A 114,097-nucleotide genomic window follows, 5' to 3' on the forward strand; every position below is an offset into this window, starting at 1 on the left:
CTTTCACGTCGGCGTACCTCTCAAATATCCCCCGATCGGTCCCCTCTACCTCTGGGAGAGGGTTAGGGTGAGGGCAAAGGGTTTAATGATCCCCACACCCGCCAGACGGGCTGCCGTGACAGCGTGATTACGTTATACTCGCCGGCTTTCAAAAGTTCGCCAACGAGTGCTGCCCGTCATGGAAATCAACCCGATCCTGAACACCATCAAGGACCTGTCCGAGCGCTCCGAAACTATTCGGGGGTATCTTTGACTACGATCAAAAGCATGAGCGTCTGACCGAGGTCAATCGCGAGCTTGAAGATCCGAGTGTCTGGAACAAACCTGAATATGCCCAGGAACTGGGCCGCGAGCGCTCGGCGCTGGCGCAGATCGTCGACACCCTCGACGAGCTGAACGCCGGTCTGGCCGATTGCCGCGACCTGCTGGATATGGCCGTCGAAGAAAACGACGAAGGCGCAGTGGGCGATGTCGTCGCCGAGCTGGCCCGTCTCGAGGAAAACCTCGCCAAGCTTGAATTCCGCCGCATGTTCAGCCACGAGATGGACCCGAACAACGCCTACCTGGACATCCAGGCCGGCTCCGGCGGCACCGAGGCCCAGGACTGGGCCAACATCCTGCTGCGCATGTACCTGCGCTGGGCGGACAAACGCGGTTTCGACGCGACCATCATGGAATTGTCGGCCGGTGAAGTCGCCGGTATCAAAGGCGCGACCGTGCACATCAAGGGCGAATACGCCTTTGGCTGGCTGCGTACCGAGATCGGCGTGCATCGCTTGGTGCGCAAGAGCCCGTTCGACTCCGGCAACCGTCGCCACACCTCGTTCTCTGCGGTTTTCGTCTCGCCAGAGATCGACGACAAGGTCGAAATCGAAATCAACCCGGCAGACCTGCGGATCGACACCTATCGTTCCTCCGGTGCCGGTGGTCAGCACGTAAACACCACCGACTCGGCCGTACGTATTACTCACGTACCGACCAACACCGTGGTCAGCTGCCAGAACGAGCGTTCCCAGCACGCCAACAAGGACACCGCCATGAAAATGCTGCGGGCCAAGTTGTACGAGCAGGAAATGCAGAAGCGCAACGCCGCTTCCCAGGCGCTGGAAGACACCAAGTCGGACATCGGCTGGGGTCATCAGATCCGTTCGTACGTGCTCGACGCGTCGCGGATCAAGGACTTGCGCACCAACATTGAACGCAGCGACTGCGACAAGGTGCTCGACGGCGACATCGACGAATACCTGGAAGCCAGCCTGAAGTCGGGGCTGTAAAAGACGCACGCAGGGTCGCTGATGCAACGCGATCCCTGTAGGAGCCAGCCCTGCTGGCGATTCCCGGGCCGCCAGGTCCGGGGGCAACGAACCTGATGGAATATCTGAAGACATGAGCGACCAACAACTCGACCCGCAAGCCCTGCAACAGGAAGAAAACTCCCTGATCGCCCTGCGCAAGGAAAAGCTGGCTGCCGAGCGCGCCAAGGGCAACGCCTTCCCGAACGACTTCCGCCGCGAAAACTACTGCGAAGATCTGCAGAAGAAATACGCGGACAAGACCAAGGAAGAGCTGGCCGAGGCTGCAATCCCGGTCAAGGTTGCCGGTCGCATCATGCTCAACCGTGGCTCGTTCATGGTGATCCAGGACATGACCGGTCGCATCCAGGTCTACGTCAACCGTAAAACCCTGTCCGAAGACACCCTGGCCGCCGTCAAGACCTGGGACATGGGCGACATCATTGCCGCCGAAGGCACTCTGGCGCGTTCCGGCAAGGGCGACCTGTACGTCGAAATGACCAACGTGCGCCTGCTGACCAAGTCGCTGCGCCCGCTGCCGGACAAGCACCACGGCCTGACCGACACCGAACAGCGCTACCGTCAGCGTTACGTTGACCTGATCGTCAACGAAGAAGTGCGCCAGACCTTCCGCGTGCGTTCGCAAGTGATCGCGCACATCCGCAGCTTCCTGATGAAGCGCGACTTCCTCGAAGTCGAGACGCCGATGCTGCAGACCATTCCAGGCGGCGCCGCAGCCAAGCCGTTCGAAACCCACCACAATGCGCTGGACATGGAAATGTTCCTGCGTATCGCGCCTGAGCTGTATCTGAAGCGTCTGGTGGTTGGCGGTTTCGAGAAAGTGTTCGAGATCAACCGCAACTTCCGTAACGAAGGCGTTTCGACGCGTCACAACCCTGAATTCACCATGCTGGAGTTCTACCAGGCTTACGCCGACTACGAAGACAACATGGACCTGACCGAAGAACTGTTCCGTGAACTGGCACAGCTGGTGCTGGGCAGCACCGACGTGCCGTACGGCGACAAGGTGTTCCACTTCGGCGAGCCGTTTGCCCGTCTGTCGGTGTTCGACTCGATCCTCAAGTACAACCCTGAGCTGACCGCCGATGACCTGAACGACATCGACAAGGCGCGCGCCATCGCCAAAAAGGCCGGCGCCAAGGTGCTGGGCTTCGAAGGTCTGGGCAAGCTGCAGGTGATGATTTTCGAAGAACTGGTCGAGCACAAGCTGGAGCAGCCGCACTTCATCACTCAGTACCCGTTCGAAGTGTCGCCGCTGGCCCGTCGTAACGACGAGAACCCGAACGTCACCGACCGTTTCGAGCTGTTCATCGGCGGCCGTGAAATCGCCAACGCCTACTCCGAGTTGAACGACGCGGAAGACCAGGCCGAGCGTTTCATGGCGCAGGTGGCCGACAAGGACGCTGGCGATGACGAAGCCATGCACTACGACGCCGACTTCGTGCGTGCGCTGGAGTACGGCATGCCGCCAACGGCCGGTGAGGGTATCGGCATCGACCGTCTGGTGATGTTGCTGACCAACTCGCCGTCGATCCGCGATGTGATCCTGTTCCCGCACATGCGACCGCAAGCGTAAACGTTTCAGTTAAAAAGCCGCCTAAAACAGGCGGCTTTTTATTGCCTGTCTGGTACAAATGTATCAATTGGTTAATTTTGCAATAGCAGAGGAAGTCCAGTCGTGATGGTTGCAATCGCTCAAGAAGGTGCAGCGGGTATCGCCACTGCGGTCGCTGAAAGTGTTCAGTACCAGGGCCGCAAGGCCAGCCGACAGGGCAGTGAGCAGCGTCGACAGGACATTCTCGACGCGGCGATGCGCATTGTCGTGCGTGACGGCGTGCGCGCCGTGCGCCACCGTGCGGTGGCGGCCGAGGCCGGTGTGCCATTGTCGGCCACTACTTATTACTTCAAGGATATCGATGACCTGCTCACCGATACCTTCGCCCAATACGTCGAACGCAGCGCGGCCTACATGGCCAAGCTGTGGATCAACAACGAAGGCCTGCTGCGCGAGATGGTCGTCAGTGGTGACGGCAGCCCCGAGTCGCGCTCGCAACTGGCGGACGACATCGCGCGGCTGATGGCCGACTATGTGCACCGGCAATTGGTCAATCGCCGCGAACACCTGATGGCCGAGCAGGCGTTCCGCCAGGAAGCGCTGCTCAACCCGCGGCTGGCGGATCTGGTGCGCTCCCATCAGCAAATTCTGCTGCAAGGCACCTGCCAGTTGTTCCAGGTGCTGGGCTCGCGTGAACCGCAGCAGGATGCCAAGGTGTTGACGGCGATTATCGGACGGATGGAATATCAGGGCCTGCTCAACGACGCCGAGCCTTTGGCCGAACAGGACATGCTCGGGATTCTGACGCGGTACATGCATCTGGTCCTCGCCTCGGTCTGACAGCTGATGGAAATCCCCTGTGGGAGCGGGCTTGCTCGCGAATGCGGTATCACATTCAACGCTTCAGTTGACTGACCCACCGCCTTCGCGAGCAAGCCCGCTCCCACAAGGGGACTGAGCCGGATCATCAGGGCGACGCGTGTTCATAGGGAGTATTGAATGAAAGCCTGGCGTGGCGTGCTGATCGCCTTGTCGTTCCTGCTGCTCAGCGGCTGTCTGGTGACCTTCAAGGACCCGCTGCCTGCCAGTGACCCGGCGCCCAAGGGCCTGCTGGGCACGTGGTCGAGCACCAATGCCTGGGGCGAGCCGATGAACCTTGAGCTGACCCGCGTCGGCAACGATCGCTATCAGGCCATCACCTGGTTCAAGTCCCGGCCTCACGAGCGCGAGGCGTACCCGTTCACCGTGTCGGGCCATGGCAGTCGCTGGTACCTGTCGGCGAAAGTGCCGGCGCGTTACGGTGGGCAATACACCATCGCCGATTTCGAACTCACCGACAAACACGAGCTGGTGGTGTACAACCTCGACCTCGAACAGATCAATCAGGCGATCAAACAGCAAACCCTCGACGGCAAGGCTTTCCAGACCGAGGACGATGGCGACGGCGTGCAAGTCGACAGTAGCCTCGACAAGGTCTTTGCTTACCTCGACGATCCGGCCAATTCCGATGTATTCGTCGAGGCCGCGCGCTATCAGCGCCAGGCCCGCGCCAAATAATTCAGTTTTCTACAGGAGTTTCGGGTGGACGATTACCAGCAGACGATACGCACGCTGTCCGATCGCATTGTGCTGGCGCAGACGCCGATCCGCGTGCTCGATGCGGTGAAGTGGGACGAGAACATCCGCAAGGGCTTTCTCAAGGCCAAGGGCAAGGAAATGCCGGCGGTGGATCGCGACTACTACCTCAATCGGCCGCTGTCCTTCGATTCGAGCAAGGTCAAACTGGAATTCCAGAACATCGAGCGCGACATCACCCGCCAGCTCGGCCAGTTCAACCCGGTCGGGCAGATCATGCGGCGCATGTGCAAGGAATACCGCATGGTGGTGCGCATGCTCGAAGCACGCGGCACCGAGGATTTCGGCCTGATCTCCCAGGAACTCTACGGCGCCGCCTCCGATGCGTTCCACGCCGGCGACCCGACCCTGGCCGACCTCGGCCTGATGATGTCCGACTACCTGAACAACATTGATGGCCGTGGCGACCTGAAGGACGAACCGAAGATCCTCACCGCCAAGGATGCCGTGCACCTGCTGCAAACCCGGTTGAACAAGGTGTTCGGCGAGGCCGAGGAAACCATCCGCGTGTTCGAGTCCGACGGCATCGTCGCCGACGCGGCGGCAGGCGCCGACTACATCAAGATCCGCACTGACGCGCTGTTCAACGACCGCGACGTGCGTGCGCTGGAAGTCCACGAAGGTCTGGTGCACGTCGGCACCACGCTCAATGGCTTGAACCAGCCGATCTGCACCTTCCTGTCCAAAGGCCCACCGTCGTCGACGGTGACCCAGGAAGGCCTGGCGATCTTGATGGAAATCATCACCTTCGCCTCCTACCCAAGCCGTCTGCGCAAACTGACCAACCGCACCCGCGCCATTCACATGGTCGAGGAGGGCGCGGACTTTTTGCAGGTGTTCGAGTTCTTCCGCGAGCAGGGCTTTGAAATGGCCGAAAGCTACGGCAACGCCAGCCGGGTGTTCCGTGGTTCGACCCCGACCGGTCTGCCATTCACCAAAGACTTGTCCTATCTCAAGGGCTTTATCATGGTTTACAACTACATTCAGTTGGCCGTGCGTAAAGGCAAGCTTGAGCAGGTACCGCTGCTGTTCTGCGGCAAGACCACCCTGGAAGACATGCGTACCCTGCGTCAGTTGGTCGATGAAGGTCTGGTGGTGCCGCCGAAATATCTGCCGGAACAGTTCCGTGACATGAACGCGCTGTCGGCGTGGATGTGCTTCTCCAACTTCCTTAATCACTTGAGCCTGGACCGGATCGAGGCGGATTACTCCAATATCCTCTGAACCACACACAAACCCCTTGTAGGAGTGAGCCTGCTCGCGATAGCAGTGTGTCAATCAACATAAATATCGACTGGCACACCGCTATCGCGAGCAGGCTCACTCCTACAGTTTTTGACTGTATTCCAATTCGAATTCTGCGAGGTTTCACCGGATGAGAATCCTCGGCATCCTTTGCCTGCTCCTGACCCTCAGTGGTTGCAGTTCGTTGTTGTTCTACCCCGAACCGGGCCAGATCTTCACCCCGGAAAAAGCCAAGCTCGAATACCGCACCGTCACATTGGTCACGGCGGATGGCTTGAAGCTGAACGCCTGGTGGCTACCGGCCAAATCTGGCGTCGAAGTCAAAGGCACAGTCCTGCACCTGCACGGCAACGGCGGCAACCTGCCGATGCACCTCGGCGGCAGTTGGTGGTTGCCGAAAAACGGCTATCAGGTGCTGCTGGTGGACTATCGCGGGTATGGCTTGTCCGAGGGCAAGCCGAGCCTGCCGGCGATCTATCAGGACATCGACGCTGCGTTCGCCTGGCTCGACAAGGCGCCAGAAGTCAAAGGCAAACCGCTGATCCTCCTCGGCCAGAGCCTCGGCGGCTCGATGGCCGTGCATTGGCTGGTGCAGCACCCGGAGCGGCAGAAGCAACTCAAGGCCTTCGTGCTCGACGGTGTGCCCGCCAGTTACCGCAGCGTCGGCCAGTACGCCCTCAGCACCTCATGGCTGACCTGGCCGTTGCAGGTGCCGCTGTCGTGGCTGGTGCCGGACGGCGACAGCGCGATCAACTCGATGCCGCAGCTCACGGGCGTGCCGAAACTGATCTTTCACAGCATCGATGACCCGCTGGTGCCAATGGCCAACGCCATCCGCCTGTATCAGGCAGCGCCGCCACCGCGCGTGCTGCAGCTGACCCGCGGCGGCCACGTGCAGACCTTTGGCGACCCTGTCTGGCGCCAGGTGATGCTGCGCTATCTGGAAGATCCCGAACATTTCAACGGCCTGCGCCGCCTCGGCGAGATCCCGAACTACCCGCAACCCTCGAATTCTGAAGATGAGAGTCCGCAATGACTGAAGAACGTAACGCCATCCCGCTGATCATCACCGGTATCTGCAGCATCCTCGGCACCGTCGGGGCGCTGTGGTACTACGGTTACCTGCACTTCGCCAAACCCGAGGATGCGCTGCTGCTCAACGAATTCACCATGCTCAAGACCGTGCCGGGCGAAGACTACAAAGTCTCACTGGACCCGGCGCCGCAAATGGCGCAGTGCATCGATGGCGTGCTGGTGCTGTTCGACACCGAGCAGAAAGGCCTGACCGGGGTGCTGATCAATGCGCAGAAAAAAGCCGTGCGCTGCATGGGCCAGGAAACCCCACAAAAACTCGAACCATAACCCGATAAAAACTGTGGGAGCGGGCTTGCTCGCGAAAGCGGTGTGTCAGTCACTCTATATTCCGACTGATCCACCGCTTTCGCGAGCAAGCCCGCTCCCACAAGGGGGGAATGTGTAAGGCCAAAAAAAGCCCCGCCTGATCACTCAGGCGGGGCTTTTGCGTTAGCGCGTGTTGCTTAGTTCGAGCTGACCGCCGAACGTGGCATCACTGGCTGGTTGTCGTTGGAAATGGTCACTTCCACACGACGGTTCATCGCACGACCGGAAACGCTGCTGTTATCAGCAACCGGGTATTCCTTGCCATAACCCTGAACCACGATGCGCGAAGGATCTACGCCCATCTTGATCAGAGCGACTTGTACCGAGGTCGCGCGACGCTCGGACAGCGACTGGTTGTACGAAGCCGCGCCGGTGCTGTCGGTGTAACCCTCGACGATCACTTTGCGATCAGGGTTTTCCTGAAGGAATTGCGCCAGTTTGTTGATGTTCACCAGACCGCTGGATTTCAGGTCAGCCTTGTTGGTGGCGAACAGCACGTCACCGAAAGTCACCAAGGTACCGCGATCGGTCTGCTTGGCGTTCAGGCTCTGCTGCAGTTGTTTGATCTGCTGATCACGAGCGTCCAGACGCGCCTGAGCACGTTGCGCGGCAGCGTTTTTCAGGTTGTTTTCAGCGGTGCGCAGGGCGATGGTCTGCTTGGCCACTTCCACGCGCTGGTTGGTCAGGTAGGCCAGTTGGTCAACCTTGGCTGCGTCTTGCTTGTCCAGATAAGCCTTGTCGGCCTTGTCCAGGTAATCGCTGGCGTCCTTGGTTTCCAGGGCAGCGACTTTGCTTGCCTGTGGGTTGGCCTGCAGGCCGGCGTAGTTGGTGCGCGCCTGTTCCAGGTTCGGGTTAGGCGGAGTGGAGCAGGCAGCCAGGGCAACGCTTGCGGCCAGAAGAGCGGGGATCATCAGTTGCTTACGCATAATTTGTCGTCCTTTCTATCGATAAAAGTTTCAGCTTTGCGATTCGGGATGCGCGCTTACTGCACGGTGCGCTGACTTTCCTGACGCAGTTCCTGAACACCTTTCTGGGAATCCTTCACAGCCTGTTCGGCCTTGGCAGCCTGAGCCTTGCGTTCTGCTACGCGAGCGTCCCATTCAGCTTGTTCGGCGAGGGTGCGAGCCTGTTCATACTTCTTGTCGTGCATGGCAATTTCGGCTTGCTTGAGCTTGTCCTGAGCCTGCTTCATTTCCACTGCAGCGAACTCGGTACCACCGGCGCTGACGGCGCTGTTGACCGCCGATTGGGTCACGGCGTACTGCTCGGTCGGCGGGTTACCGGCGCAACCGGCCAGAACGAAGCTGGTACCGATAGCCAGAGCAGCCAGTTTCAGACCGCGCAGGTGGGAGAACGAGGTTTGGGTCTTCATGGTCTTCAACTCCATTGTTTAACTCCTGATAAAACCGAAAATCCATCCTGGTCGAGGAGCCGCAAGCGTCGTGTAAAAGCGCGTTTTTGAAACGCTCGTTCCAGGCGTGGTTACAGCTTCCGACCGGAGGCGTTTTTCAAAAGTTCAGAAAAGATGGCCTATCGCCAAATTTTTTTTTGACCAAACGGACAAGGCTCTAAACCGGGAACTTTGGAGGCGGGGAGAGGTACGCGCGGGGGAAAGTCAGAAAACTTTTCAAAAGGAAACACGATCCTGTAGGAGTGAGCCTGCTCGCGATAGCAGTGTGTCAGTCAGCATCAAAAGCCACAGATACACCGCTATCGCGAGCAGGCTCACTCCTACAGTTTGATCTATGTTGTGTCAGTGTTTTTGCTTGCCGGCAGCGGCGGATAAATCCTGCAGATGCCGGCGAGAAAGCGCCAGAAACCGCGGTGTCGGCCCGACGTCTTCATACAGCGGATCACCTTCCTCATCAGTCGCCACCACCGTCGAGCCTTTCACATACGGCAGGCTCGCCTCGAACTCTTCGAGCGCGGCGCCGATCAGTTCGCCGAGCAGTTCTTCCGGGTGGCGTTTGGGGTACATCTCGGCGATCGCCGCCAGCCGCGCAGCGGCCTCGACGTCCAGATGAATCGTGTAGCCAGTGTCGGTCAGGCGACCCTTGGCGTTTTCTTCCCAATGCTGGGCGAGTTCACGAATTTTCATGATGACCTCATTTCGCGCCTGCTCGTGGCAGGCCTGGGTGAGTGTCCGGCGGGGCCGGCGGCAAGCCGTTGTACGGCTTACTGTTGAGACTAGCTTCAAGCCACAAGGTTTAAAGTCCCTTCGTCGTCTGCTTGTAAGAAGCGCCGTAGAGCGGCACTCTCTGGGCAAAGCATTCGTTTCTGCGCCGTCCCGATTAACGCTGGAGAACTGCTGATGACCGATATTGATGCACGCTTGCGCGAGGACGTTCACCTGCTCGGTGAGCTGTTGGGCAATACCATCCGTGACCAGTACGGCGAGGAATTTCTCGACAAGATCGAGCAGATCCGCAAGGGCGCCAAGGCCGACCGCCGTGGCTCGATGGACGCCGAACTCAGCGCCAGCCTCAATCAGTTGAGCGAAGACGAACTGCTGCCGGTGGCGCGGGCGTTCAACCAGTTTCTCAACCTGGCGAACATCGCCGAGCAGTATCAGCTGATTCATCGCCGCGAAGAGTCGCAGCCCGCGCCGTTCGAGTCCCGCGTGCTGCCGGAACTGCTCGCCCGCCTGCGCAATGAAGGTCACAGCGCCGAATCGCTGGCGCGACAACTGGCGCGCCTGGAAATCGAACTGGTGCTGACCGCCCACCCGACCGAGGTGGCGCGGCGCACGTTGATTCAGAAGTACGACGCGATCGCTGCGCAGCTGGCCGCGCAGGATCATCGCGATCTGACCAGCGCCGAACGCGAACAGATCCAGAACACCCTGCAACGGCTGATTGCCGAAGCCTGGCACACCGAAGAAATCCGCCGCACCCGGCCGACCCCGGTCGACGAAGCGAAATGGGGTTTTGCGGTGATCGAGCATTCGCTGTGGCAGGCGATCCCCAACCATATGCGCAAGGCCGACAAGGCGCTGTATGAAGCGACGGGCCTGCGCTTGCCACTGGAGGCGGCGCCGATTCGCTTTGCCTCGTGGATGGGTGGCGATCGCGACGGCAACCCGAATGTCACGGCCGCAGTGACCCGCGAAGTGCTGTTGCTGGCGCGCTGGATGGCTGCCGACCTGTACCTGCGCGATGTCGATCACCTGGCCGCCGAGCTGTCGATGCAGCAGGCCAGCGACGCGCTCAAGGCCAAGGCCGGCGACAGCGCCGAACCTTATCGGGCGGTGCTCAAGCAATTGCGCGAACGCCTGCGCGCCACGCGCAACTGGGCCCATGCGTCGCTGACTGCGCCCACGCCGGCACCGGCCGATGTGTTGCACAACAATCGCGACCTGCTTGATCCGCTGGAACTGTGTTTCAACTCGCTGCACGAATGTGGCATGGGCGTGATCGCCGACGGGCCGTTGCTCGATTGTCTGCGCCGGGCGGTAACCTTCGGCCTGTTCCTGGTGCGCCTCGATGTGCGTCAGGACTCGACGCGGCATAGCTCGGCGATGACCGAAATCACCGACTACCTCGGCCTCGGTCGCTACGAAGACTGGGATGAAGAACAGCGCATCAGCTTCCTCACCCGCGAATTGAGCAATCGTCGCCCACTGCTGCCGGCGCATTTCAAACCGTCCGCCGACACCGCTGAAGTACTCGCCACCTGCAAGGAAATCGCTGCCGCACCGGGCGCCTCGCTGGGTTCCTACGTGATCTCGATGGCGGGCGCCGCCTCCGACGTGCTGGCAGTGCAACTGCTGCTGAAAGAGTCCGGCGTGCTGCGGCCGATGCGTGTGGTGCCGCTGTTCGAAACCCTCGCCGACCTCGACAACGCCGGGCCGGTGATGGAGCGTCTGTTGCTGCTGCCGGGCTACCGCGCGAGGCTGCAAGGCCCGCAGGAAGTGATGATCGGTTATTCCGACTCGGCCAAGGACGCCGGTACCACCGCGGCGGCGTGGGCGCAATATCGCGCGCAGGAGCGGCTGGTGGAGATCTGCCGCGAGCAGCAAGTCGAACTGCTGTTGTTCCACGGTCGCGGTGGCACCGTGGGCCGTGGCGGCGGTCCGGCGCACGCGGCGATTCTGTCGCAGCCGCCGGGCTCGGTGGCGGGGCGCTTCCGCACCACCGAGCAGGGCGAAATGATTCGATTCAAATTCGGCCTGCCGGACATCGCCGAGCAGAACCTCAATCTGTATCTGGCTGCCGTGCTGGAAGCGACGTTGTTGCCACCACCGCCACCGACGCCCGAATGGCGACACCTGATGGATGAACTGGCCGCCGATGGCGTCGCCGCGTACCGCGCCGTGGTGCGTGAAAATCCGCAGTTCGTCGAGTATTTCCGCCAATCGACGCCGGAGCAGGAACTGGGGCGCTTGCCCCTTGGCAGCCGTCCGGCCAAGCGCCGTGCCGGTGGGATCGAGAGTCTGCGGGCGATTCCGTGGATCTTCGGCTGGACGCAAACGCGGCTGATGCTGCCGGCGTGGCTCGGCTGGGAAACTGCGCTGAGCAAGGCGCTGGCGCGTGGCGAGGGCGAACTGCTCGGGCAGATGCGCGAACAGTGGCCGTTCTTCCGCACCCGTATCGACATGCTGGAAATGGTCCTGGCCAAGGCCGACGCCGACATCGCGCTTTCGTACGACCAGCGTCTGGTCGAGCCGGACTTGCTGCCGTTGGGCGCGCAGTTACGCGACCTATTGTCGCAGGCGTGTGCGGTGGTGCTCGGCTTGACCGGGCAGTCGCAACTGCTGGCACATAGCCCAGACACCCTGGAATTCATCCGTCTGCGCAACACTTATCTTGATCCGCTACATCTATTGCAGGCCGAGCTGTTGGCCCGTTCACGGCAGCAGAATGTCGAGCAGGGCAGCCCGGTGGAGCAGGCGCTGCTGGTGTCTGTGGCGGGGATTGCCGCCGGGTTGCGCAATACCGGCTAAGGTTTTTGCGGTGGCATCAGGCACCCGGTGCACAGGCCGGGTGCCGCTCTGTACACAGGGAGAAAGTGCGGTCAGGCGACAGTTAGTGATGGGGTTGCGACTTGGGTTACCGCGTCGCAAGGTCGCGGCGGGCGCCGGTTTCTCCGACTTTTGGCGTCTTGTGTGGGCGCAGCCTGCTGTGTATCTTGATCAGCCTTTGGCCGTTTGTGCGGCCACGACCCGTTTTTTTGAGATTGGCCCAAAGAGGCGAATCCCGTTGTTTTCTATATAAAAAATTGAGGAGCACATCGATGCGCGTCATTCTGCTGGGAGCTCCCGGGGCCGGTAAAGGTACTCAGGCTAAGTTCATCACCGAGAAATTCGGCATTCCGCAAATCTCCACCGGCGACATGCTGCGTGCAGCGGTCAAGGCTGGCACTCCGCTGGGCGTTCAAGCCAAGAGCATCATGGATGCCGGCGGCCTGGTGTCGGATGACCTGATCATCGCGCTGGTGCAGGATCGCATCGCTCAACCAGACTGCGCCAACGGCTTTCTGTTCGACGGTTTCCCGCGCACCATTCCACAGGCCGAAGCGCTGGTAACTGCCGGTGTCGAGCTGGACGCCGTGGTTGAAATCGCTGTTGAAGACGAAGAAATCGTTCAGCGTATCGCCGGTCGTCGCGTTCACGAGGCCAGTGGCCGCGTCTACCACATCGTCTACAACCCGCCGAAAGTGGCTGGCAAAGACGACGTTACCGGCGACGATCTGGTGCAGCGCAAGGACGACACCGAAGAAACCGTACGTCATCGCCTGTCGGTCTACCATTCGCAGACCAAGCCGCTGGTGGACTTCTACCAGAAGCTTTCCGCTGCCAACGGCAAGCCGAAGTACAGCCACATTCCGGGCGTAGGTTCGGTTGAAGCGATCACCGCCAAGGTGCTCGAAGCGCTGAGCTGAAAAAGCTGATCGGCTGCATCATCCACGGCCCGCTTGCGGGCCGTAGTTGTTTATACTGACGCACTTTTTCCCCCACCTGTTTTGGATACATCGATGAGCACCTTGCTGGCCCTGGACACCGCGACCGAAGCTTGCTCCGTTGCCTTGCTGCATGACGGCAAGGTCACGAGCCATTACGAGGTGATCCCGCGTCTGCACGCGCAGAAGCTGCTGCCGATGATCCAGCAACTGCTGGCGGACGCTGGCACCACGTTGCAAGCGGTGGACGCGATCGCGTTCGGTCGCGGGCCGGGTGCGTTTACCGGTGTGCGGATTGCCATCGGCGTGGTGCAGGGGCTGGCGTTCGCGCTGGATCGTCCGGTGCTGCCGGTGTCCAACCTCGCCGTCCTGGCGCAACGTGCATATCGCGAACACGGCGTCAGCCAGGTCGCGGCGGCTATCGATGCGCGGATGGATGAAGTGTATTGGGGCTGCTACCGCGAATCGGCGGGCGAGATGCGTCTGGTCGGCGTCGAGGCGGTACTGCCGCCGGAAGTCGCGGCGCTGCCGGCCGATGCCAGCGGTGAGTGGTTCGGTGCAGGTACCGGTTGGGGCTATGGCGAGCGGATCGCGGTCAACCTCACCGGCTCCGATGCCGGCATGTTGCCTCACGCCGAAGACCTGCTGACCCTGGCGCGGTTTGCCTGGGAACGCGGCGAGTCGATCCCTGCCGATGACGCGCAACCGGTTTACCTGCGCGACAAAGTCGCCACCCCCAAGGCTCGCTGAGGCCTGACTTCTGGCGGGGAAGCTTCTGTGGTGAGGGGATTTATCCCCGATGGGTCGCGAAGCGGCCCCAAAATCGGCGACTGCTTCGCAGCCGATCGGGGATAAATCCCCTCACCACAAAAGCCCTCCACAAACTCCGTGTCTTATTCCAAATTCTGCCAATCGTCAGTTTCCAACCCCGGGCTTTAAACCTTTTGCGCTTTATGTGTTCTAGTTATCACTCGGCAATTTGCTAAGTCGGCCAAGTGCCGCTAAATTGCCATCATCGATACCGAGCATGAATTTATGCGTATAGACGGCCTCTCCTCTCAGTCCTACCCCATCAAGCGCAAGCCTCGCAAAGGCAATGTGGCGCTGGATGAATCCGTCGACGATATCGACGGCGAGCTGGAATTCCCGACTGAAGAGCAACTGGCCGCCCGCGCTGCCAAAGCCTCCGCACAACGCCTGGCCAATCTGCCTGCCCGTCAGCAAGACATGATTTATCACCGCGCCATGAGCAAAAGCGTAGCGATGGCCCTCGCCAGCTACCTGAGCACCGCCGGTTTTGTCGATTGGGATGCGGATGTGCTGGGCCTCGACCTGTACATCTGATGGATCTGCCTTACTACCTCGGTTGTCCGTCCTGGAGTGAAAACGCCTGGCGCGAGTATCTGTACCCCGAAGACGCCAAGACCTCCGACTTCCTCGCTCTCTACTCCCAAGTGTTCAACGCCGTCGAAGGCAACACGACCTTCTACGCCAGTCCGTCGCCGGCCACCGTGCAGCGCTGGGCCGAGACCATGCCCGAACACTTTCGCTTCACCGCCAAGTTTCCCGGCGACATCAGCCACAGCGGTGATCTGCGCGATCAACTGACCGCCGCCGAAACCTTCGTAAACCTCCTCAGCCCGCTCGGCGAACGCGTTTCGCCGCTGTGGCTGCAACTGTCGAAAAGCTTCACCCCGCATCGACTGCCGGAGCTGACCGCGTTCATCGACGCGCTGGACCGGCCACTGGCGGTGGAAGTGCGTCACGAACAGTTCTTCGCCAAGGGTGAGAGCGAACGCCTGCTCAATCGCTTGCTGCTCGACCGTGGCGTAGAACGCATCTGCCTCGATCCACGGGCGCTGTTCAGTTGCCTGTCGACCGAGTCTTCGGTGATCCACGCGCAATCGAAAAAGCCCCGGGTGCCGACGCGGCCGGCGGCGTTCACCCAGTTCCCGCAGGTGCGCTTCATCGGCCACCCCGAGCTGGAAGCCAATGATCCGTTCCTGGTGCCGTGGGTGGCGAAAATCGCCGAGTGGATCGAAGAGGGCCGCACGCCGTACATCTTCCTGCACACCGCCGACAACGTCATGGCGGCGAAGCTGGCGCAACGTTTTCACGCACAATTGATGCAACGTTTGCCTGGCCTGCCATCCCTGCCTGAGCTATACAGAGAACCCGCCGCCGAGCAACTCGGCTTGCTCTGAAGGCGGGTTTTTCCCCTGCCCAGGAGCCTGCCGATGGACGCCCACGCCCTTCAAGAACAAACCCGCAAAGCTCAGGCCTTCAAGGCCCTGCATGAAGGTGCGGGGATTTTCGTGATTCCCAACCCTTGGGATGCCGGCTCGGCGAAGATGCTCGCCAGTCTGGGCTATCAGGCACTGGCAACCACCAGTGCCGGTTACGCGTTTTCCCAGGGCAAGGCCGACGGCGCCCTGAGTCTCGATGACACCTTGGCCAACGTCCGGGCGATTGTCGCGGCCACGGATTTGCCGGTAGCGGTGGATCTGGAAAACGGTTTCGCCGATGACCCCGCCGAATGCGCGAAAAGCCTGTTGCGTGCCGCCGAGGCCGGCGCGGTGGGTGGTTCGATCGAGGACGCCACGGGCCGTGCCGATGCGCCGATCTACTGCTTCGAACACGCCGTGGCACGCATCGAAGCCGCCGTCGCTGCGGTGCGCACGCTGCCATTTCCCTTCATCTTGACCGCCCGCGCGGAAAACTACCTGCACGGTAATCCCGATCTCAACGACACCATTCGCCGCCTGCAAGCCTTTGCCGAGGCGGGTGCCGACGTGCTGTATGCGCCGGGTCTGCGCAGCGCCGAAGAGGTGTTGGCGGTGGTGCGCGCGGTGGCGCCAAAACCGGTCAACGTGCTCATGTCCGGCGGTTTGAAACTGACCGTACAGGAGTTGGAAGAAATGGGTGTGCGCAGGATCAGCACCGGCTCGGCGCTGGCCTTGGCAGCGTTCGGCGAGTTCTTCCGCGCGGCTGAAGAGATCCAGCAGCGCGGGACGTTCGGCTTTACGTCGCAGTCGATGCCGTACGCCAAGGCCAATCAGTTTTTCAAAGGCTGAGCATGGGTCGCTGGATCGCGCTGTCGTTACTGCTGATCATCGCGGGTGCCGTGCTCAGCGTCTGGCGCGGCTGGCTCGATGTGCCGGCCGAGTGGAACCCGTGGGCGCCGCTGGACGTGAAGGCAGCGCCGAACGGGTTGACCGGTTTCAAGCTGATGCGCCTGCGCGGCAATCCCGAATTATGCGCACAAGTCCTGAGCAACTCGGGTCTGCGCGTCACCGCGCAAGCCGACAGTCCCGATGCCAAGTGCCCGCTGATCGGCACCGTGCGCGTGCAGGGCGGCGAGGTGGCGCTGAGCAGCAGCTTCCTCGCCAGTTGCCCGCTGGCGGTGGCTTACGCGATGTTTGAACGGCATACCCTGCAACCCGCCGCGCAATCTGTTTACGGGCAGAGGGTGGCGCGCCTTGATCACCTCGGCAGCTTTGCCTGTCGCAATGTCTATAACCGCGAGAGCGGGGCGCTCAGCCGGCATGCCAGTGCCGATGCGCTGGACATCAGCGGTTTTCGGCTGGCGGACGGGCGCAGCATCAGCGTGCTCAAGGACTGGCCGAAGCAGAATCAGGATGCGCAGTTTCTGCGGCAGGTGCGCGATGGCGCCTGTGAGGCGTTCAGTGTGGTGTTGAGTCCGGATTACAACGCCGCCCACCGCAATCACTTTCATGTCGATGTCGGGCGCTGGAGCGTGTGTCGCTGAGGGATCAGGCGGCGAGGCGCAGGTTCTGCAGGACGATCGGGCGCGCCCAACCGTTATCGAAGTCCAAAGCCTTCTGCTGCTCGACGATGTCTTCCGGCGGGAACGGCGGATAAGGTTTTTGCAGCAGGTCGAGGTCGAATTCGGCAATCGGCAGGTACAGCGGCTTCTTCTGTGGCGCCGGGCCAGGCTCGGGAAGCGGCTGACCATTGTTGATCACGATTGGACGGACCCAACTGCTGTCGAAGTCCTGCTGCTCTTGCTGAGCCTTGAGTTCTTCTGGCGGGAACGGTGGGAACGGCTTGTCCAGCAGATCGGTTTCGAACTCGGCGATCGGCAGGAACAGCGGCTCCGGCGGACGCACTTCGGTCTCGACCACATCGCACTGACGCTGCTCGACGATGTGCGCGTGCAGCTCGCTGCCCAGGGTCGGTTCTTCCGGGCTGTTCAGGTCAACCGGTGGAAAGGTGCCACAGGCCGGCACCACATCACTCGTTTGTTCGGCCATCGCCTGGGCAAAGAAATCCTGCCACAGGTGACTGACGCCGCCCAATGCTTGAGTGTTATGACGGCTGAAGTCGCCCTTGGGCGAAATGTAGCCAATCGATGTGGGAAGAATGCCTGACATTTTTTTCGGTTGACGCTCAGCTCTGGCAAAATGCGCGTTGATTGGTTTATCGGCCACTTTTTGCCGATCCTTAACTTTTTTGAGCGTGTTTTCATGATTGAGCAACCCGCGGCCTGCCGCATCCATGTCCAGGCCCTCGGCCCGACGTTTGAAGCGCAAGCCGAGCAGTGGGCCGAGCGTCTGGGCCTGCCGCTGCAGGTGGACGGCGGCGAGTTCGCCTTGCAGGTCGGCGAGCAGGGTTTGCAGCTGCAGCAGCTCGGCCCGGACGCACCAGGGCCGGTGCGGGTGGATTTCGTCGAAGGTGGCGCGGCGCATCGGCGTCTGTACGGCGGCGGCAGCGGGCAGATGATCGCCAAGGCGGTCGGCATTGCTCAAGGCGTGCGCCCACGGGTGCTGGATGCCACGGCGGGGCTGGGCAAGGATGCGTTCGTGCTGGCCAGTCTGGGTTGCGAGATGAGCCTGATCGAGCGTCAGCCGTTGATCGGCGCGTTGCTGGAGGATGGTCTGGCGCGGGCGGCGGAAGATTTCGATGTGGCGCCGATTGTCGCGCGGATGAAGCTGCTCAAGGGCAACTCGATCGAGGTCATGCGCAACTGGGAAGGCGAGCCGCCGCAGGTGATCTACCTCGACCCGATGTTCCCGCACCGCGAGAAAACCGCGCTGGTGAAAAAAGAGATGCGCCTGTTCCGGCCACTGGTCGGGGATGATCCGGATGCGCCGGCATTGCTCGAAGCGGCGCTGGCCCTGGCGACACACCGGGTGGTGGTCAAGCGCCCGCGCAAGGCACCGTGCATCGAGGGGCCGAAGCCGAGCCATGCGCTGGATGGCAAGTCGAGCCGGTATGACATCTACCCGAAGAAAGCGTTAAAACCTTAAGACCGAGTTGCGCCCATTCGCGAGCAAGCTCGCTCCCACATTTGGAATGCATTTCAAATGTGGGAGCGAGCTTGCTCGCGAAGGCGTCCGCAAAAACTCCGCAAAATCAGCGCCGATACGCCCGCATGAACAACCCCACCACCTCCTGCACATGACTCTCTGAAGCCTCTTCGCTCAGCGGCTCGCCGCAGCAATACAACAAACGAAAATTCCCTGCGCCCTTGATCAGGCAGAAGAAATGCTCGGCCGCATTACGCGGCAGGTCGATGCTCAGCGCGCCGGTCTCGTCGATGCGTTTCAGCAGCCGCTCCATGCCTTGCACCATGCGCTCGGGACCGGCGTCGTAGAAAATCTGTGACAGCTTCGGATCCTGCGTGCCCAGCGCCATCATCAAGCGATGCAGATTCACCGACTCGTCGCTGTTGATCAGTTGATGAAAGCCTCGGGCAATGTTCAGCAACACATTTTCCACGGGGATTCCGGCGGGCAATTCGAAGAACAGCGGCGGTAACTGCTCCTCGCATTTGGCCATCACCGCGGAGGAGAACAGCGTCTCCTTGTCGTTGAAGTGGCTGTAAACCGTCAGTTTCGACACGCCAGCCTCAGCGGCGACCGCGTCCATGCTGGTGTTGGCGTAGCCGTGACTCAGAAACAGGGTTTTCGCCGCGTCGAGGATTGCCCGGCGCTTGGCCGGATCCTTCGGACGGCCCGGGCCGTTTGGAGCTGCAAGATTGTTCGACATTCTTCGCTTTTAATACTGGACTGGTGAGTTTGCTATTAATACCATACCGGCCAGTATAAATATTCCAAGCACCATTAGCGAAAGGTCCGTCACCATGTTCCGCCATGCGTTGTCGTTTGCCGTGCCAGTCAGCCTGGCTGTTTTATTGTCCGCATGCGGTCAGGAAGAGGCGACGCAAGTCAGCATTCGACCGGCCATGGTGGTGCAGCCAGAGCCTTCGGCGCAGGCGATGGAAAGTTATCCGGGCGAGGTGCGCGCCCGTTACGAACCGGATCTGGCATTCCGCATTGGCGGCAAAGTCAGCCGACGACTGGTCGAGGAAGGTCAGCGCGTGAAGGCCGATCAGCCACTGGCCGAGCTCGATCCGCAGGATGTGCGCCTGCAACTGGAAGCCACCCGCGCACAGGTCGCCGCCGCCGAAGCCAATCTGAATCTGGTACGCGCCGAGCGTGACCGCTACAAAACCTTGATGGAGCGGCAGATGGTCAGTCGTTCGGCCTACGACAACGCGGAAAACCTCTACCGTTCCGGCGAAGCGCGTCTCAAGCAGATCAAGGCCGAATTCAACGTCTCGACCAACCAGGCCAGTTACGCCGTGTTGCGCGCGCCGCAGGACGGCGTGGTGGCCAAGCGTGCAGTGGAAGTCGGGCAAGTGGTTGCCGCCGGGCAAACCGTATTCACCCTCGCCACCGATGGCGAGCGCGAAGTGTCGATCAGCCTGCCGGAGCAGAGCTTCGGGCGGTTCAAGGTCGGCCAGCCAGTCACCGTTGAACTGTGGACCCAGCAGAACCAGCGCTTCGCCGGGCAGATTCGTGAACTGTCACCGGCAGCCGACCCGAAATCCCGCACCTTCGCCGCGCGCATCTCGTTCACCAGCGGCAAAGTTCCGGCTGAGCTCGGGCAGAGCGCCCGGGTGTTCGTGCAATCGGCGGATGCTGTGCCGCTGTCGGTGCCGCTTTCGGCCCTGACTGCCGAGAACGGCGCGACCTACGTCTGGGTCGTCAACGCCAACAACACCTTGAAAAAGACCCCGGTGCGCATCGGCCCGTTCGGCGAGAAAAGCGTGCCAGTGCTCGAAGGCCTCAACGCCAGCGACTGGGTGGTGGCTGCCGGTGTTCACGTATTGCTCGAAGGTCAGCAGGTGCGGCCTGTGGATCGCTCCAACCGAGTGGTCAATCTGGCGGACAAGGAGTAAGTCCCGATGCGCTTCAACCTTTCTGAATGGGCGCTGCGTAATCGCCAGATCGTACTGTTCCTGATGCTTTTGCTGGCCATCGTCGGCGCCTTGTCCTACACCAAGCTCGGCCAGAGCGAAGACCCGCCGTTCACCTTCAAGGCCATGGTCATTCAGACCCGCTGGCCGGGAGCGACCGCGCAGGAAGTCTCGCGTCAGGTCACTGAACGCATCGAAAAGAAATTGATGGAAACCGGCGAGTACGAACGTATCGTGTCGTTCTCCCGCCCGGGTGAATCGCAGGTCACGTTTATTGCCCGCGATTCGATGCATTCCAAGGAAATTCCCGACCTCTGGTACCAGGTGCGCAAAAAGGTCAGCGACATTCGTCAGACCTTGCCGCCGGATATTCAGGGGCCGTTCTTCAACGATGAATTCGGCACCACGTTCGGCAACATTTACGCGCTGACCGGCGACGGTTTCGACTACGCGGTGCTCAAGGATTACGCCGACCGTATCCAGATCCAGCTGCAGCGGGTCAAGGATGTCGGCAAGGTAGACCTGCTCGGTTTGCAGGACGAGAAGATCTGGGTCGAACTGTCCAACGTCAAACTCGCCACCCTTGGCTTGCCACTGGCGGCCGTGCAGCAAGCGCTGCAAGAGCAGAACGCGGTGTCCACCGCCGGCTTCTTTGAAACCGGCAGCGAGCGTGTACAACTGCGGGTTTCGGGGAATTTTCAGACGGTCGAGGAGATCAAGAACTTCCCGATCCGCGTCGGTGACCGGACGTTCCGCATCTCCGATGTCGCCGATGTGCATCGCGGTTTCAACGATCCACCGGCGCCGCGCATGCGCTTCATGGGCGAAGACGCCATTGGTCTTGCGGTGGCGATGAAGGACGGCGGCGACATTCTGGTGCTGGGCAAAGCGCTGGAAGGCGAGTTCTCGCGTTTGCAGAAAAACCTCCCGGCCGGCATGCAACTGCGCAAGGTGTCCGACCAACCGGCAGCGGTGAAAACCGGGGTCGGCGAGTTCGTCCAGGTGCTGGTCGAGGCACTGGCGATCGTGTTGCTGGTGAGCTTCTTCTCCCTCGGCGTGCGCACCGGCATGGTGGTTGCGCTGACCATTCCGCTGGTGCTGGCGATGACCTTCGCCTGCATGTATTACCTCGGCATCGGACTGCACAAGATCTCGCTCGGCGCGCTGGTGCTGGCGCTGGGCTTGCTGGTGGACGACGCGATCATCGCCGTGGAAATGATGGCGATCAAAATGGAGCAGGGTTTCGACCGGATCAAGGCCGCAAGCTACGCCTGGACCAGCACCGCGTTCCCGATGCTCACCGGTACGCTGATCACTGCAGCCGGGTTTCTGCCGATCGCCACCGCGCAGTCCGGCACCGGCGAATACACCCGTTCGATCTTTCAGGTAGTGACCATCGCCTTGCTCGCCTCATGGGTGGCAGCGGTGATGTTCGTGCCGTATCTGGGGGAAAAACTCCTGCCGGATCTGGCGAAAATTCATGCGGCCAAACACGGCACGACTGACGGCCAGGCCGACCCGTATGGCACGCCGTTTTATCAACGGGTTCGACGTCTGGTGGAGTGGTGCGTGGCGCATCGAAAAACCGTGATTGTGCTGACCGTAGGTCTGTTCATTGCGTCGGTGATGCTGTTCCGTTTCGTGCCGCAGCAGTTCTTCCCGGCCTCCAACCGACTGGAATTGATGGTCGATCTGAAGCTGGCTGAAGGTGCGTCGCTGGCCAACACCACGGCCGAGGTCAAACGCCTGGAAGCGATGCTCAAGGATCACGCCGGCATCGATAACTACGTGGCGTATGTCGGCACCGGCTCGCCGCGTTTCTACCTGCCGCTGGATCAACAACTGCCGGCGGCGAGCTTCGCTCAGTTTGTGGTATTGGCGAAAAACATCGAAGAGCGCGAGACACTGCGCACCTGGTTGATCGAGACCCTTAACGAGCAATTCCCGACTCTGCGTTCGCGGGTTACGCGTCTGGAAAACGGTCCGCCGGTTGGCTATCCGGTGCAGTTTCGCGTCACCGGTGAGCACATCGAGGAAGTCCGTGCGCTGGCGCGCAAAGTGGCGGCCAAGGTGCGCGAGAACCCGCATGTGGTCAACGTGCACCTGGATTGGGAAGAGCCGAGCAAAGTGGTGTACCTGAACATCGATCAGGACCGTGCCCGGGCGCTCGGTGTGAGCACGGCCAATCTGGCGAAATTCCTCCAGAGTTCGCTGACCGGCTCGAGTGTCAGCCAGTACCGCGAGGACAACGAGTTGATCGAGATTCTGCTGCGCGGCACGGTGCATGAGCGCACCGAGTTGACGTTGCTGCCGAGTCTGGCGGTGCCGACCGATAACGGTCGCAGTGTGGCGCTGTCGCAGATTGCCACGCTGGAGTACGGGTTTGAGGAAGGGATCATCTGGCACCGTAATCGTCTGCCGACCGTGACTGTGCGTGCGGACATTTATGGCAAGGAGCAACCGGCGACGCTGGTCAAGCAGATCGAGCCGACGCTGGATCCGATCCGTGCCGAATTGCCTGACGGGTATCTGCTGGATGTTGGCGGTACGGTGGAGGATTCGGAGCGTGGGCAGAAGTCGGTGAATGCCGGGGTGCCGATGTTCATTGTGGTGGTGCTGACGCTGCTGATGGTGCAACTGCGCAGTTTCTCGCGTACGGCGATGGTGTTTCTGACGGCACCGCTGGGGTTGATCGGGGTGGTGTTGTTTCTGATGGTGTTCCGCCAGCCGTTCGGGTTTGTGGCGATGCTGGGGACGATCGCGCTGTCGGGGATGATCATGCGTAACTCGGTGATTCTGGTGGATCAGATCGAGCAGGATATTGCCTCTGGTCTCAAGCCTTGGCAGGCGATTATCGAGGCGACGGTGCGGCGGTTTCGGCCGATTGTGTTGACGGCTTTGGCGGCGGTGCTGGCGATGATTCCTTTGTCGCGCAGTGTGTTTTTCGGGCCGATGGCGGTGGCGATCATGGGGGGGTTGATTGTGGCTACGGCTTTGACGCTTTTGTTTTTGCCTGCTTTGTATGCGGCCTGGTTCCGGGTGCGTCGCGACGCTTGATGGTTTTGGACTTGGCGGCCTTTGGGCCGACCAGGTTCTGGGTGTTCTTTGTGAATATCCATTGCTTCGGGTGCTGCCGCTGGCGGTTTCGCTTTTACAGCGACTCCCTTTGGCAAACGCCCCAAAGGAAGCAAAGGTCTTGGCCCCGGCGTACGGCCCTCGCTTAGGCTCGGGTTCCTTCGTTGCGGGGTTCATCCGGGGGCATCGCCTCCGGTTTGCTTCGCTGCACCTCCTCTCGATGTGTTCGACTTCGTCGAAAGGTCGCTGCGCTCCCACCCCCGGATAAACCCCTCCACTCAGCCTGCCGAAGGGGCCAGCACGGCAAGATCAAGAGCTTTCGGCGAGCTGACACTCGGCCATTTGAGTGGTGAAAAGCATGCGGTTTGTCTGGACTGCTTTGCTTTTCTGTGGGAGCTGGCTTGCCAGCGATGGCGGCCTGACAGCCGACCAGGCTCTAACTGACTCACCCAACCCACTGTAGGAGTGAGCCTGCTCGCGATGGCGGCCTGACAGCCGACCAATCTCCCACTGACCGCAGCCAATCCCACTGTGGGAACTGGCTTGCCAGCGATGGCGGCCTAGTAGCCGACCAATCTCCAACTGCCCACACCCAATCCCTCTGTAGGAGTGAGCCTGCTCGCGATGGCGGTCTAGTAGCCGACCAATCTCCAACTGCACACACCCAATCCAAATGTGGGAGCGGGCTTGCTCGCGAAGGCGGCCTGACAGTCGACCAATCTCCAACTGCCTGCACCCAATCCCACTGTAGGAGTGAGCCTGCTCGCGATGGCGGTTTAGTAGCCGACCAATCTCCAACTGCACACACCCAATCCAAATGTGGGAGCGGGCTTGCTCGCGAAGGCGGCCTGACAGTCGACCAATCTCCAACTGCCTGCACCCAATCCCACTGTGGGAGCGAGCTTGCTCGCGAAGAGGCCCGCCCAGCCACCCAACCTCTTTGCTCTGTTTAAAAATGTTCCAGATAACCAGAACCTTCCCACAAGGTTTTCAGGTTGCCCGTCGGAAGCGCGATCTCTAGCCTGAGTGTGTCGCTGCAAAAATCAGCGACCGGGTTTCGCAGCCCGGTTAAACTTCAGACGCACAGCGTCCACCATCCGAAAGCGGGCGCTTTTTTATGCCTGTGTCATGGCGGTTGTGCGCGGGATACCTTCGGGTATGCCGGGTGCCTGAAGTCCCGGTCTGCGAACCTGCGTACAGCTGCCACCTTACATTCGTTTCGCAGCGAACGGTGGCGGCTCCACTACTTCAGGAGTTCCACCATGTTCAAACACACCCCGAATCCCCCCGAATCCGCACCAGAATCCACCCCCGAACGACCAACCGACCCCGTCTCTCCCTACGCCTTCCTCGACTCGCGCAAGCTCCACGACGCAGCCCTGCGTGCGCTCGATCACTACCTCCTGCCCCAGCCTGAAAAACAGCCCAAACCCGTCACTCAGCCCAGCACAATCTTCACTGTCCTCCCCGAAGTCGATTCCGAAACCTTGCTCGCCCATGCCTGTGAAACGCTGGCCTCGGCCAATGTCATGGCCAGTGAGTTGGCGTTTACCCTGAGCGGTCCGACGTGCAGTCAGCTTCTCGGTATCCAGCAGATGATTTCGCTCGCGGAGCTGTCGGTTAACCGCGTCCTCGATCAAGTCGATCCGCAAGGCTGACACGCAACAAAAAGCCCGCTGACCTTCACAGGTTCAGCGGGCTTTTTCGTGCCGCGGCAAAAATTACAAGGTGCCGAACACTTTCTTCGCCAGACCCGTCGCTGCAGCAGCCGGATTCTTGCGAATGGTTTCTTCCTGTTTGCCGATCATTTCGAACAGGCCATTGAGCGCTTGTTCAGTGACGTAGTTTTCGACGTTGGCGCTCTTCGCATCCACCACCCCCAGGGTCGCGGCCTGGCCGGCGAAGGCGTTGTACTTTTGTGCGACGCCGACTTTGTCGGTGGCTTGTTTGACGATGGGCAGGAACTTGGCGCGGATCTGTTCGCGGCTGGTTTTGTCCAGGTATTGGGTGGCCGAGTCAGTGCCGCCGCTGAGGATGCCCTTGGCGTCGGCCACGGTCATTTTCTTCACGGCGTCGACGAGGATCGGCTGGGCCTGGGTTACGGCGCTTTCTGCGGCCTTGTTCATGGCGGTTTCGAGTTCGTCGACCTGGGCGCCCATGCCGAAGGCTTTCATCTTGCCGGCGACTTTGCCGAGTTTGCCCGGCAGTTCGATTTTCACTTCCGGGTTGTTGCTGAAGCCGCCCGTGGTGCCGAGTTGTTTGACGGCGATTTGCGCGCCTTGGGTCAGGGCGTCCTTGAGGCCGCCGGTGGCGTCTTGTTGCGAGAGGTCGCTGAGCGACAGTGCCAGGGCGCTGGCAGAGATCATCAGGCCCGCGCACAGGCCGGCGAAGCGAAGGGTAGGGCGGAGCATGGCAGCTTCCTTGAAAGACAATTAGCGAATGGCGTCGACGCGGATTTTCAGCGGCTGCGGATCGTTGCCGTCCAGTTGCACGGCGTGGTTCTCGGTGGTGATGAACATCAGCTCGCCGTTGACTTCGATGCGCGCGCTGACCGAGTAGCGGTGGCCGGGTTTGACCTGGGCCGGATCGTAACTCAAGTGGAACGGCAGCGGCACCTGGCCTTTGACCGGGCCTTTCTGTTCGTCGATGACCACCGCCGGTGCGTCGGCCAGCGACACGTCCTGCAGGCTCACGCTCAGGGTCGCGCTTGGTGGCAGGGCGATGCGTTGCAGGTAGAACACTTCGCCGTCGAGGCCGACTTTGCCGGCGGGGGTGGTCGACTGGCAGGCGCTCAACAGGGTAGCTGCGGCGAGAAGGGTGAGTTTTTTCATCGGGACCTCTGAGACGGTTGCGCCGGAAGAATCCCGGCGCCGAAGGAAATCTAGCGGATTTTGGTGCCAGCGTCAGTGAACAAACGTAAGGGTTTTTCCAGCCACTGCATTAATTTCTGAAACGACAGCGCGCTTGTGTTGGGCATCGCGGGAGCCAGTTCGACTTGTTCAGGCGAGATCACAAGACGTTGATGGTAGCGGTTTTCAATACCCGTCAGTGCATAGCGTTTACCGGGTATAACGCTGTCAGGATCATATTTCAGATAAAACCCGGAGACTGACTGTTCGTCCTGTTTGACATGCACCAGCTCAACTTCGGGAGACTCTGCTTCATGCAGACTGATGGTGACCGCTTCTTCTGGCGCAACAATCTCGGCTTCTTGAGCCTCGACATATAGAAACCCGATCGGGCTCAGGTGCAGGGTTTGGCGATGGGGAGTGTTGTTGACAGTGACGAAGTAGTCCTGCTCGATCAGCAACGGTATTTGGTCATGAAGGATCTGCACATTGACTTGGTACCTGACGCCTACATCGCCGTAGTGATGAGGGAAGTCAAATTTCCAGCCGGCGTCGAAGATCGCAGCACGGTGCCAGTCCTTGATGTTAATAGGCGATTGGGAATTGAAAACTTTGACGCTGACAATGGTTTCATTGACACCATCGGCAGGCGCATGGAATTCGGGCGGTAGGCGGAAGTCCAGGATTACTGCGCAAGTTTCTTCGGTTAACAGGCTCATCTCGATATCCGTATCGTGATTGGTGGGTTGCGCCTATTAATCCATGAATCAACTAACGGGGCCATTGAAGTGCGCGCCCGTTAGTTGTCAGCAAGTTTCAGACTTGTGGTGTATCCGCTGTTTCGGCGGCATCTTCACTGCGATGCAAGGCCACTTGACGAATCGACAGGCGAATCTCCGCCGGCAACACGCGTTTGGCCGCGCCTTCGGCCAGTTCTCCGAGCAGTTCGTGGTAGCTCAGCTTACCCGCTTCGTCGCGGCGCAGCACGTCGAGGTCGAGCAGGGTCTGGATGAAGTGGCGGAACAGGCTCTTGTCGAAGAACTCCGGGGCATTCAGACCGTGGAGGATCGACAGGCGCTGGGCCATGACCGTGCACAGATCCTCCAGCTCTTCGGCGCTGATGCTGTTCTGGCCGCTGTTGAGCAGCAGGGACACGGTCATGTAGAAGCGCTGCAAGGTCTGCGCGATGCTTTTCGACAGCAGGGTCAGCAGCACAAAGTGCCGCGAACTTGGCGCCGGACGCATGTACACGTCCTTCTCGAAACGCAGCAGGCCTTGCTCGACGAAGGCTTCCAGCCATTGATCGACCACGCCGTCCAGTTCCTCCAGGCTCCAGCGAATGAACAGCTCCGATTGCAAGTACGGATACAGTGCGCGGGTGTAGCGCAGGATCTGCTCGCGGCTCATGCGCGAGGTGCTCTGGAAGAAGCTCGCCAGCAGCGCCGGCAAGGCGAAGATGTGCAGCACGTTGTTGCGGTAGTAGGTCATCAGGACGGCGTTCTGCTCGTCCAGATAGAGAATCTTGCCCAGCGCATCGTTCTGCTCGGACAGCAGATCCATGTCCTTTACATGCTCGATCAGCGCGCGGCCATCGCCTTCCGGCAGGGTCGTGTGCGGCGAATACGGGACTTTGCGCAGCAGCGCCAGATACAGATCCAGCACCCGCGCCATGGCCCGATCGTCCAGTGCCAGGCGGGTGGTCGAGAGCAGCGCCAGCGCCACCAGATTGACCGGGTTGATCGCCGCTGCTTCGTTCAAGTGCTGCGCGACTTTCTCGCCAAGGCGGTTGGTGGTCTCGTTGAGCCACGCCGGTTTGTACTGCGGGCCGAGTTCCTGCTGGCGCCAGTCTGGCTGTTCGCTGTCGAGGAATTCCGCGAGTTTGATCGGCTCGCCGAAGTTCACAGCGACCTGACCGAAGCGCTGCTTGAGCGCGCCGATGACTTTGAAGATGTCGAAGATCGACTCTTTCTTCTTGCTCGCGCCACGCAGTTCGCCGAGGTAGGTACGACCTTCCAGCACGCGCTCGTAACCGATGTACACCGGCACGAAAACGATCGGCATCCGCGACGAACGCAGGAAGCTGCGCATCGTGATCGCGAGCATGCCGGTTTTCGGTTGCAGCATGCGCCCGGTGCGCGAGCGGCCGCCCTCGACGAAGTACTCGACCGGGAAACCTTTGGTGAACAGGGTGTGCAGGTATTCGTTGAACACCGAGGTGTACAGCGGATTGCCCTTGAACGTGCGGCGCATGAAGAACGCGCCGCCACGACGCAGCAGGCTGCCGATCACCGGCATGTTCAGGTTGATTCCGGCGGCGATGTGCGGCGGTGTCAGGCCGTTGCGGAACAGCAGATACGAAAGCAGCAGGTAGTCGATGTGGCTGCGGTGGCACGGCACGTAGATCACTTCGTGACCCTGTGCGACCTTTTGCACGCCTTCGATGTGGTTGACCTTGATCCCGTCGTAGATCTTGTTCCAGAACCAGCTCAGCACCACTTCGAGGAAGCGGATCGCGGTGTAGGTGTAGTCCGAGGCGATTTCGTTGCCGTAGCGCAGGGCCTGGGCCTTGGCTTTTTCCGGGGAGATGTTCTCGCGTTCGGCTTCGTCGAGGATCGCTTGCTTGACCAGCGGCTGGTTGAGCAGGCCTTTGACCAGGTTACGACGGTGCGAGATGTCCGGGCCGATGACGGCGGCTTTCAGATTGCGGAAGTGCACGCGCAGGATGCGCTGGGCCATGCGCACGGTGCGTTCGTGGCCCTTGTTGTGGTCGATCAGTTCGCGCAGGTGAATCGGCGCGGAGAACTGCACGCGGGTCTTGCGCCCGAGGACGATGATGCTCAGCAGCCGACGCAGGCGCCCGGTGACCGCCCAACTGTCGGCGAACAGCAGCTTCCACGGGCTGTTTTCGCTGTCCGGCGACTGGCCCCAGAACACGCTGACCGGAATGATCTGTGCGTCCTCGGCGGCGTTCTGGGTCAGGGCGCTGACCAGACGGGTCAGGGTCGGCGGTGCGCCGCGCTTGTCCTGACGACCGAGCCAGTCCGGGTCCGGCGTCAGATAGAAAAACGCCGCCGGTTCGATCAACGGCCCCACCGACACCGGCAGCACCGGACGCGGCAGACCGGCCTTGGTGCACTCGGTGTCGACTACTGCCAGATCGGTGAGCGAGGGATTTTGCAGGACGTAGAACACCGGACGACTGCGGTCGAGGTTGAGGGTGAACGACGACTGGTTGATCGTCTCCGAGCGAACCCAGAGGTACAACAGTCGGCGCAAGGTGCCAAACACAAGACGGCGGAACGGGGAACGGGTCATACGGCTTCTGCGTGAGTGGATAAAACCGAGCGTTTGCTCGGGCGGTCGACAGTTTGCCGTATTAGTCGAAAATCGGCAAAAAAGCGGCGAAGTAATCTCCTGTTGAGACTTTTTGCGCCTGTCATATACTCGGCAATCTGTCGCCGGGGCCCTTTATGGACGTCGGGCGCAGGCTGACGTTCCGCAAAGGCTTTCCTGCGAAAAGCCTGTTCAATAATAAAAAAGGAGTATGAACAGATGGCAACACGTGAAACCGGCAATGTGAAGTGGTTCAACGACGCCAAGGGCTACGGCTTCATTCAGCGCGACGACGGGGTGGACGTGTTCGTGCACTACCGCGCGATCCGTGGCGAAGGGCATCGCTCGCTGACTGAAGGTCAGCAGGTTGAGTATGCGGTGATTACTGGCGAGAAGGGTTTGCAGGCTGAGGATGTGGTAGGTCTGTAATACAACCCTCCAAAACACCCCAAAACCAAATGTGGGAGCGGGCTTGCTCGCGAATGCGGTGTATCAGCTACACATGTGCTGAATGACACGACGCATTCGCGAGCAAGCCCGCTCCCACATTTGGATCTGCGTTGACTGTTGTTACGCGGTTTTCCAGGTGATCTCTTCTTCACCGTCTTCGCTGATGCGAATCCAGCGATCAGCCGTTTCCTCACCCTCTTCCTCGACCCACGTTCCCGGTGCGCAACGCACTTCGACGTTCAGCGCGGCGAAAGCTGCACGGGCGCAGGCGATGTCGTCGTCCCATGGGGTCGCATCGCTTTCCAGGTACAGGCTGTTCCACTTGCCCACGGCTTTCGGCAACCAGGTCACCGGGATGTTGCCGGCCTTGCACTTGTAGGTCTGGCCTTTCTGTACCCAGTCGCTGCACGGGCCCAGAGCCTCACCGAGCCAGGCTGAAATCGCCTTGTGGTCGACGTCGGCGTCTTTCAGGTAAATCTCGATATCCGGTTGGCGCATGGATGTCCTCACTGCGGGTCTGAAAAATCCATTCGCGGATTTAGCCGGCCCCGGGCACTTACCCGAGACCAAAAGTTATTGAAGAACGAAATAATCGTAGCGCATCGACACGGTGGTCACGAACGACTCGGCCTGTTCGATCACGGCGGCGCGGCGTTCGGCACTGGCGCGCCAGCCGTGGGGCGTCATCGCCAACAGGTTGGCGCGATCCTCGGGCTTGTCCAGCGTCAGTTTGAATTCCAGAGTTTCGCTGTGCGCCAGCGCCATGCCTTCCGGCACCAGGGCCAGATGCTTGTCGTCGGTGTATTCGCGCACTTCGTCGTACAGACGTTCGCGCAGTTCCATCAGGTGGCCGCTGGTCGGGCCGACCTTCATCAGGCCGCCGCCGACGCTGAGCAGGCGCTTGGCTTCTGCCCAGTCCAGAGGGCTGAAAACGCTGGCGAGAAACTGGCAACTGCCCGACGCCAATGGCACGCGGGCCATGCTGGCGATCAACCAGGTGATTGCCGGATTACGTTTGCAGGCGCGTTTGACCGCCTCGCGGGAGATATCCAGCGCGTAGCCATCGGCGTTCGGCAGGGCATCGGCGATCTGTGCGGTGTAGTAACCCTCACCGCAACCAATATCGACCCAGCGTGCCGGCGCATAACTTGCCGCCAGTTCGGCCAGACGCTTGGCCACCGGCGCGTAATGCCCGGCATTCAGGAAGTCGCGGCGCGCCTCGACCATCGCCTGATTGTCGCCAGGGTCACGGCTGTTCTTGTGCTGTACCGGCAACAGGTTCAGGTAGCCCTGACGCGCACGGTCGAAGCGGTGGCCGGCGGGGCAGACCACGCCGTTGTCGACGCTGTTCAGCGGTTCACTGCAGATCGGGCACGCGAGCATCAGGCGAGCAACTTGATCAGGGTCTGGTAGTAGATCTCGGTCAGCACGTCGAGATCGGCCGCCAGTACGCGCTCGTTGACCTGGTGAATGGTCGCGTTGACCGGGCCCAGTTCAACAACCTGCGTGCCCATGGTCGCGATGAAACGGCCATCGGAAGTGCCGCCGCTGGTCGACGCCTTGGTCTCGCGGCCGGTGATGTCCTTGATGCTCGACGACACCGCGTCGAGCAGCGCGCCCGGCTCGGTGAGGAACGGCAGGCCGGACAGCGCCCAGTCGATGTGCCAGTCCAGATCGTGTTTGTCGAGAATGTCGGCCACACGTTTCTGCAGGCCTTCGACGGTGGATTCGGTGGAGAAGCGGAAGTTGAACACCGCCACCAGATCACCCGGGATCACGTTGGTCGCGCCGGTGCCCGAGTTGAGGTTGGAAATCTGGAAACTGGTCGGCGGGAAGAAATCGTTGCCATGATCCCAGTGCTCGGCGGCCAGTTCGGCCAAGGCCGGGGCGGCGAGGTGGATCGGGTTCTTCGCCAGATGCGGGTAGGCCACGTGACCCTGCACACCGCGCACGGTGAGCTTGGCGCCCAGCGAGCCGCGACGACCGTTTTTCACCACGTCACCGACCAGTGTGGTGCTCGACGGTTCGCCGACGATGCACCAGTCCAGACGCTCCTTGCGCGCCACCAGACGTTCCACCACAGCCTTGGTGCCGTGGTGCGCCGGGCCTTCTTCGTCGCTGGTGATGAGGAACGCGACCTTGCCCTTGTGGTCCGGGAAGTCGGCGACAAAGCGCTCGGCGGCCACGGTCATCGACGCCAGGCTGCCTTTCATGTCCGCCGCGCCGCGACCGCAGAGCATGCCGTGTTCATCGATCACCGCGTTGAACGGGTCGATCTGCCAGGCGGTCACCGGACCGGTCGGCACCACGTCGGTGTGGCCGGCGAAGCACAGCACCGGGCCGTCGTCGTTGCCGTGGGTGGCCCAGAAGTTGTCCACGTCCTCGATGCGCATCGGCTCGAGGGTGAAACCGGCATCGCCCAGGCGCTGCATCATCTGCTTCTGGCAATCGGCGTCGACCGGCGTCACGGACGGACGGCGGATCAGGTCGATGGCGAGTTGGAGGGTCGGCGAAAGGTCGGCGTGGGCCGTCATGGAAAACTCCGGAGTCATGAATGTGGGCGCGGACTGACTGTAGGAGTGAGCCTGCTCGCGATTGCAGTGTGTCAGTCAACTTAAACATTGATTGTTACAACGCAATCGCGAGCAGGCTCACTCCTACAGGGGATGGTGTCCGGTCAGTCAGACCGTGTATCCCGCCAAGCCCTGCAAAATGGCGGTTATCTTAAAGCAAAACGGCGACCATTGGCCGCCGTTTAGTGGATCAAAGAGGAATTAGACGACAGGCGCCGGTTCAGGCGCTGTCGCAGGTTTTGGCAGCGACGAGAGGAACGCCATGATCAGCGCGGCCAGGTATGGCAGCGACTGCACCAGCAGCATCGCCACCCAGAAGCGCATGTCGTTGCTCGGAATGCCCTGCACCAGGTAGATCCCCAGCGCCGCGCCCCACAACAGCAGCATGATGAACAGCTCTTCCCGCGCTTCGGAAATCGCCACCCAGAAACCATGGTTGTCGGCGTTTTTCGGCGTGCGGAAGAACGGAATGCTGCTGGTGAAGAAGCCGTACAGCACCGCTTTGGCGATGGTGTGCGACAACGCCAGGCCGGCCAGTGCCGCGCAGAACGCATCCTTGAGGTTCACGCCCACGGCGCGACGGTAGAGGAAGATGATCTTGCCGACCTTGAACACGAACAGCGCCAATGGCGGGATTGCGAAAATCAGCAGCGGCGGATCGACCCGTTGCGGCACGATGATCATCGCCGCCGACCACAGCAGGGCGCCGACGGTGAAGAAGATGTTCATGCCGTCCGCGACCCATGGCAGCCAGCCCGCGAGGAAGTGGTAACGCTGGCCACGGGTCAGCTCGGTGTCCTTGCCGCGCAGCAGGCTGCGGGTGTGGCGCTTGATGATCTGGATTGCGCCGTAGGCCCAGCGGAAACGCTGCTTCTTGAAGTCGATAAACGTATCCGGCATCAGACCCTTGCCGTAGCTGTCGTGGTAATACGCCGCCGACAGGCCTTTTTCGAACACGCGCAGACCGAGTTCGGCGTCTTCACAGATGCACCAGTCGGCCCAGCCCAGCTCTTCCAGAACCGAACGGCGGGTCATGGTCATGGTGCCGTGCTGAATGATCGCGTCGCGGTCGTTACGGGTGACCATGCCGATGTGGAAGAAGCCTTTGTATTCGGCGTAGCAGAGCTTCTTGAAGGTACTTTCGTTCTGGTCGCGATAGTCCTGCGGCGACTGCACCACGGCGATTTTCGGATCGGCGAAGTGCGGCACCATGTGCTTGAGCCAGTTCGGATGCACGCAGTAGTCGGAGTCGATCACCGCGATCACTTCGGCGTCCTTGGCGGTGTGCGGAATCAGGTAGTTCAGCGCACCGCCCTTGAACCCGGCCAGGGGCGAAACGTGGAAGAACTTGAAACGCGGGCCGAGGGTGGCGCAGTAGTCGCGCACCGGCTCCCAGACGGCCGGGTCCTTGGTGTTGTTGTCGATGATCAGGACTTCATAGTCCGGGTAATCGAGGGCCGCGAGGGCGTCGAGGGTCTGTTTGACCATGTCCGGCGGCTCGTTGTAGCAGGGCACGTGGATCGAGACTTTCGGCCGGTAGTGCGAATCACCGATCACTGGCAGGAATTCGCGCCGACGCTTGTGAATCCACACCGCTTCGGCCAGTTCATGGGCCTCGGTGAGCAACACGATGAACACCCCGAGCGCACCCAGTGCCAGGAGGAAACCCACCGTCAGGCTGAACCACGTGCTGTATTGCTGGCTGTAGTCGTAACCGATCCACACCAGCACCGAACCGCAAAGGAACGCGATAAAGGTCAGGAAGGTGCGGCCACGCTGGCGCAGGGCCGAGCCGTCGATCATCAGCAGGGTCAGCGACAGCAGCGCCAGCACCACCGAACCGATGGCCAGCACGCGCCATTGCGGGATGGCGACGACCGGGCCTTCGAAGTTGAATTTCTGCTGGCGGGCGGCGTTGAACACGCCCCAGTAGGCGCCCACCGAACCTTCGTCACTGGCCTTCCACGGCTGGTCGAACGCTTCGATCACGAAGTAGTTGAAGCCTTGGCGGTTGAGCTTGTTGACCAGTGTGCGCAGGTAGATCGCCTGATCCGCTGGCGACGCATCGGCGCCACCGCGCATGCGCCCGTTGCTCGGCCAGCCGACTTCGGACAGCAGCAGCGGCTTTTTCGGGAACAGCTTTTTCAGGTCACGGGCGCGGTCGAAGACGAACTGTCCGGCCTTGTCGACCGGAATGAATTCCCAGTACGGCAGCACGTGCGCAGCGATCAGGTCAACGTGCTTGGCCAGTTCCGGGTGTTCTTCCCAGACGTGCCACTGCTCGGAGGTGGTCACCGGCACTTTCACCGCTGCGCGTACGCGATCCAGCAGCACGCTCAGTTGCTCGGCAGTGATTTCCTTGCGGAAGATCGCCTCGTTACCGACCACCACACGAACCACGCTGCGCGAGGTGTTGGCCAGTTCGATGGCGCGCTGGATCTCGCGCTCGTTGCGTTCCTGATCGGGGCTGATCCAGATCCCGAGGGTCACGCGCAGACCGAATTCTTCCGCCAGTTTCGGGATGTCCTGCAGCGAACCGTCGACCGAGTAGATGCGGATGTTGTCCGTCAGCTTGCTCATGATCTCCAGGTCGCGGCGCATTTCGTCGTCAGTCGGATACTGATCCTTCTGCGGGAATTGGCCCTGCTGGAATGGCGAATAGGAAAAACCGGAGATCTGTTCCGGCCAGTTGGGCGCGGAGACCGGGCGATTGATCAGCGCCCAGAAACCGGTGAACAGGGCGGCGATTGCCAGAACCACCACCAGGTTGAGACCAAATTTACGCGATGACATAGCTATTTCGGGTTCCAAAGGCTGTGGAACGAAGGAACGGATCGGCTTACGCCAAAAGGGCGCGAATCCTACACCGGCAGTTCACTGCTCGTACACCGGGCAGGAAAATGCCCGACATTGGGCAGTCCAACCTGATTTAAGTTCTTTAGTAACAGCTTGTAAGAGAAAACTTTGTTATTCAGTTATAGCAATTCCCGTGGCGAGGGAGCTTGCTCCCGCTGGGCCTGCGAAGCAGGCCGCTTTTTGAGGGCCGCTTCGCGACCCAGCGGGAGCAAGCTCCCTCGCCACAAAGGTTGTGTGAAAACGGCGGCATTCACCGTTCATAGCGTCAAAGATGCTCTTGGCCGCCGACGGCCCTATAATGCGCGCCGGTTTTTGGGGTAATGGTCATGAGTACAGAAGATCCGCGGTTTGCAGGCATCGCCCGTTTGTATGGCATCGAGGGCCTTGAGCGCCTGCGTGCGGCCCATGTGGCGATTGTCGGCGTCGGTGGCGTCGGTTCCTGGGCGGCGGAAGCCATGGCCCGCTGTGGCGTGGGCGAGATTTCGCTGTTCGACCTCGACGACGTCTGCGTCAGCAACGCCAACCGCCAGTTGCATGCGCTGGACAGCACCGTCGGCAAACCCAAGGTCGAAGTGATGGCCGAGCGCCTGCGCGGGATCAATCCGGATTGTACGGTGCATGCGGTGGCGGACTTCGTGACCCGCGACACCATGGCCGAGTACATCACGCCGAACATCGACTGCGTGATCGACTGCATCGACGCGGTCAACGCCAAGGCTGCACTGATCGCCTGGTGCAAACGCCGCAAGATCCAGATCATCACCACGGGCGGTGCGGGTGGGCAGATCGATCCGACGCTGATTCAGGTCTGCGACCTCAACCGCACGTTCAACGATCCATTGGCCTCGAAAGTGCGTTCGACGTTGCGCCGCGACTATGGCTTCTCGCGTACCGTGACTCGCCATTACAGCGTGCCGTGTGTGTTCTCCACCGAACAACTGCGCTATCCGAAACCGGACGGCAGCATCTGTTTGCAGAAGAGTTTTGTCGGCGACGGGGTGAAGCTCGACTGCGCCGGCGGGTTTGGCGCGGTGATGATGGTCACGGCGACGTTCGGCATGGTCGCGGCGACCAAGGCTGTGGATAAGATTGTGGCGGGTGTGCGGCGGCCAGCGGATCGGGTGAAGCCTCAGGTTTGATTCTGGGGCTGAGGGCCTCATCGCGAGCAGGCTCACTCCTACAGGGGGACGCATTCCAATTGTAGGAGTGAGCCTGCTCGCGATGGCTGCGAAGCAGCCGCTTTATTTAGCCAACTCATTCATCCGCTGGAGCACGGCATTCAAGCCATTACTGCGCGAAGGCGACAACTGCCGCGAAAGTCCCAGCTGATTGAACCAATCGGGCAAATCTACCTGCTGCAACTCGGCAGCGCTCAAGCCGTTGACCCGCAACAGCAGCAACGCCACCAACCCACGAATCATCCGCGCATCGCTGGCAGCGCTGAACTGCCAGTGACCGTCCTGCAACTCACCCACCAGCCACATTTGGCTCTCACAGCCATGCACGCGATTGGCTTCACATTTGTCCGCGTCATCCAGCGGCGGCAGACGATCGCCAAACTGCATCAGCAACCGTGCGCGCTGTTCCCAGCCGGCAGCATTCTGAAAGGTCTGCAGCGCTTCGGCAGCGGCGAGCGGCAGGCTCATCGCAGCAACTCCAGGGCCTGATCCAGCGCTTCGAAGAAACGCTCCAGATCCTCGGAGTCGTTGTACAGCGCCAGCGAAACGCGGATCGCCCCGGCCAGCTCAAAGCTTTTCAGCAACGGCATGGCGCAGTGATGCCCGGCGCGCACGGCGATGCCTTGCTCGGTCAGAAGATGCGCCAGATCGGCGTTGTGCACGCCCTCGACGACAAAACTCGCCAGCGCCAATTGCGGCTTGCCCAGCAGACGAATGCCGTTGCGCGCGGCCAGGCCTTGCAGCAGGTAGGCGTGCAGCGCCGCTTCGTGGGCCGACACCGCGTCCTGATCCAGCCCGGCCAAATAGTCGAGGGTTGCGCCGAGGCCAATCACGCTGGCAATCGGCGGCGTGCCCGCTTCGAAGCCCAGCGGAGCAGGGCGGAAGCGTGCATCGTGATAATTGGCTTCCAGCACCATTTCGCCGCCGAACTGCCACGGCCGCAGTTGCTCAAGCGCCTTGTTGCGCCCGAATAGCACGCCGAGGCCATCGGGGCCGTACAGCTTGTGGCTGGAAAACACATAGAAGTCGCAACCCATCGCCTGCACATCGTGGCGACCATGCACCACACCCTGGGCGCCATCGACCACGGTCAGCGTCTTGTGCGCCTTGGCCATCGCCAGCAGCGCTGGTAGCGGTTGCCAGGCACCGAGCACGTTGGACAGCTGACTGACCGCCAGCAAGCGAGTGCGCGGGGTGATCAGACGCACAGCGGCGCCGAGGTCGATCACCCCGTCGGCGTCCAGCGGCAGGATCACCAGTTTCAGCTCGCGACGCTGTGCCAGTTGCTGCCACGGCAGCAGGTTGGCGTGATGCTCCAGGGCGCTGATGACAATTTCATCGCCCGGGTGGAAAAGATGTTCCAGGCCGTAGGCCAGGAGATTCAGCGCACTGGTGGCGCCATGGGTGAAGATGATCTGCCCGCTGTCACCGGCATTCAGCCACTGGGCAACCTTGAGCCGACTGTCTTCGAACGCCTGCGTCGCGTGGGCGCCGGGCAGATGCTGCGCACGATGCACATTGGCCGCGCCGTTGGCGTAGTAGTGCGTTAGCGCGTCGAGCAGGGCCTGGGGTTTTTGCGTGGTGGCGGCGTTGTCCAGATAGGTCTGGTCTTGCCGTTGCAGGGCGGCGATGGCCGGAAAGTCGGCGCGCCAGGGGGAGGGAATCATCACAGTTTTCAGCCCTGGTGAAGAGGGGCGGGATGTACGCCGAACCTTGTGGGAGCGGGCTTGCTCGCGAATGCGTCCTGTCAGTCAATAAGTTGCTGAATGACACTACGCCTTCGCGAGCAAGCCCGCTCCCACAGGGGGGATCATGTGGCTGCTTAGTTGTGAGCGTGCAGCGCTTCGTTCAGCTCGATCGCCGATTTGTGGGTTTTGCATTCCACGGCACCGGTTTCCGAATTGCGACGGAACAGCAGGTCAGTCTGACCGGCCAGTTCACGCGCCTTCACAACCTTGACCAGGTTGTTGTGCTCGTCCAGCAGCGCCACCTTGGTGCCGGCGGTCACGTACAGGCCCGACTCGACGGTGTTGCGGTCGCCCAACGGGATACCGATACCGGCGTTGGCGCCGATCAGGCAGCCTTCACCCACCTTGATCACGATGTTGCCGCCGCCCGACAGGGTGCCCATGGTCGAGCAGCCGCCGCCCAGGTCCGAACCCTTGCCGACGAACACGCCAGCGGACACGCGGCCTTCGATCATGCCCGGGCCTTCGGTGCCGGCGTTGAAGTTGATGAAGCCTTCGTGCATCACGGTGGTGCCTTCGCCCACGTAAGCGCCCAGACGCAGACGTGCCGCGTCAGCGATACGCACGCCGGCCGGCACCACGTAGTCGGTCATTTTCGGGAACTTGTCCACCGAGAACACTTCCAGCAGCTCGCCGCGCAGACGCGCTTCCAGTTGCAGTTCGGCCAGTTCGCTCAGGTCGATTGCACCCTGGCTGGTCCAGGCCACGTTCGGCAGCAGCGGGAAGATCCCGGCCAGGCTTACGCCGTGTGGTTTGACCAGACGATGCGACAGCAGGTGCAGCTTGAGGTACGCCTCAGGCGTCGAGGTCAGTTGTGTGTCTTCGGCCAGCAGGGTGGCGACCAGTGGCTTGTGGCTCTCGGCCAGACGGGTCAGCAGCTTGCCTTGAACGGCGTCGATGCCTTTGACCGCTTCAGCCAGTTGCGCAGCCTGTGCAGTGGTGAAGGTGATGGCCTGGTTGCCTTCGGTGTAACCGAGGATCGGCGCAACAGCGGCGACCAGTTCGGCCGACGGGTTGAGCAGTGGCTGAGCGTAGAACACTTCCAGCCAGGCGCCTTGACGGTTTTGCGTGCCGACACCAAAGGCGATGCTGAACAGAGAGTTGGACATGTGAATACCTCTAGCAATAAGTGACGGGCTGCTTACTTGAGTGCGGCCGCGTAGATGTCTGGCTTGAAGCCAATCAGGGTTCGGTCACCGAGATCGAGCACCGGGCGCTTGATCATCGAGGGTTGAGCGAGCATCAGTTCGATGGCTTTCGACTGGTCGAGATCGGCTTTACGTTCGTCGTCGAGTTTGCGAAAGGTCGTGCCTGCACGGTTCAACACCGTTTGCCAGCCGTGCTCGTCACACCATTGGGTCAGGTGCTCACGGTCGATACCGGCGGTTTTGTAATCGTGGAAGTCGTAGCTGACAGCGTGTTCATCGAGCCAGGTGCGCGCCTTCTTCATGGTGTCGCAGGCTTTGATGCCGAAAAGGTGCAACGTTTTACTTGAAACGGTCAAGGAATCGCCCCCTTTACAGGTGCTGGAAAAAAATGGTGTCGGATTATGCCATGACCAAACGGTTTCGCGGCGCCGAGGTTTATCTGCTTGCAGATTACCCTGTGGGAGCGGGCTTGCTCGCGAAAGGGCCGTGTCAGTCGAAATCATTGCTCAATGACCCACCGCATTCGCGAGCAAGCCCGCTCCCACAAGGGGATTTGCGACAGGGCTGCGACATAGGTGCAACGGTCAGACGCATCCTAAGCGGCTAATATGGCAGTTCAACGCTGTCGATTGTCTGAGATTTCCGCTTTATGCAAACCGCTTATACCGTCCTGATCCTGCTGATGCTGGTCAGCGTCTCCCGGCTGGTCGGACGGGTCATCCCGCTGCCGCTACCCCTCGTGCAAATCGCCGCCGGTGCCTTGCTGGCCTGGCCGACGCTGGGCCTGCACGTCGCGCTGGACCCCGAATTGTTCCTGTTTCTGTTCCTGCCCCCGCTGCTGTTTTCCGACGGTTGGCGCATGCCCAAACGCGAGTTCTGGCATCTGCGCGGGCCGATCCTGACGCTGGCGGTCGGTCTGGTGCTGTTCACCGTGGTCGGCGCCGGGTACTTCATTCACTGGCTGTTGCCGAGCATTCCGTTGCCGGTGGCCTTCGCGCTGGCCGCCGTGCTCTCGCCGACTGACGCCGTGGCGGTCTCGGCGATTTCGCAGAACCGCCTGCCGACGCCGCTGATGCACATCCTGCAAGGCGAGGCGCTGATGAACGATGCCTCGGGTCTGGTGACGTTCAAGTTTGCCTTGGTGGCGGCGGTGACCGGGGTGTTCTCGCTGGCCAATGCCAGCCTGACGTTCGTGCTGGTGGCGGTCGGGGGCTTGGCCGTCGGCGTCGCGCTGAGCTGGCTGGTCGGGCGCTTGCGCGCGTGGATGATCGCCCGTGGCTGGGATGATCCGGCCACCCACGTGGTGTTCATGTTGCTGCTGCCGTTCGCCGCCTATGTACTGGCCGAGCGACTGGGCGCATCGGGGATTCTTTCGGCCGTCGCGGCGGGGATGATGCAGAGCTGGCTCGATCTGTTGCCACGGCAGACCAGCACCCGCCTGCTCAATCGCAGCGTGTGGTCATTGCTCGAATTTGCCTTCAACGGTCTGATCTTTCTGCTGCTGGGCCTGCAATTGCCGGACATCATCAAAGCGGTGGTCAGTCACGAAGCGACGTTGTGGCCGACGCTGCTGTACCGTGGCCTCGATGTGGTGGCGATTTTCCTCGCACTGGTGCTGTTGCGCTTTATCTGGGTACAGAGCATCTGGCGTTTGTCGGTACTGCTGCGACGGCTGCGCGGCAAGGGTGACCTGACGCAAGTGCCGACCGCGCGATCCTGCTGGTTGCTGACCGTCGGTGGTGTGCGCGGGGCGGTGACGCTGGCCGGTGTGATGTCGGTGCCGATGTTGATGGGGAGCGAGGCGTTCCCCGAGCGTGATCTGCTGATTTTCATCGCCGCCGGGGTGATTCTGTTGTCGCTGATTTGCGCCTGCATCGCCTTGCCGTTGCTGCTGCGTGGCATCGAAAAAAGCCCGGACGACAAACGCCGTCAGGAAGTGCGCGATGCCTGGCGCAAGACCGCCGAGGCGGCGATCCATGCGCTGGAAACCGAAGAGGTCGGCCCGCAGGATGCGGCGCAGGCCGCACTCTCGGCGGAACTCAAGGCTCGGATCATGTCCGAGTATCGTCATCAGCTCGATGTATTCAACGACTCCGCCGAAGCCCAGGCGCTGGCGTTCCAGATGGATCTGCTGGAACGCCGCTTGCGCTTGAAGGCGTTGCGGGCGCAACGCCTGGAGCTGTATAGCCTCAGCCGTCAGCACCAGATCGGTGATGACGTGTTGCGCGAGGTTTTGGCAGACCTGGATTTAAGCGAAGCGAATCTGGGGCAGGTCAAATAGCCGACATGGACCTGATGCGCTCACTCACTCGCGGGGCAGGGATAAGCGTTCGCCATGAAGATTTTGTCCTTTTCGCTGAGATCCAGATTAATGAAGAGCTGGAAGTCTCCGATGGTCCAGGACTGGCTGATCCGATAGTGCATGATCGACTTTGGATCGTATTCCGAATAAATGCTTTCGTCGGGATTGCCGCGGTCAAAGTACCAGTCGTGCAGGCGTTTGCGCGTCACGCTGGCCTGGGAGTCGTCTTCTTCCGGGTCGGCGGTGATTCCAAATTGTGCATAGATGGCTGGCTTGTCCCAGGGAATATCTGCCGTGGGATTGGTCTGTTCATGCTCCGCGCCCAGCATGTGACCGAACTCATGCATGACATTGGCTGCGAAGTAACGTGGCAGACTCGGATGCGGCCAGAGTGTCATGGTCGGCTCATCGGGATGTAGCAGAGCATCCGTACCTATCCGGGAGGAAAACGTTCCTTCCTGACTGAGTATGCGGATGTCGCCCACTTCACCTTCAACGAAATCGAATTTCAAGTTGATGTGCGGCAACCAGTTGCTGGCAGCGGCAATGGTCGCGTCCTTGAATTCCTGCGTACCGTTGAGGAAGGCGATGCGGAGAGTGCTGCCGGGAGTCCAGAATTTTGCCGGATTGTTTTTAGCCCACATTTTACTGAACCTCCGAAGTGCATTTGATGTTGCGGGAGGTGCGTGTGGTTTCGGTTTTTTTGTTTGGCTGAAGCCGGGTTGAGTGCATAACTGAACATCCATGTTTTCGTTCGTCATATGTAACTTCTCGGGTTGCTTGTTGTTCCCGGAAAGTCGCTTTGAATGAAGGATGCTAGTTGCTGCGCCTGAGCAGGTAAATTGGATATGTGTACGATTTTATGACGGATTACCGTGCCAACAGAACTGGCACGGTAAAGATGTGATTCAACGTGGGTAAATCAACTGCATGAGCTGTTTGTCTTTATCACTGATTTCGCGATTGGTCGGATTCGCCCAATTGCCAAGCGTCAAATTGTTGGGAACAGGATGGTGCATGATGGATTTTCGATCGTATGGCAAGTAAAGCGCGTCGGCATCGTCAAAAGGCGTAAATATATTGTCGTCAACTTCGCCTCGCGACAGTGGATTCATCGGTCTGTTCTGGTAGTAGTTGTAAACATTTTCTTTATTCCAGGGGATTTGCGCCTTGGGGTGCTGGTGTTCGTGCATCGCGCCGAGTGCGTGGCCAAACTCGTGGATGACGACCGTCTCGAAGTCTTCGTGTTCGGGGTCGATGCCAAGGTTCATGGTTGGCGTGTCAGGAAACATATCCAGTGCATCGGTACCCAGAAATGAACTGTTCACCACACCCTCGGTGGCGATTCGGATCTCACCCTCTACGCCTTCAACGAACTCAAACTTCAAACTGATATAAGGAAGCCATTTTTCGGCGGCGGCAATGATTTTATCTTTGTGTTCCGGAGTTGGGTTATCCATGAAAGCTATTTTCAGAGTGTGTCGGCTTGGCCAAAGTTTGTCGTAGTGCACCAATGAGCGTTTTTTTCGGCTGTTGTTGAGGGTGCTGGATTTGAGTTCTTTAGCCGGTTTTTGCAGCGTGCAATATTGAAAGTTGTCCATGCTTTGTCTTGCTCCTTGATTTGTCTTTTTGGTTGTTTCGCGCATGCAAAAAACCACTGCGCGAGATTAAGCTTCGGGCAGTGTCTGGAGTAGTCGTAAAGTGGTTTTAAATGTAACTTGAGGGGTATGTCCGTGCCAGATGACTGGCACGGATATTAAAAACTCAGTGTTGGCGGGTGATGAGGTCGCGGATCCGTTCTGCAGCTTCAACACATTCAGCCAAAGGCGCAACCAGTGCCATGCGCACGCGCCCGGCGCCCGGATTCACGCCGTCGACCTCGCGCGACAGATACGAGCCTGGCACGACAGTCACATGTTCCTGCTCGAACAGGTCGCGGCAGAATGCGGCATCGTCACCGGCCACGTTCGGCCAGAGGTAGAAGCTGCCGTCCGGACGCTGTACGTCCATCACCGGGCTGAGAATTGCCAGCACTGCGTCGAACTTCTCGCGGTACAGCGCACGGTTGGCGCGTACATGCACTTCGTCATTCCACGCCGCAACGCTGGCCATTTGGGTTTGCACCGGCATCGCGCAACCGTGGTAGGTGCGGTACAGCAGGAAACCTTTGAGGATATCTGCGTCACCGGCGACGAAACCGGAGCGCAGGCCCGGCAGGTTGGAGCGCTTGGACAGGCTGTGGAACACCACGCAACGCTTGAAGTCCTTGCGGCCCAGTTCGACGCAGGCGCTGAGCAGGCCTGGCGGCGGGGTCTGTTCGTCGAAGTACAGTTCGCTGTAGCACTCGTCGGCGGCGATCACAAAGTCGTATTCGTCGGCCAGGGCGATGAGTTTTTTCAGTACATCAACCGGGATCAGCGCGCCGGTCGGGTTGCCTGGCGAGCACAGGAACAGGATCTGGCAGCGTTTCCAGATGTCCGGTGACACGGCGTCGAAATCCGGGTTGAAGCCGTTTTCGTCCAGGCAAGGCAGGTAGTGCGGCTTGGCCCCGGCGAGGAACGCTGCGCCTTCGTAGATCTGATAGAACGGGTTCGGGCTGACCACCAGTGCATCGTCGCCACGGTTGACCACGGTCTGGGTGAAAGCGAACAGCGCTTCGCGGGTACCGTTGACCGGCAGCACATTGCGCGCCGGATCGATCCAGCCGCTCGGTACGCCAAAACGACGTTCGCACCAGCCGGCGATGGCTTCGCGCAGGGCCGGGATGCCGAGGGTGGTCGGATACACCGCCATCTGATCCAGATTGTTCGCCAGCGCTTCGGCGACAAAGCTTGGCGAGCGATGTTTCGGCTCGCCGATCGACAGGGCGATCGGGCGTTTGTCCGGGTTCGGCGTGACCGTGCCAAGCAGGGCGCGGAGCTTTTCGAACGGGTAGGGCTGGAGCTGGTTCAGAGCGTTGTTCATGGGGGCCTCGTTCAATGTGGGAGCGGGCTTGCTCGCGAAAGCGGTGTGTCATTGAATGATGTGTTGCCTGACACACCGCTTTCGCGAGCAAGCCCGCTCCCACAGGGGGGAAGTTGCTGGATCAAATACTGATGCGCGAAAGCTTGATATCCGGTTCCTGATTGACGCTCAGTTGCTCGACGATTGCGTCCTGCAGGCGACTGCACAGCAGCGGGTCGGAGAGCGGCTGGTTGTGGGCGTCGGTGATGAAGAACACGTCTTCTACGCGTTCGCCCAGGGTCGCAATCTTGGCGTTCTGCAGCGACAGGTCGAACTCGAGGAAGATCCCGCCGATCCGTGCCAGCAGGCCCGGGCGATCCGGTGCCGTCAGTTCCAGCACTGTCACCGGACGCTGGGCGTCGTTGTGGATCGTCACCTGCGGCGCGAAGGCGAAGTGCTTGAGCTGGCGCGGCACCCGGCGCTGGATGATCGTCGGGTAGTCGTCGGGGTTACGCAGGGCTTCGGTCAGGCCGTCGCGTATCTGTTTGACCCGGGCCGGGTTGTCGCCGATCGAGTCACCGTCGGTATCGAGCACGATGTAGGTGTCGAGGGTGAACTGGCTGCTCGAAGTGATGACCCGGGCGTCGTGAATGTTCAGGTTGAGCTGGTCCATCGCGGCCACGGTCACGGCGAAGAAATCGTGCTGGTCGGGGGCGTAGATGAAGATCTGCGTGCCACCTTCGAACTCGCGCTGGGTGGTTTCCTTGATCAGCACCAGCGGACCGCCATCGGCCGGCTGCTGCAGGATCGCGTCACTGTGCCAGGCCACGTCGCCGGCGGTGTGACGCAGGAAATAGTCATCGCCCAACTGCGCCCACAACTGCTCGACGTCGTCCGGATCGGTGCCGCCGCGCACGAGGATGTCCAGCGCCGCACTCTGGGTCTGGCGGATCTGCTCTTCGCGATCCACCGGATTTTCCAGGCCACGGCGCAGAGCGCGTTTGGTCTCGGTGTAGAGCTGGCGCAGCAGGCTGGCGCGCCACGAATTCCATAGGGTCGGGTTGGTGGCGTTGATGTCGGCCACGGTCAGCACATACAAGTAGTCCAGACGGGTCTCGTCGCTGACGATCTGGGCGAAATCGTGGATCACCTGCGGATCGGACAGATCCTTGCGCTGTGCGGTGGTCGACATCACCAGGTGGTTCTGCACCAGCCAGACGATCAGGCGGCTGTCCCACAGGGGCAACTGATGGCGCTGGCAGAACGCTTCGGCATCGACTGCGCCGATGTCCGAGTGATCGCCATGCCGGCCCTTGCCGATGTCGTGGTACAGACCGGCCATGTAGATCAGTTCAGGCTTGGGCAGTTTGGCCATGAGCTTGGCGGCCAACGGGAATTTTTCCGACACCTGGGTGTATTGCAACTTACGCAGGTGTTTGATCAGGTTCAGCGTGTGCGCATCGACCGTATAGATGTGGAACAGGTCGTGCTGCATCTGCCCGACGATGAAACCGAATTCCGGCAGGTAGCGCCCGAGGATGCCGTAGCGGTTCATCCGGCGCAGGTTGCGGTGCACGCCGATCTTGCACTTGAACAGCTCGATGAACAGGCTGGTGTTGCGGATATCGTTGCGGAAATTGTCGTCGATCAGGTGACGGTTCTCGCGCAGCAGACGAATGGTGTCGGCGCGTACGCCTTTGATTTCCGGTTGCTGGGCCATCAGCACGAAGATCTCGAGCATGGCGAACGGTGTGCGGCGGAACACGTTGTCGTTGCGTGCTTCGATGTAGCCGTCGTGCAACTGGAAACGCGAGTTGATCGGTTGCGGCGGCGCTTCGTCTTCCGGGGCGAGGATCACTTCCTCGAAGTGCTGGATGATCAGGTCGCTGAGCTGGGCGATGCTCATGACCACGCGGAAGTACTGCTGCATGAAGTTTTCGACGGCCTGTTTGGCGTCGTCGCCTTCAAAACCGAGCAGGCCGGCGATGGTCCGTTGATGATCGAACAAGAGGCGGTCTTCCGAGCGGCCGGCGAGCATGTGCAGGGCGTAACGCACTTTCCAGAGGAATTCCTGGGACGACGCCAACAGGGCGTTTTCGCTCTCGACCAGGAAACCTTCACCGGCGAGGGCGCGCAGGTTCAGGGTGCCGTACTGACGCCGTGCCACCCACAGAATCGTCTGGATATCCCGCAGGCCACCGGGCGAGCCTTTGACGTTGGGTTCCAGGTTGTATTCGGTGTCGTTGTACTTGTGGTGACGGGCCTTTTGCTCGGCGCGTTTGGCCAGGAAAAACTCCTTGGCCGGCCACATGTGCGCGGTGCTGGTGACATCGAGCATGCGCTGGCGCAGGCGCTCGGGGCCGCAGATGGTGCGGCTTTCCATCAGGTTGGTGACCACCGTCAGGTCGGCGCGGGCCTCTTCGGCGCATTCGTCGACCGAGCGTACGCTCTGACCGACTTCCAGACCGATGTCCCACAGCAGCGTCAGAAAACGCTCGATGGAATCGCGGAAGACTTCGTGATCGGCGCTGTCCAGCAGGATCAGCAGGTCGATGTCGGAATAGGGGTGCAACTCACCACGGCCGTAGCCGCCGACCGCGACCAGTGCGATATCGGCGTCTTCGCTCCAGTTGAACTGCTCCCAGGCTTTTTGCAGGATGTTGTCGACGAACCATGCACGGTCTTCGATCAGTCGGCGGATGTCGCGGCCGCTGCGAAAACGCGTGTCGAGAACCTCGCGCGCCTGGCGGATCGCCTTCTTGAACGCCGCGATGGGACTCGCTTTCAGGGCCAGTTCAGCCTGGAACTGGCCGCGGTCGAAGAGTTCGGGATCCACCTGCGGCATCGATTGGCTTTCCTTCTATAGGGCTGGGAGCGTTCTTGGGATCAGGCCGAGACGCGCGGGATGGTGTCGTCGGCGCGCAGGGTGAAGATCTCGTAGCCGGTGTCGGTCACCAGCAGGGTGTGTTCCCACTGCGCCGAGAGCTTGCGGTCCTTGGTGATGGCGGTCCAGCCGTCGCCCAATACCTTGGTGTCGGCCTTGCCCTGGTTGATCATCGGTTCGATGGTGAAGGTCATGCCGGCCTTCAGTTCCATGCCGGTGCCGGCGCGACCGTAATGCAGGATCTGCGGCTCTTCGTGGAACACCTTGCCGATGCCGTGGCCGCAGAACTCGCGAACCACCGAGAAACCGTTCTTTTCCGCGTGCTTCTGGATGATCTCACCGATGTCGCCGAGGCGGCAGCCAGGTTTGACGATTTCGATCGCCTTGTACATGCATTCCTGAGTGACCTGCGACAGGCGTTCGGCCCAGACCGGCACTTCGCCAACGTGGAACATGCGGCTGGTGTCGCCGTGGTAGCCGTCCTTGATCACGGTGACGTCGATGTTCAGGGTGTCGCCATTCTTCAGCGGCTTGTCATTCGGAATGCCGTGGCAGACGACGTGATTGATCGAGGTGCAGATCGACTTCGGGTAGCCTTTGTAGTTGAGCGGCGCAGGGATGGCCTGCTGCACGTTGACGATGTAGTCGTGGCAGATCTGGTTCAGTTGATCGGTGGTCACGCCCGGTTTGACGTGTTCGGCAATCATTTCCAGCACATCGGCGGCCAGTTTGCCGGCGACACGCATGCCAGCGATGTCCTCGGGGGTTTTGAGGTTGACGGTCATACAGGCTCTCTCTGCGCTCGGCGGCGCTTGCTGATACGGATAGGGTGGCAGGTGTGGGATTTGCGACCCTGAAAAACGCGATTCTACCAGACGAAAGGAGCAAATCCGCGCCTGCGTGCATCGCGTCTGTCTATACAATGATGCGCTTGAAGGCGATTCCAAGGGGGCTGCGCCCATGTCCCTGGTGCGATTGCAGATTCCGGGTTCCGTTTCTGTGCACCCTGTGGTATAAAATGCGCCGCTTTCCGGGGATACCCCGAAAAGCTTAAATCCACACACGTGTCGACACGATGACCTGGGTGCTTTTGGCTTTATGCCACTGGTTGGTCATTGGGATACGTGGAGGCCAAACCCGACTTATTAAGGAACTATCATGTCCCAAGTCAACATGCGCGATATGCTGAAGGCCGGTGTGCACTTCGGTCACCAAACCCGTTACTGGAATCCGAAAATGGGTAAGTACATTTTCGGCGCGCGTAACAAGATTCACATCATCAACCTTGAAAAAACCCTGCCAATGTTCAACGAAGCTCTGACTTTCGTAGAGCGTCTGGCCCAGGGCAAAAACAAGATTCTGTTCGTCGGCACCAAGCGTTCCGCTGGCAAGATCGTTGCTGAAGAAGCAGCACGTTGCGGTTCGCCGTACGTCGATCACCGCTGGTTGGGCGGCATGCTGACCAACTTCAAAACCATTCGTGCTTCCATCAAGCGTCTGCGTGACCTTGAAGTTCAAGCCGAAGACGGTACTTTCGCCAAGCTGACCAAGAAAGAAGCGCTGATGCGCTCCCGTGACCTGGAAAAGCTGGATCGCTCCTTGGGCGGCATCAAGGACATGGGCGGTCTGCCAGACGCACTGTTCGTGATCGACGTTGACCACGAGCGCATCGCGATCACCGAAGCCAACAAGCTGGGCATCCCGGTCATCGGCGTTGTCGATACCAACAGCAGCCCGGAAGGCGTTGACTACATCATCCCAGGCAACGATGACGCAATCCGCGCTATCCAGCTGTACATGGGTTCGATGGCTGACGCAGTGATCCGTGGTCGCAACAATGTTGCTGGCGGCACTGTTGAATTCGCAGCTGAAGAAACTCAGGCTGCAGCTGAGTAATCGACGCCCTGGCGTTGACTCAGTAAGCAAAAAGGGGGCTTGGCCCCCTTTTTGCCACCTCGAAAACCGTTTGTTGGCGCCCACTTGTGGCAGCGCACCTCCTGCATTTGTAACGTGCAGCAGCTACAAGGTGTTTCGGGAAGAATTGAACGCCCGTTCGATCGGGTGGAATGGTTGAAAACCTATCCAAGAGGAATTTGAAAATGGCAGCAATTACTGCAGCGTTGGTTAAAGAACTGCGCGAGCGTACCGGCGAAGGCATGATGGACTGCAAGAAAGCCCTGGAAAAGGCTGACGGCGACATCGAAAAAGCCATTGATGACATGCGTGCTTCGGGCGCGATCAAGGCTGCGAAAAAGGCTGGCAACGTTGCCGCTGAAGGCGCAATCGCAATCAAGGACGACGGTAAAGCTGCCGTTATCCTGGAAGTGAACTCGCAGACCGACTTCCTGGCTCTGCAAGACGACTTCAAAAACTTCGTCGCTGCCAGCGTTGAAAAAGCTTTCGCTGACAAGCTGACCGACGCTGCTCCGCTGATCGCTTCGCAAGAAGCTGCTCGCGAAGCACTGGTTGCCAAAGTAGGCGAGAACGTCAACATCCGTCGTCTGGCCCGTATCGAAGGTGACGTTGTCGGTTCGTACCTGCACGGCAACAAGATCGGTGTCGTTGTAGCTCTGAAAGGCGGTGACGTCGAGCTGGCCAAAGACATCGCGATGCACGTAGCTGCCAGCAACCCTGAGTTCCTGCTGCCTTCGCAAGTTTCGGCTGAAGCGATCGAGCGTGAAAAAGCTGTGTTCCTGCAGCTGAACGAAGAGAAGATCAAAGGCAAGCCAGAAAACATTGTTGAGAACATGGTCAAAGGCCGTATCAGCAAGTTCCTGGCAGAAGCAAGCCTGGTTGAGCAGGCGTTCGTCAAGAACCCTGAAATCAAGGTTGGCGAGCTGGCCAAGAAAGGCGGCGCAGAAATCGTTTCCTTCACCTACTTCAAAGTAGGCGAAGGCATCGAGAAGCCGGTCGACAACTTCGCTGAAGAAGTTGCTGCCCAGCTGGCTGCCGCCAAGCAATAAGACGGTTTTTCAACTGTCGCCCGAAAGAGGCTGCCCGCTCACGCGCGCAGCCTCTTTTCAGATGGGGTTACCAATTTTTAATTGGTTTCCACTGGGAACTGACTTACAAAGCCAGGTTCCGATGGCGCTGAAGCAGCGCCAAGCTAGAGTGAACGGCAGCTGTAAAACAGCTTGCACAGAATTTTTTAAATACGCCGCAGGAGAGATTGGCAATGGCTCAGCAGGGCAGTGGTTATCAGGCTCGCTATAAACGCATTCTACTCAAGCTTAGCGGCGAGGCCCTGATGGGCTCGGAAGAGTTCGGGATCGATCCAAAAGTGCTGGATCGCATGGCGCTGGAAGTCGGCCAACTGGTCGGCATCGGCGTACAGGTCGGTCTGGTGATCGGCGGTGGCAACCTGTTCCGTGGCGAGGCCTTGAGCAAGGCTGGCATGGATCGGGTGACAGGCGACCACATGGGCATGCTGGCCACTGTGATGAACGCCCTGGCCATGCGCGATGCGCTGGAACGTGCCAATATCTCAGCCATCGTGATGTCGGCCATTTCCATGGTTGGCGTGACCGATCACTATGATCGCCGCAAAGCCATGCGCCACCTGAACTCCAAGGACGTGGTGATCTTCGCCGCCGGTACCGGTAATCCGTTCTTTACCACGGATTCGGCAGCCTGCCTGCGTGCCATCGAAATCGATGCCGACGTCGTGCTGAAAGCGACCAAGGTTGATGGCGTTTACACCGCAGACCCGTTCAAAGACCCGCATGCCGAGAAGTTCGATCATCTGACTTATGATGAAGTGCTGGATCGCAAGCTGGGCGTGATGGATCTGACTGCTATCTGCCTGTGCCGCGATCACAAGATGCCGCTGCGCGTATTCAACATGAACAAGCCCGGCGCCCTGCTGAACATTGTGCACGGCGGCGCTGAAGGGACTTTGATCGAGGAAGGCCAACAATGATCAACGAAATCAAGAAAGACGCCCAAGCGCGTATGCAGAAATCCCTGGAATCTCTGAACCACTCGTTCGGCCAGATTCGTACCGGCAAGGCTCACCCGAGCATCCTCGGCAGCGTCATGGTGCCTTACTACGGCACTGACACCCCGCTGAGCAGCGTGGCCAACGTCACCGTGAAAGATTCGCGTACCCTGCAAGTCGTGGCCTTCGAGCGCAACATGCTCGCTGCCGTCGACAAGGCGATCCAGAGCGCCGGTCTGAACCTCAATCCGACCAACCTGGGTGAGTTGCTTTTGATCCCGATGCCTGCCCTCACCGAGGAAACGCGCAAGGGCTTCACCAAGCAGGCTCGTAGCGCAGCGGAAGATGCGCGCGTTGCCGTGCGCAACATTCGTCGTGACGCATTGGGTGAGCTTAAAAAGCTGGTCAAGGACAAGGAAATCAGTGAAGACGAAGAACGTCGTGCCATCGCTGATATCGATAAGCTGACCAAGGAATCCGAGGCCCAGATCACCAAGGCCACGGACGAGAAAGAAAAAGACCTGATGGCCGTATAAGGGTCGAGCTTTTAATGGACAAGACCAAGCAGTCTGCGCCGTCCGCGGTGCCGCGCCATGTCGCGATCATCATGGATGGCAATAATCGCTGGGCGAAAAAACGCTTTATGCCAGGTGTCGCCGGGCATAAGGCCGGCGTGGATGCTGTGCGGGCAGTGATCGAGGTGTGCGCTGAGGCCAAGGTCGAAGTGCTCACCCTGTTCGCCTTCTCCAGTGAAAACTGGCAGCGCCCGGCCGATGAGGTCAGCGCCTTGATGGATCTGTTCTTCAAGGCGCTGCGTCGTGAGGCCAAGCGTCTGAACGACAACAACATCAGCTTGCGCATCATTGGCGATCGCTCGCGTTTCCATCCTGAGCTTCAGGCAGCGATGCGCGAAGCGGAAGCCATGACCGCCGGTGCCAACCGTTTCATCCTGCAGATCGCCGCCAACTACGGCGGTCAGTGGGATATTGCCCAGGCGGCGCAGCGTCTGGCGCGTGAAGTTCAGGCCGGGCATCTGCGTCCGGAAGACATCACACCGGATCTGCTGCAAACCTGTCTGGCCACCGGCGACCTGCCGTTGCCGGACCTGTGCATCCGCACCGGTGGCGAGCACCGCATCAGCAACTTCCTGCTGTGGCAACTGGCGTATGCCGAGTTGTACTTCTCCGACCTGTTCTGGCCGGACTTCAAACACGAAGCCATGCGCACCGCGCTGGCCGATTTCGCTTCGCGCCAGCGTCGCTTCGGTAAAACGAGCGAACAGGTCGAAGCTGGAGCCCGGGTTTAATGCTTAAACAACGAATCATCACTGCGCTGATCCTGCTGCCGATCGCTTTGTGCGGGTTTTTCCTGCTCGAAGGCTCCGGTTTTGCGCTGTTCATCGGTCTGGTCGTGAGCCTGGGCGCCTGGGAATGGGCACGCCTGGCGGGCTTTACCGCGCAGTCGTTCCGTGTCGGCTTTGCCGCTGTCGTCGCGCTGATGCTGTTCGTGATGTACGTCCTGCCGGGCCTGGCCCCTTGGGTGTTGGGCGCTTCGGTGTTGTGGTGGGCTGTAGCGACGTACCTGGTGCTGACGTACCCGCGCTCGAGCGAGCACTGGTCCACGGCGGCCACCAAACTGGTGATCGGCTTGCTGATCCTGTTGCCGGCCTGGCAAGGGCTGGTGCAGATCAAACAGTACCCGCTGGGTAACTGGCTGATCATGGCGGTGATGGTGCTGGTCTGGGGGGCCGACATCGGTGCCTATTTCTCCGGCCGTGCTTTCGGCAAGCGCAAGCTGGCGCCGCAAGTCAGCCCGGGTAAGAGCTGGGAAGGTGTTTATGGTGGTCTGGCGCTGAGTCTGGTGATCACCGCGATCGTTGGCCTGGTTCGCGACTGGACGGTGGCTGAGCTGCTCAAGGGCCTGATCGGCGCTGCATTGATCGTATTCATTTCGGTGGTGGGCGACCTCACCGAAAGCATGTTCAAGCGTCAGTCCGGCATCAAGGACAGCAGCAACCTGCTGCCCGGTCATGGCGGTGTGCTTGATCGCATCGACAGCCTGACCGCTGCGATCCCGATTTTTGCCGTACTCCTGTGGATGGCTGCACCGTGAGCCGCCCGCAACAGATCACTGTTCTGGGGGCGACCGGTTCGATTGGTCTGAGCACCCTGGACGTCATCGCTCGGCATCCCGAGCGTTATCAGGTTTTCGCCCTGAGCGGCTTTACCCGCCTGAGCGAGTTGCTGGCCTTGTGCGTTCGGCATGTGCCGCAGTTTGCGGTGGTGCCTGAAGTGGCTGCGGCGCGCGGTTTGCAGGACGACCTGCGGGCTGCTGGCCTGTCCACTCGCGTATTGGTCGGGGAGGAGGGGCTGTGCCAGGTCGCCTCCGCGCCCGAAGTCGATGCCGTGATGGCCGCCATCGTCGGTGCCGCGGGCCTGCGCCCGACCCTGGCAGCGGTAGAGGCCGGGAAGAAAATCCTTCTGGCCAACAAAGAAGCGCTGGTGATGTCCGGCGCGCTGTTCATGCAGGCCGTGCACAAGAGCGGTTCGGTGTTGCTGCCGATCGACAGCGAGCACAACGCGATCTTCCAGTGCATGCCGCAGGATTTTGCCCGCGGGCTGGGTGCGGTCGGCGTGCGGCGGATTTTGCTGACGGCTTCGGGCGGTCCTTTCCGTCAGACGCCGATGAGCGAGCTGGCGCATGTTTCGCCTGATCAGGCGTGTGCGCACCCGAACTGGTCGATGGGTCGCAAGATTTCGGTGGACTCGGCCAGCATGATGAACAAGGGCCTGGAGTTGATCGAGGCCTGCTGGCTGTTCGATGCCAAGCCGTCGCAGGTGGAGGTGGTGATCCATCCGCAGAGTGTGATTCACTCGCTGGTCGACTTTGTGGATGGCTCGGTATTGGCGCAGTTGGGCAACCCTGACATGCGCACGCCGATTGCCAACGCATTGGCCTGGCCTGAGCGGATCGACTCGGGTGTGGCACCGCTGGATCTGTTTGCCGTTGCGCGCCTGGATTTCGAGGCGCCGGACGAACAGCGCTTTCCTTGCCTGCGCCTGGCGCGGCAGGCGGCGGAGGCCGGCAACAGTGCGCCGGCCATGCTCAATGCGGCCAACGAAGTGGCAGTCGCGGCGTTTCTCGACGGACGCGTTGGTTATCTGGAAATCGCGAGTATCATCGAGGACGTGCTGAACCTCGAGCCAGTGGTTGCGCTTGAGGATCTGGACGCGGTGTTTACCGCGGACGCGAAAGCGCGGATTCTGGCCGAACAGTGGCTGAATCGTCACGGCCGATAGCCGTTGCAGAACCATGGCTTCACGCGGCACTGAACAGGATTGCGGAGAAAGTAGATGAGCGCGCTCTATATGATTGCCGGCACCCTGATCGCTTTGGGTGTACTGGTCACCTTTCACGAATTCGGCCACTTCTGGGTCGCGCGTCGCTGTGGCGTCAAGGTTTTGCGTTTTTCCGTAGGCTTCGGCATGCCCCTGCTGCGCTGGCACGACAAGCAGGGCACCGAATTTGTCGTCGCCGCGATTCCGCTGGGTGGCTACGTCAAAATGCTCGATGAGCGTGAGGGCGAAGTACCGGCCGATCAGCTTCATCAATCCTTCAATCGCAAATCGGTTCGCCAGCGCATCGCCATTGTCGCGGCGGGACCGATCGCCAACTTCCTGCTGGCCCTGGTGTTTTTCTGGGTGCTGGCGATGCTCGGCAGTGAACAGATCCGTCCGGTCATCGGTGCCGTCGAGTCCGGCAGCATTGCGGCCAAGGCCGGTTTGAGTGCCGGTCAGGAGATCGTTGCCATCGATGGCGAGCCGACTTCCGGCTGGGCGGCCGTCAATTTGCAGTTGGTCCGTCGTCTTGGGGAAAGCGGTTCCCTGCAATTGCTCGTGCGCGAGCAGGGCTCTACCGCTGACACGCCGCGCGAACTGGCGCTGGATCACTGGCTCAAAGGCGCCGATGAGCCCGATCCGATTCGCTCGCTGGGTATTCGCCCATGGCGCCCGGCCTTGCCGCCGGTGCTGGCCGAGCTCGATCCAAAAGGTCCGGCGCAGGCCGCCGGTCTGAAAACCGGCGACCGCCTGTTGTCGCTCGATGGCCAGGCGCTGGGTGACTGGCAGCAAGTGGTCGATACCGTTCGTACGCGTCCTGATACCAAAATCTTGCTGCGCGTCGAGCGCGACGGTGCTCAAATCGACGTCCCGGTGACCTTGGCTGCGCGTGGCGAAAGCAAGGCGCCGAGCGGTTATCTGGGTGCTGGCGTGAAAGCAGTGGACTGGCCGCCGGAAATGATCCGCGAGGTCAGTTATGGCCCGTTGGCCGCAATTGGCGAGGGTGCCCGGCGTACCTGGACCATGAGCATCCTGACGCTGGACTCACTGAAGAAAATGCTGTTTGGCGAGCTCTCGGTAAAAAACTTGAGTGGGCCGATAACCATTGCTAAAGTGGCGGGCGCTTCTGCCCAGTCGGGCGTTGCTGATTTCCTGAATTTCCTTGCTTATCTGAGTATTAGCCTGGGGGTTCTGAATTTGCTGCCCATTCCTGTACTGGATGGGGGGCATTTGTTGTTTTATCTGATTGAGTGGGTGCGTGGTCGCCCCTTGTCGGATCGGGTGCAAGGTTGGGGGGTGCAGATCGGTATCAGTTTGGTGGTCGGAGTGATGTTGCTTGCTCTGGTCAATGATCTGGGTCGACTGTAAAGCTTCGCTGAATTGCGAATCTGCCGCATTTTGCGGCAGTTTGTTTATTGCCAGTTGGAATAAGAAAGGACTTCATGAAACGTCTGCTGCTAACTGCGGTTCTCACCGTATTGATGATCGCCGAAGTTCACGCCGAGTCCTTCACTATCTCTGATATTCGCGTCAATGGCCTCCAGCGGGTCTCCGCGGGTAGCGTCTTTGGTGCCTTGCCGTTGAACGTCGGCGAGCAGGCGGATGATCGTCGCCTGGTGGAATCCACTCGTGCGTTGTTCAAAACCGGTTTCTTTCAAGATATCCAGCTGGGCCGCGAAGGCAACGTTCTGGTGATCACGGTCGTCGAACGTCCGTCGGTCGCGAGTATCGAGATCGAAGGCAACAAGGCGATCTCCACCGAAGACCTGATGAAAGGCCTCAAGCAGTCCGGTCTGTCCGAAGGTGAAATCTTTCAGCGCGCCACCCTCGAAGGTGTCCGTAACGAGCTGCAGCGTCAGTACGTTGCCCAGGGCCGTTACTCGGCGACCGTCGATACCGAAGTGGTTTCGCAGCCGCGTAACCGTGTGGCGCTGAAAGTGAAGATCAACGAAGGCACCGTGGCTGCCATCCAGCACATCAACGTGGTGGGTAACACGGTCTTCCCTGATGACGATCTGATCGACCTGTTCGAGCTGAAAACCACCAACTGGCTGTCGTTCTTCAAGAACGACGACAAGTACGCCCGTGAAAAACTCTCCGGTGACCTGGAGCGCCTGCGTTCCTACTACCTGGACCGTGGCTACATCAACATGGATATCGCTTCGACCCAGGTGTCCATCACCCCGGACAAGAAGCACGTCTACATCACCGTCAACATCACCGAAGGCGAAAAGTACACCGTTCGTGACGTCAAGCTCAGCGGTGACCTGAAAGTGCCTGAAGACCAGGTCAAGTCGCTGTTGCTGGTGCAAAAAGGCCAGGTTTTCTCGCGCAAGCTGATGACCACCACTTCCGAACTGATCACTCGCCGTCTGGGTAACGAGGGTTACACCTTCGCCAACGTCAACGGCGTACCTCAGCCGCATGACGACGATCACACTGTGGACATCCTGTTCGCCGTCGATCCGGGCAAGCGTGCCTACGTCAATCGCATCAACTTCCGCGGCAACACCAAGTCCGAGGACGAAGTGCTGCGTCGTGAAATGCGTCAGATGGAAGGTGGCTGGGCTTCGACCTACCTGATCGACCAGTCCAAGACCCGTCTTGAGCGTCTGGGCTTCTTCAAGGAAGTGAACGTCGAGACGCCGGCCGTTCCGGGTGTCGACGACCAGGTTGACGTGAACTACGCCGTTGAAGAGCAAGCTTCCGGTTCGATCACCGCCAGCGTCGGTTTCGCCCAGAGCGCCGGTCTGATCCTCGGTGGTTCGATCACCCAGAACAACTTCCTGGGTACCGGTAACCGTGTGAGCGTGGGCCTGACCCGCAGTGAATACCAGAGCCGTTACAACTTCGGCTACGTTGACCCCTACTGGACCGCCGATGGCGTGAGTCTGGGTTACAACGCGTTCTATCGCACCACCGACTACAAAGATCTCAACATCGACGTAGCCAGCTATGCGGTAGACAGCCTGGGTGCCGGCGTCAACGTTGGCTATCCGATCAGCGAGACTTCGCGTCTGACCTTCGGTCTGTCCGCACAGCAGGACAAGATCAAGACCGGTCAGTACACCGTTGACGAGATCTTCGACTTCGTTAACAAGGAAGGCGATCAGTACCTGAACTTCAAGGCGTCTGCCGGCTGGTCCGAATCGACCCTGAACAAGGGCGTACTGCCGACCCGTGGTCGTTCGCAGAGCCTGACGCTGGAAACCACGATTCCGGGCAGCGACCTGTCGTTCTACAAACTCGACTACCGTGGTCAGTTGTTCCAGCCGATCACCGAAAACTACACCCTGCGTCTGCACACCGAGCTGGGTTATGGCGACGGTTATGGTTCGACCGACGGCTTGCCGTTCTATGAAAACTACTATGCTGGTGGTTTCAACTCGGTACGTGGCTTCAAGGACAGTACTCTGGGGCCGCGCAGTACTCCGAGTCGTGGTACCAACCCGGGTACTTCGGTTGACCCGGATCAGGATCCGCTGCCGTTCGGTGGTAACGTCCTGATCCAGGGCGGTGCCGAGGTTCTGTTCCCGCTGCCGTTCGTCAAGGATCAACGCTCCTTGCGTACCTCGGTATTCTGGGACGTGGGTAACGTTTTCGATTCGCAGTGCAAGGACACCACCAACGCAAATGGCTCGACGTCCAACACCAAGTGTAACGACATCAGCCTGAGCAACATGGCCAGTTCCGTTGGTGTGGGTGTGACCTGGGTCACCGCACTGGGTCCTCTGAGTTTTGCTCTGGCGATGCCGGTCAAAAAACCGGATAACGCTGAAACTCAAGTGTTCCAATTCTCCCTCGGCCAGACGTTCTAAGCGTCTGACCCAAGATAACGACAATGGATTTTGTAGGAGTGCATCGTGCGTAAGTTGACTCAATTGGTTCTCCTGGCCTCCGTACTGGTGGCAGGCCCGGCGTTCGCCGACATGAAAATCGCCGTTCTGAACTATCAGATGGCATTGCTGGAATCCGACGCGGCCAAGAAATACGCCGTGGATGCCGAGAAGAAGTTCGGTCCGCAACTGACCAAACTCAAGACGCTGGAAAGCAGCGCCAAGGGCATTCAGGACCGTCTGATGGCCGGTGGCGACAAGATGCAGCAGGGCGAGCGTGAGCGTCTGGAGCTGGAATTCAAGCAAAAGGCCCGTGACTTCCAGTTCCAGTCCAAGGAGCTGAACGAAGCCAAGGCAGTTGCCGACCGCGAAATGCTCAAGCAACTGAAGCCGAAACTGGATAGCGCAGTGGAAGAAGTCATCAAAAAAGGTGGCTTTGACCTGGTGTTCGAGCGTGGCGCAGTGATCGATGTCAAACCTCAGTACGACATCACGCGCCAGGTTATCGAGCGCATGAATCAGCTGAAGTAACCCATGACCGTGACTATCAAGCTCGGCCAGTTGGCCGAGTTCCTCGGCGCCACCCTGCGTGGCGACCCCGAGACGCAAATTACTGGGCTAGCCACCTTGCAGGAGGCTGGCCCAGCTCAGTTGAGCTTTCTGGCAAATCCTCAATATCGCAAATACCTGGCAAGTTCCCAGGCGGCTGCGCTGTTGCTCAAGGAAGCCGATGCCGAAGGTTTTGCCGGTAACGCGCTGGTGGTGCCGGATCCTTATCTGGCTTACGCCCGTATCTCCCATCTGTTCGATCCCAAACCGAAAGCCACTGCGGGTGTTCATCCCACGGCGGTGATTGCACCGGATGCGGTGGTTGATCCAAGCGCCAGCATCGGTCCGTTTGTGGTGATCGAGGCCGGTGCGCGCATCGGTGCGCAGGTCACCCTGGGCGCCCATTGCGTCATCGGTGCCCGCAGCGAAATCGGCGAGGGCGGCTGGCTCGCTCCGAGGGTGACGCTGTACCACGACGTGCGCATCGGCAAGCGTGTAGTGATCCAGTCCGGTGCCGTTCTCGGTGGTGAAGGCTTCGGTTTTGCCAACGAGAAAGGTATCTGGCAAAAGATCGCCCAGATCGGCGGCGTGACCATCGGCGACGATGTCGAGATCGGCGTGAACACTGCCATCGACCGTGGCGCGCTGGCGGATACCGTGATCGGCAACGGCGTGAAACTCGACAACCAGATCCAGATCGCGCACAACGTCCAGGTCGGTGATCACACCGCCATGGCGGCCTGTGTCGGTATCTCCGGCAGCACCAAGATCGGCAAGCATTGCATGCTCGCCGGTGGTGTCGGCCTGGTGGGGCACATCGATATTTGCGACAACGTTTTCCTGACCGGGATGACCATGGTGACCCACTCGATTACCGAGCCAGGCGCCTATTCTTCCGGCACAGCCATGCAACCGGCGGCCGAATGGCGCAAAAGCGCGGCCCGCATCCGTCAGCTCGATGACCTCGCGCGACGTTTGAAGCAGCTGGAAAAGCGCGTCGGGGAAGTGACCCCCGGCAGCAATGCTTCATCTGATGGCTGATACCATTTCCATATCAAGTGTGCACAGCCTCTAGACTGCCTCCTTGATTTGCTAGAGGAGTGCGCGTCAGTCGCGCTCCCAATCTTTACATAGGCTTCCCCCCGAAATGATGGACATCAACGAGATTCGCGAATACCTGCCTCACCGTTACCCGTTCCTGCTGGTGGACCGGGTGGTGGAACTGGACACTGAAGGCAAGCGCATTCGCGCCTACAAGAATGTCAGCATCAATGAGCCATTCTTCAACGGCCACTTCCCGGCGCACCCGATCATGCCGGGCGTACTGATCATCGAAGCGATGGCCCAGGCTGCCGGGATTCTCGGTTTCAAAATGCTCGACGTGAAACCGGCCGATGGCACCCTTTATTACTTCGTCGGTTCCGACAAGCTGCGTTTCCGTCAGCCGGTGCTGCCGGGTGACCAGTTGATCCTGGAAGCCAAGTTCATCAGCTGCAAGCGCCAGATCTGGAAATTCGAATGCCAGGCTTCGGTCGACGGCAAGCCAGTCTGCTCGGCTGAAATCATCTGTGCGGAACGCAAGCTATGAGTTTGATTGACCCTCGCGCAATCATCGATCCGTCGGCCGTTCTGGCTGACGGCGTCGAGGTCGGCCCGTGGTCGATCGTCGGCGCAGGTGTGGAAATCGGCGAGGGTACCGTGATCGGGCCGCATGTGGTCCTCAAAGGCCCGACCCGCATCGGCAAGCACAACCGCATCTACCAGTTTTCCTCGGTAGGCGAAGACACGCCGGATCTGAAGTACAAAGGCGAAGAAACCCGTCTGGTGATCGGTGATCACAACGTCATTCGCGAAGGCGTGACGATTCACCGTGGCACCGTGCAGGACCGTTCGGAAACCACGCTGGGCGATCACAACCTGATCATGGCCTATGCCCACATCGGGCATGACAGCGTCATCGGCAACCACTGCATCCTGGTCAACAACACCGCGTTGGCCGGGCATGTCCATGTTGACGATTGGGCGATCCTTTCCGGTTTCACCCTGGTGCATCAGTACTGCCACATCGGCGCCCACAGTTTTTCCGGCATGGGCACTGCCATCGGCAAGGACGTTCCGGCGTTCGTCACCGTGTTCGGCAACCCGGCCGAAGCGCGCAGCATGAACTTCGAAGGCATGCGCCGTCGTGGTTTCAGCGAAGACGCGATTCATGCGCTGCGCCGCGCCTATAAAACGGTGTATCGCCAGGGCCTGACCGTGGAGCAAGCGTTGGCCGAATTGGCCGAGCCTGCTGCGCAGTTCCCGGAAGTCGCGGTGTTTCGTGACTCGATTCAGTCGTCGACTCGCGGCATCACCCGCTGATCATGGCCAGTCTGCGTATTGCGCTGGTGGCGGGCGAAGCTTCCGGTGACATTCTGGGCGCCGGCCTCATGCGCGCCCTCAAGGCGCAACACCCGGCAGTCGAGTTCATCGGTGTCGGCGGCCCGTTGATGCAGGCCGAGGGCCTGACGTCTTATTTCCCCATGGAACGTCTGTCGGTCATGGGGCTGGTGGAAGTCCTTGGGCGGCTGCGCGAGTTGCTCAAGCGCCGCAAGGACCTGATCGCCACGTTGATTGCCGAGAAGCCGGACGTGTTCATCGGCATCGACGCTCCCGATTTCAACCTCAACATCGAACTCAAGCTGCGTCAGGCCGGGATCAAGACCGTGCATTACGTCAGCCCGTCGGTGTGGGCGTGGCGCCAGAAGCGTGTGCTGAAGATTCGCGAAGGCTGCGATCTGATGCTCACCCTGTTGCCGTTCGAAGCAAAATTTTACGAAGAGCAGGGCGTGCCAGTGCGGTTCGTCGGTCATACGCTGGCCGATACCATTCCGTTGCAGGCCGATCGCGCCGCAGCGCGTGCCGAACTCGGTTTGCCCGACGGGCCGCTGGTCGCGTTGATGCCCGGCAGTCGCGGTGGCGAAGTCGGCCGTCTCGGTGCGCTGTTCCTGGATACGGCCGAGCGTCTGCGGGCCATGCGCCCGGGGCTGCGTTTCGTCATCCCGTGCGCCAATGCCGAGCGTCGCGCTCAGCTCGAAGAGCTGCTGGTTGGTCGCGACTTGCCGGTCACCCTGCTCGATGGCAAATCGCACCTGGCCCTGGCGGCGTGCAACGCGGTGCTGATCGCTTCGGGCACGGCGACGCTGGAAGCGTTGCTGTACAAGCGGCCAATGGTCGTTGCGTATCGCCTGGCGCCGCTGACCTTCTGGATTCTCAAGCGCATGGTCAAGAGCCCGTACGTGTCGCTGCCGAACCTGCTGGCCCAGCGTCTGTTGGTGCCGGAATTGTTGCAGGATGATGCGACAGTCGAGGCCCTGGCCCAGACGCTGTTGCCATTGATCGAAGGCGGCGAAGAGCAGACCCGAGGCTTCGACGAAATCCACCGCACCCTGCGGCTGGATGCTTCCAATCAGGCGGCGGATGCCGTCCTCAACCTGATCGGTCAGAAACAATGAGCAAGACGATGCAGATGGGCCTGGATTTCACCCTGGTCGCCGAAGTCGAAGAACTGGTGGCCGGTGTCGACGAAGTCGGTCGCGGCCCGTTGTGCGGCGCAGTGGTGACGGCGGCGGTGATCCTCGATCCGAACCGGCCGATCCTCGGCCTCAACGACTCGAAGAAACTCACCGAAGCCAAGCGTGAGAAACTCTACGACGAGATCATCGAGAAATCCCTGAGCTGGTGCATTGCTCGCGCCGAAGTCGAGGAAATCGACGAGCTGAACATTCTGCACGCGACCATGCTCGCCATGCAGCGCGCAGTGGCCGGGCTGCATATTCAGCCGAAACTGGCGATGATCGACGGCAACCGCTGCCCGAAACTGCCGATGCGCGCCGAAGCGGTGGTGCAGGGCGACGGCAAGGTGCCGGCCATCGCTGCCGCGTCGATTCTGGCCAAGGTCAGTCGCGACCGTGAAATGGCTGCATTCGAATTGATCTACCCGGGGTACGGCATCGGCGGCCATAAAGGCTATCCGACGCCCGTTCATCTGGAAGCGTTGGTGCGGCTTGGCCCGACACCGATTCACCGGCGCTCCTTCGCCCCGGTGCGTCAGGCTTACGAGGCGCTTGAAGGTCTGACGCAGGTTTAGGCGCAAGGCTGATGTTTTGTTCGAGGCCCGGTACAATCCGGGCCTTGTTGTCTCTATGTAACTGGACAGGATCACTATGCCGGCTTCATTCGTTCATCTACGCCTGCACACTGAATACTCCCTGGTCGACGGGCTGGTGCGGATCAAGCCACTGGTCAAGGCGCTGACCGGCATGAACATGCCGGCCGTGGCGGTCACCGATCAGAACAACATGTGTTCCCTGGTCAAATTCTATAAAAACGCCATGGGCGCCGGCATCAAGCCGATCTGCGGTGCCGACCTGTGGCTGTCGAACAAGGATCCGGACGGGCCATTGAGCCGGATCAGCCTGTTGGTGATGAACGCCAAGGGTTATCGCAATCTCACCGAGCTGATCTCGCGCGGCTTCATCGACGGCCAGCGCAACGGCATGATCATCATCGAGCGTGAATGGGTCGCCGAGGCCAACGAAGGCTTGATCATGCTGTCCGCCGCCAAAGAAGGCGAGATCGGCATGGCCATGATCAGTGGCAACCCGGACGAAGCCGAAACGCTGGCGCGCGAATGGATGGCGGTGTTCCCGGATCGTTTCTATCTGGAGATCCAGCGCACCAATCGTCCCAACGACGAAGAGCAACTGCACGGTGCCGTGGCCCTGGCCGACAAGCTCGGCGCGCCGCTGGTGGCGACCAACGATGTGCGTTTCATCAAGCAGGAAGACTTCGCCGCTCACGAAACCCGCGTGTGCATCGGTGAGGGCCGTGCCCTCGACGATCCGCGGCGTTCGAAGAATTACAGCGACCAGCAATACCTCAAAAGCGCCCAGGAAATGGCCGAGCTGTTCAGCGACATTCCCGACGCGATCGAAAACACCGTCGAGATCGCCAAGCGCTGCAACATCGACGTGAAGCTGGGCAAGCACTTCCTGCCCGACTACCCGATTCCCGATGGCATGACCATCGACGAATATTTCCGCAAGGTGTCGTTCGACGGTCTGGAAGACCGCCTCAGCGTACTGCTGCCCAAGGACACTACCGAAGATTACGACGCCAAGCGTCAGGTCTATGTCGACCGGCTGAATTTCGAGCTGGATATCATCATCCAGATGGGCTTCCCCGGTTATTTCCTGATCGTGATGGACTTTATCCAGTGGGCCAAGAACAACGGTGTGCCGGTGGGCCCGGGCCGTGGGTCGGGTGCCGGCTCGCTGGTGGCCTATGTGCAGAAGATCACTGACCTCGATCCGCTGGAATACGACCTGCTGTTCGAACGGTTCCTCAACCCGGAACGGGTCTCGATGCCCGACTTCGACGTCGACTTCTGCATGGACGGTCGTGACCGGGTGATCGACTACGTGGCCGAGAAATACGGTCGCAACGCGGTAAGCCAGATCATCACCTTCGGTTCCATGGCCGCCAAGGCAGTGGTGCGCGACGTGGCGCGGGCCCAGGGCAAGTCATTCGGCCTGGCGGATCGTCTGTCGAAGATGATTCCGTTCGAAGTCGGCATGACCCTGGAAAAAGCCTACGAGCAGGAGGAGATCCTGCGCGACTTCATCAAGGTCGATGAGGAAGCGGCGGAAATCTGGGAGATGGCGCGCAAGCTCGAGGGTGTGGTGCGTAACGTCGGCAAGCACGCCGGTGGTGTGGTAATCGCCCCGACCAAGCTGACCGACTTCTCGCCGATCTATTGCGACGAGGCTGGCGATGGTCTGGTGACCCAATTCGACAAGGACGACGTCGAGGCGGCCGGTCTGGTGAAGTTCGACTTCCTCGGCCTGCGGACCCTGACGATCATCGACTGGGCGCTTAAAACCATCAACCGTGACCGCGCCAAGGTCAACGAGCCGCCGCTGGATATCGCGTTTATCCCGCTGGATGACAAACCGACTTATCAGCTGCTGCAAAAAGCTGAAACCACTGCGGTATTCCAGCTCGAATCCCGGGGCATGAAAGAGCTGATCAAAAAGCTCAAGCCTGACTGTCTCGAAGACTTGATCGCACTGGTGGCCCTGTTCCGTCCGGGCCCGCTGCAATCGGGCATGGTGGATGACTTCATCAACCGTAAGCACGGCCGCGCCGAATTGGCTTATCCGCATCCGGATTACCAGTATGAAGGCCTGCAGCCGGTACTGGCGCCGACTTACGGCATCATTCTGTATCAGGAACAGGTGATGCAGATCGCCCAGGTCATGGCCGGTTACACCCTCGGTGGTGCGGACATGCTGCGTCGGGCGATGGGTAAGAAAAAACCCGAGGAAATGGCCAAACAGCGCGGCGGCTTCATTGAGGGTTGTGCGTCGAACAATATCGACGCGGATCTTGCCGGTAACATTTTCGACCTGGTGGAAAAATTCGCCGGTTACGGCTTCAACAAGTCCCACTCCGCCGCTTACGGCCTGGTGTCGTACCAGACTGCCTGGCTGAAAGCCCACTACCCGGCGCCATTCATGGCGGCGGTGCTTTCGGCGGATATGCACAACACCGACAAGGTCGTGACCTTGATCGAGGAAGTGCGCACGATGAAGCTGCGCCTCGACGCGCCGGACGTGAACACTTCGGAGTTCAAGTTCACGGTGAACGACGAAGGCCGCATCGTGTACGGCCTGGGCGCGATCAAAGGTGTCGGTGAAGGTCCGGTGGAAGCGATCACCGAGGCTCGTCAGGCCGGTCCATTCAAGGATCTGTTCGACTTCTGCGCCAGGGTCGACCTCAAGCGCATCAACAAGCGCACGCTGGACGGTTTGATCCGCAGCGGCGCGCTGGATCGCCTCGGGCCGTACTTCCATGACGAGCAGAAGGCTTATCAGGCCAACATCGACCGCAACCGCGCGGTGCTGTTGGCGGCGATGGAGGAGGCGATCAAGTCGGCCGAACAGACCGCGCGCACCCGCGACAGCGGCCATGCCGACCTGTTCGGCGGGCTGTTTGTCGAGGAAGATGCGGACGTCTACGCGACGCACCGCAAGGCCAAGGAGCTGACCCTCAAGGAGCGGCTCAAGGGTGAGAAAGACACTCTGGGCCTGTACCTGACCGGTCACCCGATCGACGAGTACGAAGGCGAGATTCGCCGTTTCGCCCGGCAGCGCATCATCGACCTGAAACCGGCCCGCGACACGCAAACCGTGGCCGGGATGATCATTGCCCTGCGGGTGATGAAGAACAAGAAGGGCGACAAGATGGGCTTTATCACCCTCGACGACCGCTCGGGGCGGATCGAGGCGTCGCTGTTCGCCGATGCGTTCCACTCCGCGCAGTCACTGCTGCAGACCGACGCGATGGTGGTGGTCGAAGGCGAGGTCAGCAACGACGACTTCTCCGGCGGCCTGCGCCTGCGGGTCAAACGGGTGATGAGCATGGAAGATGCGCGGACCAATCTGGCCGAGAGCCTGCGCCTGAAGCTGCACACTCAGGACTTGAAAGGCGATCAGCTACGCTGGTTGGGTGAGCTGCTCAAGCGTCACCGCGGGGCGTGCCCGATCACCATGGAGTACACCAGCCCCGATGCGAAGACCTTGCTGCAGTTTGGCGAGACCTGGCGAATCGACCCGGCGGATGCGTTGATTCAAGCCCTGCGTGACCAGTTCGGGCGAGACAACGTCTTCCTCCAATACCGTTGACCGGCAAGTGCCATCATTGCGCTTGCCCACAACCTGAATTTTTAATCTCGACCTCAGCGCGCCTCTCCCTTAAGGTAGGGCGCGAATAGACAACCGGCCGGCCCAAGCTCATTTGGGACACGACCCAAGACGGACGCCTATGAACCCGAATTTTCTAGATTTCGAACAGCCGATCGCCGACCTGCAAGCCAAGATCGAAGAGTTGCGCTTGGTCGGTAATGACAATTCGCTGAATATCGGCGATGAGATCTCCCGCCTGCAGGATAAGAGCCGCACGCTGACCGAAGACATCTTCGGCAAGCTGACCAGCTGGCAGATCGCACGCCTGGCGCGTCACCCGAAACGCCCGTACACCCTCGACTACATCGAGCACATCTTCACCGAGTTCGACGAACTGCACGGTGACCGTCACTTCTCCGACGACGCGGCCATTGTGGGCGGCGTGGCACGTCTGGAAGACCAGCCGGTGATGATCATCGGCCACCAGAAGGGCCGTGAAGTGCGCGAAAAGGTACGCCGCAACTTCGGCATGCCGCGTCCGGAAGGCTACCGCAAGGCCTGCCGTCTGATGGAGATGGCCGAGCGCTTCAAGATGCCGATCCTGACCTTCATCGACACCCCGGGTGCTTACCCGGGCATTGACGCTGAGGAGCGTAACCAGAGCGAGGCTATCGCCTGGAACCTGCGCGTGATGTCGCGCCTGAAGACCCCGATCATCGCCACCGTTATCGGTGAAGGTGGTTCCGGTGGTGCACTGGCGATCGGTGTCTGCGATCAGCTGAACATGCTGCAATATTCGACCTACGCGGTGATCTCGCCGGAAGGTTGCGCTTCGATTCTGTGGAAAACCGCCGAAAAAGCGCCGGACGCCGCAGAGGCGATGGGCATCACTGCCGAGCGCCTGAAAGGCCTGGGCATCGTCGACAAGGTAATCGGCGAGCCACTGGGTGGCGCCCACCGTGATCCGGCCGCTGCTGCTGCGTCGATCCGTGCCGAGCTGAGCTCGCAACTGGCGATGCTGAAGAAGTTCGACAACGAAGCGCTGCTCAAGCGTCGTTACGATCGTCTGATGAGCTACGGTCTCTGACAGATCTCGCAATACCCAATGTGGGAGCGGGCTTGCTCGCGAAAGCGGTATAACATTCGACAGATGTGTTGATTGTTGAAACGCCTTCGCGAGCAAGCCCGCTCCCACATTTGATTTGGGCCAAGAGAAAGATATGGGTCAGTCCGTGAGTGATCTGCCTTCCCGGCTTCTGCGCAATCTTGCAGCTTGGCGCAATGCCAGGACCTGGCGCGTGGCTTTCTCCGGTGGTCTCGATTCCACCGTCCTGCTGCATCTGCTTGCGCATCTCGCTAAACACCATTCCCTGCCGGTGCTCAGCGCCATCCATATCCACCATGGCCTCCAGGCTGCGGCTGATGCGTGGCCGGCGCATTGTCAGTCGGTCTGCGATGCGCTGGGTGTGCCGTTGCACGTGATGCGGGTGACGGTGCAACCCGGCGCCAGCCTTGAAAGAGCGGCGCGGGAGGCGCGGTATGCGGCGTTCGCATCGCTGACCGAGGCTGGGGATTTGTTTCTGACAGGTCAGCACCGTGATGATCAGGCCGAAACCCTATTGTTTCGTTTAATGCGCGGTGCCGGCGTTCGCGGTCTTTCGGCGATGCCGGCGCAGCGGCCGTTGGGGCAGGGCGTGCTGCTGCGGCCATTGCTCGACGTGACGCGCGCCGAGCTTGAGGCTTACGCCCGCGCGCACCAGTTGAACTGGATCGAAGACCCGTCAAACGAAGATCGGCAGTTCTCGCGTAATTATCTGCGCCATCAGGTACTGCCGTTGCTTATCGCACGCTGGCCGCAGGCGCAGGCGAGCATGGCCCGCAGCGCGGCGCACCTGCGTGAGGCGCAAGGCCTGCTCGATGAGCTGGCGCAGCTCGATCTCGCGCAAGCCGCCACGCCGAGCGAGTTTTCATGGCTGGGCCTGCCGTCGCTGGAGCTGGCGCCGCTGATGAGTCTGTCCGCCGCTCGTCAGCGCAATGCACTCAGCCACTGGCTCGAACCGCTGACCCGGTTGCCCGACACTGACCATTGGTCGGGTTGGGACAACCTGTGCGGTGCTGCCAACGATGCTTCGCCGGTCTGGCGTCTGGCCGATGGCGAACTGCAGCGCAGCGCCGGCCGGCTATGGTGGCTGAGCGGCGACTGGCTGCGCGCGCCAGCGCTCGGCGTCGATTGGCATGACCCGTCGACAGCGCTACGTCTGCCGAATAACGGGCGTGTCATGTTCCGCGGGCAGACTCCCGTCGGGCCGCTGCGCATTGGCTATCGGCAGGGCGGCGAGCTGATGCATCTGGCGGGGCGCGGCCACCGCGATCTCAAGCGCCTGCTCAATGAGCGCGCGGTGCCGGGCTTCGTCCGTGGCAGATTGCCGCTGCTGTTTCGCGGCGCAGAATTGCTCGCCGTGGCGAATCTGCCGGGCCTTGACGGGCAGGGGCCGGACGGCTGGAAATTGCATTGGCAGCCAACAGACGAAGATCAAGGTTTGAGATGAAAGGGGCATTCCGGTAGACTACGCTCCCTTCTTGATACAACTTCTGTGGATTCGCCTGAATTGCAGGAGTTGCCGATTACCAAGCAGTCTTTGCTGGGCGATTCCAAAAAATGTGTAGCGAGCAACGTACCGGTGTTTCATCTGCCGGTCTGTCCCAACGCGGCGGTTTTTTTGAAAGGTGCACTGTGATTAATGCAGGTGATCGGGGGCTTCGGCCTTCCTTCGCTTTCCCCGGCGGCTCGTACCGCTTTAACGCAGACTTCTAGGGTTTTTCATGACGCGCTACATATTCGTCACGGGCGGTGTTGTTTCTTCATTGGGGAAAGGCATTGCCTCGGCTTCATTGGCGGCCATCCTGGAGGCGCGGGGGCTTAAGGTCACCATGCTTAAGCTGGATCCGTACATCAACGTCGACCCGGGCACCATGAGCCCGTTCCAGCACGGTGAAGTGTTCGTTACCCACGACGGCGCCGAGACCGACCTGGACCTGGGCCACTACGAGCGGTTCATCCGCACGACCATGACCCAGAACAACAACTTCACCACCGGTCGTGTCTACGAGCACGTGCTGCGCAAAGAGCGCCGTGGTGACTACCTGGGTGCAACCATCCAGGTGATTCCGCACATCACCGACGAAATCAAGCGTCGCATCATCAAGGGTGCCGGCGATGCCGACGTGGCCCTGGTGGAAATCGGCGGTACCGTTGGCGACATCGAATCGCAACCGTTCCTCGAAGCCATCCGTCAACTGCGTGTGGAAGTCGGTTCCAAGCGCGCGATGCTGATGCACCTGACGCTGGTTCCGTACATCGCCACCGCTGGCGAGACCAAAACCAAGCCAACCCAGCACTCGGTCAAAGAGCTGCGTTCGATCGGCCTGCAGCCAGACGTGCTGATCTGCCGCTCCGACCATCCGGTGGATGTGTCGTCGCGTCGCAAGATCGCGCTGTTCACCAACGTTGAAGAGCGTGCGGTGATCTCCCTGGAAGACGTCGACACCATCTACAAGATCCCGGCCGTGCTGCACGCTCAGGGTCTGGACGATTTCGTCGTCGAGCGTTTCGGCCTGCAATGCAATGGCGCCGACCTGTCCGAGTGGGAAAAGGTCGTCGATGCCAAGCTCAACCCAGAGCACGAAGTCACCATCGCGATGGTCGGCAAGTACATGGAACTGCTGGACGCCTACAAGTCGCTGATCGAAGCGATGAGTCACGCCGGCATCACCAACCGTACCAAGGTCAACCTGCGTTACATCGATTCCGAAGACATCGAGAACCAGGGCACTGCGTTGCTCGAAGGTGTCGACGCGATCCTCGTTCCGGGCGGCTTCGGTCTGCGTGGCGTGGAAGGCAAGATCACTGCCGTTCAGTACGCTCGTGAAAACAAGGTGCCGTACCTGGGCATCTGCCTGGGCATGCAAGTGGCGGTCATCGAGTTCGCCCGTAACGTGCTGGGCTGGAAAGACGCCAACTCCACCGAATTCGATCGCGCCAGCGGCCATCCGGTCGTGGGGCTGATCACCGAGTGGGAAGATGCCACCGGCGCGGTTGAAGTGCGTACCGAAGCGTCCGATCTGGGCGGCACCATGCGCCTCGGCGCTCAGGAATGCCTGCTCGAAGCCGGCTCCAAGGTGCACGATTGCTACGGCAAGGACGTGATCGTTGAACGTCACCGTCACCGCTACGAAGTGAACAACAACCTGCTGCCACAAATCATCGAAGCCGGCCTGAAAATCTCCGGTCGCTCCGCTGATGCCGCGCTGGTTGAAGTGGTCGAAGCACCGGATCATCCATGGTTCGTCGCTTGCCAGTTCCACCCGGAGTTCACCTCGACGCCACGTGACGGTCACCCGCTGTTCAGCGGTTTCGTAAAAGCAGCGTTGGCTCAACACCAGAAGAAGGCGTAACCCGATGGCACAGAAGATCATTCGCGTTGGCAACATCGAAATCGCCAACGACAAACCCATGGTGCTGTTCGGCGGCATGAACGTGCTGGAAAGCCGTGACATGGCCATGCAGGTTTGCGAAGAGTACGTGAAGGTCACCGAGAAACTCGGTATCCCTTACGTGTTCAAGGCCAGCTTCGACAAGGCCAACCGGTCTTCTGTGACTTCATATCGTGGTCCTGGCCTGGAAGAAGGCATGCGCATCTTCCAGGACATCAAACAAGCCTTCGGCGTGCCGATCATCACCGACGTCCACGAGCCGGATCAGGCCGCGGTCGTCGCTGAAGTCTGCGACATCATCCAGCTGCCGGCCTTCCTGTCGCGCCAGACCGATCTGGTCGTCGCGATGGCCAAGACCAACGCTGTGATCAACATTAAGAAAGCCCAGTTCCTCGCGCCTCAGGAAATGAAACACATCCTGAACAAGTGCGTGGAAGCGGGTAACGATCAATTGATCCTCTGCGAGCGTGGTTCGAGCTTCGGCTACAACAACCTCGTGGTCGACATGCTCGGCTTCGGCATCATGAAGCAGTTCGAGTACCCGGTATTCTTCGACGTGACCCACTCGCTGCAAATGCCTGGCGGTCGTTCCGACTCCGCCGGCGGTCGCCGCGCCCAGGTCACCGATCTGGCCAAGGCGGGCATGAGCCAGTCGCTGGCCGGTCTGTTCCTCGAAGCGCATCCGGATCCGGACAACGCCAAATGCGACGGCCCTTGCGCCTTGCGTCTGGACAAACTGGAGCCATTTCTGGCCCAGCTCAAAGCCTTGGACGAACTGGTGAAGAGTTTTCCGACGGTAGAAACCGCGTAAAGCTCAATTCTCCGGTAAAGTACCGCACGATTTGTCGCACATGCCCTCGGGCATGTGCGTTGTCGTCTGCAAGCTGCCCGCTGCACACCACTTGCCGACGGTAAAAAGATTTCCTCTAGCTGCGTCGTTTTCGTCAACTTTGGAGTGTTTACAACAATGGCAAAAATCGTCGACATCAAAGGTCGTGAAGTTCTCGACTCCCGTGGCAATCCCACCGTGGAAGCGGACGTGCTTCTCGACAACGGCATCATCGGCAGCGCCTGCGCGCCTTCCGGTGCATCCACTGGCTCGCGTGAAGCGCTCGAGCTGCGTGATGGCGACAAGAGCCGTTACCTGGGCAAAGGTGTGCTCAAGGCGGTAGCCAACATCAACGGTCCGATCCGCGATCTGCTGCTGGGCACCGACCCAAGCGACCAGAAAGCCCTGGACCACGCGATGATCAAGCTCGACGGTACCGAAAACAAGGCAACCCTGGGCGCCAACGCCATCCTCGCCGTTTCCCTGGCTGCGGCCAAGGCGGCTGCACAGGACCAGGATCTGCCACTGTACGCACACATCGCCAACCTGAACGGTACCCCGGGTGTTTACTCGATGCCAGTTCCGATGATGAACATCATCAACGGTGGCGAGCACGCCGATAACAACGTCGACATCCAGGAATTCATGGTGCAGCCGGTTGGCGCCAAGACGTTCTCGGAAGGTCTGCGTATGGGCACCGAGATTTTCCATCACCTCAAAGCTGTGCTGAAGGCCCGTGGCCTGAGCACCGCCGTTGGCGACGAAGGCGGTTTCGCACCGAACCTGGCGTCCAACGAAGACGCGCTGAAAGTGATCTCCGAAGCCGTGGCCAACGCCGGTTACAAGTTGGGCACCGACGTTACCCTGGCGCTGGACTGCGCGGCCAGCGAATTCTACGAAGACGGCAAGTACAACCTGTCCGGTGAAGGCCAGGTGTTCACCGCTGAAGGTTTCGCCGATTATCTGAAAGGCCTGACCGAACGTTATCCGATCATCTCGATCGAAGACGGTCTGGACGAGTCCGACTGGGCTGGCTGGAAGATCCTCACCGACAAGATCGGCGAGAAGACCCAACTGGTCGGCGACGACCTGTTCGTGACCAACACCAAGATCCTGAAAGAAGGCATCGATAAAAAGATCGCCAACTCGATCCTGATCAAGTTCAACCAGATCGGTACCCTGACCGAAACCCTGGAAGCCATCCAGATGGCCAAGGCTGCCGGTTACACCGCGGTGATCTCGCACCGTTCGGGCGAAACCGAAGATTCGACCATCGCCGACCTGGCCGTGGGCACTTCGGCTGGCCAGATCAAGACCGGTTCGCTGTGCCGTTCCGACCGCGTTTCCAAGTACAACCAACTGCTGCGTATCGAAGAGCAGTTGAATGGCAAAGCCAAGTACAACGGTCGCAGCGAGTTCCGCGGCTGAGTGGTAAATGGTAAAAAGACACCGGATTGTGTCGGAAAAGTCGTGACAGCGATGGATTTGCCACTAATCTGATGCCTTACATGCACAAGCCTGGATCTTCCAGGCTTCGTGCTATCAGACGTTTCAAAGTTTTCGCGTGGCTGTCTTTTTTCACTGGATACCTGATATTCGATGCGCAGTCCTTACTGGTTGTTTCTCGTTTTGCTCTTGCTGCTGGCCGGTCTGCAGTACCGCCTGTGGGTGGGCAATGGCAGTCTGGCGCAGGTCGCCGAGCTGAAGCAGCAGATTGCTGATCAGCACGCCGAGAACGAAGGCTTGCTGGAGCGCAATCGGGTGATGGACGCTGAAGTCAGCGAGTTGAAAAAAGGCATGGAGACCGTTGAAGAGCGGGCTCGCCATGAGCTGGGCATGGTCAAGGACGGTGAAACCCTTTACCAGCTCGCGCAATGATCGATTCCCTGCCGGCCTTCTGGGCCGTGATTCCTGCCGCGGGCGTCGGTGCCCGAATGGCCGCGGACCGTCCCAAGCAATATCTGCAACTGGGCGGGCGCACAATTCTCGAACACAGCCTCGGCTGTTTCCTTGATCACCCGAGCCTCAAGGGGCTGGTGGTCAGTCTGGCTGTTGATGATCCTTATTGGCCAAACCTGGCTTGCGCCAGCGACTCGCGGATTCAGCGTGTCGAGGGCGGCACGGAGCGTTCCGGGTCGGTGCTGAACGCTTTGCTGCATTTGCATGCGCAGGGTGCCGATGACGATGACTGGGTGCTGGTGCACGATGCGGCACGGCCCAACCTGAGTCGCGACGATCTCGACAAGTTGCTGGTTGAACTGGCGGATGATGCCGTCGGCGGTCTGCTGGCCGTGCCAGCGCGCGATACCCTGAAGCGGGTCGACAAGCACGGTCGTGTGCTTGAAACCGTGGATCGCAGCGTGATCTGGCAAGCCTATACGCCGCAGATGTTCCGTCTCGGTGCCTTGCATCGGGCGTTGGCCGACAGTCTGGTGGCGGATGCGGTGATTACCGATGAAGCCTCGGCGATGGAGTGGGCCGGTCTGGCGCCCCGCCTGATCGAAGGGCGGGCGGACAACCTCAAGGTCACCCGGCCGGAAGACCTGGAGTGGTTGCGTCAACGCTGGGCCAATCGCCGCTAAGTGCTGTGTTGCCTGTTCTGCCGCCTTCGCGAGCAAGCTCGCTCCCACATTTGATTCGCGCCTGACACCCAATCTGCATCCACTGCGGATCCCCTGTGGGAGCGAGCTTGCTCGCGAAGACGGCTGCTCAGGCACCGCATAACTCAGCCCCGATACTCCGGCCGCTCGGCCAATCCTTCCTTCAAGTAATCCACCAGCTTGCGCACCTTCGGCGACAAATGCCGCTGCTGTGGATACAACGCCCACACCGCCGTATTCGGCGGCTGATGCGCCTCCAGCAGCGAAATCAGCGCACCACTGTGCAAATGCTCCAGCACGTAATAGTCCGGCAACTGACACAGGCCGACCCCTTGCAGCGCCGCATCCAGCACCGCTTGCCCACTGTTGCAGCGCCAGTTTCCCTGTACGCGCTGGGAAAACTCCCGGCCGTTCTGTTCCAGTTGCCACAGGTCCGAGCTGCCGATCAGGCAATTGTGCCGGCTCAGTTCCGACAAGCTGTGTGGGCGGCCATACCGTTCCACGTAGGACGGAGACGCGCACAGGTACATCCGACGCGGCGCCAGGCGGGTGGCGACCAATCGAGAATCCTGCAATCGGCCCAGACGGATCGCCAGATCCAGTCCCTCATGCACCAGATCGAGTTGGCGGTTACTCAGCTCGATATCAACGCGCAGTTGCGGGTATTGCCCCATGAACCGCGTCACCAGCGGCACGATAAACCGCTCGCCATAGGCCACGGCGCAGGTCATGCGCAGCATGCCTTTCGGTTCGCTGGTCAGGTCGCCGACCGCGCGCAGAGCTTCCTCGCGACCGTCCTGCAGGCGCTGACAATGCTGCAGAAAGGTCTGACCGGCTTCGGTCAGGGTCACACGACGGGTGCTGCGGTAGAGCAGGCGCGTCTGTAATCGATCCTCCAGCCGTACGATTTGTCGACTGATGTGTGAGGAAGAAACCCCAAGGCGTTCGGCCGCAGCGGTGAATTGGCTGCATTCGGCGACGGCGACGAACTCATCAATACCTTCCCAGCGGTTTTCGGACATTTGATTATCCCTGTACAGCAATAATATTTTGCATTTGTCCGGATTATTAATCAGTTGGCGCTGAACTACACTGCCGGTCTGGTTTTTTATTCATTGGATTCACTGGAGAGTCAGCATGATCAAGTCGCGCGCCGCCGTTGCCTTCGAGGCCAAGAAGCCGCTGGAAATCGTAGAAGTCGATGTGGCCATGCCCAAGGCCGGTGAAGTGTTGCTGCGCGTGGTGGCTTCCGGGGTTTGCCACACCGATGCCTACACCCTGTCTGGTGCGGATCCGGAAGGCATCTTCCCGTCGATCCTTGGCCACGAAGGTGGCGCGATCGTTGAAGCCATCGGCGAGGGCGTCACCTCGGTCGCCGTCGGTGACCACGTGATTCCGCTGTACACCCCGGAATGCGGCCAGTGCAAATTCTGCAAGTCGGGCAAGACCAACCTGTGTCAGGCGATTCGCGCTACTCAGGGCAAAGGTCTGATGCCGGACGGCACTTCGCGCTTTTCCTACAAGGGCCAAACGATTTTCCACTACATGGGTACTTCGACGTTCTCGGAATACACGGTACTGCCGGAAATCTCCGTGGCGAAAATTGCCAAGGATGCGCCGCTGGAAAAGGTCTGCCTGCTCGGTTGCGGTGTAACCACCGGCATCGGTGCGGTGATCAACACCGCCAAGGTCAAGCCCGGTGACACCGTGGCGATCTTCGGTCTCGGCGGCATCGGTCTGTCGGCCGTCATTGGCGCAGTGAAAGCCAAGGCCGCGCGGATCATCGCCATCGACATCAACCCGGCCAAGTTCGAGATCGCCAAGCAGTTGGGCGCCACCGATTGCGTCAACCCGAAAGACTTCGATCGTCCGATCCAGGAAGTGATCGTCGACATGACCGACGGCGGCGTCGACTTCTCCTTCGAGTGCATCGGCAATGTGCAGCTGATGCGCGCTGCGCTGGAATGCTGCCACAAGGGCTGGGGCGAATCGGTGATCATCGGTGTTGCCGGTGCCGGTCAGGAAATTTCGACCCGTCCGTTCCAACTGGTGACCGGTCGCGTCTGGCGTGGTTCGGCATTTGGCGGCGTGCGTGGTCGTACCGAGTTGCCAAGTTACGTCGACATGGCGCAAAGCGGCGAGATTCCGCTGGATACTTTCATTACCCACACCATGGGTCTGGAAGACATCAACAAGGCCTTCGACCTGATGCACGAAGGCAAGAGCATCCGTACCGTCATTCATTTCTGATCAATCGCGACGCCACGGCTACAGACCTTGAAGGTTTATAGCCGGGGCCGCGTAGGAGTCTTTACATGAGTCTGGAAAATATCTCCTGTCAGAAAAGTTTCGGCGGCTGGCACAAGCGCTATCGCCACCGTTCCGACGTGCTCGGCTGCGACATGGTGTTTGCCGTGTACCTGCCGCCGCAAGCGGAGCAGGGTGGCAAGCTGCCGGTGCTGTACTGGCTGTCCGGTCTGACCTGCACCGACGAGAACTTCATGCAGAAGGCCGGGGCGATGCGCATGGCCGCCGAACTCGGTCTGATCATCGTCGCGCCGGACACCAGTCCGCGTGGCCCGGATGTGCCGGGTGATCCGGATGGCGCCTGGGATTTCGGTCTCGGTGCCGGGTTCTACCTGAATGCCACGCAGGAACCATGGTCGCGGCACTATCGGATGCATGACTATGTCGTGCAGGAATTGCCTGCACTGGTTGAAGCGCATTTCCCGGCGTCGGATAAACGCAGCATCAGCGGCCATTCCATGGGCGGCCACGGTGCACTGGTCTGCGCGCTGCGCAATCCGGGGCGTTACCAGTCGGTGTCGGCGTTTTCGCCGATCAACAACCCGATGGATTGTCCGTGGGGGCAGAAAGCATTCTCCCGCTATCTGGGCGAAGACCGTTCCAAGTGGAAAGAATGGGATGCCTGCGCGCTGATTGCTGACGCCGACGAGAAACTGCCGTTGCTGGTCGATCAGGGGGATCGCGATGACTTCCTCGCCACGCAGCTCAAACCCGAAGCCCTGCAACAAGCTGCAAAACAAGCGGGTCATCCGCTGACGCTGCGCCTGCAACCGGGCTACGACCACAGCTATTTCTTCATCTCAAGCTTCATTGACGACCACTTGCAGCATCACGCACGCGCCCTGCGCGGTTAATGCAGGTAGAATCACGCCCTGACAAAAATCGGGGCGTTTTTTTATGCGTATTGGCCACGGCTACGATGTTCACCGTTTCGCTGAAGGCGATTTCATTACTCTGGGCGGCGTGCGTATTGCACACGGCTTCGGGCTGCTCGCTCATTCCGACGGTGACGTCCTGCTGCACGCCTTGAGCGATGCTTTGCTAGGCGCGGCCGCGCTGGGCGATATCGGCAAGCACTTTCCGGACACCGACCCGCAATTCAAGGGCGCCGACAGCCGTGTGCTGCTGCGGCATGTGGTCGCGCTGATCCACGCCAAGGGTTGGAAAGTCGGCAACGTCGACAACACCATCGTCGCTCAGGCACCGAAAATGGCCCCGCATATCGAAGCGATGCGCGCGTTGATCGCCGCCGATCTGCAAGTTGAACTGGATCAAGTGAACGTGAAAGCTACCACCACCGAAAAGCTCGGCTTTGTCGGTCGCGAAGAAGGCATCGCCGTGCATTCCGTTGCCTTGTTGCTGCGCGCATGAACGAACTGCAATTGCTTGGCCCGCGGGCCTATGGCGAACCACTCGGCACTGCGGTTCTGAAAGCCATCGCCGAAGATTTTCAGGTCGATGAAGTGCTCGACTTCCCGTTCAGCGGCGATGGTGAGCACCTGTGGATCTGGGTCGAAAAACGTGGCCTGAATACCGAAGAAGCAGCGCGCCGAATTGCCAAGGCCGCCGGCGTGCCGTTGCGCACCGTCAGTTATGCCGGGCTCAAGGATCGTCAGGCGTTGACCCGTCAGTGGTTCAGCGTGCAACTGCCGGGCAAGGCTGATCCGGATCTGTCGGCGGCGGAAAACGACACGCTGAAGATCCTTAAAACCACGCGGCACAAGCGCAAGCTGCAACGCGGCGCGCATTCGGCGAACGGCTTCACCTTGCGCCTGACCCAGTTTGCCGGCGACAAGGATGCGATCGAGCAGCGTCTGCAACTCATCGCCAGGCAAGGCATTCCCAATTATTTCGGCGCCCAGCGTTTCGGCCATGACGGCGGTAACGTCGTTGATGCGCGTGCCTGGGCGGCGCGCAAGGCGCTACCGGAGCAGCGCAATGTGCGCTCGCGGCTGCTATCGACGGCGCGCAGTTTTCTGTTCAATCAGGTACTGGCCGCCCGGGTGGCCGATGGCACCTGGCAGCAGGCGCAAGTCGGCGATCTGCTGGCGTTCACCGACAGCCGCAGTTTTTTCCCGGCCGGTGAGGCCGAATGCAGCGATCCGCGCCTGGCGATTCTCGACCTGCACCCGACCGGTCCGCAGTGGGGCGAAGGTGACTCACCGGCCGCCGGCGCTGTCCATGATCTGGAGCAGGGGATTGCCGAGCGTGAGGCGGATCTGCGCGATTGGTTGATCAATGCCGGAATGAGCCACGAACGTCGCATCCTGCGGCTGCCCATTGGCGGGTTGTCGTGGCATTATCCCCAGCCTGACATTCTGCAACTGGAATTCGTCCTCCCGGCCGGATGCTTCGCCACCGTATTGGTGCGCGAACTCGTTGATCTGGTGCCGGTGGGGCAGACGGACAGCCCATGCGTATTCTGATTTCTAACGACGATGGGGTAACCGCACCCGGTCTCGCCGCGCTTTATGCTGCGCTGGCGGATTACACCGAGTGCGTGGTTATCGCCCCGGAGCAGGACAAAAGCGGCGCCAGCAGTTCGCTGACGCTCGACCGTCCGTTGCACCCGCAATACCTGGCAAACGGTTTCATCAGCCTCAACGGTACGCCGACCGACTGTGTGCACCTGGGCCTCAACGGCCTGCTGGAGCGCGAGCCGGACATGGTGGTTTCCGGGATCAACCTCGGTGCCAATCTGGGCGATGACGTGCTGTATTCCGGCACCGTGGCGGCTGCCCTTGAAGGGCGCTTTCTCGAGCGCCCTTCGTTTGCGTTCTCGCTGTGCTCACGACAGGTGGACAACCTGGCGACAGCCGCACATTTCGCGCGCAAACTGGTCGAGGCCCACGCCGGGCTGGACCTGCCGCCGCGCACGGTGCTGAACGTGAACATTCCCAATCTGCCGATCGATCATATTCGTGGCATTCAACTGACCCGTCTGGGCCATCGCGCCCGTGCTGCGGCGCCGATGAAAGTGGTCGACCCGCGTGGCAAGGCCGGCTACTGGATTGCTGCGGCCGGTGATGCCGAAGACGGCGGCCCGGGCACTGACTTTCATGCGGTGATGCAGGGGTATGTGTCGATCACGCCGTTGCAGCTCGATCGCACTTTCAATGATGCCTTCAGAAGTCTCGACGGCTGGCTGGAGGAACTGCGCTGATGGCTCGTGAACACGAAGATAGACTGCGCAGCGGCATCGGCATGACGTCGCAGCGCACCCGTGAACGTCTGATCCAGCGGCTGTATGAAGAAGGCCTGTCCAACGCCAAGGTGCTGGAAGTGATCCGCCGTACGCCGCGTCATCTGTTTGTCGATGAAGCGCTGGCGCACCGCGCGTACGAAGACACCGCACTGCCGATCGGCCACAACCAGACCATCTCCCAGCCTTATATGGTGGCGCGCATGAGCGAGCTGCTGCTGGAGGCGGGGCCGCTGGACAAGGTGCTGGAGATCGGGACCGGTTCGGGATATCAGACAGCCGTGCTGTCGCAACTGGTTGAGCGGGTATTTTCGGTCGAACGCATCAAGGTCCTGCAGGATCGGGCCAAGGAACGCCTGGTCGAGCTTAACTTGCGCAACGTGGTGTTCCGCTGGGGCGATGGCTGGGAAGGCTGGCCGGCGCTGGCGCCGTACAACGGCATTATCGTCACCGCGGTCGCGACCGACGTGCCGCAGGCCTTGCTCGATCAACTGGCACCGGGTGGGCGGATGGTGATTCCGGTCGGCTCGGGGGAAGTGCAGCAACTGATGTTGATCGTGCGTGAAGAACACGGCTTTTCCCGTCACGTATTGGGAGCTGTGCGTTTCGTGCCATTGCTCAATGGCCCGCTGGCCTGAGCATTTATTTGCGGGCGCTGAATTCCTTGCGCTGGCCTGTGTCTTACACCGGCAGTGATGGTTTAAACGCTACGAATTGTCCACGGGCAAACGTGTGCGTGAAGCGTTTTCGCATCTTTAACGGTAAAGCCGGTTCGGCCCGTTATACTTGCGACACTACTTGCCGCGATTCGGCATTCCACATATTTCAGCCACCACAAAGGGAGCGGCGGGTGAGTCTCACAGTCATTGCGCAGCGTATGGGTAACACGAGCTTTCAGCGCCTGGTGACTGGCCTTGTATTGAGCACCTTGCTGGTCGGTTGCTCCAGCACCAAATCGAGCAACGTGCGGGTGGTCGATCGCAACAGCGCGGCGGCCCAGCGTCCGGCCGTCACGACCGGACAGTATGTAGTCCGTCCGGGCGATACGCTGTTTTCCATCGCTTTTCGCTACGGCTGGGACTACAAAGCCCTCGCGGCCCGGAACAATATTCCTACGCCGTATACGATCCACCCGGGTCAGACAATTCGCTTTGACGGCCGCACCGGTTCAACACCGACAGCGGTGGTGAGCAACGGCAGTTCCGCGCCATCATCGTCGAGCAAAACCACGGTAATCCGGCGCCAGGCGAATGGCACGACGACCACCACCGTGACCGGCTCCGGAGCCGCTGCTGCGGGGGCTGCACCGTCCGTCGCGAACAAATCGGCTCCGGCTCCGATGCCTCCACCGGGCCCGGCCCCGACCGGCTGGGGATGGCCATCTAATGGCATTCTGATTGGAAAATTCTCTTCAAACGGTAGTTTGAATAAAGGAATTGATATCGCCGGAGATTTGGGACAGCCTGTTTTAGCTGCGTCTGATGGGACGGTGGTTTACGCCGGGAGTGGCTTAAGGGGCTACGGCGAATTAGTCATCATCAAACACAGCGAAACCTACGTCAGTGCCTACGGACATAACCGCAGGCTGTTGGTACGGGAGGGGCAGCAGGTCAAGGTCGGACAGACAATTGCCGAAATGGGGTCCACGGGTACAGACCGGGTGAAACTGCATTTTGAGATTCGCCGCCAAGGTAAACCTGTAGATCCGCTGCAGTTCCTGCCCAAACGTTGATTTGAGGCCAGCCTGTTCCGTCGCGTAGAGGGGACAGGCTCCAGCGCTGCCAAGGATAAAGGCGTCGCTTGAGCTTGGGGTCGAACTCACCAAAGGACTATAACAATGGCTCTCAGTAAAGAAGTGCCGGAGTTTGACATCGACGATGAGGTTCTCCTTATGGAGGCCGGCATCGATTCGGAATCTTCGATGTCGAATGATGAAGGGGCTGCTCCACCTTCCGTTCGTTCCAAATCCAGACAATCCGCTTCACTTAAACAACACAAGTACATCGACTACACTCGGGCACTCGATGCCACGCAGCTGTATCTCAACGAAATCGGCTTTTCACCACTGCTCTCCCCGGAGGAAGAAGTTCATTTTGCGCGTCTGTCGCAAAGTGGCGACCCTGCCGGGCGCAAGCGCATGATTGAAAGTAACCTGCGGCTGGTCGTGAAGATCGCCCGGCGTTACGTCAATCGGGGGCTGTCGCTGCTGGATCTGATCGAAGAGGGTAATCTCGGCCTGATCCGCGCAGTGGAAAAGTTCGATCCCGAGCGCGGCTTCCGCTTCTCGACCTACGCGACCTGGTGGATTCGTCAGACCATCGAGCGCGCGATCATGAATCAGACCCGGACGATCCGGTTGCCGATCCATGTGGTCAAGGAGCTCAACGTGTACCTGCGGGCGGCACGGGAGCTGACGCAAAAGCTCGATCACGAACCTTCACCTGAAGAAATCGCCAACCTGCTGGAAAAACCGGTGGGCGAGGTCAAGCGCATGCTCGGCCTGAACGAGCGGGTTTCTTCGGTCGACGTCTCGCTGGGTCCGGATTCGGATAAAACCCTGCTGGACACCCTGACGGATGACCGTCCGACCGATCCATGTGAACTGCTGCAGGATGACGACCTGTCGCAGAGCATCGATCAATGGCTCTCGGAACTGACCGACAAGCAGCGCGAGGTGGTCGTACGCCGCTTCGGCCTGCGCGGCCATGAGAGCAGCACGCTGGAAGACGTAGGCCTGGAGATCGGCCTGACCCGGGAACGGGTGCGGCAGATCCAGGTGGAAGGCCTCAAGCGCCTTCGCGAAATCCTCGAGAAGAATGGCCTGTCGAGCGAGTCGCTGTTTCAGTAAGCGCCTCACACGCCTGCCGCAAGAAGCCCCGACTGGTTCGGGGCTTTTTTATTGCTCGGATATTGGCTGATGACTGTCTGTGGCGAGGGAGCTTGCTCCCGCCGGGTTGCGCAGCAACCCTAAAGGTTCATGAGCGCTGCGCACTCAAGCGGGAGCAAGCTCCCTCGCCACAAAGTTCATTGCCGGACAAATGGTCAGCATTTCCATCGTTTGTAGTCTTGCGGTGTAAGCCTTGGCTTACTCTTTCGTAAGCGTTCCCCATTTTTGCAGGACGGTAGACGTCGACTACTGCCGAGAGTCGTATTTAACCAATTGATTTATATGCTTATTTTTTAATATGAAGTGCTTATTACAGCGATTTTCATCCCGCCGGGCCGATTGCTCTCGGCAGGGAACTCTCTAGTATCAGCACTGTGTCGACGGACAGACACGCCCTTCAGGGAAGAGGGGAACGGACATCGCAGGACGCGATTCATCAGGACGATGAAAAGGAATACAGGGAATAGGGAAAAATGTGGGCGGGTCATACCGCCCCTTTTTTTGCCTGTAGAAAAGTAAAATCCGAAAAAGCAAAAAGGCCCGCAAGGGGCCTTTTGGTAACGCGCGACAGATCAGCGTTCGAGGTCTTTGATCTTGCCTTTGACGCCATCCCACTCTTCGGCATCCGGCAGCGATTCTTTCTTCTCGGTGATGTTCGGCCAGATTTCAGCCAATTCAACGTTCAGTTGAATGAACTCCTGCATATCCTCCGGAACTTCGTCCTCAGAGAAAATCGCGACGGCCGGGCATTCCGGTTCGCACAGGGCGCAGTCGATGCACTCGTCCGGGTGAATCACCAGGAAGTTCGGGCCTTCGTAAAAGCAGTCCACCGGACAGACTTCTACGCAGTCGGTGTACTTGCACTTGATGCAGTTGTCGGTGACGACGAAGGTCATTTCTAATTTTCTCCTCAGGCGGCGGCAGCGTAGCCCCTTCACGGTTGGGGTCGCCAGGTTCGGGAGCGATGTCTGCCAGCCAGGCTATTAGCCAGCAGCATCCCAAACCGCGCGAGATTCTAACAGCTTGAAGCCGTTTGCGTTATATCCGGTTCTTTGCTGCTTAGATCCGGTTCTTAAGTGCATATAACAATTCGAGCGCTCGACGCGGGGTCAGGTCATCGAGATCCACTTTCGCCAACTCATCGAGCACTGGATGCGGCAGGCTGGCAAACATGTCGCTCTGCTGCGGGACCGCCGGTTTGCCTTTGACGGCAGGCTTGGGCGCTTCATGCGGCAATGCGGTGTCTTCCAGTCGGCTCAGGTGCTCGCGGGCGCGCACGATCACTTCACTCGGCACGCCCGCCAGTTGCGCCACCGCCAGGCCGTAGCTCTGGCTGGCAGGCCCCGGCAACACATGGTGCAGGAACACGATGCGCTCGTTGTGCTCGGTGGCGTTGAGGTGCACGTTAGCCACCAAAGGTTCGGCTTCCGGCAGCACAGTCAGTTCGAAATAGTGCGTAGCGAATAGAGTATAGGCACGCAGGTGCGCCAGACGCTCAGCCGCTGCCCATGCCAGCGACAGACCGTCGAAGGTGCTGGTGCCGCGTCCAACTTCGTCCATCAGCACCAGACTGCGCTCGGTGGCGTTGTGCAGGATGTTGGCGGTTTCGCTCATCTCGACCATGAAGGTCGAACGGCCACCGGCCAGGTCATCGCTGGAACCGATTCGGGTGAAGATCCGGTCCACCAGCGACAACTCGCAACTGGCCGCCGGCACGAAGCTGCCGATATGCGCCAGCAGCACGATCAATGCGGTTTGGCGCATGTAGGTGGATTTACCACCCATGTTCGGGCCGGTGATCACCAGCATCCGGGTGTTGTCATCCAGGCTCAGGTCATTGGCCACGAACGGCGTAGTCAGCACCTGCTCGACCACCGGGTGACGCCCTTGGGTGATGCGCATGCACGGCTCGCTGACGAAGCGCGGGCAGTTCAGGTCAAGGTTCAGCGCACGTTCGGCGAGGTTGCTCAGCACGTCCAGCTCGGCCAATGCGCCGGCAGTGTCCTGCAGCGGTGGCAACTGGCTGATCAGGTCTTCCAGCAGCGCCTCGTAGAGCATTTTCTCGCGAGCGAGGGCACGGCTCTTGGCCGAGAGCGCCTTGTCTTCGAATTCTTTCAACTCGGGCGTGATGAAACGCTCGGCGCCCTTGAGCGTCTGGCGACGGATGTAGTCTGCCGGAGCCGATTCCGCCTGCTTGCTCGGCAGTTCGATGAAGTAGCCGTGAATGCGGTTGTAGCCGACTTTCAGGTTGGCCAGACCGGTGCGGGCCTTTTCTCGGGCTTCCAGATCGATAAGGAACTGGCCGGCGTTTTCGCTCAGCGATTGCAACTCGTCGAGTTCGCTGTCGTAACCGGTTTTCAGCACGCCGCCGTCGCGGATCACCGCTGGCGGGTTGTCGATGATGGCTTTTTCCAGCAGCGCCGCCAGTTCCGGGTAGGTGCTGGTGGTGGTCGCCAGGCGTTGCAGGTGCGGCGCTTCGAGGTCGGTCATTGCCACTTGCAGTTGCGGCAAGGCACCGAGAGCATCGCGCAGGCGAGCGAGGTCACGGGGACGCGCATTGCGCAGGCCGATCCGCGCCAGAATCCGCTCGATGTCGCCGATTTCCTTGAGCTGCGGCTGCAGCTTTTCGAAGCGATAGCCGTCGAGCAAACAAGTGATCGAGGTCTGGCGCGCCAGCAGCACGGTCAGATCGCGCAGCGGACGGTTCAGCCAACGGGTCAGCAAACGGCTGCCCATGGCGGTCTGGCAGCGATCAACCACCGATTGCAGGGTGTTGTCGCGACCACCAGCCAGGTTAGTGTCGAGTTCGAGGTTGCGGCGGCTCGCGCCGTCGAGCACCACGGTGTCGTCCAGACGCTCATGGCGCAGGCTGCGCAGATGGGGCAGGGCGGTGCGCTGGGTTTCCTTGGCGTAGGCCAGCAGGCAACCGGCCGCGCCGATGGCCAGGGTCAGGGTTTCGCAACCGAAGCCTTTCAGGTCTTGTGTGGAAAACTGCTGGCAGAGACTTTTCAGCGCCGAATCACGCTCGAAATCCCACGGCGCGCGACGACGCACACCACGGCGTTTTTCCGCTGGCAGGTCTTTCGGCCAATCGTCCGGGATCAGCAGTTCCACCGGGTTGACTCGCTCCAGCTCCGCCAGCAGGTTTTCCCAGCCCTTGATCTCCAGCACCGTGAAGTTGCCGCTGGTGATGTCCAGCACCGCCAGACCGAACAGACGCTCGTCGCCGAGTACTGCGGCAATCAGGTTGTCGCGGCGTTCATCGAGCAGCGCTTCATCACTGACCGTGCCCGGTGTGATGATCCGTACCACCTGACGTTCTACCGGGCCCTTGCTGGTGGCCGGGTCGCCGACTTGCTCGCAGATCACTACCGACTCGCCGAGCTTGACCAGTTTCGCTAGGTAACCTTCCGCCGCGTGGTAAGGAATCCCGCACATCGGAATCGCTTGCCCCGCCGACTGGCCGCGTGCGGTCAGAGTGATGTCGAGCAACTTGGCCGCCTTCTTCGCGTCTTCATAGAAGATCTCGTAGAAGTCGCCCATGCGATAGAACATCAGCTGATCCGGGTGCTGGTTCTTCAGACGCCAGTACTGCTGCATCATCGGGGTGTGGGAGGACAGGTCGGAGACGGCTTTATTCATCGGATTGTCAGGTAACTCGTTAAATGATGTAGGGCAAAAGCGAGGGCAACCGCCGGGCTTTTCCGCGATGGGCGCAAGGTTACCATGGGCGGTCGGCTCGACGCAGGCATGACGGCCGGCTGACACTTTTTGCGTTTAATTGTGATTTATGCACGATTTATGCAAATCAGCATTTGTCTTCGGAAAAAACTTCAAGCACTATGCGCGTTATGCAAAAACGCAACGTATCCTCCGTCTTAAGAGCACTGCTCGACCAGCACGGGATCTCCCCCACGGAGCTCCACCGTCGCACCGGCGTGCCTCAATCAACGCTCTCGCGGATTCTCAGCGGGAAGATCGTCGATCCTTCGGATAAACATATCTCGAAGATCGCCGAATACTTCAATGTGAGCACCGATCAATTGCGTGGCCGCGCCGATGTCGCGATCGCGACCGGTGGCGCGCGCGATGACGTGCATGCGGAACTCAAGGACATAAGCCTGTGGGACGACGATACCCCTGTCGATGACGACGAGGTGTCGGTGCCCTTTCTTCGTGAGGTTGAATTGGCTGCTGGATCAGGAAGATTCGTCATCGAAGAGAGCGAACGCTCTAGCCTGCGCTTCGGCAAGCGCAGCCTGCGCCACAACGGTGTGCAGTTCGACCAGGCCAAATGCGTGACGGTGCGCGGTAACAGCATGATGCCGGTGTTGCGTGACGGCGCCACGGTCGGAGTCAATGCCGGCAAGTGCGGCATTGGCGATATCATCGATGGCGATCTGTACGCGATCAACCACAACGGTCAGTTGCGCGTGAAGCAGCTCTATCGTCTGCCGACCGGCATCCGTCTGCGCAGCTTCAACCGCGATGAACATCCGGACGAGGACTACAGCTTCCAGGATATGCAGGACGAGCAGATCGTCATCCTTGGTCACGTCTTCTGGTGGGGCATGTACGCTCGATAGGTACTCCCCTTCGCATAAAACCCGCCTCATGGCGGGTTTTTTTTCGCCTGAACAAAACCCTCGGCGCCTTGATTTATGCGGTCTGCATGCGTCCGTGCATTTCTCGTGCATAAATAAATGCATTTACGCATTGACTGTATATGCATCCATGCATATTCTTGCCACCAAGCCGCTCGACAAAGCGGCTGGCAACAACAGCTCTTTAGTTCCACAAGAACAGGCAGCGATGAACCGGCCTCAACGGTTCAGAGGGTTGGCAACTGACCCGGGTGTGCAGCGTAAAGCACCAAGAGCAGTTATCCGGCGGGCAGGGACCGCGGTCGGAAAAACAATTTGAATGGACTCGTACCGCGCCAGTAGCGCCGAAAAGTCAGCTTCCTTCTCGGATACAGGATTTGAAGGAAGGCGAAGGAGTGCATTACTGAAAAGCCCGGCCTCAGCGCCGGGCTTTTTGGAATGCCTACCTGAAGAGACATCGCTTGAACCCAACACACAACACTCATCAACTAGAACCAGGAGGCGTGACATGACAAACGAGCAACAAGCGTTGGCGGACATGCCGATCTGGCTGGTCATCCTCCTTGCGGTGGTGGGCGGGGTGTCCGGCGAAATGTGGCGCGCCGACAAGGAGGGCGCCCGTGGCTGGTCATTGCTGCGGCGTCTGGCCCTGCGCTCCGGGGCCTGCATGATCTGCGGCGTTTCGGCGATCATGCTGCTGTACGCCGCCGGACTATCCATCTGGGCCGCTGGTGCCTTCGGTTGCCTGACCGCCATGGCCGGTGCCGACGTGGCCATCGGTCTTTACGAACGCTGGGCCGCCAAGCGTATTGGCGTCTGCGAAGTTCCCCCGCCGCGCGATCCACAGTAACTCAACACTTTCTTGCCTCGCTGCACAACTCATGCGGCGGGGCTGCGCGTGGACATTTGAAAAGGAGGTCATGCATGCCCGTACCGATCCAGCAGCCTTCGCAGCTGTTCACGGCGATGGCGACAACCCTGCGCAACAGCGCCGGCCTGAATCTGCAGGTTGGCAATCACGACGACTTCACAACACCCGGTGCCCAGGCCTGGGCATTGATCGACTTTGATCGCAATGCACAGGGAGTGCGCTCCGCTGATGGGCGCATTGCTCATGTCATGACGGTGTCGCTGCAAGTCATTCCGGCACTCTCCGCCAGTGCCTTTGCCGCCTGCGATCTGATCGCCGTGCTGAAAAACCTGATCACCGACAACCGTTGGAGCCTGCCCGGCGCTCAATGTGATCTGCCGATGAACATTGATGGTTTGCCGTCAGTGCTCACACGCGCCGATCAGCAATACAAGGCTTGGACCCTGACTTTCACCCAGACCCTCTATCTCGCCCCGACCTTGCTCGACGACCCGCTCGGCACGCCGAAATTCGCCCGTACCTGGGAAGTCAGCGACATCGACGACCCCGACCAATACACCGCGCTGGAGGCCTGACCGATGTTCGACGCACTACTGCGCATACAACTGGGGCCGATTATCGAGCGGCTGGCCGAGATGGAAGCGGAAATCGACGACCTGCACCGCCGAGCCGAGAGTTTCTGTCGCATCGGCGTCTGTCAGGCAGTCGATGCCGCGAGCAACACCTGCCAAGTCAGCCACGGAGGATTGCTCACGCCGTCGATCAAGTTCTTCAACCCCAGCGCCGGAGCGCAGAGCGAGTCGCGGGTTCCAAGCGTGGGCGAGCAGTGCCTGCTATTCAACTACGGCAGCGGTGAAAGTGGCGCGCAAAGCGTGGCGTTGTTTGGTTTGAACAGTGACCGCTTTCCACCGACGGCAACGGTACCGACGCTGACGCGCCGGGTGCACGTTGATGGCAGTGAAAGCGGCTACGACGACGCCACACACATTCTGCACTGGCAGAACGGCCCGGCAGCTTTCACCGGTTCTCGCGAATCGCTTGCACTGAGCATCGGCCCGGCACAACTGACGATGACGCCACAGCTGATCAGCCTGCAACTGGGCGGCGTCGGCCTGAGCATCGACGCCTCGGGCGTGCACTTCAGCGGCCCGTTGGTGGATCACCAGGGCCGCGTCATCAGCCCCTGAATCAAGAGCTTCCCATGATCGGAATCGATAGAGACTCCGGGGCCACGGTCGACGACTGGCTGCAGTTTGTGCAGCGCGCGACCCGGGCCCTGACCACGCCGCTGGGCACCCGGCAAAAAAGGCCCCTTTATGGCTCGCTGATCCCCACGCTGCTGGGGCAGAACCTCGGTGACGACGTTCTGCTTCTGGCCCAGAGCCACGCGGCTCAGGCGTTCTACAACGCGCAGAACGGGATCAGCGATTTTCAGCCGAGCGTGATCGTCGCCAGCCGTCAGGGCGCCGGTCTGCTGCTGCGTTTCGCCGGCACCTGGAAAAACCGTCAACAGACATTCGAGGTCGTGACATGAGCATGTTGATCCCCGGCCAGAACCAATTGGCCGAACCGGCGCTGATCACTGTCGACGCCTTCGAAGACTTGCTTGCCGAGTTCAAGACCTTCGTTGTCGAATACGTCGGCACCCGGGCGCCGGACAGCGCGGCGAAACTCAAGACCAGCCTCGATAACGAAAGCGAATTGCTGACCCTCGCGCTGGAAGCTTTCTGCGTGCGCCTGCAAACCCACGAACGCAAATACAACGCCCGTATCAAGCAGATGCTGGCGTGGTGGGCGACCGGCAGCAACCTCGATGCACGGCTGGCGGACATGGGCCTTGAAAGGCAGTTGCTCGATGCGGGTGACCCTGCGGCATTCCCGCCGGTACCACCAATTTATGAAAGCGACGACGACGCCCGGCTGCGCTATTACCTGGCGCCGCATGCCCCGGCAGCGGGCTCGCGAATGCAGTATCGCCGCGAGGTATTCACCCTCGGTGAACGGCCAACGGTGAAGGTCGAATCCAGCGATGCTGGCGTGGTGAGTGTCACCTACACCTTCAACCCTGATGGCCTTGCGGCACAGGTCAAGGACGGCAACGGTCGGCGTACTGCGCCGGGCGAAGTGCAGGTCACGGTGTTGTCGCGAGACGGCGATGGCACTCCGTCTGCAGCGTTGCTGGATGGCGTTCGTCAGCACTTCGCCCGCCCTGATGTGCGACCGGAAACCGATCTGGTCACGGTCAAGGCAGCCGACATTCAGCGCTACAAGATTCGTGTCGTGGCCAAGATCAATTCCGGTCCCGATTCGGGCCTGACCAAAGTCGCCGCGCAACAGCAATTGCAGGCCTACGCCGACAGTTGCCATCGCCTGGAAGGACGGGTCGACCCGAGCTGGATCGACTACACGTTGCACAGTGCTGGCGCCGTGCAACTGCAGATTCTTGAACCGCTGGAGCCGATCATCACCAGCGCCTTCGAGGCGCCGTACTGCACGGCGGTCGAGGTCGAGGTGCTGACGTTATGAGTGAGCCAACGCATAGCCCGACGTTGCTGCCGGCCAACAGCTCGGCACTCGAGCGCGGGCTGGATCTGGGCTTCGGCGCACTGCTTGATCGCATCGCGCCGCCGTTCCCCGAACTGATGAACCCGAGCGAAACGCCGGTGGCGTTTCTGCCGTATCTGGCGGCGGATCGCGGCGTCGCCGAATGGAGCACCAGCGCGCCGGAAGCGGAGAAGCGCCTGACCGTCGAACTGGCCTGGCCCACCGCGCGGCAGGCCGGCACTCGCAAGGCGCTGGAGAACGCGGCCAAGGGTTTGCAACTGCGCCCCGAAGTACGCGCCTGGTACGAACAGACGCCGCCCGGTATGCCTTACAGCTTCTCCGTGCGCGCGTTCAGCGACCAACCCTACAGCGCAGAAATCGATGCCCGTCTCGACCGACGCCTGGCCGATGCCAAGAGCGAGCGAGACATTCTTTCGGTAACGGTTGGCTTGAGCGCATTCGGCAGCCATTGCATCGCCGCCGCGACTTTCTGCGGTGAGCTGACCACGGTTTATCCAGTGTTCATCGAAGGGCTCGAAACCTCTGGCGAGGCGTTCATGGCCGCCGCGATGTACACCGTCGAAACATCCACTATTTATCCTCAGGGGGCCTGAATGGCTGACTATTACACCCTGCTCACCAACGCAGGGATTGCCTACGAAACGGCGTGCAAGGCCGCGGGCACGCCGATCAAGTTGACGCAGATTTCCGTCGGCGACGGCGGCGGCTCGGTCTACAACCCGGCCGCAACCGCCACCGCGCTGAAACGCGAAGTCTGGCGCGGGCCGCTCAATGCGCTGTTCCAGGACGAGAGGAATCCGAGCTGGCTGCTCGCCGAAGTGACCATTCCGCCCGATGTTGGCGGCTGGTATGTGCGAGAGGCCGGGCTGTGGACTGACACCGGCATTCTCTACGCCATCGTCAAATATCCGGAGTCATTCAAACCGGTGCTGGCCTCGTCGGGCTCGGGCAAAGAGTTTTACATTCGTTCGATTTTCGAGACCAGCAATGCGTCCTTGGTGACGCTGTTGATCGACGACACGGTGGTCAAGGCCACACGTGCCTGGGTCATGAGTTACCTCGCCGAAGAACTCGGCAAACTCGATGGCAAGCAATCGGTGCGCGTCGCGGCATCCTCCAACATCGTGCTGAACGGTGCGCAGCAAATTGACGGTGTCGCCGTGATTGCCGGTGACCGCGTGCTGCTGGCGAACCAGACCCTGGCCAAGGACAACGGCCTGTGGATCGTCGCCAATGGCGACTGGGTGCGGGCGACTGATGCCAATACCAGCGCCAAGGTCACGCCAGGCCTGACGGTCATGGTGGAGGAGGGTACGGCCAACGGTGATTCGCTGTGGCACCTGACCACGAATGCGCCGATTACCCTTGGCACTACTGCGCTGACGTTCAAGATGTTGGCGGGGCGCACAGGGATTGCTGCCGGCACTTACAAGAGTCTGACCGTTGATGAGTATGGTCGGGCGACTGCCGGGGCCAATCCTGAAACGCTGGCCGGGTTCGGGATCAAGGATTCCTACACCAAGGCTGAAGTCGAAGCGTTGATTGCCAAGGCATCGGCGTTGCCTGTGGGTTCGATTGTCGCGTTTCCAGTTGACGCCCCGCCGCCGGGTTTTCTTGAGCTGGATAACAGCGTCAAGAGTAGTGCGACTTACCCGGACTTGAGCGCTTATCTGGGTGGCAAGTTCAACAAGGGGGATGAGGGGGTTGGGAACTTCCGTTTGCCTGAGGCGCGCGGGGAGTTTTTGCGCGGTTGGGATCATGGGCGAGGCGTAGACGCTGGCCGCGTGGTTGGCTCCACCCAAAAGGGGACGGTAACTACTTTTGACAGCAACCCGAATCCGAACCTCACGGTCGAGGTTGTGCAGGCATCGGTAGCGGCCGCGCAGGCCGATGTATTCATAGCCACCGATTACCCTGGGGTAGCCAGGACGTACACGACTTCGGGAGTTGTAACCTCATCGATACTGGCGGATGGCGGAGTTGTGAGGCCGCGCAACATCGCCGTCATGTGGTGCATCAAAGCCTGGAACGCCCCGATCAATCAGGGAACCATCGACGTCGCCGCATTGGCGAAGGAAGTCGAACGACTCAAATCCGCGGTTCCGGTGGGCGCCGTTCTGGCATTCCCGACGGGGATCGTCGCGCCGGGTTATCTGGAACTGGATGGCAGTGTTCAGAGCATTGCGACTTATCCGGATCTGGCGGATTTTCTCGGTACCACTTACAACAAGGGTAACGAGGGGGCGGGTAACTTCCGCTTGCCGGAGTCGCGCGGTGAGTTCCTGCGTGGTTGGGATCATGGCCGAGGAGTAGATGCAGGTCGCGCAGTTGGCAGCTATCAGAAAGGCTCACTGCTCTACGGTAACGACGACAATGGTGCTGAGGTTCATGGGCTCAATGGGATCAGTGCCAATCGAACTGGTCTGGGCTGGGACATTCCGGTGATGGCTGACTATTCCGGAGTCGGTGTTTACACGGCAAGCGGAGTGAATGTCCCAGGAACCTCCCTTTTTGCTCAGGCGCACTATGGTGTGACACGTCCGCGAAACCTGGCAGTGATGTGGTGCATCAAAGCCTGGAACGCGCCGGTCAATCAGGGAAGCATCGACATCGCACCGCTGACCGTTCTCGCGCAGCAAGCATCGGAAACCAATCAGGGTACGGCGAAGGTTGCCACCCAAACTCAAACGGTAGAAGGGACTGACGACTCTACAATTGTCACGCCCAAAAAATTGCGTCGAGGGTTTGCAATCAGCTTGGCTGTAAACGGTTATATCGCGTTGCCGAATTGGCTCGGTGGTTTGATCATTCAGTGGGGGCAAGTGAAAGGGGCTACTTACAGCAGCGTGAATAACTTTCTCGCTACACCGGTAACATGGCCCATCGCATTTCCAAATGGTGTATTTGCCACGACAACCGGTATCGCGACCGGAATTACGGCGAATACATTTACTAATACATCACTTGAAAACAGAACTAACGTTGGCGCTCTCTGGATGTATGCGTGCGGTGTAACAGGTAATACCCCCGTGCTTTCATACATCGCAATAGGAAATTGATCATGGGAAAGTACCTTTATTCAGCAGCAACAGGCGGGGTCTATCTCAAGGGATTCCATAGCGAGATTCCCCCAGACGCGCTATCGATTGCCGATGAAATCTATCGAAATCTTTTTGCCCAACCGCTTCCGGCTGGAAAGGTCGTAAGGCCAGGCGCAGAGGGATTGCCTCAAATGGTAGATGGGCCGAGTTTATCTGAAGAGGCGCTGGCTACATCCGAACGAGGCTGGCGCGATAACAAGTTATTGCAAACGGACAATTTGGTAGCGCGTCACCGTGATGAGCAAGAACAAGGCATTACGACAACGCTGAGCTCAGAGCAATATGCCGAATTGCAGGTATTTCGCAGCCGGCTCCGTAGCTGGCCAGAGGGGCAAGAGTTTCCCCTTGCTGAACATCGGCCTGTCATTCCGTCATGGATACTTGAGGCTCTTCAATAAACGCCCCGCACCCCGGGGCGTTTTCTTGTCCGCTTAAAACAAATCAACACCCGCCAAAGCCCCTCCCCAAGAGGGGCTTTCCCGTTTATGGAGAAACGAAAAATGGCAACCCGCCAAACCTACACCGTGCTCGTCCCATTCCCCACCGGCGGTGGGCATTGGTCGAGCGTCGGTCAAGACCTTGATCTGCTCGACGTCGAGGCCAGTGCCTTGCACACCGCCGGTCGACTGGAACTGAAAACACCTACCACCCAGGCCAAAAAGGCCGCTGCCAAGAAGGCTGACTAACCATGGCTGAGGTTTTGAACTTCGAGCACAACGGCATTACCGTCAATGCCACTGAATCCCCCGAGGCCATGGGTGGCCTGGGTGACAACGTCATCGGTCTGGTCGGCACTGCGCCGAAAGCCGATCCGCTGATTCCGCGCAACGCACCGTTCCGCATCAACAGCTTCACCACCCACGCGCTGCTCGATCCGACCGGCGCTGAAGAAGGCACGCTGTATCACGCGGTTTACCAGATCCTCAAAGTGGTCAAGGTGCCAGTGTACGTGGTGATCGTCGAAGCGGGCGCGACCCCGGCCGACACCGTCAACGCAGTGATCGGCGGTGTCGATCCAACCACCGGCCGCAAGCTCGGTCTGGCGGCACTGGGCAGTGTCCCAGAAGACCTGACCATCATCGGCGCGCCAGGCTTCACCGGCACCAAAGCGGTGGCCAGCGAGTTCGCCTCGTTCGGCAAGCGCATCAAGGCCCGTGTGGTGCTGGACGGCAAGGATGCCTCGGTCGCAGATCAAGTGACTTACAGCCAGGAACTGGGCGGCGCCGATCTAGGCTTTGACCGTTGCCTGGTGGTGCACAACATGCCCGCCGTGTACTCGAAAGCCGCGAAGAAAAACGTGTTCCTCGCGCCGTCCAGCCTGGCGATTGCCGCGCTGGCCAAGGTCAAGCAGTGGGAGAGCCCGGGCAACCAGGTGACCTACGCCGAAGACGTGTCCCGGGTCGTTGAATACAACATCCTCGACACCTCCACAGAAGGCGATCTGCTCAACCGTTACGGCGTGAGCTACTACGCCCGCACTGTGCTCGGCGGCTTCTCGCTGCTGGGTAACCGCTCGATCACCGGCAAGTTCATCAGCTACGTCGGCCTCGAAGATGCGATCAGCCGCAAGCTGGTCAAGGCCGGTCAGAAAGCCATGGCCAAGAACCTGACCAAGTCGTTCATGGATCAGGAGGTCAAGCGCATCAACGACTGGCTGCAGACCTTGGTCGCCGACGAAACCATTCCTGGCGGCAGCGTGTACCTGCACCCGGAACTCAACAGCGTCGAGAAGTACAAGAACGGCACCTGGTACGTGGTCATCGACTACGGCCGCTACGCGCCGAACGAACACATGGTTTATCAACTCAACGCCCGCGATGAAATCATCGAGCAGTTCCTGGAGGACGTTCTCTAATGTTTACCAACCGCGTAAGACAGGCCATCGCGGCCACCCTGCAGGGCCTGCCGCTGTCGGCGACCGTGGAGGAATTCACCCCGCCGAAAATCGATTTCGACATGGAAAACATGACGGGCGGGCGCTTCATCGTTGAGGAAATGGCCAAGAGTGCCAAGCCGCTGAATGCTCAGATCAAGCTGCAGGGCACGGGCGCCGAAGTGTTGCTCGCCATGGGTGTGAAATTGGGCGACGACATTCTGCTGAACGTGCGTGAAGCCGGTCAGGATCAGGACGGCAACACCTGGTTTACCTATCACACCATCGGCGGCAAGCTCAAAACCATGGGTGAAGACGCAATCAAAATGGGCGGCAAAGCCCTGACGACGCTGGACTTCTCCTGCCGCACCTACAACCGTCTGGAAAACGGCATCCCGGTGATCGACATCGACGTACGCACCCAGAAGTTCGTGCTTAACGGCGTCGACATCCTTGGTGATGCGCGCCGTGCGGTGCTGATGCCGTAACCCTCGATACACCCCAAACCCTGTAGGAGTGAGCCTGCTCGCGATGAGGCCAGCACATTCAACATCAATGTGCCTGAAAGACCGCCATCGCGAGCAGGCTCACTCCTACAAGGGGATTGCTACACCCCCTCAAGAATCACCAAGGAATTCATACATGTCGTGGATGCCACCCAAGCATGACCTGCTGTCGCCGATCACCGGTGACGACGGCGCGCAGATCGAGCAGATCCAGCTAAAGCCGCTGTTCTACGCCGCGCAAAAAGAAGCGCTGGAACGCGCCGGCGATGATGAAGACGATCAGTTCTTCGAACTGGCGCTGCTCGCCACCGGCCTGTCGGTCAAGGAACTCGACCAGCTGAAACGCCCGGACTACGTGAGCATCGCTCAGTACGTGCACGAGATGTCGACCCGTCCGGCGTCGTACTTTCTGGAGCAGGTCGAGGACGCGGAAAAGTCCGACGATCCTGACGAAGTGCAACTGCTGCAACCGCTCGCCGTGACCGGCCGCACCGTGACCTCGCTGTCGCTGGAAATGCCCGCACTGCGCGCCACCAAAGTGATGAAGAAACTGAAAACGGCCAAAGAACGCGCCGAGTTCATCACTGCCCACTGCACCGGTCTGATGATCCCCGATCTGGCCCAACTGAGCGTCCCTGACTGGACCCAATTGCAGGTGCGCATCGACGATTTTTTAAACCAGCCGGCGGCCTACTTTCGGAACGCGACATCGAAGTAATCCTCGATATCGTCCCGCTCATTTACCCGGTAAGTGAAGCGGAGATTCTGGAATGGGACGCCGAAAAGGCGTTGCGCCGCTACGACATAGCGATCACTCGCCTTGGCGTGAAACAGGAGTAGAGCGGCATGGCAGATGATAACTATGCGTTGACGTTCGCTGAGGTCAATCAAGAAACCCGGGCATTGAGCACGGCCAGCAAGACTGCCGCCTTGATGGCTCCGACGATGTCAGCAGGAGCCGCAACACCTGCTTCGAACTTTGACGGCAGTGTTGCCGGGCTAAGCCTGGCGCTGGCCGATGCCACCAGCGAATTGCGAAATCTGACCGCCGAGCAGGTTCAGCTCAGGGATGTGTTGGGATCGATACACGCTGTGCTGCTTTCACAGCGCTCGCTGCAACAGTCTCTCAATGACCGGCCAGCACTAGCGGGCAGCGCGGCCGTGGGAGCTGAGTCGAAACCGTCAGGCGTCAATGGCGCAACGCAACCTTTCAAATACCTGCAGCCAGCGATCAACCTTGATAGCACGATGGCGCGACTGGGACGGGTTGCAGGCGTTGAGGGCGATCAACGCGATGCGTTGCGGGTGTCGTTGGAGAAAATGGCCGCCGAGCGCAAAGTGGCAGCCGGCGGTACCACGGTGCTGGATCTGGCAGGCGTGATGTATGCCGGTAACAAAGGTGGGGTTGGTAGCGATCAGAAGACTGAAGCCGCCCGGCAAAAAGACCTCAGTGATTTCACCCGAGACACTGGCATCACGGCCACAGCCTTTGAGATGAAGGCGCCGGATGTTGCGGATCTGCTGATCGGCTGGCGCACCTCAATGGGGCTCGACCGAGCCAAGACCCTCGACCTCGCCGATGCCACCAGCGTGCTGGGAAGCCGATTGAGTGCCACGGTGGCTGACATTGGTTCGATCCTCAGCAACTACGGCGCTTCGGCAAAAGGTGCGGGGCTGAGTCCCGAACAGACTGCGGCTTTTGCTGCGGCAATGCTCAATGTCAACGTCAACAGGGCTGACGCCGGAGTGGCACTGGAGAGGATCACCACGACGCTGGCGTTGGGCGACAACGCATCAGTTAGTCAGAAAGCGGTGATCGCTCAACTTGACCTCGATCCAAAGGCCCTCGCTGCGCAGATGCAAGGGGACGCCCCCGGCGCGATTCTCAAGGTGCTTGAAGCGCTGAAGACAAAATCCCCCGAGCAGCAAGCCAGCCTGGCGATGACGCTTTTTTCGATCGACCAGCCGGTTGTGAAAATGCTCGAGCGCAGCGCTGATGTGCGAGGTGCATTTGATCTCGTCAAAGATAAACAGCAGTACGCATCCTCGGCGCGAGGCGAGGAGGGCGGAGCAGTCAATCAGGCTGCGCTGAAGCTGTCGGATACGTCGCAAACGGGCTGGAACATTTTCACCGCTCAGAAAGATCGTCTCCTTAGCTCCGCTGGCGCTGCTGTGCTGCCTGATTTTGACAGGCTCACGGGGGTGATGGCGTGGGCGACCGATGGCTTGAGCAGCATGGCTGAAGAGTCACCGGAGCTCGCGCGGACGTTGATTTTGAGTATTGCCGGTATCAAGGGCGTGCAGGTCGCTGGGTCGATGCTGGCCAAGGGCATTAGAGGAACGACATCCACTATCGACAACCTCAAGTTCGTCGGCACAACTGCCATATCCTGGGGTTCCGCAGCGCTTAACGGTGCGAAGGCTTGGGGGGGCGTTGCGCTGAACAATGCCAAGACTTGGGGTTCCGCTGGGCTTAACAATGCCAAGACTCTGGGATCCGTTGCGCTTGACCGAGCTAAATACCTGACATCCGGTCCAGGCCGAAGTCTGGTCAGTCAAGGTGCCCGTATCGGTCGTGTAGCTGGCCCTCTGAGTATGCCGTTGATGATGCTCGACTCCGGTATGGACGTGGTCAACGGCTTGCTCGATGCCGATGGCAAACAAACAGCTAGAGGAGCGGGCGGCCTGGTGGGTGGGGTTGCTGGAAATTACCTGGGGGCGCGCGTTGGTGCCTTCCTGGGGGCTTTCGCCGGTCCTGCCGGGGCACTTGTCGGTGGAGGGGTTGGCGGAGCAGCTGGCACCTACTATGGCAATCAGTGGGGAAGCGCATTGGGTGAAAAACTCGCGACGCCTGCACCGAACCAACTCGCCCCGCCGGCAGAGGTTGCCAAAGAACTGCCGAGCGCGCAGACGCAAAACCAGCAAGTCACCTTCTCCCCACTGATCCAGGTCACCTGTCCGGCGCCAGATACTGCCGAGCAGATTCGTACGATCATCGGCCAACAACTGAGCGGGCAATTCCACGGGCAGTTCCTGCCGTTGCTGACAAACAACCCCCTCGCCACCCGCCGTGACGCAGCCCTCACCGATGGAGTCGACTGATGAAACAACAAATGGCTCTGGGCAGTTTCATCTTCGGCCTGTCGCGCAACTTCGCCTACAGCACGCTGGCGCGAAAGTCCGACGGTGGCTGGAGCGACATCCAGATCCTGACCAGCAAACCCAAGTCCAGTCAGACCGGGCAGAAAGCGGAATCGCTGACCATCAGCGGCACCTCGATGTATGCCGTGGCCATGGATCGACTCGATGAGTTACGCGCACTTCAGGCACAGCGTGTGCCGCTGCCGTTGATTGACGGTATCGGGCGCAACTGGGGTCTGTGGCGGATCAACAGCATCGACGAGAACCAGAGCGAGGTCATCGATGACGGCACCGCGATGGTGATCAAGTGGGTGGTCGGATTAACGGAGTTCAACAATGCGTAAGGTACGAAGCGTGGCCGGTGATTCAGTGAATCTGCTGCTCTACCGCGAAACCGGGCGCAGTGATGACACAGCCGAAGAGGCCCTGTGGACACTCAACCAGACCCTGGCCGAACACGGCCCGATCCTGCCTGCTGGCGTTTGGGTCACGTTGCCGGAGCTCGACTCGAAACCGGCCACGATCAAACCGCTCACGGCCTGGGATTAAGGAGGTTGCATGACACTGGGTTTCACCCCGGCGGTAAGACTCTACGGGGCCCATTCGGCCCTGCTCAATCAACGCCTGATCAGTTGGGAACACATCGACGCTGCCGGTTTCGAGTCCGATCAACTGACGTTGACGATTGATCTTGAAGGCCTCGAAGGGCTGCCGGATCTGGGCGGGAAAATCGGCCTTGAGGTCGGTTATCTGGAGTCGGGAATGGTCGACAAGGGCCAGTTCAAAGTGACGCGCCTGACGCCGACGCTGTTCCCGTTCCGCCTGACGCTGGTGGCCACGGCGGCGCCGTTCAGCAAGGATGATGAGACGGGCTTCAAGCAACGTCGCACGGCCAGTCATGGCCCGACCACCTTGGGTGCGCTGTTTCGCAAACTGGTGTCGAGCCATGGCTTTTCACCGCGCGTCGCGCCCGAGGTGGCGATGATCAGAATCGAGCACGTCGACCAGTCCAACGAAACCGATATGAGCTTTCTGACGCGCCTGGCGAAAAAGTACAACGCGGTGACCAAACCCTACAACGACGTGTACGTGCTGGCCCGTCCCGGCCAGACCAAATCGTTGTCGGGCCAGGTGCTGGCGGACGTGACCTTGTCGGTGACCAGCAACAACCGTCCCGGCGATCACGCGTTCGTCAGCGCCACGCTGGAGGAGTCTGCCCGCGAGCAGACCAAGGGTTGCAAGACCTGTTTTTGGGATGGCGCTGCAGGTGTGTTGCGCTGGGTTGAAACGGGGCTTGCGCCGTTCAAGACCCTGCGCCAGAAACAACCCAGCGAAGCCGATGCGATCGCCGTCGGCGAAGGCGAAGTGCGCAAGATGCTCCGGCAAAAATACAAGGTGAAAATCACCTGCCCCGGCAATCCACTGCTGGCCGCCGAAGGCCTTGTGCTGCTCGATGAGACCTGGCCGGACTTCATGCGTGGGCGCTGGTCGATCGAAAAAGTCACCGCCAGCGGCAATCGCGAGAACAGCTATCGCTGCGTGATCGATGCCGCGTGCCTCGACCCGAAAGCCGAAGCCAAAGACTGATCTCACACCCACGAGTCCCCTGTAGGAGTGAGCCTGCTCGCGATAGCGGTGTGTCAGGCACATTGATTGTGAATGTGGCACCGCCATCGCGAGCAGGCTCACTCCTACAGGGGATTCGCGGTGTTTTCTGCAACTCATTTCAACTCTGGAACACCACCATGAAGATCACCCCGATCCTCACGCAGCTGCGTGCGCAATGCCCAAACCTTGCCAACCGCATTGCGGTGGGTGTCGACCTGGCGTTGCTGCAAGGCAATGCCGATCTACCGACACCCTCGGCCCATGTTCTGCCCCTGGCGGATCTCGCCAGCACCAGCACCGCACAAAACCTCACCGCGCAACCGATCCGCGACCGCTTCGAAATCGTCCTGGCGCTCGACGCCAGCGACAGCACAAAAGCGCTGGATCTGTTGCACGACCTGCGCGCCGAACTGTGGCGCGCGCTGGTGGGATTCAAACCGGGCACCGACTACAGCGCCATCGTCTACGACGGCGGCGAGATGGTCTCGATCAACAGCAGCCGGGCCTTCTATCGGCTGCGCTTTTTTACCGAGTTCCAGCTCGGCCGCAATCTGCCGAGTCAGCCTGCGGAGAGTTGGCACGAACGTGAACTGGACGGTTTGTCGTCCTTTACCGGGGTCACCGTGCGGGTCGATGCGATCGACCCGGCCGACCCCAATCTGAAACACCCGGGCCCTGACGGGCGCGTGGAACTGACTTTCTCTGGAGACGTAACCCCATGAGCAATCGCATCACCGTACTGCCGGCCGCTGGCCGTGCCGTGCCTGACCCGGAAGCGGGCGATCTGCTGCCCAAAGAAGGCCGTGAAGTGCTGGACAGCGCCTGGTGGCGCCGACGTCTGGCCGACGGCGATATCACTCTCAAAACCGTAAAAGTCAAAGCACAGGGAGCCAAATAATGGCGATCGGATTCAGCAACATCCCCGCAGACATTCGTGTACCGCTGTTCTATGCCGAAATGGACAACTCGGCCGCCAATAGCGCGACTTCGGCCATGCGCCGTTTGATCGTCGCTCAGGTCAACGACAACATCGCCCCGACCGAAGTCGGCAAACTGGTGCTGGTCTCCAGCGTCGCGCTGGCAAAAAGCATCGGCGGTCAGGGCTCGATGCTCGCCTCGATGTACGAGACCTTCCGCAAGGCCGACCCGATCGGCGAGATCTGGTGCCTGCCGCTGCACAACACTGAAGGCGCCATCGCCAAAGGCGTGCTGACCCTGACTGGCACTGCGACTCAGGCTGGCGTGCTCAACCTGTACGTCGCTGGTGTGCGTGTGCAGGCCACCGTGGTCAACGGTGCCACCGCTGCTCAAGCGGCTACCGCACTGGCACAGAAAATCAACGCCACCGCCGATCTGCCGGTGAGCGCTGCGGCTGCCGAAGGCGTGGTCACTCTGACCGCCAAATGGACCGGCGACAGTGGTAACGACATCAGCCTGCAGTTCAATCGCCTGGGCAAGAGCAACGGCGAAGAAACCCCGGCCGGCCTGACCACTGCGATCACCGCCATGACCGGCGGCGCCGGTGTACCGGACCAGGTCGCAGCCGTGGCTGCACTGGGCGACGAGCCGTTCGAGTTCATCGCTCTGCCGTGGTCGGATCTGTCGACCCTCAATACCTGGCAAGCAGTGATGGATGACAGCACCGGTCGCTGGTCCTGGGCCAAGCAACTGTTCGGTCACGTCTACAGCGCCAAGCGCGGCACCGTCGGCACCCTGGTTGCTGCTGGCCAGGCACGTAACGATCAGCACATGACCATCCAGGCGCTGGAGCCGGGCGTACCGCAACCGTTCTGGGTACAAGCTGCCGCACTGGCTGCGCGCACCGCGGTGTTCATCTCCGCCGATGCCAGCCGTCCGACCCAAAGCGGCAGCCTGCCGGGTGTTGATCCGGCGCCGGCCAGCGAGCGATTCACCCTGACCGAGCGTCAATCGCTGCTCAACTACGGCATTGCCACCGCGTACTACGAAGGCGGTTACGTGCGCATTCAGCGTTCGATCACCACCTACCAGAAGAACGCTTACGGTCAGGCTGACAACTCCTACCTGGACAGCGAAACCATGCACCAGTCGGCGTTCATCGTGCGTCGTCTGCAAAGCGTGATCACCAGCAAGTACGGCCGGCACAAACTGGCTTCCGACGGCACCCGTTTCGGCGCCGGCCAGCCGATCGTCACTCCGGCGACCATTCGCGGCGAGCTGATCGCGCAGTACGCCAAGCTGGAACTGGAAGGCCACGTGGAGAACGCCGAGCTGTTCGCCGAGCACCTGATCGTCGAGCGCGACGTACAGGATCCGAGCCGCGTGAACGTGCTGTTCCCGCCGGATTACATCAACGGTCTGCGCGTGTTCGCACTGCTCAACCAATTCCGTCTGCAATACGACGACGCGGCCTGATCGCCGCGTTTGGCCGTAAGCATTCAGCCCACTCCGGTGGGCTTTTTTATTTGAAGGGAGTAACACCATGGGTCAAGTGATTGCAGGCACCTGCTACGTCAAAGTCGACGGTGCACAACTGACTATCAACGGCGGCTGCGAAGCCCCGCTGATGGCCGTCAAACGCGAAACCGTCGTACCGGGTTTCTACAAGGAAACCGACGTCGCGCCGTCGTTCAAAGTGACCGCGCTGCACACCGCCGACTTCCCGCTGAAGAAGCTGATCGAAGGCACCGACATCACCGTCACCTGCGAATTCAGCAACGGCAAAGTCTACGTGCTGGCCGGTGCCTATCTGGTCGAAGAGCCGGTTTCAAAGGGCGATGACGCCACCATCGAACTGAAATTCGAAGGCATCAAGGGGACCTGGCAATGAGCGGCGCCGTGAAGCTTCAGGTTGCGATCGAAGCTCACGGCGAGCCCCTGACCGAACTCGTCCTGCGCCGTCCGACGGTGCAGGAAGTGCGAGCGATCAAGGCGCTGCCGTACAAGATCGACAAAAGCGAAGAGGTCAGCCTCGACATGGACGTGGCGGCCAAATACATCGCCGTGTGCGCCGGTATTCCACCGTCGTCGGTCAACCAGCTCGATCTGGCTGACCTCAACGCGCTGAGCTGGGCCGTTGCGAGTTTTTTCATGAGTGCGGCGTCGGAGCCATCACCGACCTGATCGCAGTCGCCTATGACCTGGCCTGGTTCTGGAAGGTTGACCCCGAACAGATGATGGCCAGGCCACTGGATGTGCTCCGCGAATCGCTGGAGCACGCGCAACGGATCAATGCGATGCAGCAGGTGCAGTGATGGCAGACGAAGAAAAGAAAGTGCAAACACCGGTGCTGATCACGGGCATCGATGAACTGTCGCCCAAACTCGGCGCCCTGCGAGTAAAGGTCGAGAGCTTCAAGAAAAATCTCGAACAGACCGGCCTCGGGAAACTGGATATCAGCGGTCTGTTCAAGGGCGGCAGCGTGATCACGCCGTTCGTGGACGGGATCAAATCGGCGGCAGCGTTTCAGGGCAAATTGACTGAAGTCAGCGAGACGGCGAAAACCGTCGACCTGCCCGCCGCACCGAAAGTCGCTGCGCAGAACATGAACGTGTTCAGTGCGTCGATGGAAAAGGTTTCCGCTGCTGTTGACGCGGCGCTGGTGCCGGCAGTCGGTGCGTTGGTCGTCGGGCTTGAGCCAATGCTGACTCAGGTCGCCAGCCTGCTTGCCGACAACCCGCAACTGGTGGAAGGCCTGGCTGCGGGGGCCATCGCCTTCTCGGCGATGCAAACCGCGGTCACCGGCGCCACGCAAGTGTTCGATGTCATGAGCATGGTGCTCAAGACCAATCCGATCATGCTCATCGCCATGGGCATCGCGGTGGCGGCCGGTTTGATCTATGCCAACTGGACGCCGATCAGTGCGTTCTTCAAAGGCATGTGGGAAGGCGTGAAAAACATCGGTGCGAGTGCGATGGCGACGTTGCGCTCGATTCTTGACTGGCGACCACTGGATGCACTGGCGGCGCTGTGGTCACCGGTCGCGGGATTCTTCTCGGGCATGTGGGACGAGGTCAAAGCCGTCACTGCGCCGGTCATCGACTTCTTCAAATCGGTGTTCTCGTGGACGCCCGCCGGCATGATCCTGGAAAACTGGGCGCCGCTGACCGGACTGTTTTCGGCGATCTGGGAACTGCTCAAGGCCTTGACTGTGCCGGTGATGGCGTTCCTCCGAAACCTGTTCGATTTCTCGCCGATGCAGATGATCAACAGTGCGTGGGGTGGCGTTGTCAGGTTCTTCGAGCCGATGTTCAGCAGCCTGCGAAAAGTCGCGCAACCGGCTAAAGAGTTTCTGGTGTCGTTGTTCGATTTCTCGCCCATGCAGATGATCACCAGCGCCTGGGGCGGTGTTGTTGCGTACTTCCAGCCGCTGTGGACGACGCTGCAATCGGCCGTGCAAAGCACCCGGGATACATTTCGGGAACTGTTCGATTATTTCCCGATGGAACTGATCACCAGCGCCTGGGGTGGTGTCGTCGGGTACTTCGAACCGATCTGGACGGCACTGCAAACGTCAGTGCAGCGGGTCAAAGGCTTTTTCACCAGTCTGGTCGAGTGGTCGCCGCTGGAACAGATTGCGCAGTACTGGCAGCCGGTCGGCGACGTCTTTTCGGCGCTGTGGGATGTCGTGTTGGCGGCGTCTGCACCGGTCGTGGACTTTCTGCACACCCTGTTCGAATGGAAACCTCTGGATCAGATCATCGAGAGCTGGGGGCCGATTGTCGGGTGGTTCGGCGAGTTGTGGCAAAAGCTGCAAACCGTCATCGCGCCGATCAAGGAGCTGTTCGACGGTGGTTTCGCCGGGTTGATCGCCAAGGTCACCGGCAAGGTTGAAACTCTGACCCAGGCGCAGCGCCAGACCAATGCCGAAGGCAAGGGTGAGCTGGCGCCGGCGTTCTTTGGCGCAGGTCCCGCGTCTGCTGGAAACGGGGCGTTGCAGGGCGGATCGCTGCCACAAACCTCCAGCGCCCTGATCCAGCAAAGCGCGGCCAACAACCGTACGCAACTCGAAGGCGGCCTGACCGTGCGCTTCGAAAATGCACCGGCGGGGCTGCGCACCGATCAACCACAAACCAATCAACCGGGCCTGGCGCTGTCTTCGCGCATCGGCTATCGCTCGCTGTCGGCAGGAGGTTCCAATGAACTGGCGTGACCGCTTGTTGCCGGCATCGTTTCGCGGTGTCGGATTCTGGATCGATCAGGCGAAAACTCCGGTCGGTCGCAAAGGTCAGTTGCACGAATACCCGCAACGCGACCTGCCGTATTTCGAGGATCTCGGCCAGCAGGCCAAAACCCACGATCTGACGGCGTTCATCATCGGCGCCGATTGCCTGGAGCAGCGCGACAAGCTGCTCAAGGCCTTGGAGGCGGGCAGTGGTGAATTGGTGCATCCGTGGCTCGGACGCCTGCAAGTCAAGGTCGGCGAATGCGACATGACCCACACCCGCCAGGACGGCGGGCTGGTGACGTTCAGTCTGAAGTTTTACCCGGACCGGCCGTTGCCGTTTCCGACCGCCACGGTCAGTACGCAAAAAGTTCTGTTGGCCAAGGCTGACACTTTGTTGGGGTCGGCGGTGGCGCGCTTCGAGCAGGCGATGACGTTGATCAAGGCTGCGCGGATCGGCATCGCCAATCTGCGCAACAGCCTGACCGGCGTGTATGAGGTGATCAAAGAGCAGCTCAAACCGCTGATCGAGCAGTACCGGCAGATCACCGAACTGGTCAAAGCGGTCAAGGAGTTGCCCAAGGAAGTGGCGGCGGAGTTCAAAGGCTTGCTCGGCGATATCAAGGAACTCAAGGCATTCGCGAAGGAGGGCTACCGTGGCGTGATTGCCGACGTGTCCCAACAACTCGAAGCCATCCGCAAGGCTGATGCGCCGAAGATCACCACCGGCAAGGACACCAACGCGGCGGCACAGGCCATGGCCGATCTGGTGCAGGACACGGTGCTGGTCAAAGTCGCGCAATGGGTGGCGTCGATGCCGGTGGCGACAAGCCCGGTGAAACTGTCATCGACACCTACGGTAGGGCAGCAGGCGACGAGCCCGGTGACCCGCCAGGAAGTCCCGGTCAGTGACGACATGCAGGCATTGCGTGACGCCGTGGCGGTGGCGATCAACCCGATGCTGGACAAGGCCGACCCGGCGCACTACCAAGCCATCACCGATGTGAAAGAGGCGCTGCTTGCGCACCTCAAGGCCGTCGCGTCGTCGGGTGTGCGGCAAGTCAGCAAGTCGTTCCAGGAAAGCTTTCCGGCACTGGTGGTGGCCTACAAGTACCTTGGCGATGCGACGCGGGTCACGGAAATCACTCAACGCAACGGGATCACCCATCCCGGTTTCTCACCCAACGAAGTGAAAGTCTCCGGGGAGTAAACCATGAGCGAGATAGACAACCGTGTCACGCTGACCGTCAACAACATGGAATACGGCGGCTGGAAAAGCGTGGAAATCACCGCCGATCTTGAGCGTCAGTTCCGCACCTTCAAACTCGACATCACCTGGCAGTGGCCGGGGCAGACGGTGGATCAACGGATCAAACCGGGTGACCCGTGCGAAGTGAAAATCGGCCAGGACCTGGTGCTCACTGGCTACGTGTTCAAGGCCCCGATCAGTTACGACGGACGCCAGATCAGCCTGAGCATCGAGGGTAGCTCCAAGACTCAGGATCTGGTCGATTGCGCAGCCACCAACCGGCCGAACCAATGGCAGGAGCAACCGCTGCTGAGCATCGTCCAGGCTCTGGCGGCGGAATACTCGCTGTACGTGGTCAACGAAATTCCCGAGACCGCGCGGCTCGCCAAACACACCATCGTGCCGGGCGAAACGGTGTTCCAGTCGATCGATCGTCTGCTCTCGCTGTTCCGGGTGTTTTCCACTGATGACGAGCAAGGCCGGCTGGTGCTGGCCAAGCCCGGTAGTGGTGGTCGGGCCAGTGACGCGCTGGAGTTGGGCAAGAACATTCTGTCGGCGAACGCGCCGATGGATCAGAGCCAGGTGTTTTCTGAATACCGAGTGATCGGTCAGCAGAAAGGCTCGGACAATAAGAGCGGGGCGGCCGTCAGCGAGGTTCAATCCAGCGCGGCTGATCTGAGCTTCAAGCGCCGCCGCACCACGATCATCAACGAGGGCACCGCGCTGACGTTCGAGTTGGCCCAGCAACGCGCCCAATGGGAAAGCGCCACCCGCATGGGCCGGGCGCAGACCACCACCTATCAGGTGCAGGGCTGGCGTCAGTCCAATGGCGATCTGTGGCGCCACAACACGCTGGTGAAGGTCACGGATCCGGTGCTCGGTTTTGACGGCGACATGCTGATCTCCAAAGTCACGTATTCGCTCTCGGCGCAGGGCTCGGTGACCACGCTGCAAGTGGCGCCACCGCATACCTTCGATCCTGATCCCACGCCTCCGAAAAAAACCTGAGCCTGACACCGAACCCCTGTGGGAGCGGGCTTGCTCGCGAAAGCGTCAGCAGCTCCAACATCCCATTGACTGACCCACCGCTTTCGCGAGCAAGCCCGCTCCCACATGTTGTCCGTGTCGGGTCTGCTCCCTGAGGACAATTCATGAGCCTACTGACACGCCTGCTGGCGCGCGGCACTGTCGTGCTCGCCCATTCGGCATCCAAGCTGCAATCGCTGCAAATGCGCCTCACCGCCGGTGAAGTGAACGACGACCTGGAGCACTTCGAACCCTACGGTTTCACCAGCAACCCGCTGGCCGGCGCCGAAGGCATCGTCACGTTTCTCGGCGGTGACCGCTCTCACGCCATCGCCTTGGTGGTCGCCGACCGCCGCTATCGCTTGCAGTCGCTGGCCTCTGGCGAAGTGGCGATCTACACCGACGAGGGCGACAAAATTCACTTCAAGCGCGGGCGGATCATCGACATCGAAACCGCCACCCTGAACATCCGCGCCAGCAGCGCGGTGAACTTCGACACGCCGGTGATCAACCAGACCGGCAAGATCGTTTCCACCGGCGACCAACTCGCCGGCGGCATCAGCCAGATCAAACACGTGCACGTCGGCGTGCAGGCCGGCAGCGGCCAGACCGGTGCGCCGGCAGGAGGCAAATAATGCTTGTCAGCCAGAACCTCCACGCCGCACTGACCCGCGCCGTGCTCATCAGCCTGTTCACCTGGCGCCGCGCCGCCGATGACGACGCCCTCGACGACGAGGAGCGCTTCGGCTGGTGGGGCGACAGCTTTCCCACCGTCGCCGACGATCGCATCGGTTCGCGGCTGTGGCTTTTGCGTCGGGTCAAGCTGACCCGACAGACCCAGATGGACGCCGAGTTCTATGCCCGCGAAGCCTTGCAATGGCTGATCGACGACGGCCACTGCAGCGCCATCGACATCATCAGCGAACGCCTCGACGCCCAGCGCCTGAACCTGCGCACGGTCCTGACCCTGGCCGACGGCGAACGTCTGGACATCAACCCCGATAACAGTTGGCAGGTGATCTATGCCGTTTGAAACCCCTTCGCTGCCGGTGCTGATCAAGCGCACCCAAAGCGACCTGGCCGGCGATTCGCTGCGCCAGTCCGATGCGCAAGTGTTGGCCCGCACCCTCGGTGGCGCCGCGTATGGCCTGTACGGTTATCTCGACTGGATTGCCGAGCAGATCCTGCCGGACAAGGCCGACGAGTCGACCCTGGAACGCATCGCCGCGCTGCGCCTGAATCAGCCACGCAAACCGGCGCAAGTCGCCACCGGCAGCGTCAGTTTTACCGCGACCGCCGGTGCGGTGCTGGATGTCGACACGCTGCTGCAAGCGAGCGATGGCCGTACTTACAAAGTCACCGCCGCGCGCACCACCGTCAATGGCAGCAACACCACCACGATTGCTGCGCTCGACGCTGGCAGCCTCGGTAATGCCGACGCCGGTCTGGCGCTGAACCCGGTGCAGCCGATCGCCGGCGTGGTCGGCAACAGTTTTGTGGTGCTCACGCCCGGCCTCAGTGGCGGCGTGGCGCGAGAAAGCCTGGAGTCGTTGCGTTCGCGGGTGATCCGTTCTTATCGAGTGATACCCCACGGCGGTTCGGCGAGCGACTACGAAACCTGGGCGCTGGAAGTGCCGGGTGTGACGCGGGCCTGGTGCCGTGGCGGCCTGCTCGGGCCAGGCACAGTGACGGTGTTCATCATGCGTGACGAAGACCCGCAACCGGTGCCCAACGATGAGCAACTGGCGGAGGTTCAGGAGTACATCGAACCGCTGCGTCCGGTGACGGCGGAAGTGCATGTGCAGCGGCCGATTCAGGTGCCGGTGGTGTACCGCTTCAAGAGCGTCAATCCAGACACCACTGCGGTGCGCGCCGCCGTTGAAGCGCAGTTGCGCGACCTGCACAACCGCGAGGCCGACCTCGGTGTGCCATTGCTGATCAGCCATATCCGCGAAGCCATCAGCAGCGCCGGCGGTGAGTACGACCACACGCTGACCGCGCCGGCCGCTGACGTGCCTGCCGGGCAAAGCGAACTGCTGACCTTCGGAGGTTGCGTATGGGGGGCATAAGAACCGCCGCGCAATATCAGGCGCAGCTGCGCGCCTTGCTGCCGAGCGGCCCGGCGTGGGACCCGGAACGCGTCCCGGAACTTGAGGAAGTGCTGCAAGGCGTGGCCGTCGAACTGGCGCGCCTCGACGCCCGCGCCGCCGATTTGCTCAACGAGATGGACCCGGCCGGCGTCAGCGAACTGGTGCCGGACTGGGAACGGGTGATGGAGCTGCCCGACCCGTGCCTGGGCGCCACACCGCTGTTCGACGACCGCCGCCTCGCCGTACGCCGACGCTTGCTCGCGGTCGGCAGTCAGGCTGTCGGTTACTACCTCGACATCGCCAAAAGCCAGGGCTACCCCAACGCCAGCATCACCGAACACGAAGCCCCCCGCATGGGTCGCGCGCGTTTCGGCGCCGCGCACTGGGGCACCTGGGAAGCGCAATTCATGTGGACCCTCAACACCGGCGGCCGCCTGCTGCTTGGTCGGCGCTATGGCGCGAGTTACTGGGGCGAGCGCTTCGGCGTCAACCCGGGCTCGGCGCTGGAGTGCCTGATCCACCGCAGTGCGCCGGCGCATACCAAGGTGCACATCAATTATGACTAGGGAGGAATGACGGGATGGATTATCCGAAAAGTGTGCCCAGCGCCGGTCTGGTGAATGGGAAATTTGTCGATGAAAACCCGCTGACCGGGACGCCGGGATCGCTGATTCCAGCTGACTGGGGCAACGGGGTTACCCAGGAAATTCTCAACGTGATCAAGGCCGGAGATCTGACTCCGGACGAGAAGAAATACGATCAGTTGTTGCAGGCGATTCAGAGCGTTTCGGCCAAGGGCTGGAATCTGGATTCGGCGTTGCCGATCGGGTCTTTGCCGACCGCGACGGTGGCGACGCCGGACGGTCGTCTGGCAATCACTCCGGCAGCGGTTGCCACCAGTGGCGGACGGATCTCGATTCCGGCGGGCGTGCTGATCAGCCTCGGTCAGGAAGTGGTGGCCGGGCAGTTGGGGCGTGCGCGTACGTTCACCACCCAGGTGTGGAGCAGTCCCGATTTGCTACCCAGTACCGGCTACTTCCTCCGGGCGCAGGTGATTGCGGGCGCGCTGACCTTCTATATGCAGCGCGGCACGATCTACGACGCTACGCCTGACGGTTTGAAAGGGACGGTCAATGGTGCGGCGGGCGGTGGTTTCCAGTCGACGCCGCTGGACATCTGTCTGGCCTGGGTCGTAACGGCGGGACCTGGGTCCATACCCATTGTCCGGGCGATCTACAACCGTAACCGCTTGTCGTGGACGCAGACCGTCAATGGCAATGGCGTGGTTTACCTGCCACTTGATCCGCATGCCCGAGCGGCGCGGTTGGTAGTGGGTAACCCGACACCGCATCCCACCGGGATTACCAGCGTGAACTTCGCGCCGACGGGTTGGCTGGGGGGCAACTACTGCTTCCTCAACCCGACAGTAGGCACCTCCAGCAACTGGGATGGCTGGACAACGGCAGGTGGCGCCGTGCTGATTTTTTCCAGCAACGTGGTCAGCGATACAACGGTTTCTACCTTGACCGCCAGCTTCGATCACAACGAATTGCGCTCGCTGTGGCAGTCGTACCAGGCGGAACATACGTTGGGTGCAGCTAATGCCGCCAGTGACGAATTATTGTTCAGTATGGGACTCAAGAGTGTTGGCCCAGCCGATTACGCCAATGGCATCGCGGTTAATTTTTCTGCAGCGGTAAACGTGAATTTTTCCTGGGAGCTGATCCGATGATCATCATTCAAGAGCTGCATCAGTTCGAGGAAGGCTTGCGTCCGGCCCAGCCTTCCAGTGCCCATGATTGGGATGGAGAAAAGTGGCAGTTGAATGCGTCCAGAGTTACCGAGCTGGAACTTCAGCAAGCCGAACAGCTGTGTTCCAAGGTCGACTCGGCGGCCGACAGTGCTCGCACCGTTTTGGCCGGCGACCCGCTCAAAGCCATGGAGTACGCCCAGGCTGCTGCCGACGCTCAGGCCTATCAGGACGCTGGTTACCCGAAAAAAGAGGTGCCACTGTCGGTTGCTGCGTGGGTGATTAAAGGCCGTACTGCCAAACAGGCTGCCGAGCAGATTCTCAGCAAGGCCGACCAACTCACTGACCATCTGCTGACCCTGCGTACCTTGCGCCTGAAGGCAAAAAACCAGATCCGCATGCATGCGGCCAAAGGCAATCTCGATCTGGCGCGCCGTGCTGGCGATGACGTGTTGGCGGCGATTCGCGAACTGGTCAGCAGCCAGACTCTCTAGCAGCAACGCCGTCATTCTGCATCACCCAAGCCCACTTCACCGTGGGCTCTTTATTTTCAGAAACAGACCGCCACTGGCTCGCATCAGCGATCGCCGTGATGCGGTTCATTTGTTATTTCAGAGGAACGAAAGACCTATGGATTATCCAAAAAGCGTCCCCAGCGTCGGCCTGGTCGATGGCCGCTTTGTCGATGAAAACCCGGTGGCAGGAACCCCGGGTTCGTTGATTCCGGCGGTGTGGGGTAACAGCGTAACCGAAGAGCTGTTGTCCGTGATCAAGGCGGCCGGAATGACCCCGGCTGAAGGGGCCAACAATCAGTTGTTATCGGCGTTGCAAAAGCTCCTGAGCCTGGCCAGCCCGATGTCTTCGCGGGTCACTGAAGTTTCGACATCAAAAGTCCTGGCACCGGAGGAAGCCGGGCTGGTTCTGATCAGCGCCAGTACAGCGGATACCACGATCAATCTGCCGGCCGTCAGTACGTTGTCCGGCATTCGCGACTTCATCGTTCGTCGTGTCGACAACAGCAGTAAACGCCTGGTGGTGCAAGCTTCCGGCAATGACCGGATCAGGTTTCACACGCACTTGTCGGCAAACGGCTATCCGTTTCTGGCGTTGATAGGGGCGGGAGACTGGTGGCACCTGCGCAGTGACGGCACTGGTAACTGGTGGCCGGTCGGTCGGTTCGACGCGACACCTTTGGGCCGGATCGTATTCGAGACCTCGACAGCCGCGAACCCCGGCGGCTACGGCGCGTTGGA

At 60.3% G+C, this 114,097-nt stretch carries 109 protein-coding genes (1 of these 109 cut by a window edge); 84 read left to right on the top strand and 25 right to left on the bottom strand.

Features of this window, described 5'->3' with window-relative positions; all coding sequences use genetic code 11:
- Positions 1–178 precede the first annotated feature (178 nt).
- From prfB to KCG87_RS09270, 7 genes are all read left to right on the top strand, one after another.
- Positions 179–1,274, top strand: a protein-coding gene (prfB, locus tag KCG87_RS09240; RefSeq protein WP_098967418.1) for a peptide chain release factor 2 whose coding sequence is annotated in 2 segments (ribosomal slippage) — positions 179–250 and positions 252–1,274 — 1,095 coding nt in all. Because the reading frame shifts where the segments join, the coding sequence is not laid out codon by codon here.
- 112 nt (positions 1,275–1,386) lie between these two features.
- Positions 1,387–2,889, top strand: coding sequence for a lysine--tRNA ligase (gene lysS / locus KCG87_RS09245; RefSeq protein ID WP_041063265.1), 1,503 nt, complete (start codon positions 1,387–1,389; stop codon positions 2,887–2,889).
- Positions 2,890–2,994: 105 nt separating this feature from the next.
- Complete coding sequence (locus tag KCG87_RS09250; protein ID WP_007964212.1) at positions 2,995–3,708, top strand: TetR family transcriptional regulator; 714 nt, start codon at positions 2,995–2,997, stop codon at positions 3,706–3,708.
- A 159-nt stretch (positions 3,709–3,867) separates the two neighbouring features.
- Positions 3,868–4,425: a hypothetical protein gene (locus KCG87_RS09255; protein WP_210558120.1), complete on the top strand. Its 558-nt coding sequence runs from the start codon at positions 3,868–3,870 to the stop codon at positions 4,423–4,425.
- Positions 4,426–4,449: 24 nt separating this feature from the next.
- Positions 4,450–5,727, top strand: a complete 1,278-nt coding sequence (locus KCG87_RS09260) for a flavohemoglobin expression-modulating QEGLA motif protein (protein WP_003222055.1) — start codon at positions 4,450–4,452, stop codon at positions 5,725–5,727.
- A gap of 151 nt (positions 5,728–5,878) precedes the next feature.
- A complete protein-coding gene (locus tag KCG87_RS09265) occupies positions 5,879–6,784 on the top strand; it encodes an alpha/beta hydrolase (protein ID WP_210558118.1) in 906 nt (301 codons plus the stop codon).
- On the top strand, positions 6,781–7,110 hold the full coding sequence (locus KCG87_RS09270) for a hypothetical protein (protein WP_098967423.1): 330 nt from the start codon (positions 6,781–6,783) through the stop codon (positions 7,108–7,110). Before KCG87_RS09265 ends, KCG87_RS09270 begins: the two co-directional genes overlap by 4 nt.
- Before the next feature lie 176 nt (positions 7,111–7,286).
- Here KCG87_RS09270 and KCG87_RS09275 read toward each other — a convergent pair whose 3' ends face one another.
- The 3 genes from KCG87_RS09275 to KCG87_RS09285 form a co-directional block, all read right to left on the bottom strand.
- Positions 7,287–8,075: an OmpA family protein gene (locus KCG87_RS09275; protein WP_007964218.1), complete on the bottom strand. Its 789-nt coding sequence runs from the start codon at positions 8,073–8,075 to the stop codon at positions 7,287–7,289.
- Between the two features lie 56 nt (positions 8,076–8,131).
- Positions 8,132–8,536, bottom strand: coding sequence for a DUF4398 domain-containing protein (locus KCG87_RS09280; RefSeq protein ID WP_007964219.1), 405 nt, complete (start codon positions 8,534–8,536; stop codon positions 8,132–8,134).
- Between the two features lie 366 nt (positions 8,537–8,902).
- Positions 8,903–9,247: a hypothetical protein gene (locus tag KCG87_RS09285; RefSeq protein WP_003222064.1), complete on the bottom strand. Its 345-nt coding sequence runs from the start codon at positions 9,245–9,247 to the stop codon at positions 8,903–8,905.
- 213 nt (positions 9,248–9,460) lie between these two features.
- Here KCG87_RS09285 and ppc point away from each other — a divergent pair, with 213 nt between their 5' ends.
- From ppc to KCG87_RS09320, 7 genes are all read left to right on the top strand, one after another.
- Positions 9,461–12,091 carry a phosphoenolpyruvate carboxylase gene (gene ppc, locus KCG87_RS09290; RefSeq protein ID WP_134785528.1) on the top strand — a complete coding sequence of 877 codons (2,631 nt, stop codon included), beginning with the start codon at positions 9,461–9,463 and terminating at the stop codon, positions 12,089–12,091.
- Between the two features lie 290 nt (positions 12,092–12,381).
- Positions 12,382–13,029: an adenylate kinase gene (gene adk, locus KCG87_RS09295; protein ID WP_003222067.1), complete on the top strand. Its 648-nt coding sequence runs from the start codon at positions 12,382–12,384 to the stop codon at positions 13,027–13,029.
- 93 nt (positions 13,030–13,122) lie between these two features.
- Entirely contained in the window at positions 13,123–13,797 is a 675-nt protein-coding gene (tsaB, locus tag KCG87_RS09300; protein WP_134785529.1) for a tRNA (adenosine(37)-N6)-threonylcarbamoyltransferase complex dimerization subunit type 1 TsaB, read from the top strand.
- 285 nt (positions 13,798–14,082) lie between these two features.
- Positions 14,083–14,391: a hypothetical protein gene (locus tag KCG87_RS09305; protein WP_003222071.1), complete on the top strand. Its 309-nt coding sequence runs from the start codon at positions 14,083–14,085 to the stop codon at positions 14,389–14,391.
- Complete coding sequence (locus KCG87_RS09310) at positions 14,391–15,251, top strand: DUF72 domain-containing protein (RefSeq protein ID WP_103368432.1); 861 nt, start codon at positions 14,391–14,393, stop codon at positions 15,249–15,251. Before KCG87_RS09305 ends, KCG87_RS09310 begins: the two co-directional genes overlap by 1 nt.
- Positions 15,252–15,284: 33 nt before the next feature.
- Complete coding sequence (locus KCG87_RS09315; protein ID WP_134785530.1) at positions 15,285–16,121, top strand: isocitrate lyase/phosphoenolpyruvate mutase family protein; 837 nt, start codon at positions 15,285–15,287, stop codon at positions 16,119–16,121.
- 2 nt (positions 16,122–16,123) lie between these two features.
- Positions 16,124–16,816, top strand: a complete 693-nt coding sequence (locus KCG87_RS09320) for an extensin family protein (protein WP_098967431.1) — start codon at positions 16,124–16,126, stop codon at positions 16,814–16,816.
- A gap of 4 nt (positions 16,817–16,820) precedes the next feature.
- On the opposite strand, the gene KCG87_RS09325 is transcribed toward KCG87_RS09320, so the two are convergent.
- Positions 16,821–17,441: an energy transducer TonB gene (locus KCG87_RS09325; protein ID WP_134787555.1), complete on the bottom strand. Its 621-nt coding sequence runs from the start codon at positions 17,439–17,441 to the stop codon at positions 16,821–16,823.
- A 96-nt stretch (positions 17,442–17,537) separates the two neighbouring features.
- Between KCG87_RS09325 and KCG87_RS09330 the strand changes: the two genes are divergently transcribed.
- Positions 17,538–18,317: a class I SAM-dependent methyltransferase gene (locus KCG87_RS09330; RefSeq protein ID WP_177416207.1), complete on the top strand. Its 780-nt coding sequence runs from the start codon at positions 17,538–17,540 to the stop codon at positions 18,315–18,317.
- 106 nt (positions 18,318–18,423) lie between these two features.
- Here KCG87_RS09330 and KCG87_RS09335 read toward each other — a convergent pair whose 3' ends face one another.
- Entirely contained in the window at positions 18,424–19,059 is a 636-nt protein-coding gene (locus tag KCG87_RS09335; RefSeq protein WP_210558115.1) for a TetR/AcrR family transcriptional regulator, read from the bottom strand.
- Positions 19,060–19,153: 94 nt separating this feature from the next.
- Between KCG87_RS09335 and KCG87_RS09340 the strand changes: the two genes are divergently transcribed.
- From KCG87_RS09340 to KCG87_RS09350, 3 genes are all read left to right on the top strand, one after another.
- The gene (locus tag KCG87_RS09340; RefSeq protein WP_097086420.1) at positions 19,154–20,254 is read left to right on the top strand and encodes an efflux RND transporter periplasmic adaptor subunit; all 1,101 of its coding nucleotides are present in this window, start codon (positions 19,154–19,156) and stop codon (positions 20,252–20,254) included.
- Positions 20,255–20,260: 6 nt separating this feature from the next.
- A complete protein-coding gene (locus tag KCG87_RS09345) occupies positions 20,261–23,329 on the top strand; it encodes an efflux RND transporter permease subunit (protein WP_096795818.1) in 3,069 nt (1,022 codons plus the stop codon).
- A gap of 1,280 nt (positions 23,330–24,609) precedes the next feature.
- Entirely contained in the window at positions 24,610–25,005 is a 396-nt protein-coding gene (locus KCG87_RS09350) for a DUF6124 family protein (RefSeq protein WP_135295048.1), read from the top strand.
- Between the two features lie 63 nt (positions 25,006–25,068).
- Here KCG87_RS09350 and KCG87_RS09355 read toward each other — a convergent pair whose 3' ends face one another.
- The 4 genes from KCG87_RS09355 to plsB all read right to left on the bottom strand — a co-directional run bounded on the left by KCG87_RS09355 (position 25,069) and on the right by plsB (position 29,511).
- Positions 25,069–25,758, bottom strand: a complete 690-nt coding sequence (locus KCG87_RS09355; protein ID WP_210558112.1) for a DUF4197 domain-containing protein — start codon at positions 25,756–25,758, stop codon at positions 25,069–25,071.
- A gap of 21 nt (positions 25,759–25,779) precedes the next feature.
- Entirely contained in the window at positions 25,780–26,178 is a 399-nt protein-coding gene (locus KCG87_RS09360; protein WP_098967439.1) for a YbaY family lipoprotein, read from the bottom strand.
- Positions 26,179–26,228: 50 nt separating this feature from the next.
- Positions 26,229–26,915, bottom strand: coding sequence for a hypothetical protein (locus KCG87_RS09365; RefSeq protein WP_134785534.1), 687 nt, complete (start codon positions 26,913–26,915; stop codon positions 26,229–26,231).
- A 97-nt stretch (positions 26,916–27,012) separates the two neighbouring features.
- A complete protein-coding gene (gene plsB / locus KCG87_RS09370; RefSeq protein WP_210558109.1) occupies positions 27,013–29,511 on the bottom strand; it encodes a glycerol-3-phosphate 1-O-acyltransferase PlsB in 2,499 nt (832 codons plus the stop codon).
- Between the two features lie 237 nt (positions 29,512–29,748).
- On the opposite strand from plsB, the gene KCG87_RS09375 reads away from it, so the two are divergent.
- On the top strand, positions 29,749–29,958 hold the full coding sequence (locus KCG87_RS09375; RefSeq protein WP_016771489.1) for a cold-shock protein: 210 nt from the start codon (positions 29,749–29,751) through the stop codon (positions 29,956–29,958).
- A gap of 141 nt (positions 29,959–30,099) precedes the next feature.
- Here the strand turns inward: KCG87_RS09375 and KCG87_RS09380 are convergent, their stop codons facing one another.
- From KCG87_RS09380 to KCG87_RS09395, 4 genes are all read right to left on the bottom strand, one after another.
- Positions 30,100–30,477 (bottom strand): hypothetical protein, encoded by a 378-nt coding sequence (locus KCG87_RS09380; protein WP_134785536.1) that lies wholly within the window; start codon positions 30,475–30,477, stop codon positions 30,100–30,102.
- Positions 30,478–30,552: 75 nt separating this feature from the next.
- Positions 30,553–31,362, bottom strand: coding sequence for a putative RNA methyltransferase (locus tag KCG87_RS09385; protein ID WP_210558107.1), 810 nt, complete (start codon positions 31,360–31,362; stop codon positions 30,553–30,555).
- Positions 31,362–32,513 (bottom strand): succinyl-diaminopimelate desuccinylase, encoded by a 1,152-nt coding sequence (gene dapE / locus KCG87_RS09390; RefSeq protein ID WP_210558104.1) that lies wholly within the window; start codon positions 32,511–32,513, stop codon positions 31,362–31,364. Before dapE ends, KCG87_RS09385 begins: the two co-directional genes overlap by 1 nt.
- Positions 32,514–32,753: 240 nt before the next feature.
- Positions 32,754–35,345, bottom strand: coding sequence for a glycosyltransferase (locus tag KCG87_RS09395; protein WP_134785538.1), 2,592 nt, complete (start codon positions 35,343–35,345; stop codon positions 32,754–32,756).
- A gap of 383 nt (positions 35,346–35,728) precedes the next feature.
- On the opposite strand from KCG87_RS09395, the gene tcdA reads away from it, so the two are divergent.
- A complete protein-coding gene (tcdA, locus tag KCG87_RS09400) occupies positions 35,729–36,547 on the top strand; it encodes a tRNA cyclic N6-threonylcarbamoyladenosine(37) synthase TcdA (RefSeq protein WP_003222099.1) in 819 nt (272 codons plus the stop codon).
- Positions 36,548–36,649: 102 nt separating this feature from the next.
- On the opposite strand, the gene KCG87_RS09405 is transcribed toward tcdA, so the two are convergent.
- The 4 genes from KCG87_RS09405 to KCG87_RS09420 all read right to left on the bottom strand — a co-directional run bounded on the left by KCG87_RS09405 (position 36,650) and on the right by KCG87_RS09420 (position 39,838).
- Positions 36,650–37,054: a SufE family protein gene (locus tag KCG87_RS09405; RefSeq protein ID WP_210558100.1), complete on the bottom strand. Its 405-nt coding sequence runs from the start codon at positions 37,052–37,054 to the stop codon at positions 36,650–36,652.
- Positions 37,051–38,256 carry a cysteine desulfurase gene (locus KCG87_RS09410; protein WP_210558097.1) on the bottom strand — a complete coding sequence of 402 codons (1,206 nt, stop codon included), beginning with the start codon at positions 38,254–38,256 and terminating at the stop codon, positions 37,051–37,053. The genes KCG87_RS09405 and KCG87_RS09410 overlap by 4 nt, the downstream gene beginning before the upstream one ends.
- Positions 38,257–38,408: 152 nt before the next feature.
- On the bottom strand, positions 38,409–39,443 hold the full coding sequence (gene dapD, locus KCG87_RS09415) for a 2,3,4,5-tetrahydropyridine-2,6-dicarboxylate N-succinyltransferase (RefSeq protein ID WP_085697324.1): 1,035 nt from the start codon (positions 39,441–39,443) through the stop codon (positions 38,409–38,411).
- Between the two features lie 32 nt (positions 39,444–39,475).
- A complete protein-coding gene (locus tag KCG87_RS09420; RefSeq protein WP_003222107.1) occupies positions 39,476–39,838 on the bottom strand; it encodes an ArsC family reductase in 363 nt (120 codons plus the stop codon).
- 293 nt (positions 39,839–40,131) lie between these two features.
- Here KCG87_RS09420 and KCG87_RS09425 point away from each other — a divergent pair, with 293 nt between their 5' ends.
- On the top strand, positions 40,132–41,763 hold the full coding sequence (locus tag KCG87_RS09425) for a Na+/H+ antiporter (RefSeq protein ID WP_134785540.1): 1,632 nt from the start codon (positions 40,132–40,134) through the stop codon (positions 41,761–41,763).
- A gap of 20 nt (positions 41,764–41,783) precedes the next feature.
- Here the strand turns inward: KCG87_RS09425 and KCG87_RS09430 are convergent, their stop codons facing one another.
- The 5 genes from KCG87_RS09430 to map all read right to left on the bottom strand — a co-directional run bounded on the left by KCG87_RS09430 (position 41,784) and on the right by map (position 48,396).
- Positions 41,784–42,545, bottom strand: a complete 762-nt coding sequence (locus KCG87_RS09430) for a hypothetical protein (RefSeq protein ID WP_223849621.1) — start codon at positions 42,543–42,545, stop codon at positions 41,784–41,786.
- Between the two features lie 147 nt (positions 42,546–42,692).
- Positions 42,693–43,385 (bottom strand): M12 family metallopeptidase, encoded by a 693-nt coding sequence (locus tag KCG87_RS09435; RefSeq protein ID WP_134785541.1) that lies wholly within the window; start codon positions 43,383–43,385, stop codon positions 42,693–42,695.
- A gap of 163 nt (positions 43,386–43,548) precedes the next feature.
- Complete coding sequence (gene dapC, locus KCG87_RS09440) at positions 43,549–44,748, bottom strand: succinyldiaminopimelate transaminase (protein ID WP_210558094.1); 1,200 nt, start codon at positions 44,746–44,748, stop codon at positions 43,549–43,551.
- A 121-nt stretch (positions 44,749–44,869) separates the two neighbouring features.
- Positions 44,870–47,572, bottom strand: a complete 2,703-nt coding sequence (locus tag KCG87_RS09445) for a [protein-PII] uridylyltransferase (protein ID WP_210558092.1) — start codon at positions 47,570–47,572, stop codon at positions 44,870–44,872.
- Positions 47,573–47,613: 41 nt separating this feature from the next.
- Positions 47,614–48,396 carry a type I methionyl aminopeptidase gene (gene map, locus KCG87_RS09450; RefSeq protein ID WP_007964271.1) on the bottom strand — a complete coding sequence of 261 codons (783 nt, stop codon included), beginning with the start codon at positions 48,394–48,396 and terminating at the stop codon, positions 47,614–47,616.
- A gap of 373 nt (positions 48,397–48,769) precedes the next feature.
- Here map and rpsB point away from each other — a divergent pair, with 373 nt between their 5' ends.
- From rpsB to ispD, 23 genes are all read left to right on the top strand, one after another.
- Positions 48,770–49,507 carry a 30S ribosomal protein S2 gene (gene rpsB / locus KCG87_RS09455; protein WP_003222119.1) on the top strand — a complete coding sequence of 246 codons (738 nt, stop codon included), beginning with the start codon at positions 48,770–48,772 and terminating at the stop codon, positions 49,505–49,507.
- A 203-nt stretch (positions 49,508–49,710) separates the two neighbouring features.
- Complete coding sequence (tsf, locus tag KCG87_RS09460; protein WP_027611027.1) at positions 49,711–50,574, top strand: translation elongation factor Ts; 864 nt, start codon at positions 49,711–49,713, stop codon at positions 50,572–50,574.
- A 212-nt stretch (positions 50,575–50,786) separates the two neighbouring features.
- Positions 50,787–51,530: a UMP kinase gene (gene pyrH, locus KCG87_RS09465; RefSeq protein WP_003222124.1), complete on the top strand. Its 744-nt coding sequence runs from the start codon at positions 50,787–50,789 to the stop codon at positions 51,528–51,530.
- Positions 51,527–52,084, top strand: coding sequence for a ribosome recycling factor (gene frr / locus KCG87_RS09470; protein ID WP_210558089.1), 558 nt, complete (start codon positions 51,527–51,529; stop codon positions 52,082–52,084). The genes pyrH and frr overlap by 4 nt, the downstream gene beginning before the upstream one ends.
- A 14-nt stretch (positions 52,085–52,098) precedes the next feature.
- A complete protein-coding gene (uppS, locus tag KCG87_RS09475) occupies positions 52,099–52,854 on the top strand; it encodes a polyprenyl diphosphate synthase (protein WP_003222128.1) in 756 nt (251 codons plus the stop codon).
- Entirely contained in the window at positions 52,854–53,660 is an 807-nt protein-coding gene (locus tag KCG87_RS09480) for a phosphatidate cytidylyltransferase (RefSeq protein WP_007964272.1), read from the top strand. Before uppS ends, KCG87_RS09480 begins: the two co-directional genes overlap by 1 nt.
- Positions 53,657–54,847: a 1-deoxy-D-xylulose-5-phosphate reductoisomerase gene (ispC, locus tag KCG87_RS09485; protein WP_210558085.1), complete on the top strand. Its 1,191-nt coding sequence runs from the start codon at positions 53,657–53,659 to the stop codon at positions 54,845–54,847. The genes KCG87_RS09480 and ispC overlap by 4 nt, the downstream gene beginning before the upstream one ends.
- Before the next feature lie 54 nt (positions 54,848–54,901).
- Positions 54,902–56,254, top strand: a complete 1,353-nt coding sequence (gene rseP, locus KCG87_RS09490) for a sigma E protease regulator RseP (protein WP_096795833.1) — start codon at positions 54,902–54,904, stop codon at positions 56,252–56,254.
- A 74-nt stretch (positions 56,255–56,328) separates the two neighbouring features.
- Positions 56,329–58,704, top strand: a complete 2,376-nt coding sequence (gene bamA, locus KCG87_RS09495; protein ID WP_098967465.1) for an outer membrane protein assembly factor BamA — start codon at positions 56,329–56,331, stop codon at positions 58,702–58,704.
- A 45-nt stretch (positions 58,705–58,749) separates the two neighbouring features.
- Complete coding sequence (locus KCG87_RS09500) at positions 58,750–59,253, top strand: OmpH family outer membrane protein (RefSeq protein WP_003222140.1); 504 nt, start codon at positions 58,750–58,752, stop codon at positions 59,251–59,253.
- Between the two features lie 3 nt (positions 59,254–59,256).
- A complete protein-coding gene (gene lpxD / locus KCG87_RS09505) occupies positions 59,257–60,312 on the top strand; it encodes a UDP-3-O-(3-hydroxymyristoyl)glucosamine N-acyltransferase (RefSeq protein ID WP_096795835.1) in 1,056 nt (351 codons plus the stop codon).
- A 106-nt stretch (positions 60,313–60,418) separates the two neighbouring features.
- A complete protein-coding gene (gene fabZ, locus KCG87_RS09510) occupies positions 60,419–60,859 on the top strand; it encodes a 3-hydroxyacyl-ACP dehydratase FabZ (protein ID WP_003222142.1) in 441 nt (146 codons plus the stop codon).
- Entirely contained in the window at positions 60,856–61,632 is a 777-nt protein-coding gene (gene lpxA / locus KCG87_RS09515; protein WP_098967467.1) for an acyl-ACP--UDP-N-acetylglucosamine O-acyltransferase, read from the top strand. The genes fabZ and lpxA overlap by 4 nt, the downstream gene beginning before the upstream one ends.
- Complete coding sequence (gene lpxB / locus KCG87_RS09520) at positions 61,632–62,765, top strand: lipid-A-disaccharide synthase (protein WP_167797089.1); 1,134 nt, start codon at positions 61,632–61,634, stop codon at positions 62,763–62,765. Before lpxA ends, lpxB begins: the two co-directional genes overlap by 1 nt.
- A gap of 8 nt (positions 62,766–62,773) precedes the next feature.
- On the top strand, positions 62,774–63,400 hold the full coding sequence (gene rnhB / locus KCG87_RS09525) for a ribonuclease HII (protein WP_027611036.1): 627 nt from the start codon (positions 62,774–62,776) through the stop codon (positions 63,398–63,400).
- Positions 63,401–63,476: 76 nt separating this feature from the next.
- The gene (dnaE, locus tag KCG87_RS09530) at positions 63,477–66,998 is read left to right on the top strand and encodes a DNA polymerase III subunit alpha (protein WP_135295058.1); all 3,522 of its coding nucleotides are present in this window, start codon (positions 63,477–63,479) and stop codon (positions 66,996–66,998) included.
- A gap of 139 nt (positions 66,999–67,137) precedes the next feature.
- Entirely contained in the window at positions 67,138–68,085 is a 948-nt protein-coding gene (locus KCG87_RS09535; RefSeq protein ID WP_064586192.1) for an acetyl-CoA carboxylase carboxyltransferase subunit alpha, read from the top strand.
- 133 nt (positions 68,086–68,218) lie between these two features.
- Positions 68,219–69,547 (top strand): tRNA lysidine(34) synthetase TilS, encoded by a 1,329-nt coding sequence (gene tilS, locus KCG87_RS09540; RefSeq protein ID WP_210558083.1) that lies wholly within the window; start codon positions 68,219–68,221, stop codon positions 69,545–69,547.
- A 274-nt stretch (positions 69,548–69,821) separates the two neighbouring features.
- Positions 69,822–71,453, top strand: a complete 1,632-nt coding sequence (locus tag KCG87_RS09545; protein ID WP_003222153.1) for a CTP synthase — start codon at positions 69,822–69,824, stop codon at positions 71,451–71,453.
- Between the two features lie 4 nt (positions 71,454–71,457).
- Positions 71,458–72,303: a 3-deoxy-8-phosphooctulonate synthase gene (kdsA, locus tag KCG87_RS09550; protein ID WP_098967470.1), complete on the top strand. Its 846-nt coding sequence runs from the start codon at positions 71,458–71,460 to the stop codon at positions 72,301–72,303.
- A gap of 156 nt (positions 72,304–72,459) precedes the next feature.
- Positions 72,460–73,749 carry a phosphopyruvate hydratase gene (gene eno / locus KCG87_RS09555; protein ID WP_003222156.1) on the top strand — a complete coding sequence of 430 codons (1,290 nt, stop codon included), beginning with the start codon at positions 72,460–72,462 and terminating at the stop codon, positions 73,747–73,749.
- Positions 73,750–73,920: 171 nt separating this feature from the next.
- On the top strand, positions 73,921–74,199 hold the full coding sequence (ftsB, locus tag KCG87_RS09560; protein ID WP_007964293.1) for a cell division protein FtsB: 279 nt from the start codon (positions 73,921–73,923) through the stop codon (positions 74,197–74,199).
- Positions 74,196–74,903, top strand: a complete 708-nt coding sequence (ispD, locus tag KCG87_RS09565; protein WP_027611041.1) for a 2-C-methyl-D-erythritol 4-phosphate cytidylyltransferase — start codon at positions 74,196–74,198, stop codon at positions 74,901–74,903. The genes ftsB and ispD overlap by 4 nt, the downstream gene beginning before the upstream one ends.
- 143 nt (positions 74,904–75,046) lie before the next feature.
- On the opposite strand, the gene KCG87_RS09570 is transcribed toward ispD, so the two are convergent.
- A complete protein-coding gene (locus KCG87_RS09570; RefSeq protein ID WP_134785547.1) occupies positions 75,047–75,943 on the bottom strand; it encodes a LysR substrate-binding domain-containing protein in 897 nt (298 codons plus the stop codon).
- Positions 75,944–76,058: 115 nt separating this feature from the next.
- Between KCG87_RS09570 and KCG87_RS09575 the strand changes: the two genes are divergently transcribed.
- From KCG87_RS09575 to rpoS, 8 genes are all read left to right on the top strand, one after another.
- On the top strand, positions 76,059–77,171 hold the full coding sequence (locus KCG87_RS09575; RefSeq protein ID WP_027611042.1) for an S-(hydroxymethyl)glutathione dehydrogenase/class III alcohol dehydrogenase: 1,113 nt from the start codon (positions 76,059–76,061) through the stop codon (positions 77,169–77,171).
- A gap of 65 nt (positions 77,172–77,236) precedes the next feature.
- Positions 77,237–78,082, top strand: coding sequence for an S-formylglutathione hydrolase (gene fghA, locus KCG87_RS09580; protein WP_134785548.1), 846 nt, complete (start codon positions 77,237–77,239; stop codon positions 78,080–78,082).
- Positions 78,083–78,125: 43 nt separating this feature from the next.
- Positions 78,126–78,599 carry a 2-C-methyl-D-erythritol 2,4-cyclodiphosphate synthase gene (gene ispF / locus KCG87_RS09585; protein WP_027611044.1) on the top strand — a complete coding sequence of 158 codons (474 nt, stop codon included), beginning with the start codon at positions 78,126–78,128 and terminating at the stop codon, positions 78,597–78,599.
- Positions 78,596–79,654, top strand: a complete 1,059-nt coding sequence (truD, locus tag KCG87_RS09590) for a tRNA pseudouridine(13) synthase TruD (RefSeq protein WP_210558080.1) — start codon at positions 78,596–78,598, stop codon at positions 79,652–79,654. The genes ispF and truD overlap by 4 nt, the downstream gene beginning before the upstream one ends.
- Positions 79,642–80,391 (top strand): 5'/3'-nucleotidase SurE, encoded by a 750-nt coding sequence (gene surE / locus KCG87_RS09595; RefSeq protein ID WP_047601272.1) that lies wholly within the window; start codon positions 79,642–79,644, stop codon positions 80,389–80,391. Before truD ends, surE begins: the two co-directional genes overlap by 13 nt.
- A gap of 41 nt (positions 80,392–80,432) precedes the next feature.
- On the top strand, positions 80,433–81,068 hold the full coding sequence (locus tag KCG87_RS09600) for a protein-L-isoaspartate(D-aspartate) O-methyltransferase (RefSeq protein ID WP_169841266.1): 636 nt from the start codon (positions 80,433–80,435) through the stop codon (positions 81,066–81,068).
- A 212-nt stretch (positions 81,069–81,280) separates the two neighbouring features.
- Positions 81,281–82,162 (top strand): peptidoglycan DD-metalloendopeptidase family protein, encoded by an 882-nt coding sequence (locus KCG87_RS09605; protein ID WP_027611047.1) that lies wholly within the window; start codon positions 81,281–81,283, stop codon positions 82,160–82,162.
- 105 nt (positions 82,163–82,267) lie between these two features.
- Positions 82,268–83,278, top strand: a complete 1,011-nt coding sequence (gene rpoS, locus KCG87_RS09610; protein WP_007964304.1) for an RNA polymerase sigma factor RpoS — start codon at positions 82,268–82,270, stop codon at positions 83,276–83,278.
- Between the two features lie 611 nt (positions 83,279–83,889).
- Here the strand turns inward: rpoS and fdxA are convergent.
- Both fdxA and mutS read right to left on the bottom strand, forming a co-directional pair.
- On the bottom strand, positions 83,890–84,213 hold the full coding sequence (gene fdxA, locus KCG87_RS09615) for a ferredoxin FdxA (protein WP_003222178.1): 324 nt from the start codon (positions 84,211–84,213) through the stop codon (positions 83,890–83,892).
- Between the two features lie 163 nt (positions 84,214–84,376).
- A complete protein-coding gene (mutS, locus tag KCG87_RS09620) occupies positions 84,377–86,959 on the bottom strand; it encodes a DNA mismatch repair protein MutS (RefSeq protein ID WP_027611048.1) in 2,583 nt (860 codons plus the stop codon).
- Between the two features lie 209 nt (positions 86,960–87,168).
- Here mutS and KCG87_RS09625 point away from each other — a divergent pair, with 209 nt between their 5' ends.
- The 32 genes from KCG87_RS09625 to KCG87_RS09780 all read left to right on the top strand — a co-directional run.
- On the top strand, positions 87,169–87,903 hold the full coding sequence (locus tag KCG87_RS09625) for an XRE family transcriptional regulator (protein ID WP_027611049.1): 735 nt from the start codon (positions 87,169–87,171) through the stop codon (positions 87,901–87,903).
- A 526-nt stretch (positions 87,904–88,429) separates the two neighbouring features.
- Positions 88,430–88,771 (top strand): phage holin family protein, encoded by a 342-nt coding sequence (locus KCG87_RS09630; RefSeq protein ID WP_003222183.1) that lies wholly within the window; start codon positions 88,430–88,432, stop codon positions 88,769–88,771.
- A 74-nt stretch (positions 88,772–88,845) separates the two neighbouring features.
- Positions 88,846–89,367: a hypothetical protein gene (locus KCG87_RS09635; RefSeq protein ID WP_210558077.1), complete on the top strand. Its 522-nt coding sequence runs from the start codon at positions 88,846–88,848 to the stop codon at positions 89,365–89,367.
- A gap of 3 nt (positions 89,368–89,370) precedes the next feature.
- A complete protein-coding gene (locus KCG87_RS09640) occupies positions 89,371–89,979 on the top strand; it encodes a phage baseplate assembly protein V (RefSeq protein WP_210558074.1) in 609 nt (202 codons plus the stop codon).
- A gap of 14 nt (positions 89,980–89,993) precedes the next feature.
- The gene (locus tag KCG87_RS09645) at positions 89,994–90,326 is read left to right on the top strand and encodes a phage baseplate protein (RefSeq protein WP_003222189.1); all 333 of its coding nucleotides are present in this window, start codon (positions 89,994–89,996) and stop codon (positions 90,324–90,326) included.
- Positions 90,323–91,318, top strand: a complete 996-nt coding sequence (locus tag KCG87_RS09650; protein ID WP_210558071.1) for a baseplate J/gp47 family protein — start codon at positions 90,323–90,325, stop codon at positions 91,316–91,318. Before KCG87_RS09645 ends, KCG87_RS09650 begins: the two co-directional genes overlap by 4 nt.
- On the top strand, positions 91,315–91,950 hold the full coding sequence (locus KCG87_RS09655) for a phage tail protein I (RefSeq protein ID WP_210558069.1): 636 nt from the start codon (positions 91,315–91,317) through the stop codon (positions 91,948–91,950). Before KCG87_RS09650 ends, KCG87_RS09655 begins: the two co-directional genes overlap by 4 nt.
- Positions 91,951–94,416, top strand: a complete 2,466-nt coding sequence (locus tag KCG87_RS09660; protein ID WP_246881721.1) for a phage tail protein — start codon at positions 91,951–91,953, stop codon at positions 94,414–94,416.
- Between the two features lie 2 nt (positions 94,417–94,418).
- The gene (locus KCG87_RS09665) at positions 94,419–94,856 is read left to right on the top strand and encodes a phage tail protein (RefSeq protein ID WP_246881720.1); all 438 of its coding nucleotides are present in this window, start codon (positions 94,419–94,421) and stop codon (positions 94,854–94,856) included.
- A 102-nt stretch (positions 94,857–94,958) separates the two neighbouring features.
- Positions 94,959–95,144, top strand: a complete 186-nt coding sequence (locus tag KCG87_RS09670) for a hypothetical protein (RefSeq protein ID WP_003222199.1) — start codon at positions 94,959–94,961, stop codon at positions 95,142–95,144.
- Positions 95,145–95,146: 2 nt separating this feature from the next.
- Complete coding sequence (locus KCG87_RS09675) at positions 95,147–96,313, top strand: tail protein (RefSeq protein WP_047291938.1); 1,167 nt, start codon at positions 95,147–95,149, stop codon at positions 96,311–96,313.
- A complete protein-coding gene (locus KCG87_RS09680) occupies positions 96,313–96,819 on the top strand; it encodes a phage major tail tube protein (protein ID WP_007908799.1) in 507 nt (168 codons plus the stop codon). The genes KCG87_RS09675 and KCG87_RS09680 overlap by 1 nt, the downstream gene beginning before the upstream one ends.
- A 154-nt stretch (positions 96,820–96,973) precedes the next feature.
- Positions 96,974–97,555, top strand: a complete 582-nt coding sequence (locus tag KCG87_RS09685) for a phage tail assembly protein (protein WP_027611060.1) — start codon at positions 96,974–96,976, stop codon at positions 97,553–97,555.
- A gap of 128 nt (positions 97,556–97,683) precedes the next feature.
- Positions 97,684–99,939: a phage tail tape measure protein gene (locus KCG87_RS09690; RefSeq protein WP_134785555.1), complete on the top strand. Its 2,256-nt coding sequence runs from the start codon at positions 97,684–97,686 to the stop codon at positions 99,937–99,939.
- Entirely contained in the window at positions 99,939–100,322 is a 384-nt protein-coding gene (locus KCG87_RS09695; protein ID WP_047601251.1) for a phage tail protein, read from the top strand. Before KCG87_RS09690 ends, KCG87_RS09695 begins: the two co-directional genes overlap by 1 nt.
- Positions 100,315–100,527, top strand: coding sequence for a tail protein X (locus tag KCG87_RS09700; RefSeq protein WP_210558066.1), 213 nt, complete (start codon positions 100,315–100,317; stop codon positions 100,525–100,527). Before KCG87_RS09695 ends, KCG87_RS09700 begins: the two co-directional genes overlap by 8 nt.
- 9 nt (positions 100,528–100,536) lie before the next feature.
- Positions 100,537–101,565 carry a phage late control D family protein gene (locus tag KCG87_RS09705; protein ID WP_210558064.1) on the top strand — a complete coding sequence of 343 codons (1,029 nt, stop codon included), beginning with the start codon at positions 100,537–100,539 and terminating at the stop codon, positions 101,563–101,565.
- A gap of 158 nt (positions 101,566–101,723) precedes the next feature.
- Positions 101,724–102,308, top strand: a complete 585-nt coding sequence (locus tag KCG87_RS09710) for a hypothetical protein (RefSeq protein ID WP_134785557.1) — start codon at positions 101,724–101,726, stop codon at positions 102,306–102,308.
- On the top strand, positions 102,305–102,484 hold the full coding sequence (locus KCG87_RS09715) for a DUF2635 domain-containing protein (protein ID WP_027611066.1): 180 nt from the start codon (positions 102,305–102,307) through the stop codon (positions 102,482–102,484). The genes KCG87_RS09710 and KCG87_RS09715 overlap by 4 nt, the downstream gene beginning before the upstream one ends.
- A complete protein-coding gene (locus KCG87_RS09720) occupies positions 102,484–103,980 on the top strand; it encodes a phage tail sheath subtilisin-like domain-containing protein (protein WP_041072261.1) in 1,497 nt (498 codons plus the stop codon). The genes KCG87_RS09715 and KCG87_RS09720 overlap by 1 nt, the downstream gene beginning before the upstream one ends.
- A 67-nt stretch (positions 103,981–104,047) precedes the next feature.
- A complete protein-coding gene (locus tag KCG87_RS09725; RefSeq protein ID WP_007964335.1) occupies positions 104,048–104,395 on the top strand; it encodes a phage tail tube protein in 348 nt (115 codons plus the stop codon).
- Complete coding sequence (locus KCG87_RS09730; RefSeq protein WP_003222226.1) at positions 104,392–104,688, top strand: phage tail assembly protein; 297 nt, start codon at positions 104,392–104,394, stop codon at positions 104,686–104,688. The genes KCG87_RS09725 and KCG87_RS09730 overlap by 4 nt, the downstream gene beginning before the upstream one ends.
- Before the next feature lie 130 nt (positions 104,689–104,818).
- A complete protein-coding gene (locus KCG87_RS09735; RefSeq protein ID WP_210558061.1) occupies positions 104,819–106,717 on the top strand; it encodes a phage tail protein in 1,899 nt (632 codons plus the stop codon).
- A complete protein-coding gene (locus KCG87_RS09740) occupies positions 106,704–107,939 on the top strand; it encodes a DNA circularization N-terminal domain-containing protein (protein ID WP_210558057.1) in 1,236 nt (411 codons plus the stop codon). Before KCG87_RS09735 ends, KCG87_RS09740 begins: the two co-directional genes overlap by 14 nt.
- A gap of 3 nt (positions 107,940–107,942) precedes the next feature.
- The gene (locus KCG87_RS09745; RefSeq protein WP_210558054.1) at positions 107,943–108,986 is read left to right on the top strand and encodes a phage baseplate assembly protein; all 1,044 of its coding nucleotides are present in this window, start codon (positions 107,943–107,945) and stop codon (positions 108,984–108,986) included.
- A gap of 143 nt (positions 108,987–109,129) precedes the next feature.
- Positions 109,130–109,639: a phage baseplate assembly protein V gene (locus tag KCG87_RS09750; protein WP_210558051.1), complete on the top strand. Its 510-nt coding sequence runs from the start codon at positions 109,130–109,132 to the stop codon at positions 109,637–109,639.
- Positions 109,639–110,037, top strand: a complete 399-nt coding sequence (locus KCG87_RS09755) for a phage GP46 family protein (RefSeq protein WP_007964342.1) — start codon at positions 109,639–109,641, stop codon at positions 110,035–110,037. Before KCG87_RS09750 ends, KCG87_RS09755 begins: the two co-directional genes overlap by 1 nt.
- Complete coding sequence (locus KCG87_RS09760) at positions 110,027–111,073, top strand: baseplate J/gp47 family protein (RefSeq protein ID WP_210558048.1); 1,047 nt, start codon at positions 110,027–110,029, stop codon at positions 111,071–111,073. Before KCG87_RS09755 ends, KCG87_RS09760 begins: the two co-directional genes overlap by 11 nt.
- Positions 111,061–111,660: a putative phage tail protein gene (locus KCG87_RS09765; RefSeq protein WP_003222238.1), complete on the top strand. Its 600-nt coding sequence runs from the start codon at positions 111,061–111,063 to the stop codon at positions 111,658–111,660. Before KCG87_RS09760 ends, KCG87_RS09765 begins: the two co-directional genes overlap by 13 nt.
- A gap of 14 nt (positions 111,661–111,674) precedes the next feature.
- Positions 111,675–112,826 (top strand): phage tail protein, encoded by a 1,152-nt coding sequence (locus tag KCG87_RS09770; RefSeq protein WP_098967503.1) that lies wholly within the window; start codon positions 111,675–111,677, stop codon positions 112,824–112,826.
- Entirely contained in the window at positions 112,823–113,338 is a 516-nt protein-coding gene (locus KCG87_RS09775) for a phage tail protein (RefSeq protein ID WP_210558045.1), read from the top strand. Before KCG87_RS09770 ends, KCG87_RS09775 begins: the two co-directional genes overlap by 4 nt.
- Positions 113,339–113,474: 136 nt before the next feature.
- Positions 113,475–114,097, top strand: partial view of a phage tail protein gene (locus KCG87_RS09780; protein WP_098967506.1) — the 5' portion only. Its footprint extends 418 nt past the window's final position; the window shows 623 of its 1,041 coding nt (coding positions 1–623); it begins with the start codon at positions 113,475–113,477; its stop codon lies beyond the right edge, outside the window.

Source organism: Pseudomonas sp. MWU347 (genome assembly GCF_017947305.1).
GTDB lineage: Bacteria > Pseudomonadota > Gammaproteobacteria > Pseudomonadales > Pseudomonadaceae > Aquipseudomonas > Aquipseudomonas putida_A.

Excerpts from the sequence above, each read along its gene's own strand:
- lysS (WP_041063265.1), top strand. The coding sequence starts at position 1,387 with ATGAGCGACCAACAACTCGACCCGCAAGCCCTGCAACAGGAAGAAAAC.
- KCG87_RS09250 (WP_007964212.1), top strand. The coding sequence starts at position 2,995 with ATGGTTGCAATCGCTCAAGAAGGTGCAGCGGGTATCGCCACTGCGGTC.
- KCG87_RS09255 (WP_210558120.1), top strand. The coding sequence starts at position 3,868 with ATGAAAGCCTGGCGTGGCGTGCTGATCGCCTTGTCGTTCCTGCTGCTC.
- KCG87_RS09265 (WP_210558118.1), top strand. The coding sequence starts at position 5,879 with ATGAGAATCCTCGGCATCCTTTGCCTGCTCCTGACCCTCAGTGGTTGC.
- KCG87_RS09270 (WP_098967423.1), top strand. The coding sequence starts at position 6,781 with ATGACTGAAGAACGTAACGCCATCCCGCTGATCATCACCGGTATCTGC.
- KCG87_RS09275 (WP_007964218.1), bottom strand. The coding sequence starts at position 8,075 with ATGCGTAAGCAACTGATGATCCCCGCTCTTCTGGCCGCAAGCGTTGCC.
- KCG87_RS09280 (WP_007964219.1), bottom strand. The coding sequence starts at position 8,536 with ATGGAGTTGAAGACCATGAAGACCCAAACCTCGTTCTCCCACCTGCGC.
- KCG87_RS09285 (WP_003222064.1), bottom strand. The coding sequence starts at position 9,247 with ATGAAAATTCGTGAACTCGCCCAGCATTGGGAAGAAAACGCCAAGGGT.
- ppc (WP_134785528.1), top strand. The coding sequence starts at position 9,461 with ATGACCGATATTGATGCACGCTTGCGCGAGGACGTTCACCTGCTCGGT.
- adk (WP_003222067.1), top strand. The coding sequence starts at position 12,382 with ATGCGCGTCATTCTGCTGGGAGCTCCCGGGGCCGGTAAAGGTACTCAG.
- tsaB (WP_134785529.1), top strand. The coding sequence starts at position 13,123 with ATGAGCACCTTGCTGGCCCTGGACACCGCGACCGAAGCTTGCTCCGTT.
- KCG87_RS09305 (WP_003222071.1), top strand. The coding sequence starts at position 14,083 with ATGCGTATAGACGGCCTCTCCTCTCAGTCCTACCCCATCAAGCGCAAG.
- KCG87_RS09310 (WP_103368432.1), top strand. The coding sequence starts at position 14,391 with ATGGATCTGCCTTACTACCTCGGTTGTCCGTCCTGGAGTGAAAACGCC.
- KCG87_RS09315 (WP_134785530.1), top strand. The coding sequence starts at position 15,285 with ATGGACGCCCACGCCCTTCAAGAACAAACCCGCAAAGCTCAGGCCTTC.
- KCG87_RS09320 (WP_098967431.1), top strand. The coding sequence starts at position 16,124 with ATGGGTCGCTGGATCGCGCTGTCGTTACTGCTGATCATCGCGGGTGCC.
- KCG87_RS09325 (WP_134787555.1), bottom strand. The coding sequence starts at position 17,441 with ATGTCAGGCATTCTTCCCACATCGATTGGCTACATTTCGCCCAAGGGC.
- KCG87_RS09335 (WP_210558115.1), bottom strand. The coding sequence starts at position 19,059 with ATGTCGAACAATCTTGCAGCTCCAAACGGCCCGGGCCGTCCGAAGGAT.
- KCG87_RS09340 (WP_097086420.1), top strand. The coding sequence starts at position 19,154 with ATGTTCCGCCATGCGTTGTCGTTTGCCGTGCCAGTCAGCCTGGCTGTT.
- KCG87_RS09345 (WP_096795818.1), top strand. The coding sequence starts at position 20,261 with ATGCGCTTCAACCTTTCTGAATGGGCGCTGCGTAATCGCCAGATCGTA.
- KCG87_RS09350 (WP_135295048.1), top strand. The coding sequence starts at position 24,610 with ATGTTCAAACACACCCCGAATCCCCCCGAATCCGCACCAGAATCCACC.
- KCG87_RS09355 (WP_210558112.1), bottom strand. The coding sequence starts at position 25,758 with ATGCTCCGCCCTACCCTTCGCTTCGCCGGCCTGTGCGCGGGCCTGATG.
- KCG87_RS09360 (WP_098967439.1), bottom strand. The coding sequence starts at position 26,178 with ATGAAAAAACTCACCCTTCTCGCCGCAGCTACCCTGTTGAGCGCCTGC.
- KCG87_RS09365 (WP_134785534.1), bottom strand. The coding sequence starts at position 26,915 with ATGAGCCTGTTAACCGAAGAAACTTGCGCAGTAATCCTGGACTTCCGC.
- plsB (WP_210558109.1), bottom strand. The coding sequence starts at position 29,511 with ATGACCCGTTCCCCGTTCCGCCGTCTTGTGTTTGGCACCTTGCGCCGA.
- KCG87_RS09375 (WP_016771489.1), top strand. The coding sequence starts at position 29,749 with ATGGCAACACGTGAAACCGGCAATGTGAAGTGGTTCAACGACGCCAAG.
- KCG87_RS09380 (WP_134785536.1), bottom strand. The coding sequence starts at position 30,477 with ATGCGCCAACCGGATATCGAGATTTACCTGAAAGACGCCGACGTCGAC.
- KCG87_RS09385 (WP_210558107.1), bottom strand. The coding sequence starts at position 31,362 with ATGCTCGCGTGCCCGATCTGCAGTGAACCGCTGAACAGCGTCGACAAC.
- dapE (WP_210558104.1), bottom strand. The coding sequence starts at position 32,513 with ATGACGGCCCACGCCGACCTTTCGCCGACCCTCCAACTCGCCATCGAC.
- KCG87_RS09395 (WP_134785538.1), bottom strand. The coding sequence starts at position 35,345 with ATGTCATCGCGTAAATTTGGTCTCAACCTGGTGGTGGTTCTGGCAATC.
- tcdA (WP_003222099.1), top strand. The coding sequence starts at position 35,729 with ATGGTCATGAGTACAGAAGATCCGCGGTTTGCAGGCATCGCCCGTTTG.
- KCG87_RS09405 (WP_210558100.1), bottom strand. The coding sequence starts at position 37,054 with ATGAGCCTGCCGCTCGCCGCTGCCGAAGCGCTGCAGACCTTTCAGAAT.
- dapD (WP_085697324.1), bottom strand. The coding sequence starts at position 39,443 with ATGTCCAACTCTCTGTTCAGCATCGCCTTTGGTGTCGGCACGCAAAAC.
- KCG87_RS09425 (WP_134785540.1), top strand. The coding sequence starts at position 40,132 with ATGCAAACCGCTTATACCGTCCTGATCCTGCTGATGCTGGTCAGCGTC.
- KCG87_RS09430 (WP_223849621.1), bottom strand. The coding sequence starts at position 42,545 with ATGACGAACGAAAACATGGATGTTCAGTTATGCACTCAACCCGGCTTC.
- KCG87_RS09435 (WP_134785541.1), bottom strand. The coding sequence starts at position 43,385 with ATGGACAACTTTCAATATTGCACGCTGCAAAAACCGGCTAAAGAACTC.
- dapC (WP_210558094.1), bottom strand. The coding sequence starts at position 44,748 with ATGAACAACGCTCTGAACCAGCTCCAGCCCTACCCGTTCGAAAAGCTC.
- KCG87_RS09445 (WP_210558092.1), bottom strand. The coding sequence starts at position 47,572 with ATGCCGCAGGTGGATCCCGAACTCTTCGACCGCGGCCAGTTCCAGGCT.
- map (WP_007964271.1), bottom strand. The coding sequence starts at position 48,396 with ATGACCGTCAACCTCAAAACCCCCGAGGACATCGCTGGCATGCGTGTC.
- rpsB (WP_003222119.1), top strand. The coding sequence starts at position 48,770 with ATGTCCCAAGTCAACATGCGCGATATGCTGAAGGCCGGTGTGCACTTC.
- tsf (WP_027611027.1), top strand. The coding sequence starts at position 49,711 with ATGGCAGCAATTACTGCAGCGTTGGTTAAAGAACTGCGCGAGCGTACC.
- pyrH (WP_003222124.1), top strand. The coding sequence starts at position 50,787 with ATGGCTCAGCAGGGCAGTGGTTATCAGGCTCGCTATAAACGCATTCTA.
- frr (WP_210558089.1), top strand. The coding sequence starts at position 51,527 with ATGATCAACGAAATCAAGAAAGACGCCCAAGCGCGTATGCAGAAATCC.
- uppS (WP_003222128.1), top strand. The coding sequence starts at position 52,099 with ATGGACAAGACCAAGCAGTCTGCGCCGTCCGCGGTGCCGCGCCATGTC.
- KCG87_RS09480 (WP_007964272.1), top strand. The coding sequence starts at position 52,854 with ATGCTTAAACAACGAATCATCACTGCGCTGATCCTGCTGCCGATCGCT.
- rseP (WP_096795833.1), top strand. The coding sequence starts at position 54,902 with ATGAGCGCGCTCTATATGATTGCCGGCACCCTGATCGCTTTGGGTGTA.
- bamA (WP_098967465.1), top strand. The coding sequence starts at position 56,329 with ATGAAACGTCTGCTGCTAACTGCGGTTCTCACCGTATTGATGATCGCC.
- lpxD (WP_096795835.1), top strand. The coding sequence starts at position 59,257 with ATGACCGTGACTATCAAGCTCGGCCAGTTGGCCGAGTTCCTCGGCGCC.
- fabZ (WP_003222142.1), top strand. The coding sequence starts at position 60,419 with ATGATGGACATCAACGAGATTCGCGAATACCTGCCTCACCGTTACCCG.
- lpxA (WP_098967467.1), top strand. The coding sequence starts at position 60,856 with ATGAGTTTGATTGACCCTCGCGCAATCATCGATCCGTCGGCCGTTCTG.
- rnhB (WP_027611036.1), top strand. The coding sequence starts at position 62,774 with ATGCAGATGGGCCTGGATTTCACCCTGGTCGCCGAAGTCGAAGAACTG.
- dnaE (WP_135295058.1), top strand. The coding sequence starts at position 63,477 with ATGCCGGCTTCATTCGTTCATCTACGCCTGCACACTGAATACTCCCTG.
- KCG87_RS09535 (WP_064586192.1), top strand. The coding sequence starts at position 67,138 with ATGAACCCGAATTTTCTAGATTTCGAACAGCCGATCGCCGACCTGCAA.
- tilS (WP_210558083.1), top strand. The coding sequence starts at position 68,219 with ATGGGTCAGTCCGTGAGTGATCTGCCTTCCCGGCTTCTGCGCAATCTT.
- KCG87_RS09545 (WP_003222153.1), top strand. The coding sequence starts at position 69,822 with ATGACGCGCTACATATTCGTCACGGGCGGTGTTGTTTCTTCATTGGGG.
- kdsA (WP_098967470.1), top strand. The coding sequence starts at position 71,458 with ATGGCACAGAAGATCATTCGCGTTGGCAACATCGAAATCGCCAACGAC.
- eno (WP_003222156.1), top strand. The coding sequence starts at position 72,460 with ATGGCAAAAATCGTCGACATCAAAGGTCGTGAAGTTCTCGACTCCCGT.
- ftsB (WP_007964293.1), top strand. The coding sequence starts at position 73,921 with ATGCGCAGTCCTTACTGGTTGTTTCTCGTTTTGCTCTTGCTGCTGGCC.
- ispD (WP_027611041.1), top strand. The coding sequence starts at position 74,196 with ATGATCGATTCCCTGCCGGCCTTCTGGGCCGTGATTCCTGCCGCGGGC.
- KCG87_RS09570 (WP_134785547.1), bottom strand. The coding sequence starts at position 75,943 with ATGTCCGAAAACCGCTGGGAAGGTATTGATGAGTTCGTCGCCGTCGCC.
- KCG87_RS09575 (WP_027611042.1), top strand. The coding sequence starts at position 76,059 with ATGATCAAGTCGCGCGCCGCCGTTGCCTTCGAGGCCAAGAAGCCGCTG.
- fghA (WP_134785548.1), top strand. The coding sequence starts at position 77,237 with ATGAGTCTGGAAAATATCTCCTGTCAGAAAAGTTTCGGCGGCTGGCAC.
- ispF (WP_027611044.1), top strand. The coding sequence starts at position 78,126 with ATGCGTATTGGCCACGGCTACGATGTTCACCGTTTCGCTGAAGGCGAT.
- truD (WP_210558080.1), top strand. The coding sequence starts at position 78,596 with ATGAACGAACTGCAATTGCTTGGCCCGCGGGCCTATGGCGAACCACTC.
- surE (WP_047601272.1), top strand. The coding sequence starts at position 79,642 with ATGCGTATTCTGATTTCTAACGACGATGGGGTAACCGCACCCGGTCTC.
- KCG87_RS09600 (WP_169841266.1), top strand. The coding sequence starts at position 80,433 with ATGACGTCGCAGCGCACCCGTGAACGTCTGATCCAGCGGCTGTATGAA.
- rpoS (WP_007964304.1), top strand. The coding sequence starts at position 82,268 with ATGGCTCTCAGTAAAGAAGTGCCGGAGTTTGACATCGACGATGAGGTT.
- fdxA (WP_003222178.1), bottom strand. The coding sequence starts at position 84,213 with ATGACCTTCGTCGTCACCGACAACTGCATCAAGTGCAAGTACACCGAC.
- mutS (WP_027611048.1), bottom strand. The coding sequence starts at position 86,959 with ATGAATAAAGCCGTCTCCGACCTGTCCTCCCACACCCCGATGATGCAG.
- KCG87_RS09625 (WP_027611049.1), top strand. The coding sequence starts at position 87,169 with ATGCAAAAACGCAACGTATCCTCCGTCTTAAGAGCACTGCTCGACCAG.
- KCG87_RS09630 (WP_003222183.1), top strand. The coding sequence starts at position 88,430 with ATGACAAACGAGCAACAAGCGTTGGCGGACATGCCGATCTGGCTGGTC.
- KCG87_RS09635 (WP_210558077.1), top strand. The coding sequence starts at position 88,846 with ATGCCCGTACCGATCCAGCAGCCTTCGCAGCTGTTCACGGCGATGGCG.
- KCG87_RS09640 (WP_210558074.1), top strand. The coding sequence starts at position 89,371 with ATGTTCGACGCACTACTGCGCATACAACTGGGGCCGATTATCGAGCGG.
- KCG87_RS09645 (WP_003222189.1), top strand. The coding sequence starts at position 89,994 with ATGATCGGAATCGATAGAGACTCCGGGGCCACGGTCGACGACTGGCTG.
- KCG87_RS09650 (WP_210558071.1), top strand. The coding sequence starts at position 90,323 with ATGAGCATGTTGATCCCCGGCCAGAACCAATTGGCCGAACCGGCGCTG.
- KCG87_RS09655 (WP_210558069.1), top strand. The coding sequence starts at position 91,315 with ATGAGTGAGCCAACGCATAGCCCGACGTTGCTGCCGGCCAACAGCTCG.
- KCG87_RS09660 (WP_246881721.1), top strand. The coding sequence starts at position 91,951 with ATGGCTGACTATTACACCCTGCTCACCAACGCAGGGATTGCCTACGAA.
- KCG87_RS09665 (WP_246881720.1), top strand. The coding sequence starts at position 94,419 with ATGGGAAAGTACCTTTATTCAGCAGCAACAGGCGGGGTCTATCTCAAG.
- KCG87_RS09670 (WP_003222199.1), top strand. The coding sequence starts at position 94,959 with ATGGCAACCCGCCAAACCTACACCGTGCTCGTCCCATTCCCCACCGGC.
- KCG87_RS09675 (WP_047291938.1), top strand. The coding sequence starts at position 95,147 with ATGGCTGAGGTTTTGAACTTCGAGCACAACGGCATTACCGTCAATGCC.
- KCG87_RS09680 (WP_007908799.1), top strand. The coding sequence starts at position 96,313 with ATGTTTACCAACCGCGTAAGACAGGCCATCGCGGCCACCCTGCAGGGC.
- KCG87_RS09685 (WP_027611060.1), top strand. The coding sequence starts at position 96,974 with ATGTCGTGGATGCCACCCAAGCATGACCTGCTGTCGCCGATCACCGGT.
- KCG87_RS09690 (WP_134785555.1), top strand. The coding sequence starts at position 97,684 with ATGGCAGATGATAACTATGCGTTGACGTTCGCTGAGGTCAATCAAGAA.
- KCG87_RS09695 (WP_047601251.1), top strand. The coding sequence starts at position 99,939 with ATGAAACAACAAATGGCTCTGGGCAGTTTCATCTTCGGCCTGTCGCGC.
- KCG87_RS09700 (WP_210558066.1), top strand. The coding sequence starts at position 100,315 with ATGCGTAAGGTACGAAGCGTGGCCGGTGATTCAGTGAATCTGCTGCTC.
- KCG87_RS09705 (WP_210558064.1), top strand. The coding sequence starts at position 100,537 with ATGACACTGGGTTTCACCCCGGCGGTAAGACTCTACGGGGCCCATTCG.
- KCG87_RS09710 (WP_134785557.1), top strand. The coding sequence starts at position 101,724 with ATGAAGATCACCCCGATCCTCACGCAGCTGCGTGCGCAATGCCCAAAC.
- KCG87_RS09715 (WP_027611066.1), top strand. The coding sequence starts at position 102,305 with ATGAGCAATCGCATCACCGTACTGCCGGCCGCTGGCCGTGCCGTGCCT.
- KCG87_RS09720 (WP_041072261.1), top strand. The coding sequence starts at position 102,484 with ATGGCGATCGGATTCAGCAACATCCCCGCAGACATTCGTGTACCGCTG.
- KCG87_RS09725 (WP_007964335.1), top strand. The coding sequence starts at position 104,048 with ATGGGTCAAGTGATTGCAGGCACCTGCTACGTCAAAGTCGACGGTGCA.
- KCG87_RS09730 (WP_003222226.1), top strand. The coding sequence starts at position 104,392 with ATGAGCGGCGCCGTGAAGCTTCAGGTTGCGATCGAAGCTCACGGCGAG.
- KCG87_RS09735 (WP_210558061.1), top strand. The coding sequence starts at position 104,819 with ATGGCAGACGAAGAAAAGAAAGTGCAAACACCGGTGCTGATCACGGGC.
- KCG87_RS09740 (WP_210558057.1), top strand. The coding sequence starts at position 106,704 with ATGAACTGGCGTGACCGCTTGTTGCCGGCATCGTTTCGCGGTGTCGGA.
- KCG87_RS09745 (WP_210558054.1), top strand. The coding sequence starts at position 107,943 with ATGAGCGAGATAGACAACCGTGTCACGCTGACCGTCAACAACATGGAA.
- KCG87_RS09750 (WP_210558051.1), top strand. The coding sequence starts at position 109,130 with ATGAGCCTACTGACACGCCTGCTGGCGCGCGGCACTGTCGTGCTCGCC.
- KCG87_RS09755 (WP_007964342.1), top strand. The coding sequence starts at position 109,639 with ATGCTTGTCAGCCAGAACCTCCACGCCGCACTGACCCGCGCCGTGCTC.
- KCG87_RS09760 (WP_210558048.1), top strand. The coding sequence starts at position 110,027 with ATGCCGTTTGAAACCCCTTCGCTGCCGGTGCTGATCAAGCGCACCCAA.
- KCG87_RS09765 (WP_003222238.1), top strand. The coding sequence starts at position 111,061 with ATGGGGGGCATAAGAACCGCCGCGCAATATCAGGCGCAGCTGCGCGCC.
- KCG87_RS09770 (WP_098967503.1), top strand. The coding sequence starts at position 111,675 with ATGGATTATCCGAAAAGTGTGCCCAGCGCCGGTCTGGTGAATGGGAAA.
- KCG87_RS09775 (WP_210558045.1), top strand. The coding sequence starts at position 112,823 with ATGATCATCATTCAAGAGCTGCATCAGTTCGAGGAAGGCTTGCGTCCG.